The sequence below is a fragment of the Streptomyces sp. NPDC050085 genome (assembly GCF_044460595.1).
In the GTDB taxonomy this organism is placed as follows: domain Bacteria; phylum Actinomycetota; class Actinomycetes; order Streptomycetales; family Streptomycetaceae; genus Streptomyces.
This window is the reverse complement of sequence record NZ_JBITJZ010000006.1, coordinates 338,849-452,060: the sequence shown is the minus strand read 5'-3', so window position 1 is coordinate 452,060 and position 113,212 is coordinate 338,849. Positions and strand designations below refer to the sequence as shown.

The window sequence follows — 113,212 nt, the reverse complement described above, 5'->3', positions numbered from 1 at the left end:
ATGGTGACGTCGCGGATGCCGACCTGGTTGTACTGGCCGCGGTTGAGCGGGTCGTCGGTCAGGATCTTCTGCTCCTGGCGCCACTGCCCGGCCGGGATCCACACACAGGCGATGTCACCGTTCTGGTCGGCGGTGACCGCCTTCTGCAGGGCCGCGGTGTCGTCGTTGCCGTCGTTGGGCACCGCGCCGTACTCGGTGATCGAGGTGCACTCGGCGGGCTTGCTCGCGGCCGGCGCCACCTGCTCCAGGTCGATCAGGTCGACGATGTAGTACGCGGCGTCGTCCCCGGCGTCGCGCTGCAGCCGGAACGTGGTGCCCTGGGGGTAGGTCTGCGCGAGCAGCGCATGGGTCTCGTCGAAGAGGCGCCGTGCGTCACCGCCGGGGGTGTTGGTGAGTCCCTCCGGCTGGTCCGTGTTCCCGTACAGCCAGCTGTACTTGGAGGACAGGGTCAGCTTCTGCACGAACTGTCCGTTGGCGTACAGGCTGAGCGTCTTCTCCTGGCCGCCGCCGCCCGGCGCGTCCGGGATGGAGTTGCGGACGACGATCGAGTTCGTGGCGTTCGTCGAGGTGAACTGCACGTACTGGCCGGTCGAGTCGAGACGCACCGACTTGCGGCCCGAGGACTCGGTGGCGTAGTTGGTGTGCCCGAAGGTGCGCAGGGCGTCCGTCTCCAGGAGCGTGCCGGTGTACGTGCCGTTCTCCGCCTCGTACTCGGTGTAGGGCACGGAGGCGCCCCGGCCGACCACGATGGAGCGGGCGAAGACGTTGTTGTTCTCGTTCGTCTCGGCGACCGTGCCGGTGGCGTCCGCGGTCGCGGTGAGCGTGGCGCCCCCGCCGGCCGCGGTCCAGCTGCCGGAGATCGCGACGTCGGCGCTCGCGCCCGCGGCGACGGCCGGAGCGGTGCCGTTCAGGGTCGTCCCGCCCACGGTCAGGCGGGTCACCGAACCGGCGCTCACCGCGGTGGTGCCGCGGTTGTGGACCCGCACCGAGAACGTGACGTTCGAACCGACCGCCGGGCTCGCCGGGTTGGAGGTGATGCCGGTGACCTCCAGGTCGGGTCCCGGACTCTGACCGACCGTCAGTTCGTTGGCCGCCGCCCTGCTGTTGTTGCTCTCGTCCAGCTCGGCGACGGCGTCGCCCGGGTCGACCAGGGCCGACACGGTGTAACTGCCCTCGGCCCGCTTGCCGATGCCGACCGGCACCGTGGCCGACGCACCGGCCGCGAGCGCACCCACGGCGGCTGTGCCCGCGACCGTGCCGCCCAGACTGACCTGGACGGTCGTCGCAGGGGACGCCGCCGAACCGGTGTTCTGCACCGTGGCGGAGGCCGTGATGGCGTCGCTCTCGCTGGGTGAACTCGGCGTCCACGTCAGGTTCGAGACGGTCAGGTCGGGCGCCGGCGCGGGCGTCCCGTTGACCTCGAACTCGGCGATCTGGCCGCCGTATCCGGACGTGTTGGAGGAGATCTTCAGCTGGACGTCGGCGTAGCGCCCCGACACCGGGATGGTGACCGTGTTCTGGTTGGCCGAGGGGTTGAAGGTGTAGTCCGCGCGCGCCTTGACCGAGGTGAACGTGTCCGACGCCGCCGCCCGGCCGAGCACCTCGATGCTCTGGGTGCGCGTCGCCCACGCCGGATCGGGGTTGAGCTTGAGCACGACCGAGTCGAGATCGGCCGCCGAACCGAGCTTCGCGGTGAGGGTCGAGGGGCTGCCGCTTGCCTCCCAATAGGTGTTCGTGCTCCCGTCGTTGGCGTTCTTCGCGACGTAATTCTGAATCGTCGACGAGGCCTCGATCGGCTTGTTCAGCGCCAGGTTGCCGGCCGCGGCGGCGCGTGGTGCCGCACTCGCCCCGGCGGTGACGGGCAGCAGCCCGAGGGTGGTCAGCGCGGCGCCGAGCCAGACGGCGAGCAGGCGCCTGCTGCGTGGTCTTCGTGTCACGGTGTTCCTCTCGTGGTGCGGGCCCTTGAGCGGGGCACGGGACTCAGTTCAGGTACGCCTCGACCTCGCTGAGCTGGGCGGCGGGCCAGCCCGTGTTGGCGGTCACCTGGACGCGCAGCCCGCGGATCGCGGGGGCCGAGGCGGGCAGGGCGACCGTCACCGTGTTGCCGGTCGCCGGGTCGAAGCGGTAGTCCTTCGAGGCCACCAGCGTGGTGAACGACGAGCCGTCGGTGCTGCCCAGCACGGACAGCGTCTGGGTCCTGGCCTGCCAGGCCGCCGCGGGCGGCAGCTTCAGGACGACGCGGCGCACCGCCTGGGCCGAACCGAGGTCGACCGTGAGCGCCTGGGGGAAGGCGTTGTTGGTCGACTCCCAGTACGAGTTCGCGTCGCCGTCGACCGCCTTGCCGGGCGTGTAGACGTCGACGGAGCCGGTCGCGGTCGCCGCGCGGCCCTGCGCGAGATTGCGGCCCGGGTCGGGGTCCGGATTGCCGCTGCCGGGCTGCGGCCAGGTGGAGCAGTCCGACCAGGTGCTGTCCCAGCCGGAGTTGCCGCCGCCGTCGGTCAGCGCGAAGGTGCCGGAGCCGGACGGATAGGGGCAGTTGTAGACACCCGCCGCGCCCACGCCGGTGGCCTTGACGTTGCTGAACTTCACCGCACCCGGCGTCTCCGCCTGGACGACGACCGTGCCGACCTTGTCCACGGCCCCGCCGTCGACGGTGACGTTCTTGACGGCCTTGCCGGTGCCGCCGCCCGAGACGAACTCGTAGGCGCTGTACGGGCTTTCCTTGATCACCGTGCCGGTGATGTTCACGGTCGCCTCGATGGCGCTGTCGTACGAGTCGACGCGCAGCGCGCCCATCGGGTGGTTCCAGTTGGGGTTGATCGCGCCGGTGCGCACGAGGGTGTTCCCGGAGACCGTGATGGTCCCGGCGAGGGGGAAGAACGGGTCGAGGAACTTCTGGTTGGAGATCGCGATGCCGCTGCCCAGGGCGTTGGTGTCCTGCACCAGGTTGTCCTTGACGGTGATGTCGCGGCCGCCGTAGATCGCGATCCCGTTCGCGAGGTTGGGCTGCGAGATCGTGTTGTTCGCGAAGACCGAGTCGGTGTCGGCGGCGTTGAGGGACCACATGGCGAGGGAGTCGTCGCCCTGGTTGCGCAGGAAGTTGCCCCGGACCTGGACGCCGTGCGCGTTGCCGTTGAGGTTGAGGCCGTCGGCCGTGGTGTCGAGGATGCGGTTGTTCTCGACGACGAGGTTGTCGTTGTTGCCGGTGAGCCAGAGGCCGACCTTGAGGTGCTGGATCCACATCCCGGAGACGCTGGAACCCGGTCCGAGCGAGCCGTTGACGAAGTTGTCCGGGTTGCTGTCGACGCGCTCGGTGACCTCGCCGACGACCGCGAAGTCCTTGAGGTGGACCTGGCCCGCGGAGCTGCTCTGGTTGATGAACCGCGAGGAGTGGACCACTGAGCGCCAGCTGCCCGCGCCCTGCAGGGTCACGTTCTCCACGCCGCTGAGCTCGGAGCCCAGCTTGAAGTCGCCCGGCGGGATCCACACCGTGCCGCCGCTGCCCCTGGCCGCGGCGATCGCGTCACGGAAGGCCTGCGTCGAGTCCCGCTGACCGGAGGGGTCGGCCCCCTTGTCGACGACGGAGATCGCGCCGGAGGGCGCGGTGTCGGCCGCGGCGACCTGCTCGAAGTCGGCCACGTCCACCGTGACCTGGGTCGATACGGCTTCCAGCCGCACCTTGTCGCCTGCTTGCAGATTTCGGCCGAGCAACAGGCGGGCGTTGTCGAAGAAGTGATGCGTCTTGGCACCGGCGATCCACGAGGTGTCGACGTAGCTGTACGTGGATGTGACGGCGATCGACGAGTCCAGCCTGGTGCCGTTGACGTAGACGGCGAGCGAGCCGGTCTGACCGTCGGGCACGTTGTAGGCGACGTTCACGGCGTTGGCCGCCGAGGTCAGCGTGAACTCGACGTTCTGGCCCGCGTTCAGGCGCACGGCCTGCCGCCCCGAGGCCTCGGAGGCGATCGTGCCCTGCGTGTAGTCGGGGCCGATCTTCTGCCCGGTGGTGGCCGCCGACTCCGCCTCCGCGGAGGTGAAGGGGAGCGTCGCGCCCGCCGCGGCCGAGGCCTTGACCTGCGGACTCTGCTGCGCCGTGGCCGGTCCTGTGGCTCCGACGACGGTGCCGACGAGGGCGATCGCGAGTGCGAGGAGGTACGGACCACGCGCGAGGGAGGGGGATGGTGATGACGCGCGCATGACATTTCGATGCATCTGCGGGTGCACCTTCCTGGTGGGGGTCGGAGAGGCGGCGGCAGGGGGAGCCGCCACGGATCCGCGGCCGTCACTCAAGCATCACTGTCAGGTGAACACAAGATGTCGGCCATGGATTGCAATTTATTGGCAGGCTTGCGAAATATCCCGCGACCGAGGGTGTGGCGGGGCTCGAGGGGTGGTCTCGTCACCGGGTGTCGCCCGGGGTGTGGTGCGGCGGAAGCGCGGCCTCCGCTGGTGGGAGACGTTTCGTGACGCAGTCGTAATCTTGCAATGTTGGATTCGAATCTTGCGTAGATCTGCACGCCGTCCTAATGTGACGCACCGAATCAGGGCAGTGCCTGGGTGACACCCCTAGAGGAGCCGTAATGAAGCCCCGTAACCTCGCGATCCTTCTGACCACAGGTCTTGTGTTCAGCAGCGTCGCCGCTTGTGGCAGTGACTCGTCGGACTCCGACGCAGGGGGAGACGTGTCCATCACGGTGGCGTGTCAGCCTGCGAAGACGGCACCGAAGCAGCGGAAGGCGTGGGACGACGACGTCGCCGCGTTCGAGAAGGCCCACCCGGGCGTCAAGGTGAAGAGCACCGACCAGCAGCCGTGCTTCGACCCGAAGACCTTCGCCGCGAAGCTGGCCGGCGGGCAGATGGAGACGGTGTTCATGGTGCCCGTCACCAACTACGCCGATGTGATCTCCAAGCGGCAGGCGAAGGACATCACGAGCGACACCAAGTACGTGAAGAACTACGGAGACATCCGGCAGAACGTCCGCGACATGGTCAGCAAGGACGGCAAGGTCTACGGCGTCCCGAACGTCTACTACAGCGTCGGACTCGTCTACAACCGCACCGTGTTCAAGAAGGCCGGCCTCGACCCGGACAACCCGCCGAAGACCTGGGACGAGGTCCGCGCCGCCGCGAAGAAGATCGCGGACCTCGGCAAGGACTACATCGGGTACGGCGAGTACGGCGGCGGCAACACCGGCGGCTGGCACTTCGCGCAGGCCCTCTACAGCCGCGGCGGCGAGATGGTCACCGACCACAAGGCCGCGTTCAACAGCCCCGAGGGCGAGGCCGTCCTGCAGACCCTGCACGACATGCGCTGGGAGGACCACAGCACCGGCAGCAAGGTCAACATCGGCTGGGAGTCGCTGATGCAGCAGATGGCGGCCGGCAAGACGGGCATGATGCTCGGCGCCCCGGACGTCGTCACCGACGTCGTGCAGAAGTTCCAGGGCAAGGTCGACGACTACGGCATCACCGGGATACCCGACGGCAAGGCGTCGCTGACCGGCGGCGAGGCCTACATGATCAACCCCAAGGCGAGCGCCGCGCAGACCAAGGCGGGCCTGGAGTGGATCGACTTCCAGTTCAACACGCCCGGCAAGGGCCGCTTCGACTTCGCCCGCGGCAAGGCCAACGGCGAGGCCGTCGGCGTACCGAACAACGACTACATGGGTGACTCGGCCACCGGCAAGAAGATCGCCGAGGAGCGCAAGGCCAACGCCAGCCTGCCGATCGCGAACTACGAGCCCTACGTGGCGGGTTCGGCGTCCGTCGAGCCCAAGCTCGAGCCGGAGAAGGCGCAGGAACTGTACGCCGTTCTCGACGTCGCCATGTCCGCGGTGCTGACCAGGGAGAACGCCGACCCCGCGAAGCTGCTCAAGGACGCAGAGGCGAAGGCGAACTCGATTCTGGCGAGGCCCTGACGCCGGACCGCTCACGGGGTGCCGCCCACCGCGGCGGCACCCCGCGCAGTCCTCGCACGGCAGCCGGAGTCAGGAACGGGAGAACACGATGGGAACACTCACGATCGAGCCGAAGCGGCGGACGGCGGCACGGCGCCGGCCACCGACGAAGCGGGGCCGCGCCGCACGCAGGAACCTGAGCGCGTACGGATTCCTGTGCGCCGCGCTCTTCTGCTTCGCCATGTTCGCGTGGTGGCCGATCATCAGGGAGGTCCTGCTCAGCTTCCAGCAGACCAACCTCGTCGACCCGCCGACGTGGGTGGGCCTCGACAACTTCCGTACGGTGGTGAACGATCCGGCGTTCGGCCAGGCCTGGCGCAACACCCTCGTCTTCACCCTCCTCGCCCTGCTCTGCGGCTACGTGGTGCCCTTCGGCGTCGCCATCGTGCTCAACGAACTGCGGCACGCCCGGGCCTACTTGCGGTTCGTGGTCTATCTGCCGGTGATGCTGCCGCCGATCGTCGCGGTCCTGCTCTTCCGCTGGTTCTACGATCCGGGACCCGGCCTGTTCAACCAGGCCCTCGACTTCTTCGGCCTGCCGACCCTGGCCTGGCTGGACTCCACCAGCACCGCGCTCATCTCCCTGGTCATCGTGGCCACGTGGATGAACCTGGGCGCCGGGGTGCTGATCTACCTGGCGGCCCTGCAGAACATCCCCGGTGACCTCTACGAGGCGGCCGAACTCGACGGCGCCGGCATCTTCAAGCGGATCTGGCACGTCACCATTCCGCAGACGCGGCTGATCCTGCTGCTGATGTTGATGCTCCAGATCGTCGCCACCATGCAGGTGTTCATCGAGCCGTACATGCTCACGGGCGGCGGCCCGGAGAACGCGACGGTCACCGTCGTCTACCTCATGTACCAGTACGCGTTCGTCTACGGCGGCAACTACGGCGCGGGCAGTGCCCTCGGCCTGATGCTCATGGTCGTCCTGCTGGCGGTCGCCGCGGTTCAGCTCCGGCTGACCCGAGAGGAGAAGTAGGTCCATGGTGCACACCACCGCCCGCCCGGACGCGGCGGAGCAGACCCCGGTACAGGGGGCGCAGGCACGGCGCGGCAGGCGGAAGGGGACCAGGCGCCGCGGTGCGTGGGCCGAGGGCCACGCCAGGACCATCGTCTCGCCGCTGGAGCTGAAGTCCCGCTGGGGCCGCAAGATCTACTGGACGCTGCTCACCGTCGTCCTGCTCGTGTTCACCCTCGTGTTCGTCTTCCCGCTGTACTGGATGGTGACCGGGGCGATGAAGTCGGGCGAGGAGATCGCCCAGATGCCGCCCACGTTCTTCCCCAAGTCACCGGACTTGGGCGTCTTCGCCGACGCCTGGGAACTCTTCGACATGGGAACCCTGCTGAAGAACACGCTGTTCTACGCCGTCGGCGCCTGGCTGTTCGCCCTCGCGGTGGACGTCTGCGCCGCCTACGCGCTGTCCAAGCTGCGCCCGATGTTCGGCAACGTGATCCTGGCCGGCATGCTGGCCACCTTGATGATCCCGCCGATCGTCGTGATGATCCCGGCGTACATCACGGTCACCGACGTGCCGATCTTCGGCTGGCACCTGCTCAACTCGCCCTGGGCGATCTGGTTCCCGGTGGCCGCCAACGGCTTCAACATCTTCCTCCTGAAGCGGTTCTTCGACTCGATCCCGAACGAGATCCTGGAAGCGGCCGAGATCGACGGTGTACCGCCGTGGCGGGTCCTCGTCTCGATCATCCTGCCGATCTCCCGGCCCATCCTCGGCGTGGTCTCCATCTTCACCGTCGTCATGGTCTTCAAGGACTTCGTCTGGCCGCTGCTCGTCCTTCCCGACAGCGAGAAGATGACGGTCAGCGTGGGCCTGTCCCAGACCGCGGGAGCGGTGACACAGAACCAGATCATGGCCGGTCTCGTGATCGCGAGCGTCCCGATGATCATCGTGTTCTTCTTCTTCCAGCGCAGCATCATGGCGGGCCTGACCGCCGGAAGCCTCAAGGGCTGACCGCGCCCGCGCAGCCGCCCGCACCGAGCCACCACCCCTCAGCACTCCGCCGCCGGTTCGTCCTTCCATGCCCCCGCAACGGCCGGCGGCGGAGTCCCACCTGCCCGAAAGGACCTCCCGTGGCAGCTGTTCCCTCCTCCCGTACCGATGCCTGGTGGCGTGACGCCGTCATCTACCAGGTGTATCCCCGAAGCTTCGCGGACGGAGACGGCGACGGCACCGGGGACCTGGCGGGCGTCCGCGCCCACCTGTCGTATCTCGCCGAACTCGGCGTCGACGCCGTGTGGTTCACGCCCTGGTACCTCTCCCCGCTGGTGGACGGCGGCTACGACGTCGCCGACTACCGCACCATCGACCCCGCGTTCGGCACCCTCGAAGAGGCGGAGAAGCTGATATCGGAGGCCGCCGAGTTCGGCATCAAGGTCATCGTCGACATCGTCCCGAACCACGTCTCCGACCAACACGCCTGGTTCCAAGCCGCGTTGGCGGCCGGACCCGGCAGCCCCGAGCGGGAGCTCTTCCACTTCCGGCCCGGCCGCGGCGAGAACGGCGAACTCCCGCCGAACGAATGGCCGTCGCAGTTCGCGGGCGGCACCTGGACGCGGGTCCCGGACGGGGAGTGGTACCTGCACCTGTTCGCGCCGGAGCAGCCGGACCTCAACTGGGCCCACCCCGCGGTCCGCCGCGAGCACGAGGAGGTGCTCCGCTTCTGGTTCGAGCGCGGAGTCGCCGGCGTCCGCATCGACTCCGCCGCCCTGCTCGCCAAGCACCCGGGGCTGCCCGACTTCGTCGAGGGCGTCGACCCGCACCCGTACATCGACCAGGACGAACTCCACGACATCTACCGCTCCTGGCGGGCCGTCGCCGACGAGTACGACGGCGTGTTCGTGGGCGAGGTCTGGCTGCCCGACGCCGAGCGCTTCGCCCGCTATCTGCGCCCCGACGAGCTGCACACCGCGTTCAACTTCAACTTCCTCAGCTGTCCCTGGGACGCCGGGCGGCTGCGCCGCACCATCGACGACACCCTCGCCGAGCACGCGCCCGTCGGGGCCCCGGCCACCTGGGTCCTGTGCAACCACGACGTGACCCGCACCGTCACGCGCTACGGCCGCACGGACACCGGGTTCGACTTCGCGACCAAGGCCTTCGGCACCCCCACCGACCTCGACCTCGGCACCCGGCGCGCCCGCGCGGCCTGCCTGCTCACGCTCGCGCTGCCCGGGTCCGTCTACCTCTACCAGGGGGAGGAACTCGGCCTGCCCGAGGCGGAGATCCCCCTGGAGAACATCGCGGACCCGATGCACTTCCGCTCCGGGGGCACCGACCCGGGCCGCGACGGCTGCCGGGTCCCGCTGCCCTGGATCGCCGACGCCCCGCACTACGGCTTCGGTTCGCGGGGCGAGCCGTGGCTGCCGCAGCCGGACGACTGGGCGCGGTACGCCGTCGACCGGCAGGCCGCCGACCCGCGTTCCATGCTCGGCCTCTACCGGACGGCGCTGGCGCTGCGCCGCGACGGTGCCGGGTTCGGGGACGGCCCGATGACGTGGCTGCCCGCCGATGAGGGCGTGCTCGCCTTCGCCAGGACCGACGGCCTGGCCTGCGTCGTCAACCTGTCCGACCGGCCCGCGGAACTCCCGCCGAACCAGCAGGTGGTGCTCACGAGCGACCCGCTGGACGGACAGGGGCGGCTGCCCGTCGACACCGCGGTGTGGCTGCGGACCTGACGTCGCGTCGTACGCCGTGGGCGCCGAGCCCTGCTCCGCCTCCTCGGGAGGCCGGTGGCAGGGCTTTGCGTGCGCCCGCGTGCCCGTGGTCTGGGCATCCGGCCTGGTCCCGGCCGTATTGGTGACCGGCCCCACGGGAAATGGCCGACAAATGATGTAATCAACTTGCAGGTTTCTGCGCTAATCTTGCGTGTATGACACGACGACTTGCTCATGTTGCTCGGAAAGCGGGAGTCAGCGAGGCGACGGTCAGCCGTGTCCTCAACGAAAGGCCCGGGGTCTCGGACGCGACGCGGCAGTCGGTCCTGACCGCTCTGGACGTACTCGGGTACGAGCGGCCGACGCAGCTGCGGGGCGAACGGGCCCGGCTCGTCGGCCTGGTGATCCCCGAGATGCAGAACCCGATCTTTCCGGCGTTCGCCGAGGTCGTCGGCGGGGCCCTCGCCCAGCAGGGCCTCACCCCCGTGCTGTGCACGCAGACCAAGGGCGGCGTCTCCGAAGCCGACTACATGGAACTCCTGCTGCAGCAGCAGGTCTCCGGGGTGGTCTTCGCGGGCGGCCTGTTCTCCGAGGCCGACGCCTCGCACGCGCACTACCGGCGGCTCGCGGAGCGGAAGATCCCGGTCGTCTTCATCAACGCCTCGATCGCCGCCCTGGACTTCCCCTGCGTCGCCTGCGACGACGCGGTCGCCGTCGAGCAGGCGTGGCGGCACCTCGCCTCGCTCGGGCACGAGCGGATCGGCCTGCTGCTCGGCCCCTACGACCACGTGCCCTCACGCCGCAAGCTCGCGGCCGCGCGCCGTGTGGCGAAGGGCCTGGGCATGAAGGTGGCCGACGACCTCGTCGAGCGGTCCATCTTCTCGCTCGAGGGCGGACAGGCCGCCGCCGCACGCCTGTTGGACCACGCGGTCACCGGCATCGTCTGCGCCAGCGACCCTCTGGCGCTCGGCGCCATCCGGGCGGCCCGCAGGCGGGGCCTGTCCGTGCCGGGCGACGTCTCGGTCGTCGGGTTCGACGACTCCGCGTTCATGACGTGCACGGAGCCGCCGCTGTCGACGGTGCGTCAGCCCATCGAGGCGATGGGGCGGGCGGCCGTGGATCTGCTGGTGGCGCAGATCCAGGGGGACCGGACACATCTGGGTGAGCTGCTCTTCGAACCCGAACTCGTCGTGCGGGGATCGACCGGTCAACGGGCGGCGGGCTGAGGCCCGTTGACCTACTCCACGCGCCTCGCCCGCCCCGCCCGTCCCACTCAGTCCGCGGTGCGCGGCGGCGCCGTCGACCCGCGCACCACGAGCTCCGGCTCGAAGAGGAGTTCGCCGGGCGGCACGGCGCCGCCCTGGATCTGCGCGACGAGCAGCTCGACCGCGGCGCGGCCCATCGCCTCGATGGGCTGGCGCACCGTGGTCAGCGGGGGCTCCGTGCAGTTCATGAACGCGGAGTCGTCGTACCCCACGACCGAGACGTCGCCCGGCACCGTGAGACCGGCCCGGCGGGCCGCGCGTACGGCACCGAGCGCCAGAGGGTCGCTGGCGCAGATGATGCCGGTGATGCCCCGGTCGATCAGCCGGGCCGCCGCCGCGTGCCCGCCCTCCAGCGAGAACATGGCCCGCTCCACCGCGTCCTCGGGCAGCTTGCGGCCCGCGGCCCGGGAGGCGGCCCGCGCCGCGGCCAGCTTGCGCAGCGAGGGCAGATGGTCGTCCGGCCCGAGGACCAGGCCGATCCGCTCGTGCCCGAGCGAGGCGAGGTGCCGCCACGCCTGCTCGACGGCGACCGCGTCGTCACAGGCCACGCAGGGGAAGCCGAGCCGCTCGATGGACGCGTTGACGAGCACCACCGGCACCTTGCGCTCGGCCAGCCGCTGATAGTGCCCGTGCTCCGCGTCCGCCTGCGCGAACAGGCCGCCCGCGAACACGACGCCCGACACCTGCTGCTGCAGCAGCAGTTCGACGTAATCCGCTTCGGAGACGCCGCCCTTGGTCTGCGTGCACAGCACGGGCGTGAGGCCCTGCTGGGCGAGGGCGCCGCCGATCACCTCGGCGAACGCCGGAAAGATCGGGTTCTGCAGCTCCGGTAGGACGAGACCCACGAGGCGGGCGCGCTCGCCGCGCAGCTGCGTGGGCCGCTCGTATCCGAGCACGTCCAGAGCGGTCAGGACCGACTGCCGCGTCGCCTCCGACACGCCGGGTTTGTTGTTGAGCACCCGGCTGACCGTGGCCTCGCTGACTCCGACCTTCTTCGCCACCTGAGCAAGTCTGCGCGTCATGGAACGCAAGATTAGCGCAAGAATTGCGGGTTGCTTGCGTGAAGGAGGCAGGTGATCGGAAGCCGGGCGGAACGGCCACGGGGCGTATCCGGTCGTCCGATCAGGCGGCTGCCCGACGGGCCCGGCGTGCGCCCGGGCGGACCCGGGGAAGGCATGGCCGCGTGAACGACAACCCGACCCAGACGGCCGACACGGCCCCCACGACCGACACCGTACGCGACTGGGCGCTGGAGGATCTGCCCGCGCTCACCTTCGACCCGCTGCTCGCCGACGTGCTGCGCGAGGAGCCGGTGGCACGGGTGCGCATGCCCTTCGGGCAGGAGCAGGACGCCTGGCTGGTCACCCGGTACCAGGACGTGCGCCTGGTGACCTCCGACCCCCGCTTCAGCCGCTCCGCGCTGGTCGACCGCTCGGTCAACGGCATGATGGCGCACCGCGTCGCCGCCACGGTGGGCCTCAACTACGCGGATCCGCCGGAGCACACGCGGCTGCGGAAGGTGATGACGAAGGCCTTCACCGGCCGCACCATGAAGGGCCTGCGTCCGCTCGCCGAGCGCACCGCGGCCGGGCTGCTCGACGTGATGGAGGAGGCCGGGCCGCCCGCCGATCTGGTCGCGCACCTGCACGGGCCGTTCCCGCTGACCGTCGTCAGCGATCTGCTGGGCGTCCCGCCCGAGGACCGCGCGCGGCTCGCGGACTGGCCCGACGTGATCCTGTCGGCCGGGCCAGGGCCGAAATCCAGCGAGGCCGCGAAGGAGCGCATGCGGCAGTACATCGTCGAACTCCTCGCCTCGCGCGCGGGCTCCACCGACGACGACCTCGCCTCGGTGCTCGGCCGGGCCCGGGCCGACGGCGGGATCAGCGAGGCGGAGGCCGTCTCGCTCGCCACCGCCGTGCTGGTCAGCGGTGCCCACGCGGTCCGCAACAACAGCGCGAACATGGTCTACATGCTGCTGACGCGGCCGGAGTTGGCCGACCGGCTGCGTGCGGAGCCCGAGCTGCTGCCGGGCGCGGTCGACGAACTCCTGCGCCACATCCCGCACCGCAACGGGGTCGGCCTGCCCCGGATCGCCACCGAGGACGTCGAGGTCGGCGGCGTCCTGATCCGTGCGGGCGAGGCCGTGTACGCCTCCTACCTCGCGGCCAACCGTGACCCCGAGGTCTTCCCGGACCCGGACACCGTCGACTTCGAGCGCACCGGCACGGCGCACCTCTCCTTCGGGCACGGTCCGCACCACTGCATCGGGGCGATGCTGGCCCGGATGGAGTCGGAGGTGATGCTCGCGGGGCTGCTGAACCGGTTCCCGAAGCTGCGGCTCGCGGTCGATCCGGCGGACGTCGTCTGGCAGAGCAAGGGGTTCATCCGGGGGCCGCGCGAGCTGCCGGTGGCCTGGTGAGCGTCACGGCGAGGTGAGCACCTTGTCCGCCAGCAGTTCAAGCACGCGCCGGTCGTCCTCCGCGCTGCCCCGCGCCGCCGGATCTCCCGGATAGGTGTCGAACAGGACGTGGGCGGCGCCGAGTTCGGCGAGCGTCGCGACGTCGGCGCGGATCTGGTCGAGGCTGCCGTGGCCGAGCGGCCGGTCCTCGGTGTCGGGCACGGAGCCGAGGGCCAGTTGGATCCGTGGCGCGAACCGGGGCGCGGGCCGGCCCGCGCGCTCCGCCTCCTCGGCGAGCCGGGGAAGCTGACGGCGCAGCGCCGCGAGCGTCGGGCGGAACGGGTGCCACGCCTCGCCGAGCCGGGCTGCCCGGCGCAGGGCCGCGGGGGAGTCGCCGCCGACCCAGACCGGCACGTGCGGCGACGAGGCCGCGGCAGGTGCCGTACGGACGGAGTCGAAGGACACGTACCGGCCTTCGAAGCTGCAGGGATCCTCGGTCCACGCCGCACGGATCGCGCTCAGGTACTCGTCGGTGATCGCTCCGCGCTCCTCGAAGGGGATGCCGAGCGTCCGGTATTCGGCCGCGGACCAGCCGACGCCCGCGCCGAGCACGAAGTTGCCGCCGGTCAACTGGTCGAGGTTGGCCGCGAGTCGGGCCGTGTGCAGCGGATGACGGTAGGGGATCACCGTGATCGTCGTGCCGAGGGCCAGGCCCGGCACGCGCCCGGCGAGATGCGCGGCGAGCAGGAACTGGTCGTAGAACGGGGCCGGGTAGACCTCGTGCACGTCCGGGGTGACCGCGATGTGGTCCGAGATCATCGCGAAGGTGAAGCCGAGGTCACGGGCGTCCGTGGCCTGGCGGACCAGGCTCTCGGGGGTCGTGCCGGAGCCGAAGTTGAGGAGATTCACACCGTGTCGCATGACCCGAAGTCTTGATCATTTCGAGCGGCGCGTCGACGGCGGGCGATCGATTCAGGCCGCGAGCCTCACCCGGGGTGCGCCGGTCCACAACTGCCGTACGGGGGCGACGGCGTCGCCACCGGGAAGCAGTTCACCCGTGTCGTCGAAGACGATCGTGCCGTTGCACAACAGGCTCCAGCCCTGCTCGGGGTGGGCGCAGACGACGCGGGCGGCGTCGTGGTCGGGGCGGTCGGCGGTGGGGCACGGCGGCTGGTGGGAGCACATGGGGCACCTCCTGGACGGGGCGGGTCGTTCCCTGCTCTATAAGACTGCCGCCGATGTGTGGACTCATCGACTTGGAGATGTCTCGGTTCGTCGTCAACGCGAGGACTCCTCGAGCGGATCCGTACCCGAACCCCAGATTCCTCAGCGCTCTTTGCGGGCCGCGTAGTGCCGGGCGGCCCGCACCCGGTTCCCGCACTTCGTCGTGCACCAGCGGCGGGCCGCATGGGCCCGCAGGAACCAGCGGTCGCAGCCCTGTGCCGCGCACTGCGCGAGCCGGTCCGCCTCCGCGCCTGTGAGCAGGTCCGCCGCGTCCTCGGCGAGCAGCGACAGGGCGGCCGCCGCCGGATTGCCCGTGTCCGGCTCGTCGGCGCGGTGCGGGCCGTCCGCCGGCCAGGCCAGGCGCGGGGTCGAGGGGGCCGCCGCCAGTGCCGAGTTGAAGGTCTCCAGCGCCTGTGCCGAGGGCGGCACCCCGGACTCCCTGGCCTCGAACAGCGTGCGCAGGCAGGCGCGCAGCGCGAGGAGCCGGCTCGCCTGGCGGCCGGTGAGGGCGGCCCGGTCGGGCAGCAGCTCGTGCCGGACCAGCCACAGGTGCGCGGCCTCCGCGTCCTCCAGCAGGTCCACCGGGCCGTGGCTCAGCGTGAAGCGCGTGTTCACCAAGGTCAGCGAGACGTACTCGTCCTGTCCGGGAACCGGCAGCTGATGCAGGTAGTGCGGTGCTTCGTGATCCGCGTGCTCATCCACGTCCTCATGCTAACGCTTGCCATTCTCCGTGAGGACGTCTAGCGTCCCTCACGCTTAAACGTAAGTGAAACCGTGAGAAGGTGTGTGACGAGCATGACCGGAAATGGGGAGGCGGCCGCCGTGGCCCTCGATGTCGACAAGGTCCGTGAGGACTTCCCGATCCTGCGCCGGACGCTGCGCGACGGTGCGCGCCTGGTCTACCTCGACTCCGGCGCCACCACCCACAAGCCCCTCCAGGTCCTCGACGCGGAGCGGGACTTCTACCTCACGCACAATGCGGCCGTGCACCGCGGCGCCCACCAGCTCGCCGAGGAGGCCACGGAGGCCTACGAGCAGGCGCGGGCCACGATCGCCCGCTTCGTCGGTGCCGACGCCGACGAGATCGTCTTCACCAAGAACGCCACCGAGGGCGTCAACCTCGTCGCGTACGCCCTGGAGAACGCCCGTGCCCTCGGCCCCGGCGACAAGATCGTGGTCACCGAGATGGAGCACCACGCCAACCTCGTACCGTGGCAGCAGCTCGCCGAGCGCACAGGTGCCCGCCTGGAGTGGTTCGGCCTCACCGACGACGGCCGCCTCGACCTCACGGACCTCGACCGCCTCGTCGACGACACGACGAAGGTGCTCGCCCTCACCCACCAGTCGAACGTGCTGGGCACCCTCAACCCGGTGCGTGCCCTCGCCGAGCGCGCGCACGCCGTCGGAGCGGTCGTGGTGGTCGACGGCGCCCAGTCGGTTCCCCACCGGCCCGTCGACGTACGGGAGTTGGGCGCGGACGTACTGGTCTTCTCCGGGCACAAGATGCTCGGCCCGAGCGGCGTCGGTGTGCTGTGGGGCAGGCGCGAACTGCTGGCGCAGTGGCCCCCGTTCCTCACCGGCGGCTCCATGATCGAGATCGTGGAGATGGACCGTACGACCTTCCTGCCGCCGCCCCAGCGCTTCGAGGCCGGCGTGCCGATGACCGCACAGGCCGTGGGGCTCGCCGCCGCCGTCGACTATCTGCAGGCGCTCGGCATGGACGCGGTCGCCGCGCACGAGGACCAACTCACCGCCCGTGCCCTGGAGTTGCTCGGTGAGATTCCCGGCGTACGGATCGTCGGGCCCGCCGGGTCGCACGACCGCGGCTCCGCCGTGTCCTTCACCGTCGACGGCATCCATCCGCACGACGTCGGACAGGTCCTCGACGCGCACGGGGTCGCCGTCCGCGTCGGCCTGCACTGCGCGCGCCCCCTGCACCGCCGCTACGGCATCGCGGGCACCACCCGCGCCAGCTTCTACGTCTACAACACGCTCGACGAAGTGGCGGCCCTCGCCGACGCGGTGCGGGAGGCGGTCGCCTACTTCGGGGACTGAACCGGCGCCCCCTGCGGGTCACAGGTGCGGGACGACCGCCACCGGGCTGGTGACGTGGTGCACCACCGAGTGGGCTGTGCAGCCGAGTTGGGCCGTCTCCATGCTGCGGCCGACCACGGTCAGGCTGGCCGCCGTCGACGCCTTGAGGAGATGGTGACCCGGCTGCCCGTACACCAGGCGCTCCACCACCGGCACCTCCGGGTACTTGGCGCGCCACACCTGCAGGGCCCCCGACAGTGCCCGGCGGCGCAGCGTCTCGCGGCGCGCCGCGTCGCCCGGCTGTGCGTCGCCCGCCCCGGTCCCGCGCAGCGGCGGCAGCGTCCAGGCGTGCAGCGCGTGCAGCCGTGTGCCGCGCAGGGCCGCGGCTTCGAAGGCGTACGAGAGGAGTTCGTCGGCGGGGGCCGTCACGTCCAGGCCCACGACGACCGGCAGGAACCCCGCCCCGCCGGGCATGTGCTCGTCCTGCGGCAGACCGCCCGCGCGCACCAGGACCACCGGCCGGTCGCAGCGCGACGTCACCGCGAGAGCCACCGAGCCGACCAGGAACCCCGAGTACCCGGTGAATCCGCGCGAGCCGAGCACCAGCGTCTCCGACTCCGTGGCGGACTCCAGCAGGGCGGACGTCGGGGGTGCGGGCCTGCGCCGGGCGATGATCTCCAACGCCGGGTGGGTGTAGGAGAGTTCGAGCGCGACCCGGTTCAGGACGCCGCGCCCGGGAAGGTCGACGTCGGGCGGCGGGCAGGCCAGCCGCTCCCCGTTGTCTGCGTTGTCTGCATGCAGCAGCCGCAGCGGCAGACCACGCCGCAGCGCCTCGCGGGCCGCCCAGTGCGCGGCGGCCATGCTCTCGCGCGAACCATCCGTTCCGACGGTCAGGACGCGGGTGCTGGTCATGACGGAACCTCTCCGTGACGATGACGCGGGCAGGTGCTCCGGTGCGGGTTCCACGCAAAGAGGCGCTCACGCGTGCCGATCCCGGGCACCCGGCGCACGCGGTGCGCCCGGTGCGGGGCGGGTGGGCGTGCAACGGACCGTCCCATCCACGCCGGGTCTGCCGGGAGAGGCGAACCGGCCCTGGCCGAGGGGTCGTTCGGCCCCTGTGCCGGGCCTCACCGGCAGCGGAGCGTGGGCCGGGAGCAGGGAGGCCGCCATGAGGACGTGCAGGCCGAGGCGTGCGGTGCGCGGCAATCCGATGCGCCGCAGGTCGGACGTGGTCGAGGCATGGGCGGCCCTGGTCCTCGGCACGCTCGCCCTGCTGGTCGCCCCCGCCGCGGGCGCCGTGGCCGGCTGGGCGGCCCACGCCGACGCCCGCGACCACCTGCGTGCCCAGCAGGCGTCGCGCCGTCCGCAGCAGGCCCGGCTGATCGAGGACGCTCCGGACGTCGTGCCCGCTGCCAGCGGCGTCCAGGACCGGCTGACCTACGGAGTCGTCGTGCGCTGGACGGACGGGACCGGCCGGACGATCACCGCCGATGCCCCCGTTCTGGCGGGGCTGGACCGTGGCGACCCCACCACGGTCTGGCTCGATCGCGGGGGAGCGGTCACGACGGCCCCCTGGACCGGCGACGACGTCTGGTCGCACACCCTCGCCGCGGGGTTCCTGGTCACCGCGACCACGGCGGGCCTCGCCGTCACCAGCAGGCTGCTCCTGCACCAGGTCCTCGCCCGCCGCCGACTGGCCCAGTGGGAACAGGAGTGGCGCCGGGTCGAACCGCAGTGGGGGCATCGCGGGGTCTGAAGTCCCCCGCCCGGGCGGGAAGTTGATCCGTGCCGGGACCACTCGCGGGGGACGCGGAACCGACAGGCCCACCGCCCGGAGCCGTTCGGCCCCTGGTCGGCGGCGCCTGGAGCGGCGATGGTCGAAACAGCGCACGACGGCAGTCCGGCCAGTGCGACGGCCGCCGCCGGGGCCACGCGCCGACCCACGCGGCCCCGGCGGCGAACCCGCCGGAGGGAAGCGTTCCCAGGCGTCGTGCCGCGACCCCGAAGGAGGCCGCACATGACCACCACGGCCCCGCGCATGAGCCAGGCCCTGCCCGACGAGCACCGCCTCAGGCTCATGAGCATCGCCCGCGAGGTGGCCTTCCCGCCGGACGCCCGGCTGTTCGAGGAGGGCTCGCGCGCCGACCGCTTCTGGATCCTGCGCAGCGGCAGCGTCGCCCTCGACATGCGGGTCCCCGGACGGCGCGCGCCGATCGTCGAATCGCTCGGCCGCGGCGAGCTCGTCGGCTGGTCCTGGCTGTACCCGCCCTATGTGTGGCAGCTCGGTGCACAGGCCGAAACCCCGGTGCGGGCCCACGAGTTCGACGCCTTCACCGTCCGTCTGATGTGCGCCTCCGACCCCGGGCTCGGCTCGTTCGTCGCCCAATGGGTCGGCCGGGTCCTCGCCCACCGGCTGAGCATCACCCGCTCCCGGCTCCTCGACCTCTACGCGCCCTACGGGTCCGGCGCCGTCGCCTGACACGTCGTACCCGCCCGCCGGGCCGATCGGGCCCGTTCGGCCCTGGCGGATCACTCCCCGCGGCCCCAGGATCTAGGGGACGTCACAGCCGAGGGGGACGCATGTCCGAGTCACGCAGCTTCTCCATGGACCGTCCCGTGCGCATTCTGCTCCTCGACGACCACGAAGTGGTGCGCCGAGGGCTGCGCGACCTGCTGGGCGCCGAGCCCGACCTGGAGGTCGTCGGCGAGGCCGCCACCGCGGCGCAGGCCCTCGCCCGGGGGCCCGCGCTGCGGCCCGACGTCGCCGTGCTCGACGTACGTCTTCCCGACGGTGACGGCATCACGGTCTGCCGTGAACTGCGCGGCCTGCTCCCCGAGTTGAGCTGCCTGATGCTGACGTCGTTCGACGACGACGACGCGCTCCTCGACGCCATCATGGCGGGCGCGGCCGGCTATGTGCTCAAGCAGATCAAGGGCTCCGACCTGGTCTCCGCCGTACGCACCGTCGCCTCGGGGCAGTCGATGCTCGACCCGTCGACGACGGCACGCCTCATGCGCAGCCTGCGCGGGCCCGAGGCCGGCGTCGTGGGCGAGAGCGACGACGGCGTCGACGGCCAGCTCGCCGAACTCACCGAGCGCGAGCGGGACATCCTGGCGCTCGTGGGCGAGGGGCTCACCAACCGGCAGATCGGCCTCAGGCTGTTCCTGTCCGAGAAGACGGTGAAGAACAACATCTCGCGGCTGCTCGCCAAGCTGGGCGTGGAGCGGCGGATCCAGGCCGCCGTGATGGCCAGCAGACTGCCGCCGTCCGCATCACGCTGAGACCCCGCGGGGCGAGGACGACGTACCCGACGGACCGTCAACTCCCGTTCTTCAGCGGCACGCACCACTCGAGGCGCGTGCCGCCGCTCTCGCGCACCGAGGCGGTCAGCGTGCCGCCCCGGCTCGTGGCGCGCGCCGCCAGGTTCGCCAGACCGCTGCGGTCCTCCTGCGCCACGTCCGGGATGCCGACGCCGTCGTCCTCCACGGTCAGCGTCAGCACCCCGCCGCGTACGACGAGCGCCACCTCGGCCGCCGACGCGCGCGCGTGCCGCGCCACGTTCGTCAGGGCCTCGCCCAGCACCGCCACGACGTCGTCGGCGACCGGCCCCGGCACCTCCACGTCGATCAGACCCTCCATGCGCAGCGCCGGGGTGAACCCGAGGACCTGCGCCGCGTCCTCCACGGACCGCACCGTACGCACCCGCAGCCCCGCGCCGGTCGGCGGCGTGTGCCGCTCGCGCAGCCCGAAGATCGTCGAGCGGATGATCTTGATGGTGGTGTCCAGGTCGTCGACGGCCCGCATCAGCCGCTCCGCCGCCTCCGGGTGCTGGACGAACCGCTGCGCGCTCTGCAGCGTCATCCCGGTCGCGAACAGCCGCTGGATCGCCAGGTCGTGCAGGTCCCGCGCGATCCGGTCCCGGTCCTCGAGCAGGCTCATCTGCTCGGCGTCGCGGCGCCGGTCCGCCAGCTCCAGGGCGAGCGCGGCCTGTCCGGCGAACCCGACCAGCGGCGTCAGCTCGGCGGCCACGAACGGCCCCCGCCCCGCCCGCCTGGCCAGGGTGAGCACCCCGCGCACCGTGTCCCCCTTGCCGATGGGCACGGCCACCGCGGGACCCAGGCCCTCCCAGCGGGACGGCTGGTAGGTGATGCGGGGGTCCTTGCGGACGTCGTCCGACGTGACCAGCTCGCCCGCGGCCAGGGCGGCGCCCGCGAAGGTGCCGCGGCGCGGCAGCGTCACGTCGTGGTGCGGCGTGGCGTGCTGCCCCTGTGCCAGCGTCTCGTGCAGCTCGTCGGTGCCCGGCACGACGAGCGCGACGAGCCCGAGGTCCGCGGCGGCGATCTCCCGCGCCCGCTCCACCATCACCCGCAGCACCGGCAGTTCGTCCGTGCCCGACAGCAGGTTCCCGGTGAACTCGGCGCTCAGCTGCAGCCAGCGCTCGCGCAGCCGGACCTCCTCGAACAGCCGCGCGTTCTCGATCGCGACGCCGGCCGCGGCGCCGAGCGTCTGCAGCACCGCCACGTCCTCGTCGTCGAAGTCGACTCCGCCGCGCTTCTGCGTGAGGTACAGATTCCCGAACACGTCGTCCCGCACCCGGATGGGGACGCCCACGAAGGTGTGCATCGGCGGGTGGTGGGCGGGGAACCCCGACGACGCGTGGTGCTCGGCCAGTTCGGAGAGCCGCAGCGGCTCCGGGTGCCGGATCAGCTCACCGAGCAGCCCGTGCCCCGACGGCAGGTCGCCGATCTTGGCCCGCAGGTCGTCGCTGATTCCGACCGGCAGGAACTGCGACAGCATGCGCCGGTCCTCGCCGATCACGCCGAGCGCCCCGTACTCGGCGTCGACCAGGACCACCGCCGCCTCCACGATGCGCCTCAGCACCTGCGAGAGGTTCAGCTCCTGGCCGACGGAGAGGACCGCCTCCAGTAGTCCTTGGAGGCGGTTGCGAGTGCCGCGTACGGCATCGATGCGGACCTGGAGTTCCTCGAGCAGTTCGTCGAGCCGCAGCCTCGGCAGCGGTCCTGGCCCCCGGCTTGCGTCGTCGCCCATCCGGCCTCCGCGGGACCTCGGTGGTGCGTGCTCCACTCACGGTAGCGGCTGAGGGCGCCGCCATGACCTGGTTCGTCACACCTCGGGGCGGGGAACGCGCGCATCCGCCTCCTGTGACCCGTGCAGCGCGGCGATCTGGGAACGGGAGGTGAAGCCGAGCTTGGTGAGGATGTGCTCCACGTGCGAGTCCACCGTCCGCTTGGAGACGACGAGTTCGGCGGCGATCTCCCGGTTGGTGAGGTCCCGGCTGACGAGCGCGGCGACCTGCCGCTCGCGCGGCGTGAGCCCCTCCGCCGGACCCGGTCGCTGAGCCGGGACGTCCGGGGCGAGCGCGGACTCCTCGGCGAGCGCCACGTCGACCACGGTGTCGAGCGGCAGCCGGCCGCCCTCCTCGAACGCGTCGTGGTACCCGTCGGCGCCGAGCGCGGAGCGGGCCTGCCCGGCGGCGTCCGCGTGCAGCCCGTGCAGCACCGGGATCCCGAACCGGGCCTCCTTCACGGACCTGCGCCACAGGGCGTCCGCCGCGCCCTGCAGCGCCGCGACCCGCTCGAAGTGCCGCAACTGCGCCGCGTGCCAGGCGAGTCCCTCGAGGAAGTGGGCGAGGCCCATCAGATCGTGCAACGCCGCCTTGCTGCGCAGACCCTCGCGGGAGCAGGCGACGGCGGCGTCGTGATCGCCCTTCAGCCACAGGCCCACGCTCTTGACCCACAGCGCCCAGCCGCGCGCCCACTGCTCGGCGGGATGCACCGCGCCCCGGGCGAGCGAGTCGTCGCACCAGGCGATGCCCTTCTCGTGCTCCCCGTCGAGGATCAGCATGAAGCCGCCGTAGAAGCCGAGCATCAGCAGACCCGTGTCGTCGCCGAGCCCCGTCATCCGCGTGCGGGCCTCCTCGAAGTCGGCGGCGCAGCCCTCCATCTGCCCCAGGAAATAGCGGCGGTGCGCCTGGAAGGCGAGCGTCCACGCGGCGCCGACCGGATCGCCGATGCGGGCCGCGAGCGCCTCGGCCTCCTTCAACAGGGCCTCGTTCCCGCCGCGTTCGCCCTGGATGTCCATGTACCAACTGGTCAGCCAGAGCGCTTTCACTCGTACGGGTGTCTCGTCGCGGCAGCCGTCCAGGGTGCGCCGCAGCCAGTAGCGGCCCTCGGTCAGCAGGCCCGTGGTGTGCCAGTACCCCCACAGGTCCGTCGCCATCTGGAGCCCCTTGCAGGCCAGTTGGGGCGAGGCGACGCAGTACTCCAGCGCGACCCGGACGTTCGCCCGGTCGCGGACCAGCGCGCGCAGCAGCGGGATCTGCGCGTCGCCCGTCCACTCCTGCTCGAAGCAGTGGGCCACGTCCAGGAAGTACGCGAGATGGCGGCGCCGCGTGCGCTCCCCGTCGCCGAGCGCGTCGAGCTGCTCCCGGCCGAACTCGCGGATGGTGTCGAGCATCCGGTAGCGCGTGCCCTCGGGCGTCTCCACGCGGATCACGACCGACTTCTCGACCAGACCGATCAGCGAGGTCAGCACGTCGTCGGCCGACAGCGTGGATTCCTCGGGCGCGTCGGGTGCGTCACCGCACACCGCCTCCGCCGCCTGCAGGCTCAACTCGCCCGCGAACACGGACAGTCGGGCCCACAGCAGCCGCTCCGACTCCGTGGACAGGTCGTGGCTCCAGCCGATCGCCGTACGCAGGGTCTGATGACGCGGCACCGTCGTGCGGCGCCCGCCCGCGAGCAGCCGGAACCGGTCGTCGAGCCGGGTCAGCATCTCGTCGAGGGAGAGCACCCGCAGCCGGGACACGGCCAGTTCGATGGCGAGCGGGATCCCGTCGAGACGCCGGCACAGGGCGAGCACCTCGGCCCGGTTGTCGTCGTTCACCGTGAAGCCGGGCACCGCGGCGCACGCCCGGTCCGCGAACAGGGTCAGCGCGTCGCAGGCGGGGCCCGTGGCGCCGTCGGCCGGATCGGGCACCCCGAGCGGCCCGATCGCGAGGACGTGCTCGCCGGCCACGTCGAGGGGCTGTCTGCTCGTGGCCACGATCCGCAACCCCGGTGCAGCGCGCAGCAGTTCGTCGCAGAGCATCGCGCACGCGTCGACCAGGTGCTCGCACGTGTCGAGCAGCAGCAGGAGCTCCTGGTCCTCGAGGTGGGCGGCGATCACCTCGAGCGTGGGGCGAGCCGTTTGTTCCGGCAGATCGAGCGCCGCGGCGACCGTGTTTGCGAGCAGCTCCGGGTCGCTCAGCGCCGACAGTTCGACCAGCTGCACCCCCGAGGCGAAGTCCTCGCGCAACGCGTGCGCGGCCCGCACCGCCGTGCGCGTCTTGCCCACACCGCCGGGGCCGGTCAGCGTCACCAGCCGGGCCCGCGTCAGCAGCTGCGCCAACTGCGCCAGCTCCCGGCGGCGTCCGACGAAACTGGTGGCCTCGGCGGGCAGTTCGCCCGACGGGCGACGACCGGCACTGCGCTTCATGACAGGTCTCACTCCGTACGACTGCGGGCGCCACGGCACATCTTGTGCCGCCACGCTAGAACGATCACGCCGATTCCCGGACGGCTTCGGCGGATCCTCCCGCATGCGCGCACCGGAGGTGGGAAGCTGCGCCTTTCCCGTACGGCCGTTGACGCCGCTTGACATCCGACCCGCACACGCTGCGCACATCCTGTGCGCAGTTCGGGGAATTCGTCACACAGCGCGCCCGGATGACTACACTTCCCGGGATCGCACCGGCCGTACCCCCACTGATTCGTCCGCCGGAGCCGCCCTCGCGGCTCTCCCTCGGAAGGCCTCCATGACCGCCCGCCCGCGCACGCCCAGCTCGCACCCGGACACGGTCGGCACCCTGCGGGTCAGCGCCCGCCGCCTGACCTCGGGTGCCGGGCACGACGGCGGCGGCGACCTGCACGGAGTCGTCGACACCCCGTTCGGCACCCGGCTGCTGATCGGCGACGTCATGGGCAAGGGGCCCGAACTCTCCCGCACCGCCGACGCGGTGCTCCAGGCCTGGCGTCAACTCGCGCAGCAGCAGCGGTCGTTGGAGGTGCTCGCGGTGCGGCTGCACTCCCTGGTGACGCACTCCGACGACCCGGACCGGTTCGTCACCGCCACCCTCGTCACGATCGCGCAGGACCGCAGCGCCGAGCTCGTCTGCTGCGGCCACCCGCCGCCACTGCTGCTGCGGGGCGGCGGCGCCGTGCCCGCCGCGGTGCCCGCACCCGCGCCCCCGCTCGGCCTGCTCGACCTCGCCCACGGCTGGTGCGCCGCGCAGCCGATACTGTCCAGCGCCTGGGACCGGATGCTGCTCCACACGGACGGCGCCTCCGAGGCGCGCGACGCCACCGGCACCTTCTACCCCCTCGCCGAACGCGCCGCCGAACTCAGCCGCACGCCCCTCGCCGTCTTCACCTCCGCGCTCGCGGGCGACCTGCTGCACCACGCGCAGGGCAGGCTCCAGGACGACGCGTCACTCCTCGCCGTCGAGTCCGCGCCCGTCGGCTAGCGGTACCGATTCCAGGAACGCGGCCGCCGCGGGCGAGCGCCGCGTCCGGCTGAACACCAGGCGCTCCTCCCGGGTCGGCCCGTCCCGCAGCGGCACCACCGCAAGACCCGGCAGCCGGTCCACGAGCCGCGACGGCAGCAGCGCGATCCCGAGCCCGCCGCGCACCAGCTCGGCGATGAAGCCCAGGGCACTGGCCTCGAACGCCACCTCGCGCCGCAGCCCCGCCGCGGCGAACGCGCCGTCGGTCTGCGCCCGCGGCGCCCGCCCCGGCGGAAAGTCCACGAACGCCTCGTCCGTGAGCTGCTCCAGCGGCACCGGCGCGCCGGAGGCCCGCGCCGCGAGCCGGTGACCGGGCGCCACGACCGCCACGTGCCGGTCCACCGCGAGCGTCCGGCTCTCCAGCGCCGGATCGGCGAGGCGGAACGAGGGCGGCACGCCCAGGAACGCCAGATCGAGCGTCCCCTCCCGCACCCCGCGCGCCAGCTCCTCGCTCATCCCGTCCATCAGCCGCATCGTGACCTGCGGATGACGGTCGTGGTAGGCGCGCATCAGGCCCGGCACGTCGACCGCCGTCACCGTCGCGATCGCCCCGACGGCGAGCCGCCCGCGGATCTCCCCGGTCGCCGCCGCGACCTCCGCCCTGGCCCGCTCCGCCGCCTCGAGCGCCTGGCGCGCGGCCGGCAGGAACGCCTCACCCGCCGCGGTCAGCCGCACCCGCCGGCTCGTCCGCTCGAACAGCCGCGCCCCGAGCTCCTTCTCCAGCTTCCCGATCTGATGGCTCAGCGCCGACTGGACCACGAGACACCGCTCGGCGGCCCGGGTGAACCCGCCGGTCTCGGCGACGGCGACGACATAGCGCAACTGCTGCAACTCCATGCGATCCATCGTGATCTGCGATCGCTGGGATGACAAGGATGTGTTGGACTCATGAATGGAGTGGGCCGCACGCTGAGTCCATGACACAGCTGACTGCCCGTCCGCAGCCGGGAGTTCACCCCCTGGCGACCCCCGCCCAGGCCGCAGGACCGCGCCGGAGCCTGCTCCTCCTCATGGCCGTCGCCACCGGCCTGTCCTGCGCGGGCAACTACGTGGCACAGCCCCTGCTCGACCTCATCTCCCGCGATCTGCACATCGGCAGCGTCCTGGCCGGACTCCTCGTCACCGCGTCCCAGGCCGGGTACGCGCTCGGCCTGATGCTGCTCGTGCCGCTCGGCGACGTCGTCGACCGCCGCCGCCTCACGGTGACCCTGTTCGCCGCGACCGCCCTGTTCCTCACGGTCTCCGCCCTCGCGCCGAGCGGCCCGATCCTGCTCGCGGGCACCGTCCTCACGGCCCTGACCTCGGTCGGCGCCCAGGTCGTCGTCGCGCACACCGCGGCCCTGGCGAGCGCCGACAGCCGGGGCCGCGCCGTCGCCACCGTCGTCTCCGGCATCCTGCTCGGCGGCCTGCTCGCCCGCACCGCCGCGGGCGGCCTGTCCGAACTGGGCGGCTGGCGCACCGCGTACTGGGTCCTCGCCGTCCTCATGGCGGGCGCCGCCGTCACCCTGCACCGCGTCCTGCCGCAGCTCCCGGTCACCGCGGCCCTGCGCTACCCGGCGCTGCTCCGCTCCACCCTCGCCCTGCTGCGCGAGGAGCCCGTACTGCGCCGCCGCGCCGTCCTCGGGGCCCTTTCCCTGGCGTCGTACAGCGTCCAACTCACCGCGCTCACCTTCCTGTTGGCCGCCGAGCCCTTCCACTGGTCGGCGCCCGCGATCGGCCTGTTCGGCCTCGTCGGCGCGGTGGGCGTGCTCACGATGACGTTCGCGGCGCGGCTCGGCGACCGCGGCCACGTGCACAAGGTCACCGGCGCCGCGACCGCCTTCCTGCTCACCGGCTGGCTGGTCCTGCTCGCGGGAGAGCGCTCCCTGGCCTGGCTCGCGGTCGGCGTCGTCGCCCTCAACATCGGCCAGCAGGCCGTCCTCAACAGCTGCCAGACCGTCCTGTACGCGCTGCGTCCCGAGGCCCGCAGCCGGATCAACTCCGCCTTCATGACGTGCTTCTTCCTCGGCGGCGCCCTCGGCTCGGCCCTTGCCTCCGTCGTCTGGGCCGCCGCCGGCTGGCCCGGCGTGTGCGCCCTGGGCGCCGCCCTCGCGGCAGGAGCCGTCGCGGTCTGGGCAGGGGACACCACCCGCCGCACCCGCTGACTGTCCATCGCCTTCCCCGTAGTTGAGGAGCCACCGTGAACATCACCGTCTTCGGAGCCGCGGGCACCGCAGGCCGCCGCATCGTCGCCGAAGCCCTCTCCCGCGGGCACCGCGTCACCGCCGTCGTGCGTGACCCGGCCCGTGCCGCCGAACTGCCCGCGGGGGCGCACGTGGCCACCGGCGACGCCGCCGACCCGGACAGCGTGGCCCGGCTCGCGGCCGGACAGGACCTGGTGATCTCCGCGACCCGGCCCGCGCCCGGCCGCGAGCCCGAACTGGCCGCCGTCACCCGGTCGTTGCTCACCGGCCTGCACGCAACGGGCGTACGCCTCCTGCTCGTCGGCGGCGCCGCCGGCCTGGTCGTGCCCGGCACCGGCGGCGCCACCGTGGTCGACGCCCCCGGCTTCCCGGCCGCCCTGCGCCCCATCGCGCTGGCCTGCAACGACCAGCTCGACGCCTGCCGCACGAGCACCCGCGACGTCGACTGGGCGTACCTGAGCCCCGCCGCCCTGCTCGAACCGGGCGAGCGCACCGGCCGCTACCGGCTCGGCGCCGACGACCTGATCGTCGACGCCGAGGGGGTCTCCGCCCTGTCGATGGAGGACCTCGCGGTGGTGCTCCTCGACGAGGCCGAGCGGCCCAAGCACCACCGCACCCGGTTCACCGCGGCGTACTGAGCACGTGCCGGGTCAGGGGTAGGACACCACCGTCGAGGGCACGGTGGTGTCGCCCGAGGTGGCCGCCCCGATGTCATTGATCACGTGCTCGTACTGGCCCTTGCCGCCCAGCGACACCACCAGCAGGTCGTGGAACTTCACGCCCGGGGCGTTCGGCGCCTCGAAGCCGTGGTCCTGGCGGATCGTCGGGTCCACGTTGTAGTAGCAGTACGAGCCGAGGCCCCAACCCTCGTGCGTGGCAACGGAGTCGGCGACCTTGTACGCGGCGAAGCCCTTGACCGAGCCGTTCTGGACCGCGGCCTGGTTCGGGGCGTCGTACGACTTCTCGTTCTGGAAGAAGATGGTGCGCCCGCGCTCGCCGTTCCACTGCACGTCGTACTTGTTGAAGTGCTCCACGAACAGGCCCGTCGCGAGGACGTCGTCACCGTTGACGACGACGCCGTAGTCGGCGCGGTTGGTCTCCCAGCCGACGCCGTCGCCGTGGTCCGCACGCCACACCCAGGTGTGGTCGACGATGGTGTGCCGCGCGTTGACCACCATGCTGGTGGTGGCCCTGCCCGCGCCCGCGCCGCCGATGCGCACGAACACGTCCTGCACGGTGATCGGATCGCCCGAGTGGTCGGCGGACGCGCCCTGCGGGCCGATCTCGAGCAGGGTGGGGGAGTTGACGGCCCCCGCGTCCACGAGGAACCCGGCGAGCCGCACCCCGTCGACGTCCGCGACCTTCAGGGCGGTGGTCCCGCCGTCCGGGACGAGCGTGGCGAAGCCGAGCCCGAGGACGACCGTGCCCGCGCGGTTCACCTGGATCGGCGCGTCGAGGTGGTAAATGCCGGGCGTGAGAAGGAGGTTGAGGCCCTGGGCCAGCGCGGCGTTGAGCGTCCCCGCGCTGTCCCCGGGCTTGGCGACGTAGAACTGCGTGAGCGGGACGGACGTGCCGCGCGGCGTTCCGCCGCCCCACGTCGTGCCGCGCGCGTTCGTCCGCTTCTCCGGCAGGAACACCTTGTAGTCGGCGCCGTCCAGATACAGGAAGGGCTTCTCGCGGGAGACCGGAGTCGTGTCGAGCGTGGTGTACGGCGGGTTCGGGAAGGTCTGCGCGGGCGCGCCCTCGACGCCGGAGAACACCATGTTCCACACGGCGTTGGCCCAGCCGCCCACGGACGAGTCACGGGTGTACCACTGCTGCTGCGAGTACGGGCCCACGCTGCCGTCGATCCGGCTGTCGGCGATGTAGCCGCCGGAGGCCCAGCCGTAGCCGTCGGGCGCCAGGTTGAGGCCGCCGCGCACGTGCATCCGGCGGAACGGCGCGGCCTGCGCGACCGCCCACCGGTCCGTGCCGCTGACCGGGACCAGGGCGAGGTTCTCCGCGCTGCGCCAGAAGTTCTGCGTGGCGTTGCCGCTGAACCAGCCCGCGTCGACCGTCACGTCACCGTTGATGGTGGTGTCGTCGGGGGAGAGGCCGAGGCCGGATATTGAGGTGTAGAAGCCTATTTGGGCGTTGAGGCCGCTGTAGCTGCCCGGCTTGAAGAGGAGTTGGTAGCGGCCGGTGCCGAACTGCGCGGACTCCTGCTGCTTGAAGACCTCGTCCAGCTTGGCCTGGATGCCGGGCGTGGACGGGTCGAAGACGATCACGTTGGGCCCGAGGTCGCCGCCGCCCGCGAGGGCCTCGTGGGGGTGGGCGGTGTCGGCGGACGCCACGGCCGTGCCGAGCGCGGGCAGGGCCGCGGACGCGGCGACCGCGCCGAGAACGGTGCGCCGGGACAGCGAAGCAGAGGGCGTGCGGGGTGGGGTCACAGCGGCTCTCCTGGTTCAGAAAGTGAACGAGTGGGGGTGTGGGAGCGCTCTCTCGGCGACGAATGCTTCAGCTGTGTGAAGCGAGCGTCAAGAGTGGTGACCGAACTTCTCGGGATTCATGGGGTCCCACCCCCAACAAAAGCCCCAGAAAGGGTAGTTGGAGCTTCAGGAGATGACAGGAACGGATGACGAGAGGGGCAGGAGGAGGCGACCGGAACGGCTCGCTCAGGCGGCGAAGCTGTTCCGGCCCGTCGTCTGCTCGATGAGGACCTGCACGGCCCGCGCGGGCGACGACTGCCACAGGGTCGTCACCGGCTCCCAGACCCGGACGCCCGCCGGGGCGCCCAGCTTGATCGCCGCGAAGGTGTGCCCCTCGTGGTCCGGCACGGCGGCCACGTTCACGGTGGGTACGGTGCGTGCCTCCGCGTCCGCGTCCTCGGAGTCGGAGACCGAGCGCACCGCGGCGTAGGCAGTGGCGTGCGCGGCCAGGGTCCGTCCGGCGTGCGGCACGGTCGGCAGCGGCACGGCCGCCCCGTCGAGATCGCCGTACGTGACCGTCGGGACGCGGTCGACCAGGCAGGCCCGCCCGGAGTCGTTGCGCACGCTCAGCTCGAGCACGTCGTCGTGCTCGTCGGAGGGTGCGGCCCGCACGGTGAGGTCCTTCTCCGCGCACCGCGGCAGGGCAGCGGCGGTGGTGTCCGCCCAGGCGGCCGGGACGGCGAAGGCGGTCAGGGCGAGGCTGGCGACCGTGGCCGCGGTGACAGTGCGTACGCGCATCGAGGGTCCCCAGTTTGATTGCCGCAATACGGACATACGAGGCTAACTCGGAAGGGCGTGTCTGTACATGTGCGCAGCGTGGGGGTGGAGTGACCGCAAGTTTGCACGGTGTGCAAGAATCCACGCCGTGATCACCCCGGACCCGCAGCAGAGCGCGCCCGCCGAGGGGCTGCGGGCCCGTCGGCGTCGGCAGACGCGCGCCGAGCTGCACGCCGCGACGCTGCGGCTCGCGCGCGAGCTGGGCTTCGCGCGGATCACGGTCGAGATGATCAGCAAGGAGGTCGGGGTCTCGCCCCGTACGTTCTTCAACTACTTCCCCAGCAAGGAAGCCGCGCTCTTCGCCCTGCCCGGCAGCCTGCCGCCCGCCCTCGCGGACCGGTTCGCGCACGGGCCGGGCCGGGACACCGACTCCGTCCTGCGCGACCTCGGCGACGTGCTCGCCGACCATCTCCAGGAGGCCGCCCCCAGCCCCCAGGAGCTGGAGGACATCCTGCGGATCGCCGAAGGCGTCCCGTCCGTGCTCGCCACCTTCCTCGCCCAGTGCGAGGCGGTGGAGCGCGAGCTGGCCGGGACGATCGCCCGGCGCACCGGCACCCCGGCCGACGGCGAGGACGCCGGACTGCTCGCGGGCATCGCCATGGCGACGATGCGCAGCGGCCTGCAGCGGTGGTCGCACCGGAGCGATCACAGCGACGGCCCCGCCGCCTGCGTGCGCGCCTCGTTCGCCACGCTGCGCACCCTGCTCGGGCGGGCCGCAGTGCAGTAGGCGCGCCCCGTCCCGCGACCGCCCTCCCCGAGGCGGTCGCTCCCGTACCTCTCCCCGCACCCGCATCACCCGTGCACGGCGACCGCTCTCCCCACGCCGCACGGCCCCACGACCTGCCCGCACCCGCACATCGGAGTACCCCGCAATGACGCACGCCCCCGCATCCGAGGGCATGGACACCGCAGCAGTACCGGCGGCCGACGAGAGCGGCACCGTCAAGCCGGCCAACTTCGGCCTGATCTTCGCCGCGCTGATGCTGACCATGCTGCTCGGCGCCCTCGACCAGACCATCGTGTCCACCGCCCTGCCGACCATCGTCGGCGAGCTCAACGGCATCGAGCACATGGCGTGGATCACCACCGCGTACATCCTCGCCGCCACGATCGGCATGCCGGTCTACGGCAAGCTCGGCGACCTCATGGGCCGCAAGAACATCTTCCTGGCCGGCATAGCCCTGTTCCTGGTGGGCTCGGTGGTCTGCGGACTCGCCCAGAACATGGGCACGTTGATCGCGGGCCGCGCCCTCCAGGGCCTCGGCGGCGGTGGCCTCATGATCACCTCGCAGGCGATCATCGCCGATCTGGTGCCGCCGCGCGAGCGCGCCAAGTACATGGCCCCGATGGGCGCCGTGTTCGGTCTGTCGTCCGTGGTCGGCCCGCTGCTCGGCGGCTGGTTCACGGACTCGCACTCCTGGCGCTGGGCGTTCTGGGTCAACCTGCCCCTCGGCGTCCTCGCCCTCTTCGTCGCCGCCGTCGCGATCAAGCTGCCCCGCAAGGCCGTCGAGGTCACGCTCGACTACCTCGGCACCGCGCTGATGGCCGCGGCCGTCACGTGCACCGTCCTGTTCGCGAGCTGGGGCGGCACGCAGTACGCCTGGTCCGACCCGCTGGTCGTCGGGCTCGGCGTCGGCGCGGTCGCCGCGTGGATCCTGTTCTTCGTCGCGGAGAAGCGCGCCAAGGAGCCGGTCATCCCGCTGCACCTGTTCCGCAGCCCGATCTTCAACGTCGCCACGCTGCTCGGCATGATCGTGATCGGCCTCGGCATGTTCGCGATCGTCGGCTACATGCCCACGTATCTGCAGATGGTCTACGGCAAGACGGCCACGGAGTCCGGCCTGCTCCTGATCCCCATGGTCGTCGGCATCATGGGCACGGCCCTGCCGTCCGGCGCGATCATGTCCAAGACGGGCCGCTACAAGGTCTATCCGATCGCCGGCACCGCGATCATCATGCTCGTCGCGTACCTGATGTCGACCCTCGACGTCTCCGACCCGGTCTGGCTCGTGTGCCTGTACGTCGGTCTCGCGGGCGCCGGTGTCGGCCTCATGATGCAGACCCTCGTCCTCGCCGTGCAGAACGACTTCCCGGGCAGCGAGGTCGGCACCGCCACCTCCGCGAACAACTTCTTCCGGGAGATCGGCGCGACGCTGGGCACCGCGGTGGTGGGCGCCGTGTTCGCGAGCCGTCTCACCGACAAGCTGGCGGCCGGCATTCCGCCGGAGGCCGCCGCGAAGGTCGGCGACAGCGACGCGCTGACGCCCGCGCTCGTGCGCGCGCTGCCCGCGGATCTGCGCGACACGGTCGTCACCTCGTACCAGGAAGCGCTCGTCCCGATCTTCCTGTACCTGCTGCCCGTCTTCGCGGTCGGCCTCGTCCTCGCCTTCATCCTGAAGGAGAAGCCGCTGGCGGACACCGCCGACTGGCACGCGGAGAACGCCGGTTCCGCCGCCGTGCAGGAAGAGCCCGCCCCGGTCGCCTGACCGGACTCGTCGCCCCTGCGCGCGGTGCCGCCCGCGCGCAGGGGCGCTTCTTGGTCTATACCAACCTGCCGTGCCCCAGTAGTCTCCTGCGTGCCCAGTGCACCACCCATCCCCCCACCCCGGAGGATCACGGTGAACGTTCGCACGAGAAGCTCGGCGATACTCGGCACCCTCTGCCTGGTCGCCTCCCTCGCCCTGACCACGGCCTCAGCCGACTCCGCCGATGCCACGCGCTCCGCGGAGATCGCTCTCACGCACGTGGCCACCGCAAAGAATCCGACCGCCGGTACTGCCGGTCCGGGCGGCACCGTCTGGATCGCCGAACGCGCTGGCACCGTACGGGTGTTGAGCCCCAAGGGGCTCGGCGCGCCCGTCCTCGACATCTCCGCCGAGACCACGACCGACGGCGAGCGCGGCCTGCTGGGGATCGCGTTCGACCAGCGGTTCGCGCACTTCTACATCTCGTTCACGAACCTCGAAGGCACCAGCACCATCGACGAGTTCGCGGTGCGCGGCGGCACGATCCAACAGAACACGCGGCGCACCGTCCTGACGCAGACGCAGCCCTACGACAACCACAACGGCGGCGACATCAAGTTCGGCCCCGACGGATACCTCTACATCGCTCTCGGCGACGGCGGCTCGGGCGGCGACCCGCAGGGCAACGGACAGAACCTCGGCACGCTGCTCGGCAAACTCCTGCGGATCGACCCGGCCGGCGGCCGGGCGAGCGGCAAGCCCTATGCGATCCCCGCGGACAACCCGTTCGTGGCCGACCCGAACGCGAAGGGCGAGATCTGGGCGTACGGGCTGCGCAACCCGTGGCGGTTCTCCTTCGACGCGGGCACCGGCGACCTGTACATCGGCGACGTCGGGCAGAGCGACTGGGAGGAGATCGACCGGGCGCCCGCGAGCAGCAAGGGCGGCGAGAACTACGGCTGGTCCCAGATGGAGGGCACGCACCCCTTCCGCGGCGGCACCGAGCCGGCGAACCACGTGCCGCCGGTCCACGAGTACGACCGCACGGGCCTCGGCTGCGCGGTGACGGGCGGGTTCGTCTACCGAGGCAGGGCGATCCCGGACCTCCAGGGCCAGTACGTGTACAGCGACTACTGCGACGGCACCATCCGCTCCCTGCAGGTGAAGAACGGCAAGGTGACGGGGGTGCACGACCTCGGGGTCAACGGCGGTGAGGTCATCTCGTTCGTCCAGGGGTGCAAGGGCGAGCTGTACGCGCTGGCGATCGGCGGCGCCGTCTCCCGCATCGACCCGGCGTGACGCTTCCCGGTGGTGACCGGGTGCCCCTCTCCGCGTGCAGTGGCGAGGGGCATCCGCGTCCGGTCCGGCTCGCGGCTCAGTCCTCGACGAGCCAGCGGCCCTCGCGCATCACGTCACGGTCCGCGAGCTCGTTCACCTCGCGCCAGGCCTGGATCAGCACCGGCCGGACGCGGAAGTACAGGTAGCGCTGGTCGATCGCGCGCGGGTCGAACCCGGTCTTCGCCGCGAACGCGTCGCCGAACTCCTGTGAGATCTCGTCGTCGCCCAGCGCCTCGCCGACGCCCTCGACGCGGACGACGTCCCGCGTGCCGCCGATCGCGAGGTGCGCCGTACCGGTGGCGAGGAGGTTGCGGGCGAGCGGGTTCGTGGCGCGGGTCGACAGGTACAGCACCCCGTCCCGCCACAGGAACGACAGCGGCATCAGGTACGGCTGCCCGTCCTCGGCCGCCGTCGCCACCCACGCGTCGACGTCGCGTTCGAGCCGGTCGAGGGTGTCCTGCTTGCGCTGCTTCGCGGGGCGGGCGGGTGCGGCCTTGTTCATGACGCTCTCCTGCGGGTGGTGTCCAGCGGTGCGGCATAACACCGTACGTCGATCAACCGGCCGCCGCCCCAGTCCTGTTGACCCGCGCCGAGGAACTCCCAGCCGAGGCGTTCGTAGAGCCGGATCGCGGCCGTGTCGGTGGCGACGACGTCAAGGACGGCCCGGACCGCACGCCGCTCGGCCTCGCGCACCGCCTGCCCGAGCAGCAGCGCACCGCAGCGCAGGCCGCGCGCCGACGGCCCGACGAACAGCCGCCCGACGACCCGCGACGGCGTCGACAGCAGCCCCGGCGCCACGTCCCCCGCCGCGACCGCGGCCAGCGCGACGTGCCCGACGACCCGCCCGTCCACCTCGGCGACCCATGCGGTCGCGGCGTCGTCGTGGGCCAGCCAACGGGCCGGATCGGCGGGCCAGTCGGTGGGGTAGCGGTCCGCGAGATGAACCTCGCGCAGCACGGCGACGCAGGCCGGCAGGTCGCGGTCGGTGCGGCCCCTGACGAACGGCACGGGACCGTCGGCGATGTCGTTCATGGCGCCATCGAAGCATGCGTCCGGGCGGTCAACGCGGCCGGGAGGCCCGGTACGCGAGCCCTTGCGCGAACGCGTCCCGCACGCTCGCCGCGAGATGCCGTGCCCAGCCGGGGGCCGTGTCGCCGCGCAGTTCGCTCCAGCAGGCGAGGGCGTAGCCGAACTCCTGCGGGCTCAAGTAGCCCATGTGGTGCGGGGGTTCGTCCCTGCGGCCGGTCAGCATCCAGTCGGTGAGCTCGCCGAGTGCCGTCACCGAGTAGCCGGTCGCCTTGACGTAGCTGTCGGCGGCGTTCGCCGTGAGTACGCCCATGCCCAGATGCACGGTGGCGAGATCGGTGAGGTCCTCCTCCTCGCCGGGGCCGAAGGTCCTGTTCTCGACGTGCCGTTCGCCGATGAGCCGCGCGTGCGCCACCTCGTGCGCAACGAGCGCCGCGAACGCGTCGGGCCGGTCGGCCACCGACCGGTTCAGCGAGATCTCGGCGCCTTCCGCCGTCTTTCGGTAGGTGCCGACGGTGTGCCGCTTCGTGGGCGCCGGGCCCGGCGGAGGGTCCAGCAGGACCAGGGAGATCGCCGTGATGTCCGCGCCCATCACCGCGCCGATCCGGCGCACGAGCGCCTCGGCTTCCGCCTGCGTACAGGTGAAGTCCGAGGGGGCGAAGCCAGGCATGGCGACCGTCCGCAGCGGATCGGTGGCCGGCCCGAACTCCCGCGCGCACCAACGCAGTCCCCACTCGATCCACTTGCGCTGCCGCTCGGGAACGGGGCAGGCGTCCACCGGATCGGCGCGCAGCCACGGCTTGTCACCGGTGGGGCTGATGCCGCGGGGGCGCCGGGACCCGCGCCGGTCGTCGTCATCGCCGCGCAGCCAGTCCGCGAACCATCGACCACTCATACCGCCCCCCGTCGCCCTCGGGCACACCCCCAGGCTCACGGTAGGTCATCCGGTAGCGGGCGTCAGGCCCCTGACCACGGGCCGCGCGGAACGCGGCTCACCCCCGCCGCGCCACCAACGCCCGCCGCCACCCGGCCAGTTCCTGCACCCGCGCCGGTTCCGCCCGGCGGCCGCCGCGGGCGAAGAAGCCTGCCAGCGGCAGGGTGGCCGCGCCGACCGTGACCGCGTCGGGACCGAGGCGGCCGAGTTCCACGCCGACGCGGCCCAGCGGATAGTCGAGGGCGTACGTGCCGATGTGCGCGCGGACCGACTCCAGGAAGCGGGGGCCGAGTCGCAGGCCCGCCCAGCCGCCGATCAGGATGCGCTCGGGCTGGAAGAGATTGACCAGGTCGGACAGGCCCGCGCCCAGGTACTCGGCGGTCTCCGCCAGTACGGAGAGCGCCAGGTCCCGCTCACCGGCCGGGCCCCCGTCCTCGTACGCCGTCGTCAACAGCTCGGCGAGCGCGGCCTCTTCACCGGCGTCGCCGCTCGGCGTGCCGCCCGCCTCCCGCCACCGTTCGACGAGCGCCTGCGCCCCCGCGTACGCCTCGAGGCAGCCGAGGGCTCCGCACCGGCAGCGCCGCCCCTGCACCCGTACCGTCAGATGCCCCCACTCGACGGCCCGCCCCTCGGCCCCGTCCTCGGTGACCACGCACGCGCCGACACCGGAGCCGAACAGCACCACGACCGCGCTGCCCGCCCCGCGCCCGGCGCCGAACCACATCTCCGCCTGGCCGAGCGTCTTGGCGCCGTTGTCGATGAAGTAGGGGATGTCGGCGGGGAGTTGGCAGCCCTCGCGCAGCAGCCGCTCCAGTTCCACCGCCCGCCAGCCGATCGTCTGGCCGTGCACGACCGCGCCGCGCCCGGGCTCGCGCGCGACGATGCCGGGCACGCCGACGCCCACCCCGAGCAGCCGCCCGGGATCCGCGCCCGCCGCGGCGAGGACCTCGGCCACCCCGTCGCGTATGTGCCCGACCACCACGTCGACGGCGTACCCGTCGCGCACCGCCAACGGCCGTTCCACCCGGGCGAGTTCGGTGAGGACGAGATCGAACAGCTCGACGCGGACCAGGTTCTCGCCGACGTCGACCCCGATCAGCAGGCCGCAGTCGGGCGCGATCCGCAGCAGCGTGCGCGGCCGCCCGCCGTCGGACTCGACGCTGCCCGCCTCCTCCACCAGCCCCTCGGCGACCAGCTCCGCGACCACATTGCTGACGGAACCTGAACTCAGCCCGGTGGCCGGCCCGAGCTCGTACCGGCTCAACGGTCCATCGAAATACAACTGTTGCAATAGGGCCGCGCGGTTCTCCCGTCGCAGGTCGTGCACCGTACGCCCGTTCCGCCCGGCCATGTTCTCCCTCTCCCTGCGCCCACACGGCCTCAACAACCGCCGCCCAGCGCAAGATACCCGTGCCGGGGCTCTTGACGCCCTCTTCTTGTGCGGCTTAACTCACAGCCTAAATTAAGCCCTGAGGGCGTTCACTTCTTGAAGTCGCGCAGGACACCTGCTGTGAACGCGGTCGGGCCCCCTCCGGATAAGGGACACCTGGAGCCATGAGCAGAATCCGAGCCGCAGCCGTCGGCGCCGTCACCCTCTCGCTCGCCCTCGCCGCGACCGCCTGCGGCGGTGGCTCGTCCTCGGGGGGCGGGTCCAACGACTCCCCGAAGACCCTGACCTACTGGGCCTCGAACCAGGGCAAGGACATCGCGACCGACAAGAAGGTCCTCCAGCCCGAACTCGACAAGTTCGAGAAGAAGACCGGGATCAAGGTCAAGCTCGAAGTCATCCCGTGGTCGGATCTGCTCAACCGGATCCTCACCGCGACCACGTCGGGCCAGGGTCCCGACGTCCTCAACATCGGCAACACCTGGAGCGCCTCGCTGCAGGCCACCGGCGCGCTGCTGCCGTGGGACGCCAAGCAGTTCGACAAGATCGGCGGCAAGGACCGGTTCGTCGACTCGGCGATCGGCTCGGCCGGCGCGCAGGGCAAGGACCCGGCCGCGGTGCCGCTGTACTCGATGTCGTACGCGCTCTACTACAACAAGAAGATGTTCAAGGACGCGGGCATCACCAAGCCGCCGACGACCTGGGACGAGGTCGTCGCCGACGGCAAGAAGATCTCCAAGGACGGCAAGTGGGGCCTCGGCGCCGAGGGTTCCAACCTGTCCAACAACATCCACCAGATCTTCGTCATGGCCAAGCAGCGCGGCACCGACTGGTTCACCGCGGACGGCAAGCCCGACTTCACCTCGGACGGCGCCGTCGCGGCCGTCAAGCAGTACGTCGACCTGATGGGCAAGGACAAGATCATCGCGCCCGGCAACGCCGAGTACGCGCAGAACCAGTCCCTGAGCGACTTCTCGAAGAACAAGACCGCCATGATCCTTTGGCAGGCCGCCTCGACCACCTTCGAGTCTCAGGGCATGAGCCCCGACGACTTCGGCGTCGTCCCCGCGCCCGTCCTGTCCGGCGCCCCCGGCACGGGCAACCAGACCAACTCGATGGTCGCCGGCATCAACATCGCCGTATTCAAGAACACCAAGAACCTCGACGGCGCCTCGCAGTTCGTGAAGTTCATGACCAGTGACGAGGAGTCCAAGCTCCTCAACAAGACCTACGGATCCATTCCGCCGGTGAAGGCCGCGCAGGAGGACGCCGCCTTCAGCTCGGGCGCCACCGCCGTGCTCAAGCAGACCCTCGCCACCAGCGCCGCACCGCTGCCGCAGGTCGCCGACGAGTCGCAGTTCGAGACCGCCGTCGGCACGGCCGTCAAGGAGCTGTTCGCCGACGCCGCCGCCGGCAAGGCGGTCACCACGGAATCGGTGAAGGCCGCGCTGGACAAGGCGCAGCAGTCGATGCCGAACAAGTGAGTGCGGAGACCGACATGACCACGACCGCCACCTCCCCCGCCGAGGCGGGGGAGGGGCCGGCCGTCGGCAAGGAGTCCCCCGGGTCGGCGAGCGGCAAGAGCCGCCGCCCCGGGCGGATCCGCCGGATCGGCCTGCCCTACCTGCTCCTGCTGCCCGCGCTGGTCCTCGAGCTCCTCGTGCACCTCATCCCGATGGTCATCGGCATCGTGATGGCCTTCAAGGAGCTCACGCAGTTCTACATACGCGACTGGGGCACGGCCCCGTGGGCCGGCCTCGACAACTTCAAGGTGGCCGTCGACTTCGACGCCCCGGTCGGCCAGGCCCTGCTGCACTCCTTCTTCGTCACCTGCCTGTTCACCCTGCTCTCCGTCGGCCTGTGCTGGGCCATCGGCACGGCCGCGGCGATCTTCATGCAGGAGACGTTCAAGGGCCGCGGCATCCTGCGGGCCATCTTCCTGATCCCGTACGCGCTGCCCGTCTACGCCGCCGTCATCACCTGGGTCTTCATGTTCCAGCACGACAACGGCCTGGTGAACCACGTCCTGCACGACCAGCTCGGCGTCACCGACAAGCCCTCGTTCTGGCTGATCGGCGACAACAGTTTCTACGCGCTGCTCACCGTCTCGGTGTGGAAGGGCTGGCCGTTCGCCTTCCTCATCGTGATGGCCGGACTGCAGAACATCCCCAAGGAGATGTACGAGGCCGCGGCCCTGGACGGCGCGGGCCTGTGGCAGCAGCTGCGCCGCATCACGCTGCCGTCACTGCGCCCCGTCAACCAGGTCCTCGTGCTCGTCCTGTTCCTGTGGACGTTCAACGACTTCAACACGCCGTACGTGATGTTCGGTAAGGCGGCACCGAAGAACGCGGACCTCATCTCGGTCCACATCTACCAGTCCTCGTTCGTCACCTGGAACTTCGGCTCGGGCTCCGCCATGTCCGTGCTGCTCCTGCTGTTCCTGCTCGTCGTGACCGGCCTGTACCTGGCGCTCACCTCGCGGGGAAGGAAGACCGCCGATGTCTGACACCACTGTGCGGCACCGGTCGCCGATGGCCGCGCCGCGGTCCTTCCTGTGGACCCGCCGGATCTTCCTGACCCTGCTCACCGGCTTCGTGCTGCTGCCCGTGTTCGTCATGGTGACCAGCTCGCTCAAGCCGCTGCAGGACGTCCAGGGCAAGTTCCGCTGGATCCCCAGCGGGCTGACCGTCCGCCCGTACATCGACATCTGGAAGACCGTCCCGCTCGCGAAGTACTTCACGAACTCGGTGATCGTCGCGGGCGCCGCCACCGTCTGCTCGGTGATCATCGCGGTCTTCGCCGCCTACGCGGTCAGCCGCTACCGCTTCCGGGGCAAGCGCGTCTTCACGGTCACTGTCCTGTCGACGCAGATGCTGCCCGGCATCCTCTTCCTGCTGCCGCTGTTCCTCATCTACGTCAACATCGGCAACGCCACCGGAATCGCCCTGTTCGGCTCGCGCGGCGGACTGATCCTCACGTACATGACGTTCACGCTGCCGTTCTCGATCTGGATGCTCATCGGGTACTTCGAGTCCGTGCCGCGCGATCTCGACGAGGCCGCCCTCGTCGACGGCTGCGGTCCGCTCGGCGCCCTCTTCCGGATCATCGTGCCGGCCGCGATCCCCGGCATCGTCGCCGTCGCCGTCTACTCGTTCATGACGGCCTGGGGCGAGGTGCTCTTCGCATCCGTCATGACGAACGACGAGACCCGCACGCTCTCGGTCGGCCTCGGCGCCTACGCCAACCTCAACGACGTGTACTGGAACCAGATCATGGCCGCCTCGCTCGTCGTCAGCGTGCCCGTCGTCGCCGGCTTCCTCCTGCTGCAGCGCTATCTCGTCACCGGTCTGACCGCGGGCGCCGTCAAGTGACCGACTCCCGCACCACCCCGCCCTTCGGTGAAAGGAACCCCGTGTCCGACCCCCACTCCTGCGTCGACCTCTCCGCCTTCCCGCACGACTTCCTGTGGGGCACGGCCACCGCCGCGTACCAGATCGAAGGCGCCGTCGCCGAGGACGGCCGCGCCCCCTCGATCTGGGACACCTTCTCGCACACGCCGGGCAAGGTGGCGGGCGGCGACACGGGCGACGTCGCCTGCGACCACTACCACCGGTGGCGCGAGGACTTCGCCCTGATGAAGCAACTCGGCACGAACGCCTACCGGTTGTCGATCGCCTGGCCGCGCATCGTCCCCGGCGGCGACGGCCCGGTGAACACCAAGGGCCTCGACTTCTACGACGAGTTGATCGACGCGCTGATCGCCGAGGGCATCACGCCGATGGTGACCCTCTACCACTGGGACCTGCCGCAGGCGCTGCAGGACCGGGGCGGCTGGAGTTCCCGGGAGACCGCCGAGCACTTCGCCCGGTACGCGTCCGTCGTCGCCGAGCGGCTCGGCGACCGCGTCAAGCACTGGACGCCGCTGAACGAGCCGCTGTGCTCCGCGTGGATCGGCCACCTCGAGGGCACGATGGCCCCGGGCCTGACCGATCTGACCGCCGCCGTGCAGGCCTCGTACCACCTGCTGCTCGGGCACGGCCTGGCCACGCGGGCGATCCGCGCCGCCGTGCCGGACGCCGAGGTCGGCATCGTCCTCAACCTCGCCCAGGTCACGCCCGCCACCGACCGCCCCGAGGACGTCGCCGCGGCCCGTCGCCAGGACGGCCACGCCAACCGCTGGTGGCTCGACCCGGTGCACGGCCGTGGCTTCCCCGCCGACATGGTCGAGGTGTACGGCGTCGAACTCCCGGAGCAGGAAGGCGACTTGGCGGCCATCGCCGAGCCGCTCGACTGGCTGGGCCTGAACTACTACTTCCCGTCCGTGATCACCGACCACCCGGCGGGCCCGGCGCCCTACGCGCAGGCCGTGCGCCGCCTCGGCGTTCCGCGCACCGGCATGGACTGGGAGGTCGACGCGGACGGCATCGAGTCGCTGCTGCTGCGCCTCACCGAGGAGTACGGCGCCCGCAAGCTGTACATCACCGAGAACGGCTCCGCGTTCCCGGACGTCGTCCGCCCCGACGGCACCGTCGCCGACCCGGAGCGCGAGCAGTACCTCGTCGACCACATCGCGGCCTGTGCCAGGGCCGTGCGCAAGGGCGCCCCGCTCGCCGGGTACTTCGCGTGGTCGCTGCTCGACAACTTCGAGTGGGCGTACGGCTACGACAAGCGGTTCGGCCTGATCCACGTCGACTACACGACGCAGGTGCGCACCATCAAGGGCAGCGGCCACCGGTACGCCGACCTCGTGCGCCGCCACGGGGCGCGGGTACGCCGCGCCGCCTGAGGACGCCGCCTCGGCGGGGCCGACCGGAAGCGGCCCCGCCGAGGCGGTTCGTGGGGGTGTGTCCGTGCGGGTGTGTCCGTGCGGGTGTGTCCGCGCGGTCGTGCTCTCACGCCAGCGACAGGAACAGCTTCTCCAGCTCGTCCTCGGTGAGCGGCGGCTGCTCCCCGTCGGCGGCACTCATGCAGTCCCGCATCCCGGAGGCGATGATCTTGAATCCGGCCCGGTCCAACGCCCGGGAGACGGCGGCGAGTTGGGTGACCACGTCCTTGCAGTCACGGCCCGCCTCGATCATCGCGATGACCCCGTTCAGCTGACCCTGGGCGCGCCGCAGCCGCTTGAGGACGGCGTCGCTCGCCGCCGGGTTCCCGCTCATGCGCGCAGCTCTGCGCGGGCCACGTCGAGCGCGCCCGGCCGCGGCCGGTTGAACGGCAGCCGGCCCAGCACCGCCGCCATCCCGCAGGTGTTGCTGAGCCCGGAGTACACGAGCCCGGACGCGACGCCCGCGGCCACGAGGCGCCCCTTCGGCGCACGCCGGCCGAGCGCGAGCCCGAGCAGCACGAGCGACCCGGCGGCGAACCGCACCTGGCGGTCCATCGCCCAGACCGTACGTCCCTCGTGCGCGGCCGTGTCGACGGGCAGGCCCTCGGCGGTCCAGGCCTGCGTGCCGCCCGCGAGGCCGACGGCGTCGATGCCCGCCTCGGCGAGCGTCGCGCAGGCCGCGGCCGAGCGCACGCCCGCCGCGCACACGACGACGAGGCGGCGCCGCTGCGCCGCGTCCCGCAGGTCGGGCAGCAGGGCGTCGAGGTGCTCGGCCGGCACGTTGACGGCGCCGGGCACGTGACCGGCGGCGTACTCGCCGGGCCCGCGCACGTCCACGACGAGCGTGTCGTCGGCGGACCGGGCGTGCAGTTCGGCGGGGGCGAGGGTGGTGCTCATGCTTCTCCCAGGTGAAGTGACGTGATCTGTACGGTGGTTGAGGGGGGTGGTCATGCGGCCTGTCCCGCGGTCCAGGTGGCGTAGCCGCCGTCGAGGTTGACCGCGTCCCGGCCGAGCCCCGCGAGCAGCCGCAGCGCGGTGTGGCCGCGCAGGCCCACCTGGCAGTGGACGACGAGGTCGCCGTCGGGCAGCTCGGTGATGCGCTCGCGCAGCTCGTCGAGCGGGATGTTCACCGCACCGGGGATCGCGCCGCGCGCGTGCTCCGCGGCCGTGCGGACGTCGACGACGGTGGCCCCGGCATCGCGCACGGCGGCCAGCTCGTGCCACTGCACGGTGCGGTCCGTGCCGGTCGCCAGGTTCTCGGCGATCATCCCCGCCATGTTCACCGGGTCCTTCGCCGAGCCGTACGGCGGCGCGTACGCCAGCTCCAGATCGGCGAGGTCGGGCGCGGTCAGGCCGCCCGCGATGGCGGTCGCGATGACGTCGATGCGCTTGTCCACGCCGTCGGCGCCTACCGCCTGTGCGCCCAGGATCCGCAGGTCGGAGGGGTCGAAGAGGAGCTTGAGCGCGATCGGCGACGCACCCGGGTAGTACCCGGCGTGCGAACCGGGGTGCAGATGGATCGCCTGGAAGGCGCGGCCCGCGGCGCGCAGCCGCTTCTCGTTCCAGCCCGTGGCCGCCGCGGTCAGGCCGAAGACCTGCACGACGGCGGTGCCGGTGGCAGGGCGGGCGCCGACCGGGCGTCCCGCGATCGCGTCCGCGACGAGCCGGCCGTGCCGGTTGGCCAGGTTCGCCAGCGGCACGAGCGTGCTCTCGCCGGTCAGCCCGTCGCGCTTCTCGGCGGCGTCGCCCACGGCGTACACGTACGGGTCGCTGGTGCGGCCGCTCTCGTCCACGGCGATCCCGCCGCGCTCGCCGACGGCCAGTCCGGCCTGCTGCGCGAGCCCCGTCTCGGGGCGGACCCCGATCGCCATCAGGACGACGTCGGCGGGCACGGTGCGCCCGTCGTCGAGCAGCACCGTGTTCTCGGGGGCCGCGCGGACCTCCTTGAGCTGCGTGCCGAGCGCGACATCGATCCCGGCCGCGCGCAGCTCCCCGGCGAGGGGCGCCGCCATCTCCGGGTCCAGCGGCGGCAGCACCTGGTCGGCCAACTCGACGAGCGTGACGTCGAGACCCCGGTGGCGCAGGTTCTCCGCGGCCTCCACGCCGATGAACCCGGCGCCGACCACGACCGCGCTGCGGGCACCGGCCTCGAGCGTGGCGGCGATCCGGTCCGTGTCGGTGACGTCCCGCAGTGTGAACGCCCGCTCGACGCCCGGCAGTTGGGGGACGAAGGGGCGGGCGCCCGGGCTCAGCACCAGACGGTCGTACGACTCCACGTACTCGTCGCCGGTCGTGAGGTCCCGCACCCGTACGGTCCGGGCCTCGCGGTCGACGGCGACCGCCTCGTGGCGAACTCGGACGTCGAGCCGGAAGCGGGCCCGCAGCGCCTCGGGCGTCTGCACCAGGAGTGCGTCCCGCTCCTCGATGACGCCGCCGAGGAAGTACGGCAGCCCGCAGTTCGCGTAGCTGACGTGCGCGCCGCGCTCCAGCACGACGATCTCGGCGCTCTCGTCGAGCCGACGCAGCCGGGTGGCCGCGGACATGCCGCCCGCCACGCCTCCGATGACCACGACCTTCACGGGAACCTCCTGGTGACACAGTGGAATCTATACCCCCGAGGGTATCAGCAATACCCCGGGGGGTATCGAGGGGCGAAAGTCCCGACCCTGAAGCCGCCGACGAGCCGCCGACGAGCCGCCGACGAGCCGCCGACGAGCCGCCGACGAGCCGTCGGAAAGCCGCCGGAAAGCCGCCGGAAAGGCCGACAGAAGATGTCCGGATTCGCGGGGATGCTGTGAGGACGAGACGGAAGCCCGGGCCGTCGATGGCGGACCCGGAACCGGGAGACGAAGGTGACGACGTGGACCAGATGCAGCAGGACAACGACCGGCCCGACGACCAGGCGCCCCTGAGCGGCAGGGTCGCCCTGGTCGCCGGGGCCACCCGCGGCGCGGGCCGCGGCATCGCCGTGGAACTCGGCGCGGCGGGCGCCACGGTCTACGTCACCGGCCGCACGACCCGCACCCGGCGCTCCGAGTACGACCGCGCCGAGACCATCGAGGACACCGCCGACCTGGTCACGGCGGCGGGCGGCCACGGGATCGCCGTCCCCACCGACCACCTCGAACACGACCAGGTCAAGGCGCTCGTCGCGCGCGTCGACCGCGAACAGGGCCGGCTCGACGTCCTCGTCAACGACATCTGGGGCGGCGAGTCCCTCTTCGGCTGGGGCGACCCGGTCTGGGAGCACGACCTCGACAAGGGGCTCAGGCTGCTCCGCCTCGCCGTCGAGACGCACGCCGTCACCAGCCACTTCGCACTGCCGCTGCTCCTGCGCAGGCCCGGCGGACTGGTCGTCGAGGTCACCGACGGCACGGCCGAGTACAACGGCACGCGCTACCGGAACTCGTTCTTCTACGACCTGGCCAAGAGCTCCGTGCTGCGCATGGCGTTCTCCCTCGGCCACGAAGTGGGCCCGCGCGGCGCCACGGCGCTCGCCCTCACTCCGGGCTGGATGCGCTCGGAGATCATGCTCGACGCGTTCAAGGTCACCGAGGAGTCCTGGCGCGACGCGCTCACCGCCGAGCCGCACTTCGCCATCTCCGAGACCCCGCGCTACACCGGCCGTGCCGTCGCCGCACTCGCCGCCGACTCGGACGTCCACCGCTTCAACGGCACCTCGCAGTCCAGCGGCGGCCTCGCCCAGGTCTACGGTTACACCGACCTGGACGGCAGCCGCCCCGACGCGTGGCGCTACCTGGTGGAGGTCCAGGACGAGGACAAGCCGGCCGACGTCACCGGCTACCGCTGACGCGCGCGACGCCCGGCCCGCCCTCCGGGCGGACGAAGGGACTTTGCGGGCTCGTCCTAGATCCCGTCCTCGGGGTCGGCGACCTGCGTGGGCCAGACCCCGCTGCCGCCGCCACGCCATTCGACGAGGTCCGGGTCGTCGAGCGGTGCGTCCTCGAGGCCCGCCCGGCGCAGGAACTCCACGACGTCCGCCACCGACGTGGCGAGCCCCGCGTCCTCGCCGCGGATGTAGACGCGCCGCCCGCCGGGCTGGGCCGCGTGCACGACAACTGAGGGGTATCCGTCCAGTCCGTCCATGCCCTCAGCTTCGCCGCATCCGACAGCCGCCGCACGCGGGGTTCGAAGACCGGTTCTCAATCGGCGGCCGCTGCGCCCGTGGCGGTGAGCCGCGCGCCCTCGTCCGCCGCGGCCCGCAGCAGTACGGCGGCGACCTCCCGCGGCGCGGACAGCATCGGCCAGTGCCCCGTGGCCAGCTCGAAGTACCCGACCGTGGGCAGCGCCAGCTTCGCGAACCGGGGGTCGCCGCTCGCCACCAGGGACGCGATCGTCGCGATGCCGGGACCGCCGCCGAGCGTGCAGAAGATCCCGGTCGTCGGGAGCTCGGACGGCAGCGGCGCGGCCATCCGCAACGCCTGCGTCAGCACCCCCATCGGCATGGGCGCCGCGTACCCGGAGAGCCGCTCGCGCTCGGCGGGCCCGAGGTCCTGGAGGTCGCCCCAGACGCGGACCTCCGACAGGGGCGGGGGCGGCACGCGCACCCCGTCGCCCTCGGCGGCCGCCCGCTCGACGAGGTATGCGCGCACCTCGTCCGTCACCAGATCCATCGCGCTGTCCCCGTCGCCGGGCAGGCCCGCGTCCAGATACACGAGCCGCGCGATCCGCTCAGGCCTGCGCGAGGCGGCACCGAGCGCCGGGTGGATGCCGTAGCAGTGCCCGACCAGGACCACGTCGCGCTCGGGCACGTGGTCGAGGAGCTGGACCAGATCCTCGACGTGGGTGTCCAGGTCCGTGGTGGGCAGGGCGAGATGACGCCGGTCGCCGAGCCCCGTGAGCGTCGCCGGACACACCCGGTGCCCCGCGCCGCGCAGCGCCGCGGCGACGTCCCGCCAGATCCAGCCCGCCGTGTAACCCCCGGACACCAGCACGAAAGTCGTCATGGTGCGTCGACCCCTTCTCCTCGGATTCTTCTCGGACGTGTCGTGGACGCACGTACCGTAGGAACTCCCCCGAAGGGAGGTTCAAGCGTGGCGACGGACCGCGACGAACGAGGCATGGGCATCGGAGAGCTCGCCGAGCGGGCCCGGACGAGCGTGAAGGCCGTCCGGTTCTACGCCGACCGCGGCCTGCTGCCCCAACTGCCGCGCACCGGCGGCGGCCACCGCAGATTCGGTGCCGAGGCACTCCAACAGCTGCGTACGATCAGGGCGTTGCGCGCCCTGGACGTGCCCGTGCCGGACATCGAGCGCGCGCTGACGGGGGAGCGGGCCCTGCGGGACGCGGTCGCCCGGCGCCTGACGGACGTACGGGGTGAACTGGCCGCGCTGCGCTGGCGCGAGAGCGCGCTGCGGCTCGTCGAGGAGTCCGCGTCCCCGGCCGAACGCGCCGACCGGCTCGCCGTGCTCGCCGCCGCGCCCCTGCCCCCGGACACCACCGAACTCGCCCGGTTCTGGCGCCGCCGCCTCCCGCTGCGCCGACTGCCGCGACCGCTCGCCACGGCGGTCGTCGACGCCGCCGTGCGCACCCCGCCCGCCGACCCCGCCCCCGACCGCCTGCTCGCGTACGCCCGGTTGCACGCGCACGCCCGCACGGCCGTCGCCCCGCGGCCCCCCGCGCGCGACGCCGGCTGCGACCCGGTCGTCCTGTACGAAGGTCTGGACGTGGCCTACGAGTTGGGCGCCGCCGAGTTGACGGCGGGCCGTGCACCCGGTCCCGGGTCCGCACTCGACGCGTTCGTCGCCGCGCACGCACAGGCCCAACAGGCCAGGGACACAAGGGAGTTCAGGAGGCTGCTGCGCGGTCTGCTGCACCGCACCGCGCAGCCCGACGTCGACCGCTACTGGCAGCTCACCGCCGAGGTCGACCCGGCCGCGCCCCCGACGATGGGCGCCGCCCACGACTGGCTCTTCGCCGCGCTCGGGGCGGACACGGCACCGTCGTAGGTCCGATGCGCGCCTCCGCCACGCGGCGGAGCCGGACCGTCCCCGCGGTGGACGTCGCGCACACCCCGGTGTCGCGACACTCCGGTCATGAACGCATCCACCGTCCAGCGGTACGCGGGCCTCGGCGCTGCCACCACCCTCTCCCTCTACCTCGGCGTGAAGGTGGTGTGGGTGGGCGTGGGCCTCGCCGGCGCCGGACCCGCCGAGGCCCGTTCGAGCCCGGGGGAGTGGGTCCTGCTGAACGCGGTGACCGTCGTCATGGCCGCGGTCGGGGTCGCCCTCGGCCTCGCGCTCGCCCTGCCGTTCGGCCGCCGCCTGCCCGCGCCCGCCGTGCTGTTCTTCGCCTGGACGGCCTGCGGATTCCTCGGCTCGCTCGTGCCGTACGGCGTCGTGCTCGCGGCGCTCGGTGCGGCGGGCGTCGACCTCGACGGGGGCGGCGCGCACAGCACGGACGACGGCGACGCACTGCCCGCCTGGGAATCGGCCCTGATCACCATCGGCTTCGCCGGAATGGCGATCGGGGTCGCGCTCGCCCTGCCCCTCTACCTCCGCGCCCGCTGGCCGCACGTCTTCCGGGGCGAGGCCGGACGGCCCGCGCTCGTGGTGTCACTGCCCCGGTTGCTCATCCTGACGGCAGCCGCACTCGCCCCGGCAGCGCTGTGGCTCTACTGGTCCGCCGGAGGCAGGAAGGGCCTTCGGCCGGGCGCCTCGGACTGGGAGTTGAGCATCCGCCTGCTGATCGGCAACGGCGCCCTGTGGGCGGTGCTCGGCACCCTCGGCGCCTGGCTGCTCACCGGGCGGCTGCTGCGCGGCACCCCACTGTGGCTCGCGATGACGCTCGCCTTCGTAGGCTCCGGCTCCCTGTTCGCCTGGAACGCCTGGCGGCTGGCCTGCGCGGTGCTGCGGCCCGGCGACTACGAGCCCTACCAGCGCATGCCGCTCGCCCTCGCCGAGCACACGGTCGCCGTCGGTGCGGGCGCCGCCCTGCTGGCCCTGGCGCTGCGGCGGTCGAGGCCGCGGGAGGCCCACGGGTGCGGGCAGGACGGTGAATCGGCGAGCACCACGCGGCAATAAGCGGCATAACGGTGTAAATCGGGCCTAGCGTGCGGATCCAACTGATCTGGCCGATCCGACCAACTGATCCGGCCAACTGATCCGGCCAACTGATCCGACCGACTGATCCGAGCGATCCGACTGCTCCCGGCGGAGGTATGCATGCCCCCACACCGTTCCCGTCGCCGCCACGCCCTGGCCGCCGCCCTGCTGACCGGCACCCTCGCCTGGACCGGCGTCGCGGGCGCCGATCCCGGCCCCGCGCCCGCGCCCGACGGCGCGGCGGCCGGGCTCGGGCACGGCACGAACCTGCTCGTCGCCGGGCTCGACCGGCGCAGCAACCTGACCCGCGAAGAGATCAACCGGCTGCACGTCGGCGGCCAGGAGTGCAACTGCACCGACGTGCTGATGCTCGTGCACATCGCCGCCGACGGACACCGGCTCAGCGTCGTGTCCCTGCCGCGCGACTCGTACGTGCCGTTCGCGCCGCACGACCACCCCGCACACAGCGGCAAGATCAACGGGGCGTTCAAGCACGGCGGCGCCGACCTGACCGTACGCACCGTCGAACGCGCCACGGGCCTGCACATCGACCACTACCTGGAGACCGACTTCCGCCAGTTCGCCGCAGCCGTCGACGCGCTGGGCGGCGCCGAGGTCTGCACCGACACCCCCCTCACCGACGAGAACTCCGGCCTGAACCTCGCCGCGGGCACCAGCGACCTCGACGGCCGCGGAGCCCTGCGCTACGCCCGCGCCCGCCACGTCTTCCCGCCCGGCGACCTGGGCCGCGTGCGCCGCCAACAGCGCCTGCTGCTCGGCCTGTTGGCCCGCCTGTCGGACGCCAGGCTCTTCCAGGACCCGGTCGCCACCGCGCGCACGGCCCGCGCCCTGCTCGCCCATGTGCGCACCGACGGCCACACCGACGCCCGTACGCTCGTCTCGCTGGCCTGGGCGATGCGCGAACTCACCCCGAGCCGGACGGAGTTCGCCACCGTACCGATCAGCGACTTCGACCACCGCGTCCCGGACTGGGGCTCCACCCTGCTGTGGGACGAGCCGCGCGCGGAGCAGATCTTCGCGGCGTTGCGCGACGACCGGCCCCTCGCCGCCGCCCGGCAGCCCGGCGGCCCGGTCGCCGTCGGTATGCCGCCGTCCGCGACCCGGGTCACGGTCGACGACGCCAGGACCGCCGCGGGCCTGAGCGCCAGCGGCTTCGACGTCAGCGAGGCGCCCGCCCCCGCGATCCGCCCGTCGGGCCCGACCGTCGTCACGTACGACCCCGAACGCGCCCGCTACGCACCGTCGTTGGCCGCGGCCCTGCCCGGCGCCCGGCTGCGCCCCGTGACCGGCTTCGGGCCCGTCTTCCGGGTCGAGGTCGGCGCCGAGGACCGCGGCGTGACGCAGGTGACGTACGACCGCAGCATGGTGGAGGGCGCACCCGTCACCGGCGACCGGCTGCGCTGCCCGAAGGGCTGAACGGCCGGCGGGCCTGGCGGGTCGAGGGTGCCGGGACCCTCGACCCGCCAGGTTCAGCAGGTCCTGCGCACGTACCCCGCGTCGCCCGCGGGCCGCACATCCCGGTCCCGCAGCACGATCGAAAGACGCTCGCCCCAGGCGCGGCAGGCGCGCGTGAAGTCGGCTGCGCGGTATTCGACGACGAAGACCCGGTCGTCGTACGCGGAGGCGTAGTCCCCGCACTCGTCGTAGCGGGCGCACTCCTCGGCCACCGCGAAGTCGAAGCCCATGGCCGCGTGCCGCGGCAGCAGTTCGGCGGTGTTCTTCTGGCCGGCGGCGAGTCCCGCGGTGTGCGCCCGCTCGGAGATCAGCGCCGCGTACGCCGCCGCGTCCGACGCCTTCAGCAGGCCGCGGGAGCGCGTGTAGGAGTCGAGGTTGTCGGGCTCGACGGCCTGGTGACCGGAGTCCGCGCAGCCGTCGATCCACGGCCCGACGACCTCGACGAGCCGCGCCCGCTTGTCCGCCGTGGACAGGTCGAGCAGCGCCTCGTCCCAGTCCTCGTCGATCACCGGCCGGCCGTGTCCGTCGCGCAGCAGCAGATCGGGATGGTTGCTCTGCCACCAGGGCAGTGCGTCGGGCTGGGCCTGGAACGCGTTGACGTAGCAGACGTTGTAGAGCCCGCGGGCCGGGGCAGCGCTCCGGTCGCGGACGACCGCCCGTACGCCGGAGGGCGGCGGGTAGGCGCCGCCGATCTGGTAGTCGAAGTCCTGGTGCGGCGTGGGCAGTTCGACACCCCCCGTGCGCTCCGCGGAGTCCGGCGCCGACGAGCAGGCCGCCAGCAGGAACACGGCCAGGACCAGGAGCAGGGCGGACGGCCGTCGGGCCGGCGGAACGAAGATCACCACAGCACCTTAGGGCCCGGACCCGCCGGTCTTCCGCAAGGGACGCACCCGCGGCCGCGCCGGTCGTGACGCACCTCACGCCCCGCCCCGCCACCGGCGGGAACAAGCCTGCCCCCTTGCCCGTTGAACCCACCGTGGACACGGATGGAACAGTGTCCCCGGGCCTCACCCACAGCCCGCAGGGAAGATCGTTCGGCTGAAGCCCTGCGGAGCCCCCCGCCGAGAGGCGACCGCCATCCGTGCCCACCTCTCAGCCGCCCCGGCCGTGGTCCCCCGTCACGGCCGGGGCATTCTCGTGCGCGGCTACAGTGCCGCACATGTCGCGCTCTCATGAGACCAAGCACCGGATCGTCACCACGTTCCAGCGGAGGGTCGCCAACCCGCTGTCGAAGCGGCTGCCCTGGCAGACCCTGCTGGAGACCACGGGACGCACCTCGGGGCTGCCGCGCAGGACCCCGCTCGGCGGGCGGCGCGTGGGGGACTCCTTCTGGATCGTCTCCGAGTTCGGTCTCGCCTCGCAGTACGTACGCAACATCCAGGCCGACGCGAAGGTGCGCGTCCGGCTGAACGGGCGCTGGCACACCGGCACCGCCCGCCTCCTGCCCGACGACGACGCACGGGCCCGCCTGAAGGCACTGCCCCGCTACAACAGCGCGGCCGTCCGCGCCCTGGGCACCCAACTCCTCACGATCCGCGTGGACTTCGACGACTGACGCCGCGGCGAGCCGCTCGCCGCGGCGTCAGTCGTTGGGCGTGGACATGCCAGTAGTGCTCGATCGGGCGCGGGCCCTGGCATGATCGGGGGCATGGCAGAACGTGTGATCGCCGCGTGTGACGGCGCGTCCAAAGGAAACCCCGGGCCCGCCGCATGGGCCTGGGTCATCGCCGACGGCGACGAGAAGCCCGTGCAGTGGGAGGCCGGCGCGCTGGGCACGGCGACGAACAACGTCGCCGAACTCACCGCCCTGGAGCGGCTGTTGAGCACCGTGGATCCGGCCGTGCCGCTCGAGGTGCGGATGGACTCCCAGTACGCGATGAAGGCGGTCACCACCTGGCTGCCCGGCTGGAAGCGCAAGGGCTGGAAGACGGCCGCGGGCAAGCCCGTCGCCAACCAGGAGCTCGTCGCCCGGATCGACTCCCTGCTCCAGGGCCGTACGGTCGAGTTCAGGTACGTGCCCGCGCACCAGGTCGACGGCGACCCGCTCAACGACTTCGCGGACCGGGCCGCCAGCCAGGCCGCCGTCCAGCAGCAGGACGCCGGCAGCACACTCGGCTCGCCCGAGCCGCCGCCGTCGTCCCCCTCGTCGAAGGCGCCGAAGCCGTCGAAGTCGTCGTCCGGGGCGGCACCCCGCTCCGCGGCTGCCGGCAAGCGGGCGGCCTCGTCGTCGGGGTCCGCCTCGGCGCGCACGCTCAAGGCGAAGTACCCCGGCCGCTGCCGCTGCGGCCGCTCGTACGCCGCGGGCGAGGACATCGCCAAGAACCCCGACGGCTGGGGCCACCCGGAGTGCCGCACCTCGGACTGAGACGGCTAGCCGTTCGAGACCCGGACGTAGTCCACGACCAGTTGCTGCGGGAACTGCGTGCTGCCGTCCGGGTCACCCGGCCAGTACCCGCCGACGGCCAGGTTGAGGATGATGAAAAACGGGTGCTCGAACACCCACTGGTTGCCGCCGACGTCGGCGGGGGTGCGGGTCTGGTAGACGTTCCCGTCCACCGACCACTTGATGGAGTTCGGCGACCAGTCCACGGCGAACGTGTGGAACGCGTCCGCGAACGCCTGTCCGCCGGGCAGCGAGTAGCCGGCGCCGATGCCGCCCGACCCCGAGTAGCCGGGCCCGTGGATCGTGCCGTGCACCGTGGACGGCTCGAAGCCCACGTTCTCCATCACGTCGATCTCGCCCGACGCCGGCCAGCCCACCGAGCCGATGTTGTCGCCGAGCATCCAGAACGCCGGCCACATGCCCTGCCCGCGCGGCACCTTCATCCGCGCCTCGACGTGCCCGTGCGTCGTCGTGAACCTGCCCGCGGTGTTCAGGCGGGCCGAGGTGTACTGACAACTGCCGTACCAGCACTGGTAGTTGCCGGGGTTCTCCTTGCGGGCGGTGATGACCAGATGGCCCTGGCCGTCCAGTGCGGCGTTGTTCGCGCCCGCGGTGTAGTACTGCCGCTCGTGGTTGTTGACGTTGTCGCCGGTCTCGATCTGCCACTTCGACCCGTCGGCGGCGGCGCCCGCGGGCCCGTCGAACTCGTCGGCGAAGGTGACCGCGGCGGCCGAGGCCCCGCCGGTCCCGGCCGCGTTCGCCGTGGGGACGAGCGCGGCGCCGGCACACAGGAGCGCGGCCGTGGCCAGGGAGAGTCTGCGGCTCAGAGGTATGCGCATGGAGCATCACGTCACTTCGGGTAGGGGGATCGTGCCTGTCCCGGGCACGCCAGAAAGTGAAGACAAGAGAGATGCGCGTGGTGCGTTAACTTCAAGAGTTGATTTAAGGGGCGCTCGGAAGGGTCGTCAAGGTGTTCGTCCGTACCAATGCACGCCAACTCGGCCGCGCGGGCGGCCAGTTGATCGCCGCGCGTACGGCGCAGGGCCCCGGCGTCCGCGACGCCGGGGCCCTGCTGGGGGAGCGGTTCTAGTGCGAGCGCAGCGCCTTGACGAGCTCGTCCTTGGACATCCGAGAGCGGCCCTCGATGCCGATCTTCTGGGCCTCGCGGTACAGGTCTTCCTTCGTGCGGTCCTCGTACGCACCCGCCTTCCCGCCCTTGCGGCCGGTCGCCGAGCGTGACGAGCGCGCCGCGTCGTTGGCGATGCGGGCCGCCTTCTCCTTGCTCGCGCCCTCGCGGCGCAGCGCCTGGTACGTCTTCTCGTCCTTGATCTGTGCACGCGGCACGGTGATCACCTCCGGTACGACGGGACGGATCTTCGCCCCCCCTTCCTGCCTACCCCGGGTGGGCCGCGGGCGCGAGGCGAAACCCGTACTAGGGTTCCGGCAGCGTTCCGGCAGCCGAGCGAAACAGGGAGTGTTGGTGACCACGGGTTCCACGTCGCGTTGTGCCGTACTCGACGACTACCAGGGCGTCGCCCGTGAGCGGGCGGACTGGCCGCGGCTCGCCGGCCGCGTCGACGTGCGGTTCCTCGACCGGCACCTGCCCGCGCGCGACGACCTCGTCGCCGAGATCGGCGACTGCGAGATCGTCGTGGTGATGCGGGAGCGCACCCCGTTCCCCGCCGAGCTCTTCGCCCGGCTGCCGAAACTGCGGCTGCTGATCACCTCGGGGATGCGCAACGCCTCGATCGACCTCGCCGCCGCGGCCGCGCACGGCGTCACCGTCTGCGGCACCCCGAGCAACTCGGAGCCGCCCGCCGAACTGACCTGGGCACTGTTGCTCGGCCTCGCCCGCGGCGTCGTCACGGAGAACGGCAACCTGCGCTCCGGCGGGCCCTGGCAGTCCACCCTCGGCGCCGATCTGCACGGCCGCCGCCTCGGCCTGCTCGGACTCGGCAAGATCGGCACCAAGGTCGCCCGCGTCGGCGCCGCCTTCGGGATGGACGTGGCGGCGTGGAGCCAGAACCTGACGGCGCAGCGGGCCGCCGACGCCGGGGTCACGCTCGCCGCCTCCAAGGAAGACCTCCTGGAGACCAGCGACTTCGTCTCCGTGCACCTCGTCCTGAGCGAGCGCACCCGAGGGCTCGTCGGCGCGGCCGAACTGCGCCGGATGCGCCCCACCGCGTACCTGGTCAACACCTCGCGCGCGGCGATCGTCGACCAGGACGCACTGGTGCGGGCGCTGTGCGAGGGCTGGATCGCCGGGGCGGGCAGCGACGTCTTCGCGACCGAGCCGCTGCCCCTGGACGACCCGCTGCGCACCGCGCCGAACTTCCTCGGCCTGCCGCACCTCGGCTATGTCACCGGCCGCAACTACGACGGCTACTTCCAGGGCGCGGTCGAGGACATCGAGGCGTACCTCGCGGACGCCCCGATCCGTACGCTCGGCTGACCGCCGCTCCTCACGGGCGTACGAACTCTCGCAACTCCTCGGCGAGGTGCGGGAGTTCGTCCAGAACGGCGGCCGTGGCGAACTCGTGGTCCGCGTAGTCGAACCCCGGCGTGACGACCTCCGCCACCAGGCCCCGGCGGGCGCCGCCGAGCAGCCGCGACGCCTTCCACCACCCGCCCGGCACCAGCAGGAACCGTTCCGCGTCCGCGCCGAGCACGGTGCGGGTCAGGGTGCCCGCCGGGTCGACCGTGACGTACTCCAGCGGTCCGCCGTCGATCAGGAAGTGGAGGATGTCGCTGCGGTTGCGGTGCAGCAGGCCGCAGGGCTGCTTCTCGTCGAGCAGGTAGTAGATCGACGTGGCCGACGGGCGCGGCCCGTGCGCGGTCGTCATCTCCTGCGGGCCGGTGTAGATCCGCCGGAACCACCCGCCCTCGCCGTGCGGTTCGAGGTCGAGCTCGGTCTGCCAGTCGCGCACGGCGGCTCCCTGTGGAGGCGGTGGTCCCGGGGCAACCCTACGGGCGCGGCGGCGGCCACGGCACGTCGGCGAGCAAGGTCACCAGGTCGTCCTGTCGTCAGGTCGTGGAGTGTCGGCTCATGACGTGGTCCCTGAGTGAAGGGTGCTCGCCCGGCATCCGGCCGGCGCACAGCACTGTGGCCGGCGCCACGCGGCACTGGCCACAGCGGAACAGACGTCCCCGCCCCCTGCCAAAGGAGGCCTCCTGTCAGAGCCCGGTCTCAGTCGAGCAGGTCGAGGATGCTGTTCGTCAGGCTCGGGCAGGTCGGCTTGACCGGGTGCTCCGGGTCGAGGGCGTTGAGTGCGAGGCGCGTGGCGACCGGGTCGGACACCGAGTTGCTGTGCTGCGCCTTGTTTGCCGGACACACGTTCTGCAGCAGGATGTTGTCGACGTTCTCACCGGTGAGGAACTGGCCCTTGGGCGGGACGACCACCTTGTCCTTGTCGGTCACGATCACCGTGTAGTGCACGCCCGGCAGGGTGTCGCCCCCGGCGTTGAGCTTCTTCAGGAACGGCGAGCCGTACGTCTGGTCCGTGCAGGCCGGGCACGGGATGTCGACGAACGCCCCGATCGGCACCAGGGCCGTGAACGCGTCGAGGAGCGACTGGAGTTCGGGGTTGTCCTCGAGGATCGTCGCGGCGAAGTCGTTCTTGCCCGTGCCGTGGTTGGAGGGGGAGATCCCCACCAGCGTGTGCACCTTCGTCGCGCCGCCCTCGAACTTCATGTACTGGCGCGGCATCATGCCGCCCTGCGAGTGTCCGACGATGTCGACCTGGTCGGTGCCGGTCGCGGCGAGCACGCCGTCGACGAAGACGCGCAGCTGCTTGGCGGAGTCCGCGATCCGGCCGATGCCGCCGACCACCAGGCTCAGCAGGCCGCCGGTCTTGCCGTAGTCGAGGGCGAAGACGCAGTATCCGGCCTTCGTGTAGTCGGGGGCGGTCTCGCGCCACACGCGGCCCGAGTCGAAGGTGCCGTGCACCAGGATCACGGGTCTGGGGTGGGCGGCGGACGGTTTGCAGGACCAGTCGTTGACCCCTGGCAGTCGGGGCGTGGCCAGCTTCTTGGCGTCGGCGACCGGGTCGGCCGAAACGGTGGGGGCGGCCGAGGCGGCGCCGGCCGAGCCGAGGGTGAGGGCGCCGGCGACCAGCACGGCGGCGGCGTGGCGTAGAACGGAGCGCATGGGGGACTCCCGGAGTTCGAGGGTGTGAACACGTGTCCCCACCCTCGCCGGGCCCGTACGCACCCGCGCGCGAGCATGATCCATGTGGCGCACAGGAGCGTCGGCGCCGTCGCCCGCGGGCCGGGGGCGACGGCGCCGATGGCCGGCCTGGTCGTCGGCCTGATGGCCGGGCCACAGGTCAGTGGGCTACAGGTCAGTGGCGATGATGTTCTCGATGTTGCGCTCGGCCAGTGCCGTGATGGTGACGAAGGGATTCACGGTCGTGTTGCCGGGGATCAGGGCGCCGTCGATGACGTAGAGGCCGCTGTACCCGTGAAGGCGCCCGTAGTTGTCGGTCGCCTTGTTCAGGACCGCCCCGCCCAGCGGGTGGTAGGTGAGGTGGTCGCCCCAGATCTTGTTGGAGCCGAACAGGTCGCTGCGGTAGATCGTCCCTTCCTTCTGGTTGATCTTGTCGAAGATGCTCTTGGCCATGGTGATGGAGTCCTGCTTCCAGGCCGTCTGCCAGGAGAGGTCGACCCCGTCCGTGCCGGGGTTGTACGAGAACGCCGCACGCCGGGTGGTCCTGGTGATCGAGAGGTAGAACGAGGCGAACGTCTCGATGCCGGTGGGGAGCGGGGCGACCTCGGCGAAGGCGCCGCCCGCGTCCCAGTTGTCGATGCCGGAGCAGGGGATGGTCGACTGGACGTCGCCGGTCGGGTCCCACAGGTGGTTGGCGCGGCCGCACATGACGTTGCCGTTGTCGCCCCAGCCCTGACCGACCTCGCTGTTGAGGTTCGCAAGGGCGCCGGTGGCCTTGAGCTTCACGAGCAGTTTGCTGGTGCCCACGCTGCCCGCGGCGAAGAACACCCTGCCCGAGGTGACGGTCTTGGTGCCCACGGTGTCGCCCGCGGTGTTGATCTGCTTCATGTCGACGAGGTAGCCGCCGGACGGCGCGGGCCGGACCGAGGTGACCTCGTGCAGCGGGGTGACGGTGACCCTGCCGGTGGCCCTGGCCTGGGCGAGGTAGGTCTTCGCGAGGGTCTTCTTGCCGTAGTTGTTGCCGTAGAGGATCTCCTGGCCGAGCGCCGACTTGGGGACGGTGCCGTTGTCCTCGGCGACCATGTAGTCCCAGTCGTACACGTCCGGGACGAACGTCCAGGCGAAGCCCGAGCGTTGGGCGTGCTTCCGGCCCACGCGCGAGTACTGGTAGTACGAGGTCCGCTCGAACCAGGTCGGGTCGACCAGGCCGACACCGAGCCCGGCGTTCGCCCGCGGGTAGTAGGTGCTGTACATCTCGTCCGCGTTGACCGAGGGGAGTACGCCGGCGAAGTTCTGCCGTTTGGGCGTGACGGCCATACCGCCGTTGACCAGCGATCCGCCGCCCACTCCGCGTCCTTGGTAGACGGTGATCCCGGCGAAGTCCTCCGCGTCCAGGATGCCCGCGTACTTCGGCACGCTCTTGTCGATGGGGAATCCGAGGAAGTTGCTCAGCGGCGCTTTGGTCTTGGTGCGCATCCAGAACGAGCGGTAGTCGGGGCTCGTGACCTTCGGGTGGATCTTGCCGTCGGGTCCCGGGGTGACCCAGTCCTGGCCCATCTCGACCATCTGCACGTCGATACCGGCCTGGGCCAGGCGCAGGGCCGCGACCGAGCCGCCGTAGCCGGTCCCGATGACGAGGACGGGGACGCTGGCGCCGTTGGGTATGTCCGCGGCCGCGAGGGGACGGGCGTAGGCCGCCGCGTTCTGCCCGAGCAAGGTGGTGGCGCCGAGAATAGAACCTGTTGCTGTCAGAAGTCTTCGACGTGATATCCCGTCAGAACCGGGAACACGCTGACACTTTGATGCCATGTGATCTTCCTCACTCTTGGGGGAATGGCAACGAGTTCTACTGCTCGCCCCTTGGAAAGTCACGACATTCCGATGGGTAACTTCTGTCCGATCTTGTTATAGAGAGTGATCTTGTGTCTGAGTGCTGCCCGCAGCCGCGTCCGGGCAGCGCGAAGCCGCCGGGCCCTGACGGGCCCGGCGGCTTCGTGGTTCAGCGGTTCAGCGGTTCAGCGGTTCAGCGGTTCAGCGGTCGGTCAGGACTTCGGCAGGACACAGACGGCGTCGAGCCCGAGGACGTGGTTGAGCCGCCCGAAGGCGAGCCACGAGCCGATGGCCATGCTCAGTTCCACGATCTCGGCCTGGCTGTAGCGGGCGGTCATCCGCTGCCAGAACTCCTCGTCCAGGCCGTGGTGGTCGACGGCGTAGCGCTCCGCGTACTCGGCGGCGAGCCGGGTCCGCTCGTCGAAGCCGTCGGCGTCGCGCCAGTTCTCCACCGCGTCGAGGAAGGAGTTCTCGACCTTCTCGCCGTCCCGCTCGGTGCGCCAGTCCAGGCAGAACAGGCACCCGTTGATCTGCGCGATCCGCAGCCGCGCCGCCTCGAACTCGCGCAGCCCCAGCGTCGTGTGCTCGTACACCGCCATCGAGAACCCGGCGGCGGCGGGCCCGATGCCCGGCACCATCTCGCCCCACACGTACCCGATGGGGTCCTGGCCCTCGGGGATGTCGATCCTCATGGCTGCTTCCTTCCGAGTCGGCCGGCGGCGGGCGGCACGGGAATGTCGAGCGCGTCGTACAGTCCCGGCGGGTGGGCCGTCAGCCAGTCGATGGCGCCGACCAGGCGGCCCACCGCGGTCGCGTTGCCGCCCGCCGCGTGGTTGCCGCCCTCGTCGACGGCCTGCACGGTCACCTCGATCCGCGGCCGCCCCTCGATGATCACGCGGTGCGCACCGGCGCCGCCGCCGGGCGGCACGGGCCAGTCGGGGGCGCACGACGGATGGATCCGGGTCACGTGCTCGACGACGATGCGGGCCTCGCCGTCCACGATGCCCTGCACCTCGAAGCGGACCGCGCCCTGCGTGCCCGCCGCGAAGTCGCCCATGGCCGCGGTCGTCACGTCGCCGTCCAGCGGACGGCGCTGCACCGTCTCGCGGATGTCCTCGAGTTCGACCCCGAGCGCCCGTGCCATCAGGCGCAGTTGGCCGCCCCACACCATCGTCGGGACGGTCTCGGCGAGCATCAGCGGCTCGTACTCCATCGGGTGGCCCATGCCGATGAGGTCGCGGACCGCGTCCGGCTGGTCGTACGTCGAGTAGTCGAAGATCTCCTGGCAGCGGACCACGTCGATGCGGCTGCCGAGACCGCTGACCAGGAGCGGCAGCACGTCGTTGGCCCAGCCCGGGTCGACGCCGGAGACGAACAGCGAACCGCCGCCCTCGGCGATCGCCGCGCGCACCGGGTCGGTGAACTCGGGCGGTGCGCTGCGCGGGTCGTAGAGCGGATAGAGGGCTGGGGAGACGACGACGGCACCGGCGCGCAGGGCGCGGCAGATGTCGGCGAGGGCGTCGTCGGGGCGCAGGTCACCGGAGGCGGCGTAGAAGACGGCGCCGGGCCGGGCCGCGAGCACCGCGTCGACGTCGGTCGACGCGGTGACACCGAGGGCGTGGTCGAGCCCGGCCAGGTCGCCCGCGTCGCGGCCGTCCTTGGCGGGGTCGTGCACGAGCACGCCGGAGAGTTCGAGCCCGGGGTGGGCGTCGACGGCTCGGATCGCCGCGCGGCCCACGTTCCCGGTGCCCCAGACCACCGTGGAAGTCATGCGCCGGAGCGTAACCTGATGGATCGTCAGTTCATAGATGTCCTACGAGAGTTGGGCCCGGGCTGCGGCGATGGCCTGCTCCGCGTACCCGCGGCCGAAGAGCACCGCGTGGACCAGGAGCGGAAACAGCTGGTGCAGGGCGACGCGGTCGCGCCAGCCCGTGGCGAGCGGGGCGGCCCGCTGGTAGCCGTCGAGGACGCGGTCCAGGTGCGGGGCGCCGAACAGCTGCAGCATCGCGAGATCGCTCTCCCGGTGACCGCCGTGCGCGGCCGGGTCGATGAGGTGGGCGGCGCCGCTCGGGCCCCACAGCACGTTCCCGTTCCACAGGTCGCCGTGGAGTCGCGCGGGCGGCTCGGCGGGGCCCGCGAGGTCCGGCAGCAACTCCATGACCTTTTCGACGGGTTCGGTCTCGGCCGCACGGATCGTCCCGGCGTCCACCGCGAGCCGCAGGTACGGCAGCACGCGGTGCTCGGCGTACCAGCTCGGCCAGTCCTGTCCCGTCGCGTTGCGCATCGGGGCGAGGCCGATGTACGCGTCCGTGGGGCCGTCGGGCGGCGGGGCGCCGAACGCGGGGGCGCCCGCGGCGTGCAGGGCGGCCAGGTCCCGGCCGAACCGCTCCGCGCTCGCGGCCGTCGCCCAGCCGTCGGGCACACGGTCGGTGACCAGGCAGTGGGCGTCGTACCCGTGCACGGCGGGCACCGCGACCGTGTCCGCCGCGGCCAGCCAGCGCAGCCCGGCCGCCTCGGCCCGCACCGCGGCGGGATCGTCGGCGTACTTCACCATCACGGTGCGCCCGTCGTCCAGGACGACCTCGCTCAACCGCGCGGACCTGCGCCGCTTCTCGACGGCCCGCCGGCCGGTGAAGCGTGCCGCCGCGTCCGATGCGTCGTACATGCTCCTCAGCGTACGGGGGAGACGCGGGCCGTTGACGCGGCGAACCGCGCCCTGATCTGCTGCACGGATCAAGGCCGGTACGGAGCAAGGGAGTTGAGCATGTCGCCCGCCGAGTCGGCCGGAACGGTAGTTTCCGGCCAGGTCCTCGTCGTGCAGAACACCCCGCACGGCGGGCCCGGCCGGGTCGGCGCCTGGCTGCGCGCGGCGGGCCTCGACCTGCGCGTCCTGCGCCCGTACGACGGCGAGTCCCTGCCCGCGTCCCTGTCCGGCCGTCCGCTGGTCGTGCTCGGCGGCGCCTACCTGCCGGACGACGACGCACGCGCCCCCTGGCTCCCGGCAACCCGCGGCCTGGTGAGCGAGGCGCTCGCGGAGTCCGTCCCGCTCCTCGGCATCTGCCTGGGCGGCCAGCTCCTCGCGCAGGTCGCGGGCGGCTCGGTGCGGGGTGCGCACGGGCGGCCCGAGTTCGGCAGCACCACGATCCGGCTGCGGCCCGAGGCGGCCGGCGACCCGCTGCTGCACGGGTTCGGCGCGACGGTGCCCGCGATCGAGCGCCACGTCGACGCCATCACCGAACTCCCGCCGGGCGCCGCGTGGTTGGCGTCCAGCGACGCCTGCCCCCACCAGGCGTTCCGGGTCGGCGAGCGGGCCTGGGGCGTGCAGTTCCACCCCGAGGCGGACCCGGAGCGCATCGCCGGTTGGGACCGTGACGCCCTGGCCGCGCGCGGCCTCGACCGGGAGGCGATGCACGCACGGGCGGTAGCGGAGGACGGGGCGGCGACGGCGGCGTGGTCGGTGTTCACGGAGCGGTTCGCCGGGCTCTGCGCGGTCTAAGGGGTGGTCCGCGCCGGGGCCTGCGGGCTCGGCGCGGCCGACGCCTCGGAAGGCGCCTTCTTGCCCCGCCCCAGCGACGCCACCGCGCTCGTGAGCACCCCCGCAAGGAGCCCCCAGAACGCCGAGCCGATGCCGAGCAGCGTCACGCCCGATGCCGTGGCGAGGAACGTGACGACGGCGGCCTCGCGCGAGCGGGGGTCGGAAAGGGCCGAGGTGAGGGAGGACTCGATCGTCGCGAGGAGGCCGATGCCGGCCACGGCCAGGACGAGCGCGTGCGGCATCGCGACGAGGAGGGAGGCGACCGTGGCGCCGAGCAGGCCCATGCAGAGGTAGAAGACCCCCGCCCACGCGGCGGCGAGGAAGCGGCGCTCGCGATCCGGGTGGGCCTCCTTGCCGGTGCAGATCGCGGCGGTGATCGCCGCCAGGTTGATGCCGAACGCGCCGAACGGGGCGAGCACCGCCTGCACCGCACCGGTCCACGTCAACAGCGGCGACACCGGCACGTCGGTGTACCCGGAGCTGCGCAGCACCGCGACCCCCGGCAGATTCTGCGAGGCCATTGTCACCACGAACAGCGGCACCCCGACACTGATCAGCACCTTCCAGTCGAACTGGGGAGTCGTGAGCACCGGGTGCGCGAGCGAGAGTCGGACCTTCTCCAGGTGCCAGCCGCCGGTCAGGACGGACGCGACGACCCCACCGCCCAGGGCGAGCAGCACCGCGTACCGGGGAAGCAGCCGCCGGGCCAGGAGGTAGAGCACGAACATCGGGAACGCGATCGCGAAGCTGCCGTGCATCCCGGCGAAGAGCCCGGTGCCGAACTGCAGCAGCACCCCGGCGAGCAGCGCCGCGGCGAGTGGCACCGGGATGCGGTCCATGACCCGGGCGAACCACCCCGTCAGCCCGCTGAGCAGGATCAGCACGGCACTGAAGACGAACGCTCCCACGGCCTTGCCCATCGACACCCCGCTCAGGCCGGTCGCCAGCAGCGCCGCACCCGGCGTCGACCAGGCGGTCACCACCGGCGCCCGGAACCGCAGCGACAGACCCGCGCACGTCACCGCGAGCCCGATGCCCAGGGCGAGCATCCAGGACGAGATCTCCCGCTCGTCCGCGCCGGCGGCCCGCGCCGCCGTGAAGACCAGGGCCGCCGAGCTGGTCACGCCGACGGTGACCGCGATCAGGCCCGCCGCCACGGCCGAGGGCGGCGCGAGGGAACGTATGCGGGCGAGCGGGGACGGGGACGGGGGCACGGGGCATCACTTCCGGCAGCCGAGCGGGTGTTCCGGTGTTCTGTCAACGGTGTTCCGTAAACAGAACGTTCCGTATGTGGAACACTAGGGAAGTGGGCGGTCACCCGTCAACAAGCAGACGGTGGCAAGGGACTGGACGACTGGAGTCGCGGCGATGGGCCTGAACGACGAGGTGGGACGCAGGCTCAAGGCGCTGCGTCAGGCGCGCGACCTGTCCCTGTCGGAGCTCGCCCGCCGCTCGGGCGTCGGCAAGGGCACGCTCTCGGAACTCGAGTCCGGGTCGCGCAATCCCACCCTCGAAACCCTGTACGCGCTGACCACCGCACTCGGCAGCCCGCTCAGCGCGGTCCTCGGCGATCCGCCCACCGGCGTCGCGGAAGGGGCGGGCGGCGTCTCCGGCAGCGCGGTTACGGCGGTGCTGCTCGAGCGGTACGAGGACGACGCCGCTGCCACCGACGTCTTCCGGGTCACCATCGCGCAGGGCGCGGTGCAGGACTCCGCCGCCCACGTCCCGCACACCACCGAGAGCCTCATGGTCCTGTCGGGCACCGCGGTGGTCGGCCTGCCCGACGAACTGCAGAGCGTCGGCCCCGGCGGCCACGCCCACTGGAACGCCGACGTCCCCCACCGCTACAGCGCACCGCACGGCGCCGTGCACGGCATCCTCTTCGTGCGCTACCCCAAAGGCGGTTAGACCTGCGGCGGCGTCCCGTTCGGGGCGACGTCGTGCAGCTGGGAGACGTCGACGGACTCGTCCGCGGACGGCGTCGCCGACGGCACCGGTCGGTCGTACTCGCCGAGCGTCATCGTGACCGTCTCGGCCGGGCTCTTCTCGGTGGCCCGCACCAGTCGATGGGGTGCGTTCTCGGTCACGTACAGGGTCAGGTGATCGCCGTCGGAGGTCCCGGTCAGCGGGACGACGCGGGTGCTGTCGACCGTGGTCGGCGCGCCCTTGGTGAGCTGCTCCTGGGCGGCGCGCGCCGAACCGCTGTCCAGCTGGGCGCGGAACGCGTCGAGATCGCAGGTCTCCGCGAGCCCGTCCAGCATCGGATCGTCCGTCGTGCCGTGCACGTACCGGTCGCCGAACAGCTGAGCCGCGAGCTCACCCGAGCTGCCGGACACCTGGGTCTTCCAGAACGTGGCGTCCGGCTTCATCCACACCTCGTCGCCCCGCTTCACGAGGTCGACGCTGCCGCCGTCGGTGCCGCCCGTGCCCATGCGCAGCGAACCGGCGCAGTTCCCGTCCTCGTCCAGCCGCAGGTCGAACGCGGCGGGAGCGTGCGCGTCCCCGCCGCCCTGTGCGCGGTTCGTCAGCACCAGATGCAGGGAGTGCGCGTCGAGGAGCTCCTGCTTCGCGTCGTCGGCCAGCTGTCGCGCACTGGGGTCCGCCGATCCGTCGTCGGCCAGCGCCGGTCCCACGGTGAACACGCTCGCGCACGCCACGGCCGCGGTCACGGACGCGCGCGCGGCCCTGTGCAGTCGGGTCGCGGACTGTCCCGTCATGACGTCACCTCGCCGTCCCGGGCGCTCCGAGCGCCCGAAATACGCCATAAAGTCTACGTTCGACACGGTGTGGTGCCCACCTGGGTTCAGGCTCCCGTGGTGGAGCCCGGGCGGACGATCATCAGCACGGTGACCGTGGCCCAGAGCAGATTGAACACACCAGTGAGCCCCGCGAGCCGCCCGGCCGCCCGGGCCAGGGGTGCGGTGTCGGACCGCCGCACCGCCTCGAGCGCCGTCTCCTGCCCGGGCAGGATCAGCACCATCAGGACGGCCGCGGCGGCCGTGGTCAGCACGATGGACGCGATCAGCCAGGGGCTGCCCATGACGCCCATGCTGCTCGCCGTCGCGAACCCGAGCAGCGGGACGGCGATGCCCACGGCCGCGTACACCCGGCAGATCCGGTGCAGCACGGTGAGCGTGGTGGGCGCCGTGCTCACGGTGGACGGTGAACTCGCCGCCTGCCCAAGGGACTTGGGGAACATGCTCGCGGCCACGGTGACCGGCCCCACGGCGAGGACGGCGGCCAGGACGTGCAGGGAGAGCAGGAGCTTCGACATGGCGTCAGTGGATCTTTCGTGTACGACGGGTGCGGTCCGGTCCGCGCCGGATCGACGTCGACGCTAGTCAGACGCACCGCCGTCGCCCAGTGGCAATAGTGACGATCATCAACGGAAAACCGCCAGGGCCACAGAGCTCCGTCCCGGTGCTCCCACCTGCCTGTCTACCGTTGTAGGGGGAGTGGCGGTAATCAGGCGTCGGGGTATCTTCTGGCCATGCACACCGTCGCCGTCCTCGCGCTCGACCAGGTGATCCCCTTCGACCTGTCCACGCCGATCGAGGCCTTCACCCGCACCCGGCTCCCCGACGGGCGCGCCGGCTATCAGGTCCGGGTGTGCGCCGAGCGGAGCGAGGTCGACGCGGGCACCTTCACGATCCGGGCACGCCGGGGGCTCGACGGGCTCAAGGGCGCGGACACGATCGTCATCCCCGGCACGGCCGCTCCCACGGCACCGCTCCCGGCGGCCGTCCGGGACGCGCTGCGCTCGGCCGCCGCCGACGGCACCCGGATCGCGTCCATCTGCGTGGGCACCTTCCCGCTGGCCGCGACCGGACTGCTCGACGGGCTGCGCGCCACCACCCACTGGATCGCTGCGGACCTGCTCGCGTCCACGTACCCCGCGATCGACGTCGACGCCGACGTCCTGTACGTCGACAACGGGCAGTTCCTCACCTCGGCCGGTGCCGCCGCCGGGCTCGATCTGTGCCTGCACATGATCCGGCGGGACTACGGTTCGGCGGTCGCCGCCGACGCGGCCCGGCTCGCCGTCATGCCGCTCGAACGGGAGGGCGGGCAGGCGCAGTTCATCGTCCACGACCACGCGCCGACGCCCCGGGGCTCCGCCCTCGAACCCCTCCTCGGCTGGCTCCAGGACAACCTCGACTGCGAGCTCGGGCTCGCCGACATCGCCGCCCGCGCCGGTGTCAGCACCCGTACCCTCATGCGCCGGTTCCGCGAACAGACCGGCACCACCCCGCTGCAGTGGCTGCACCGGGCCCGCGTCCGCCAGGCCCAGCACCTCCTGGAGACCACGGGCCACCCCGTGGAGCGGATCGCCGCGCAGGTCGGTTTCGGCTCGCCCACCGCGTTCCGCGACCGCTTCAAGCGCACCACCGGCGTCAGCCCGCAGGCGTACCGCCGCACCTTCAGCTGACGTCGCCCGCCCGGGCGCCGAGCCATGCGCCGTACCAGGCCAGCGTCGCGTCCAGCGCGTCGGCGAGGGGCGTGGGCGAGACGGCGAAGTGCCGCTCGAAGGCCGTCGAGTCCATGATCTGCACGGTGGTGTGCTGGTAGAACATCTCCGCGTACTCGGCCATGAACTGCTCGTCGAACGGGCCGAACGGGCGGGGCTCGTCCACCACGGTCAGCTCCAGCGGCCGCCCCACGCGCCGCTCGACCATGGCGAGGACCTCGCGCGTGGACACGGCCGGTGCGGTCGGCAGGTGCCAGACCCGGCCGTCGCCGTCCGGACGTTCGCCGAGCGTGGCGAGGCCCGAGGCGACGTCGCGTATGTACGTGTAGCTGTGCGGCAGGTCGATGTCGCCGAGCGCCGGAACCTCGCCGCCGGTGAGCGCGGCGGGGAACACGGCGCCGCCGAGCGTCGAGTTGAGGACCCCGGGGCCGAAGAAGTCGGCGGACCGGCCGAGCACCATCGCGGCCTCGCCCGCCCGGTGTGCGGCCAGGTACTTCTCGTCGAGTTCGGCCCGCATCCGGCCCTTGCGCGACGTGGCGTTCCAGGGCGTCTGTTCGGTCATCGCCGCACCGCCCGGGTCGCCGTACGGGTACAGCGTGTCGAGGACGACCAGACGTGCCCCGCTGTCCCGCACCGCGGCGAGGACGGCCTCCTGGATGTGCGGCATCACCTCGACCTGGAGGTGATAGCCGACGTTGACGCAGTGGTACACGACGGCGGCACCGGCGACGGCCGTGCGCGCGCCCTGCGCGGTGCTCACGTCGGCGGCGAAGCGCGTGACGCCGGGGAGTGAGGGGCCTTCCCCCTTGCGGTCGACGAGGCGGACGGGGTGGCCGCGGCGGACGAGTTCCTCGGCGAGCGCGGTCCCGGCGGGGCCGGAGCCGAGGACGGTGTGCAGGGGCTGGTGGGTGCCGGACATGAGGGGTCCCTTCGACGGTGAACGGTGACGATCGCGGCGAGCACGTGGGCGTTACCGCTGGCATTACTGCTTCTTGCAACTGTTATAGACTGTAACTCTCGCGGCATGCGGTCGCAAGGATGGGGTGTCGGGTGGCTTCGAGGGAAGGGGGCAGGGGAAGTGAGGGAGGTGGGAGAGGGGAGGGGGAGGGGCTGCGGAGATCCCTCAACTGCCCTGGTATGTAAGGGAGTTGCCGCGCAGCCAGCCGTACAGCACCACCGAGCACAGCGCCGCGCAGGCGCACCACGTGGAGATGAACTCCCAGCGCCACAGCGCCGTGCACACGCCCGCGCCGACCGCGACCAGGACGCCGAGCAGCACCAGACCCGCCTCGCCGGACAGCAGCAGCGCGCCGATGGTCGCGACGAGATATCCGGCGATGGCCCATCCCGCGTGCGGCAGACCGATCGCGTACCCCATGGTGTGCCCGCGGATCTCGGCCGTGACGGGCGTCGTCGCCAGGGCGTGCGCGAGCACGCCGCTCGTCACGAGGCCGCACGCGAGCGGTACCGCCAGACGGCGCCGGGCCCTGCGCGGTGCCACGCACAGCACACCGGCCGGCACCCACAACGGAAGCAGTGGCAGTGCGATCACCGCCCAGGCGACGACGGCGGGTCCGCCGCCCCCGCCGTCGTTCCAGATCACCGCCTCGACGATCTGGTGCGCACCGAGCAGAAGGGGCAGCGCCGCCAGCATCAGGGCGCGCGGCCGGGTGCGGATCGCGCGGGCCACGCACCCCGCTCCCACCGCCGCGATCGCGCTGCCCGCCACCAGATCGGCCGTCGCACTCCAGCACATGGGCGCAACGCTACGGTCCCCCGACCGACGCGGCGCGTCGGGCGATGCGTGTCCGCCCGTCCGCCCGTTCCTCGCGAGCACGCCAACTTGGATAAGGTTCCCTCCGTTCGAGGAAAAACAAGACCCGCGGGGCGTGCGTGACGCACGGCGCGGGCGTAAGCGTTCTGCGTGGGGAGACGCGAGTTGATGAGTGGTCAGCAGCCGGACCGGCATGACGCGTCGGATGTCTTTCAGCCGTTGGGCCCGGGCGATCCCGCCACGGTCGCGGGCTACCGGCTCGCCGCGCGGCTCGGCGCGGGCGGCATGGGCAAGGTGTACCTGTCGTACACCCCGGGCGGCCGGCCCGTCGCCATCAAGGTGATCAGGCCCGAGTTCGCCGAGGACGCCGAGTTCCGGCGGCGCTTCGCCCAGGAGGTCAAGGCCGCCCAGCGCGTCCAGGGCCTGTACACCGCGCCGGTCATCGACGCCGACACCGACGGCGAACACCCGTGGCTCGCCACGGCGTACGTGCCCGGGCCCTCGCTCGCCGACGCCGTCAGCACGCACGGCGCGCTGCCCGTCGAGACCGTGCTGCTGCTCATCGCGGGCATGGCCGAGGCCCTGCACGTCATCCACGGTGCGGGCATCGTGCACCGCGACCTCAAGCCGTCGAACGTGCTGCTCGCCGTCGACGGCCCCCGCGTCATCGACTTCGGCATCGCCCGCGCCGCCGACTCGACCTCGCTCACCGGCAGCGGCGTCACCATCGGCACGCCCTCGTTCATGGCGCCCGAGCAGGCGGCTGCCCGGCCGGTGACCGCGGCCACCGACATCTTCGCGCTCGGCCAGATCGCGGCGTACGCGGCGACCGGCACACCCGCGTTCGGTGAGGGCACCGGGCACGGCGTGCTCTACCGCATCGTCCACGAGGAGCCCGAACTCGGGCCGCTGCCCGACGAGTTGCGCGATCTGGTCGGCCGCTGCCTCACCAAGGACCCCGAGGGCAGGCCGTCACTGACCGAGGTCATCGGCCTGTGCCAGAGCGCCAACTCGCAGACCGTGCTGCGCCGCCCCGAGGACTGGCTGCCCGGCGCGGTCGCCGCCGACATCACGGTGCGCACCGCCGCTCCCGCGCCCCCGCAGACCCCGCCGCCCGCCGCGTACTCGCCCACGGTCCCCACGACCGGCCCGGCCGCGCACCCGACGCCGCCGCCCGCCGCGTACCAGCCGACCGCGCCCGCGCACCCGGCGCCGCAGCACGCGCCGAACCCCGCCTACACGCAGAACCCGGCGTACGCGCCGACCCAATTCCCGCCCCACGCCCAGCAGTTCCCCGGGCACCCGCGGCCCCTGCCGCCGCGCAAGTCGAGCAACAAGGGCCCGATCCTCGCCGCCGCCGCGGCCCTCGTGCTCGGTGTCCTCGGCGTCACGGCGTACAACGCGGTCAAGGACAACGACAAGGGCGACGACAAGAGCAGCGGCTCGGGGCAGAGCAGCAGCGCGCCGCAGGAGACGGGATCGTCCGGCTCGGGCGACCAGAGCGGCTCGAGCACCGGAGGCGGTGAACAGAAGCCCGTCGCCGACCCCTCGCCCGCCGCGTACAAGGGCATCAACCTGACCCGCGGGTACCACCTGTCCTTCAGTGACGACCCGGTCCGGCCGCAGGAGGGGGAGGACCTCAATTACGACCTCTCCTACGACACCGGGGACTACCTCGACGCGGAGAGCGAGGGCGGCAAGCTGGTGCTGCTCGACCCGGGCCAGCAAGGTTCGCTGGAGACCTGCCGCAACGACACGCGGTTCACCGAGACCATCGAGACGAACAAGCTGTCCAAGGGCCGCCAGGTGTGCGTCATCACCGGCTCGGGGCACCTCGGCCTGATCACGGTCCTTGGCTTCGCGGCCGAGGACTCGCCCAGCCAGTACATGACGATGGACCTGACGGTGTGGCGCAACGGAGCCGCTTCGTAGACCGGTCGGGTCAGACGGCCGGGGCCGGAGCCGTCGGCACCTGGTCGGGGACGGTGTCCGGGGCCGGCGTGGTGTCCGGGTCGGCGTCGGCTCGGGGTCCGGGGTGGGATCCGGGTCCGGCCCCGGCGCGGGAGCGGGCGCCTCGTCGACGTAGGACGACAGCTGTCCGTCGGGCTGGAGCACGACGTGCAGCCCGTTGTTCTCGCCGTACGCGGCGCGGCCGTTCGCGTCCAGGGTGCCGATCTTCGCGCCGGCGCCGAAGACGTCGGCCTGGTAGTGGTTCGTGGAGAGCCTGTAGATCTTCGCCTGCGAGCCGTCGGTCAGCGTCGACGACGCCACGAACACCCGCTTCTCGACGGGCTTGGGCTTGGGCTGCGGCTTGGCGCGGTCGACCCAGGAGGAGACGGAGCCGGCCGGGGTGAGCTCGACGTGCAGACCGTTCAGGTTCGCCCGCGTGGTCTTGCCGAAGGCGTTCAGGCCGGTGGCCTTCTTGCCCTGGTAGAGGATGACCGCCTGGTACTTGCCCTTGCCGAGCTTGTACACCTTCGCGGTGTGGCCCTTCGCGGCGAGCTTGACGGTCTTGACGTACGTGCGCTTCGCCGTGGGTCGCGGTTTCAGGATGTGTGGTGGCCGCCCCGTTCGCGGCGACATCTACGAAGCTACGCACCGCACATCAAGCTCATAGGTAAGGGATGTAACACTTAAAACGCGCATATGTCGCAAATCCTTCACTGTGGGCGCCGCGGAACGGCAAATCCTGTGGCGAGGGGGCCGGCGGGCGTGAGGTGGCGCAGGCTGGATACGAGACGGAGTACGACAGGAGGTGGCAGGGGATGACCGAGCGCAGCGACGACTCGCTCATGGGCGACGAGGTGTACCAGCCCGGGGACCCGGACGCCCGCGAGGACGAGGGCCTGCTCGACGCGGAGGACACCCTCAGCGACCGCGGCGTCGATCCGTACGACGAGGGCTGGTCGCCGCCCGAGCGCCCGCTGGGCGTCGAGCACACCGGCACCACCGCCGCAGAGCAGCAGCACGGCGAGAGCCTGGAAGAGCGGCTTGCCGAGGAGCGTCCCGACCCGGTGATCGACGAGTACGAGGCCCTCGAATCCGGCGAGGACGACGGCGACGGGCTCGGGGACCTGTTCGACGGCGAGGGCGAACCGCTGGACGACGAGGTCGGTGACCGGCGCGCGGGCCGCCTCGTGGCACCGGACGAGGGCGCCCACGAGGACGCCGAGAAGGACATGCTCGCCGAGGACGTCGGCATCGACGGGGGAGCGGCGTCGGCCGAGGAGGCCGCCGTCCACGTGGTGGACGAGGACGACTCCCCGCTGTGACGGCGGGGCGGCTGCCTCAGTGACCGTAGGCGGTGGCCGTCAGCAGGAGTGCGACCGATATGAGGGCCGTGACCAGGGCGATCACCGGTGGTCCGAGCGTGACGGAGTCGGTGGCGCACTGACGTGCCGTGATACCGACGCAGACCACACCGATTCCTCCCAGGATCATCGCGACGAAGATGAGCACGGCCCTGTCCTCCTGCGTTCGGCTCGGTTCGAGCGGGACTTCATCGTCACCCGGGGCGCGCACCGCCGCACGTGGGGTACAAGGAGAGGCATGGACAGCCGTACGTGGATCACGCTCGCCGCAGTGGCCGCACTCGTCATGCTGGTGGCCGCCGTGGTTCTTCTGGTGCGCGTGGTCCGGGCGCGCAGACTGCTGCTCGACGCGGGTGTGCCGCTGCGCGACAAGGCCCTGTTCTGGGCCGCCGTCGTCTACACCGTCTCGCCGGTCGACCTGCTGCCGGACCCGATCTACCTCGACGACATAGGAGTGCTGCTCCTCGCCCTGCGCGCGCTGCACGCCGCGGCGCAGCGCGCGGGCCTCGAGCGGTCGTCTCAGCAGGGGTGACGGGCGTACGAGCTCAGCGGCGGTGGCGGGCGTACGCGCGGGCCAGTGCGTGGAAGGACTGTTTCGGTTCCCAGTGCCACGGTGAGTCCGGGTCGGCGGGCCGGTCCCGGACCGTCTTCACCAGGCTGTAGCTCGCCATGTCCAGGTCGAGGCGGGGTTCGGCCCGGTGCGGGGCGTCCGGCGTGACGAAGGTGTACGCCATGGCCGCGTACAGGCCCATCGACGCGAAGACGCCGACGACGTCCGTCAGGTACGCGGCCTGCGTGGCCTCGCTGCGCACCAGGCCGCCCTTGATCTCGGGCGGATCCTTCGTGTAGTCGACGACGTCCCAGCCCATGCCGCCGCTGCTCGGTGCGCCCTTGAAGGTGCACGTGCCGAACTCGCTGATGGCCAGGGGCTTTCCGGGGCGCCGGTACGCGCGCAGTTCCTCGACGTGGCCGGCCGCGGTCGGGTGGTCGCCGTAGTAGTCGAGGCACACCAGGTCGAACAGGTCCCAGTCGACGTCCTCGTCCTGCGCGGCCGCGTACGACAGCGGGCCGTGGAAGACGGAGCGGCCCACGGCGGCGGCCCGCGCGGTGAAGCGGCGCAGCTCCCGCGCCACGCGCACCGGGTCGAAGGCGCCCTTCGTCAGGTTCTCGATGCGCTCGACCATGGTGGCGCCCGGCACGATGCCGGGCACGAACAGCAGGAACTCGCAGCCCACGTTCAGCTGCACCGGCACCCCCTGGCGCCGCAGCCGCTCCGCGAACCGGCCCGTCTGCGCGAGGTGGTCGAGGATGTCGCCGGCGGGCACGTCGCCGAGCGTCGGCTCCAGCCAGACGCGCAGGCCGAGTTCGGCCGCCGCCTCGGCCGTCGCGGTCAGCCGCTCCACGCCGTCCCCGGTGATCTTCACGGTGTCCGCGTGCAGCCGGTCCCGGATCGCCCGCAGATCGGCGCGGGCCCGCTCCGCGCGCCACGCCGTCGCCGGGCTCTCGCCCGCGCCGACCTCGTAGACGACGCCGCGGTGCCGCAGCCCCCGCGGCGCGGGACAGCGGTCGCGGGCCGTCGCCGGTGCGGCGGGCAACAGCGCCCCCGCACCGACCGCTCCGGCGAGCCCCAGGAACCGGGCCCGGCTGATGCCCTCGGCCTTCTTGCCCTCGTGCATGCCTTCGACCTTCATGTCCTCGTGCCTCATGACGCCCCCACAGATCGTGTGCTTCGGGATGATGTGCGGTGGTCAGCCGCGGCTGAACGGGAGTTTGGCCGTGAGCCAGGTGATCAGGGCGCCCGGATTGCGGCTCTGCGTCCACAGCACGCCCGGCCCGGTGAACTCGAAGACGAGCCCCTCGCCCGACTTCAGGGTCTGCATCAGACCGCGGGTCACCTTCCGGGTCGTGTACGACAGTCCGTCGCCGAACGCGACCAGGTGCCCGGAGTCCAGGACGAGCGTCTCGCCGGGGCCGAGCTCCACCCGGTCGAGCGCTCCGTAGCAGGCGGCGACCACCCGGCCCGTGCCCTCGGCGCGGACGAGGAAGCCGCCCTCCCCGCCCGTGAGGTTCTTGAACCCGCCCCACTTCGTGTCGAGGCCGATGCCGTCGGACGAGCACAGCCACGCCCCGCGCGCGAGGTTCACCCCGCCGTCCACGTCGATCGCCGTGACATCGCCCGGCAGCTGCGCCGCGACGTCCACCCAGCCGCCCTCGCCGCCCGCCGTGAACCGGCTCACGAACAGCGACTCACCGCCCAGGACGCTGCGCTTGAGCCCCTTGAAGAGGCCGCCCTCCGCCTTCGCCTCCACGTCGATCCCGCCGGAGGTCGCCATCATCGCCCCGGACTCGGCCCGCACGGACTCACCCGGCGCGAGGGAGACCCGGGCGACGGCGAACGAAGGGTTGTGGCGTACGTCGATATCCATACGGCGATGCTAGGAACGGCGCGGCGCCCGCCGACTCGGCCGAAAGTCTTCCGCGCCGCAACCATCGGCTATTCGAGAACGGCCTGCTCCATGACGAGCGGCGGGAGCGCACGGACGAGCGGGCGGCGGTCCGGGTCGCCGAGGTCCTTCCACTCGGCCCAGGGCGCGGGCGGGCTCGGCCACGCCCGTCCTCGCGGTCACCGGTGACGGCGGCTACGGCATCCTGCCCGCGCTGGTGCGGATGTTCGCCCCGACGCACCCGGGCCGACCGCCGCCCGCCGCGTACGTCCGGAACATCCGGGCATACGGAATCGGCCATCTTCATCACCTTTTGAGAAACCCCGCATACCCTCGGAACACGACAGAACCGAACGCCGGCGGACCGCCGGGGCGGGGGAGAACGATGACGAGGTCGAAGCTGCGTGCGGGCAGGGCGCTGACCACGCTGCCGTACGGGGTGATGGGGGTCGTGGCGGTCACCGAGATGGCGACGCCGACCGGGTTCGGGCTGCTGCCGCTGATATCCCTCGGCCCGGCCTTCGCCGGGCTCGTCGGCAGCAAGCGGCGCACCGCGCGGATCGGCGCCATCGCCGTCCTGCTGTGCGTGATCCTCGCCGCGTACGACGGCACGCTCGGCAAGCGGCGCGTGTACATCGCCGCGATCAGTGTCGCCGGGGTCACCGCGGCGGGCCTCGCCGCCGTCGCCATGCGCGAGCGCCGGGACGCCGAACTGGCCAGCGTGCGCTCCATCGCGGAAGTCGCGCAGCGGGTCCTGCTGCGCCCGGTGCCCCGCCTCGCGGGCGAACTGCGCGTGGCCGTGTCCTACACCTCGGCCGTGGCGCAGGCGCGGATCGGCGGCGACCTGTACGAGGTGGTTGCCGTGGCCGACGGCACCCGGGCCGTCATCGGCGACGTCCAGGGCAAGGGCCTCGAGGCCGTCGAGACCGCGGCGCTCGTCCTCGGCGCCTTCCGCGAGGCCGCCCACGACGAGCCCGAACTGGCCGGTCTCGGACGCCGGTTGCAGCGCGCCGTCGACCGGGAGCTGCAGGGCGAGCGGTTCGTCAGCGCCCTGCTCGTCGAGGTGCCCGCGGGCCGCAGCGAGGTGACCTTCCTCAACTTCGGCCACCCCGCGCCGATGGTCGTACGCCCCGACGGCACCACCCTGTTCCCCGAGCCGCCCCAGTACGCGCTGCCGCTCGGCCTCGGCATGCACGGCGGCGACGAGCCCGTCACGTACACCGTGCCCTTCGCGTCCGGCGACCAGATCCTGCTCTACACGGACGGGGTGAGCGAGGCGCGGGACGGGGCCGGGGACTTCTACCCGCTCGCCGAGCGGTTCGGCCTGCTCAAGGACCCCGACGCGGAGGCCGCCCTGGAGACACTGCGCACGGACCTCGTGCACCACGTCACGGGGCCGCTGCACGACGACGCGGCGATGCTGCTGCTGCGCCACCGCGAGGACTGACCCGGTCCAGCAGACCCGGTTCCACTGGCCCGGTTCTGCTGGCCTAGTTCTGCTGGCCTAGTTCTTGCCGGACGCCTCGCGCGCGATCCGCTCCAGACGGTCGTGGTACTCCAGCCGCTCCGCCGGATCGTGCGTGCCCAGGCTGTCGTTGTTCACGAGCCAGCCCGCCGCGCCGTCGAGTCCCTCGCGCAGGATGTCGGCGTGCCCGGCGTGCCGCTGCGTGTCGCCGAGCACCCGCACCAGGACGTGGTGCAGCGTCACCTCCGCGCGCTCCTTCGGCCACCACGGCACCGTGCCGACCGTGTCCAGGGGAAGCTCCGCGACGGAGGCGTCGGTGTGGGTCCAGGCCCGCCGGTAGCGCTCGACGATCGCCTCGCGCGACTCGTCCGCGGCCGCGAACGAGTCGTCCTTCGGGGCGCCCTGCGGCACGTCGTGGGGGCGGCCGAACGTGTCGCAGAGATAGCCGAGTTCCACCCCCGTCACATGCTTCACCAGGCCCAGAAGGTTCGTCCCGGTCGGCGTCAGCGGGCGCCGCACGTCGTACTCCGACAGCCCCTCCATCTTCCACAGCAGCGCGTCGCGCGCGTCCTGCAGGTACCGCAGGAGGTCCTTCTTCTGATCGCTTTCGCTCATGCCGGGAGTCTGCCCAACACGTCGGGCGTTTGTGCGACCGGGGTGCACCGCAGCTCCGGATGGGTTTCGATGGGCGGGTGGTGCATCGTGAGCAGCCGCGCTCCCCGGGCGGCCCCCTGACCGGCCTCCTCGACGAGGTCCGCCTGAGCCTGCGCGACCTCGAGGACGGCGAGCCCGCCTCGTACATCCCGGAGCTCAGCCGGGTCGACCCGGACCTGTTCGGGATCAGCCTGTGCGCCCTGGACGGGCAGGTCTACGGCAGCGGCGACACCACGGTGCCGTTCACCGTGCAGTCCGTCTCCAAGCCCTTCGTGTTCGCGCTGGCCCTCGCCGACCAGGGCCTGGAGGCGGTCCTCGCCCGCGTCGGCGCCGAACCCAGCGGAGAGGCCTTCAACTCCATCCGCCTGGAACCCGGCACGGGACGCCCGCCCAACCCCATGGTCAACGCCGGTGCCATCGTGACCAGTTCACTGGTCTCCGGCGACACCCCTCGGGCCCGCTTCGCCCGCATCCTCGACGGCCTGAGCGCCTTCGCGGGCCGCTCCCTCGACGTCGACGAGGCGGTCTACGCCTCCGAGCGCGCGACCGGCGACCGCAATCGCGCCCTCGCCTACCTGATTCACAACGCGGGCTCGCTCACCGGCGACGTGGAGGAACAGCTCGGCGTCTACTTCCGCCAGTGCTCCGTCCTCGTCACCTGCGACGACCTCGCCGTCATGCACGCGACGCTGGCCGGCGGCGGCGTCAACCCCGTCACCGGCGACCGGGTCGTCGCCCCGCGCCACGCCCAGCACGTCCTCGCCGTCATGGCGACCTGCGGCATGTACGACGCGTCGGGCCAGTGGATGCTCCAGGTCGGCATGCCCGCCAAGAGCGGCGTCTCCGGCGCGATCGGCGTCGCCCTGCCCGGCCAGTTCGGCATCGGCGTGTTCAGCCCGCCCCTGGAGGAGAAGGGCAACAGCGTGCGCGGCATCGCCGCCTGCCACACGCTCTCCGACCAGTTCGGGCTGCACCTGATGCGCGCCGTCGACCCGCAGCGCCGCCCCATGCCGCCGCGCTCCCTGCACGGCGCCCCGCTGCGCTCCCTGCGCCACCGGCCGCGGGCCCAGCGCGCCGCCCTCGAAGAGCACCCGGACCGCATCCGCGTCCACGTCCTGCAGGGCGACCTCGACTTCGCGACCGCCGAACAGACCCTGCGCGTGGCCCGCGAACTCGCCCCGGCCGTCGGCTGGTTCGTGCTCGACCTCACGCGCGTGGGCCGCGTCGAGCCCGTCGCCGCCGACCTGTTGCGCGCCCTCGGCAAGGACCTGCGCGGCCGCGGCGTGCGCATGGTGCTCGCCGACCCCGACGAGCGACAGGCCATGACCCGCGCCACCGACGAGTTCCCCGACCTGGGCCGCGCCCTGGAGACCTGCGAGGACGACCTCCTCGGCGACCTCGGCCTCGACCCGGACGCCCCGGTCCCGCTCCCCGTCTGCGACCTGTTCGGCCGGGCCGACGAGCGGCTGCGCCCGGCCCTCGCCGATGCCTTCGACACGCTGCGCCTGGACGCCGGGCACAGCGTCGAGCCCCCGGCCGCCCGGATCGGCGAGCGCATCGTCCTGTGGTACGTCGAATCGGGCCGCCTCGCCGTCTGCGCCGACGCCGCCGGAGCCGTCTCTCCGCTGCGCACCTGGTCCGCGGGGCCCGGCGCCGCCCTCACCCCGGCCGACTTCCCCGGCCGCTTCGCCCGCCAGGTCCTCGCCGAGCGCGACACGGTGTGCCGCACGCTCACCGCCGCCGGGCTCGTGGAACTCCGCGCGCGCGTGCCCGACGCGGTGGCGTTCCTGGAACGGGCACCGCTGGAGGGCGCGGAGACCGTCGACCGGCCCTGAGCGCCCGCCCTAGCGACCGTTGGCGGAGAAGTGCTGATAGTCCGGGTGCGCCCACCGCGCACCCCACGCCCAGCCGACCCGCCGCATCGCCGTCGTCACCGCGTCCCCGGCCCGCAGCATCCCCGGCGCGTGCCGCCGCCGGTCGAGGAACCGGGCCCCGGCGGCCGGATGGACGCGGCCGTGCACGTCGACGTACGGGTTCTCCACGGTGTTGATGTCGACGGCGTCCCCGTACGAGTGCTCCGAGACGACCCCCGAATTGACGGTCACGCCACGGCAGTTGAACGCGGACGTGTTGTCGTCGGCCATCGCCGCCGGGTCGCTGCCGCCGTACGCGGCGAGCGTCCGCATCTTCCGGATGGGGAACCGGGCGGCGAACGCCTTCCCGAAGACGTACACCACCTGGTCCACGACCCGCTCGTGCACCACGATCTCGCCGCGGTGCACGCGGCCGTCGAACCCCCAGTGGTCGAGCCGTACCAGCCGCAGCCGACGCGGCCCGACGGGGCAGCCGCGGTGCCGGCTGCGGCCGAGGCCGTGGGCCGTGACGCCCTGCACCTGATACGTGAACCGGGGCGGCGACCCGTCGGCTGCCCCGGCGGGGGCGGGGACCGCCAGGAGCAGGAGGATCGCGGAAATCAGGACAAAGCGGTTGCGATGCGACACCGGGTCAACCTAGAGGCCGTCGGCCTCCAGGTCACGCACCGCGCCTGCGCCGCCGGGCCGCGACCGCCTGCGGGTCGATCTCCGGGTGCGACCAGCGGGCCGCCAGATCGAGGGACTCGGCCCTGCCGTCGGCCACGTGGGCGTGCGCCAGAGCGGCCGCACGGTCCGCGTCGCGGGCCGCGATCGCCTCGTACAGGTCCTCGTGCTCCGCGCACTGCCGGGCCGGATCGCGCTGCGCGGTCAGCCGGAACAACCAGTGCGTACGCGCCGCCAGCGGCCGCATCATGCTCGTCAGCAGCGGATTCTCCGCGAGATCCACGATGTCGGTGTGGAAGCCGGCGTTCGCCGCCGCGATCGCGGCCCGGTCCTGCTTCTCCGTCGCCTGCCGCGCCGCGTCGAGCCGGGCCTGCAGCCGGTCGAGCCCGGCGGCGTCCGCCCGCTCGGCGGTGAGCCGCGCGGCCAGCGACTCCAGCGATTCGCGTACGTCGAACAGGTCCCGGACGTCCGCAGGCGTGAAGGGCGCCACCAGTGCCCCGCGGTGCGGCACGATCAGGACGAGCCCGTCCGCCTCCAGGCGGCGCAGCGCCTCGCGCAGCGGAATGCGGGACACGTCGAGCTCGGCGGCGAGATCCCGCTCCACGAGCCGCTCGCCCGGCCGGAGTTCGACCTCGAGGATCCTGCGTCGCAGGGTGTCGTACGCGAGGTCACGCAGAGAGCCGCGCTCCGCACCCGCCCGTCCGGCCGCTGTCACCAAGATCTCCTCCGCTCCGGTCCGGACCTCACAGTAAGCGACCGCGCCGACGTTCGAATGTCAGTGGTGCCTGCGAGGGTGGCCGCATGGACGAACAGGAGTTCATGCGGGGAAGGGTGTACGGCGCGGATCACGAGGACGCGGGTCCGCGGCCCGGGCGGTCGTACGCGCAATTGGTGGGCGGCCCGCTCGACGGGCTGCTCCTCGACGTCACCGACCGTTCCGCTCCCGATGCGCCGGCCGCCGTCGCGCTCCCCACCGAGCTGGGGGCGTTCGGGCCGGGCGGCCGGGCGCTGTACGGGCCCGTGGACGGGGACGGGCGGCGCTTCGCGTGGCACGGTGACGCGCCGTGAGCCGTCGTCCGTGATCCCCGGCCGTCGATCAATGGCCGTCGATACCTGACCGTCGATACCTGGCCGTTGATTCGTGGTCGTCCCTTCATGGTCGGCGGGAAAAGGGGTCGCTGTCCGGCCCGGGGCGCGCCATGATCGACGACCATGACGACGTCGACGGTGGATCGGGTGCGCGCGGCCGTGCGCGACAATGCGCGCTGGTGCGCGGTGATGAGCCAAGTGCACGGTGTGCGGGGCGAGTTCGGGCCCGACGCGTGGACGGCGTCCCGGCGTACGCCGCTCTACTATCCCGACGCCGTGACACTGGTGCCGCGCGTGGACGCGGCGTCCCTCGTGGCCCGCATCGACACGCGGGCGCCGGGCGCCACCGTGAAGGACGCCTTCGCCGACCTGGACCTCACGGAGCACGGGTTCACCGTGCTCTTCGACGCCCAGTGGATCCACCGGGACGCGGACGCCCCCGTTCCCGCGCACGGGCTCGGCTGGGACGTGGTGAAGGACCCGGACGCCCTGCGGGAGTGGGCGGCGGCCTGGTCCGGCGGGGACGACGACGCGGCGGACCTGTTCGGGGCCGCGCTCCTGGACGTCCCGGAAGTGACCGTACTGGCCGTCCGTGACGCGGGCGGCCGGGTGGTGGCCGGGGCCGTGGCCACCTCGGGGGAGGACGTCGTCGGCGTCTCCAACGTCTTCGCGGTCTCCACCGCGTTCGCCGCGCACGACGGCCAGGACCGGGTCTGGTCCGCGGTCCTGGACGCGACGCGGACCCTGTTCCCCGGCCGGTCCCTCGTCGGCTACGAACACGACGACGCGCTGACGGCCGCGCTCAGGTACGGATTCGAGGCCGTCGGGCCACTGAGGGTCTGGCTGCACGCGTGACGGCGACGCCGGGGAGCGCCGTCGAGGCCGTCTTCCGGCGGGCGACCGCCGAGCGGACGGCCGAGGGGCCCGTGGCCCAAGTCAGCGGGTACGAACGCTTGTTGAGGCCCTGACCCGCCCCGGCCCTTGGGGGTGAGCCCACGGCCACGCCTCGCCATAATGGCCGTGTGACTTCCTTGCCGCACTCCAACTCCCCTTCCCCGCACCGTGTTTCCGTCGTGATCGTCGGCGCCGGGCCCGCCGGGCTCACCGTCGGGAACATCCTGCGGGCCGCCGGGATCGACTGCGTGGTCCTGGAGTGCGAGACGCGCGCGTTCATCGAGCAGCGGCCCCGCGCGGGCGTCCTCGAGGAAGGGGCGGTGCGCGGCCTGGAAGTGCGGGGCCTCGCCGCGAACCTGCTCGCGCGCGCCGAGCGGCACACCACGTGCGAGTTCCGCTTCGAGGGGCAGCAACACCGCTTCCCTTACGGTGAACTGACGGGCCAACACCACTTCGTGTACCCGCAGCCGCTGCTGGTGACCGACCTCGTCCGGGAGTACGCCGACGTCCGCGGCGGCGACATCCGCTTCGACGTCGGCGACGTGGCACTCCACGACCTGGACACCGACCACCCCGCCGTCTCCTACACCTGCCCCGACACGGGTCAACGGCGGCTGCTGCACTGCGACTTCGTGGCCGGATGCGACGGGGCGCGCGGTGTTTCCCGGGCCGCGCTGCCGTCCGGCCGGGTCCGGGTCGCCCGGCACGACTACGGCATCGGCTGGCTGGCGCTGCTCGCGCAGGCACCACCGTCCGCGGACAGTGTCCTGTTCGGCATGCACCCCGAGGGATTCGCCGGACAGATGCCCCGCAGCAAGGAGGTCACCCGCTACTACCTGCAGTGCCCGCCCGGGGACGACCCGGACAACTGGCCCGACGAGCGCGTCTGGGACCAGCTGCACCGCCGCCTCGCCGCCGACGGCGCGGCGCCGCTCACCGAGGGCCCGCTCATCGAGAAGCGCGTCCTGGACATGCACGACTACGTCGTCGAACCCCTGCGCCACGGACGCCTCTTCCTGGCCGGGGACGCCGCCCACCTGGTCGCCCCGATCGCCGCGAAGGGCATGAACCTCGCCCTGCACGACGCGTTCCTGCTCGGCGACGCCCTCATCGCCCACGCCCGTCGACACCCGGACGCCGAGGCGCAGTTGGAGGCCTACTCCGACGCGTGCCTGCGCCGCGTCTGGGACTATCAGGAGTTCTCGCAGTGGCTGTCGGAGGTCTACCACGGAGTGGCCGCGGGCGACCCGTTCCGCGCGGGCACCACCCTCGCCCGGCTGCGGCGCCTGTTCGCCTCGCCGCACGCCGCGGCCGCGTTCGCCGAGCAGTACCTCGGCACCGCCGAGCGCTACTGACACCCGGACGCTGGCGTGCCCGCATGTACGCGACGCGGATGTCCCGGCACGTGAACGCCCCGCCCGCCGCCGTCTACCGGGCCCTGGTGGACGCCGACGCGATCGCCCGGTGGCGGGTCCCCGCCGGAATGCACAGCGAGGTCCATCTGTTCGAGGCGCACGAGGGCGGCCGGTTCCGGATCTCCCTCACGTACGACGCACCGACGTCCAGCGGCAAGACCGCCGCGCGCACCGACACGTACCACGGCCGTTTCGTCCGACTGGTCCCCGGCGAGCGCGTCGTCGAGGAGCTCGCCTTCGAGACCGTGGACCCGGAGCTGCGCGCCACGATGACGATGACCACCACGCTCACCGCGTCCGACGGCGGCACCGACGTCCTCCTCGTCCACGAAGGCATCCCCGACGCGATCCCCGCCGCCGACAACGAGACGGGCACCCGCATGGCCCTGGACCAGCTGGCCCGGTTCGTGGAGGAGCGGGAGAGCGCTCCGTAGAGCCGTCGGGGGCGGCGCGTCGCGGGCGCAGGCGCTGAACAGGACCCTGACGCGCCCGGTCGGTCCACCAAGGATCCGATGAATTACGTGTACATGCCTTGACGGGCGGACGCGGCCCCACGCACCGTTTGCGGAGGCCGTCTTCCGTTTCCTGGAGGGTTTGTGAACAGCAGACTGTTCGGCGTGGTCGCGGTGCTGGCCGCGCTCGCCGTGACGGGCTCCTTCCCCGCGCCCGCATCCTCCGCACCCCTGCCCCAGGCGTCGCGCTCGGCGGCTCAGCGCGGACTGCCGCTGGGGGCCGCCGATCTGACCGAGACCCGCACCACGCGCACCCTGCAGCCAGGCGTCACGCTCACCCGCATCGTGCGCGGCGCCGACGCCCCCGCCCTCGCCTGGACGGTCGAGATGTCCATCCCCGGCGGTGCCACGTCGCCGGACCCGGACGCTCCACCGGCAGCGATCAAGGACCCCGCCAGCGCACGGGAGTTGGCCGACCGGCTGACGGCGGCGGGCTTCGAGGCGCGGGCCGAGGACGTCGTCACCCCGGCCACGGCGGACTACGCGGGCGGATCGCTCGGCCGGCGGGTCCGCGTCGGCCGGTTCGACACCGAGGCCGCGGCGACGGCCGCCCGGGCGAAGCTCAAGGCGGCCGGGTACACGGGCTCCGCCTGGTACACCGGATGGGACGGGGACGCCGCCGACCGCGGCCCGTGGCGGATCGACGTGCTCACCATCGACCCGCACCGGTTCCACGGCGCGCTCAAGGCGTCGTACGGCCCGGACCTGGAGAACCGCGAGACGACCAGCGCGCTCGCGACCGCCGCGGGCGCGACCGCCGGGGTCAACGCCGGATTCTTCGTCCTGGACCCGAAGGCGGGCGCACCCGGCGACCCGGCCGGTGTCGGCGTCTACGACGGCCGCCTGCTCAGCGAAGCCGTGAACGGGCGCCCGGGCCTGGTGATCCAGGACTCGGCCCGGCGGACCCGCGTCGAGCGGTTCACCTGGCAGGGCCGCCTCGTCGCGCGCGGCACGTCCCTGCCGCTGGACGGCATCGACCGCGTCCCCGGACTGATCAGGAACTGCGGCGGCACCGCGGACGACAGTCCGACGTCCCTGCCGTTGCACGACACCACCTGCACCGACCCCGACGAACTCGTCGCGTTCACCCGTGAGTTCGGTGCGCGGACCCCTCAGGGCGAGGGCCTGGAGGCCGTGCTCGACCGGCATGGCCGGGTGACCGAGGTCCGTTCGCCGCGCGGCGGCCCGCTGCCCGAAGGAGGCAGCTCCGTCCAGGCCACCGGGAAGGATGGGGCGCGTCTCGCCGACGTCGCCATGGTGGGCCAACGGCTGCATATCCAGGGCGGGTTGAGGGACAGCGAGGGGCATGCGGTCTCCGCGTCGCGCGACACCAGCATCGTCAACGGCGGCCCCGAACTCGTCCGCGACGGACGGCTCCACATCACCCCGGCCGCCGACGGCATGGTCCAACCCGGCAACCCGAGCTTCTACTACGGCTGGGTGCACAAGCGCAATCCGCGCACGTTCGCCGGAGTCGACGCCGCCGGATGCACCGTGCTCGTCACCGCCGACGGCCGCAGCACCACCTCGCTCGGACTGAGCATCCCGGAAGCCGCGTCCGTGGCGAAGGCGCTCGGTCTGCGCGACGCCGTCAACCTCGACGGCGGCGGCTCCACCACCCTCGTCGAAGGCGGCACCGTCCTCAACGACCCGTCCGACGCGACCGGTGAACGCCCCGTGGGCGACGCCCTGTTGGTCCTCCCCGCCCGGCACTGAACCAACGAACCCGCAGGGCACCGCCCCCCTTAAATGGACATAAGAAGAGAGCGCTGACTCAGCACGGCACCGACCTCCGCACGGACCACCGACGGGAGCCGCCATGACCGCCGCACCGATCCATCGCACCAGATGCCTGATCGCCCTGCTCGTCCTCGCCGCCCTGCTGCTGGTCCTGGCACCGCCGCCGTCGGCCGTCGCCGCCGACCACGACACCCGCGGCGCCGAGGTCGTCTCCGTCACCCAGGTCGCCGACCGGCAGGTCGACCTGTCCGTGCGCTCCGACGCGCTCGGCGGCCGCACGGTGAAGGTCCGGCTGCTCACCCCCGACGACTGGAACCCGAAGGACCGCCACCGGCACTGGCCGACCCTGTGGCTGCTGCACGGCTGCTGCGGGGACTACACGTCGTGGACCGGCGCCACCGACGTGGCATCCGTCGAGGTCCTGCGCGACGTGCTCGTCGTCATGCCGGAGGCCGGCTGGAACGGCTGGTACAGCGACTGGTGGAACGGCGGGCAGGGCGGCGACCCCGCCTGGGAGACCTTCCACACCCAGGAGTTGCGCCGCCTCCTCGAACGCGACTGGGGAGCGGGCAGCCGCCGCGTCGTGGCCGGCCTGTCCATGGGCGGCCAGGGAGCACTCATGTACGCGGCTCGGCACCCGGGCATGTTCCGGGCGGCAGCGGCGTACTCCGGGTCCGTGCACCCGCTCCTGAACGACGAGTCGGTGAACCGGATCATGGGCTTCTTCGCCGGCCAGGGCGGCGACCCGCTGCGGGTGTGGGGCGATCCCGTCGCGCAGCGCGACATCTGGGCGGCCCACGACCCGTACCACCTGGCCGCGCGCCTCAAGTCCCTTCCCCTGTACCTGTCCTGCGGCGACGGCACCGCGGGCCCCTTCGACCCGCCGACCGCCCACGACGCGCTCGAGGCCGACTTCAACCGGCAGAACCAGGCCCTCGCCGACGAACTGCACCGCCTGGGGGCCCGCCGTCTGACGACGAACTTCTACGGCCCGGGAACCCATCGATGGGCGTACTGGCAAAGGGAGTTGCACGCCTCGCTGCCGATGCTCCTCGGCGGCCTGGGGGTGCGATCCGGACAACCGGCAACCGTGAAGGCCTCGTGAGCCGGCTGTGTCGGCGTGTGTGCGCGGCGGGTGAGGCGTCCTCGCCGACGTGCCGCTTCGCGGCGCTCGCACACCACATTTCGAACACGTTGCGCGTGCGACCGCGGGTGACGCAGGCGTAACTCCCGTACAAGAAGCACCAGTTGGCCGTCCTGAACCTTCGCCGTGCCAGGGCCCCTTGATTGACGTGCGGCACATCGGTCCCGCAGTCTCGCCGGGGTCATCGACGCAAGAGCGCCGGTCCGCGCGACCGGCGCCGGGTTCAGGGGGAACCATCACTCGTCACGGACCACTTCGAAGCGCGCGCACAAACCTGCGCCGCGCCCTGCTCGCCTGCGCCGCCACCGCGGCCCTCACCGCCGGTTCGCTCGGCGCCGCCCACGCGGACACCGGCGGTGACCGGCACCTCACCTACCAGGGCCGTACGTTCACGGTCCCCGGTTCCTGGGACGTCATCGACCTCGGCACACGGCCCGACACCTGCGTCCGCTTCGACCGGCACGCCGTCTACCTGGGCACCCCGGACAGCCAACAGGACTGTCCCGCCATGGTGTTGGGCCGCACCGAAGCCCTGCTCCTGCAGCCCGTCGCCCGGACACGGGCGAACGAGCGGGCCGCCCGCGTCACCACGAACCGCACGGACCACACCTACGAGGCGACGGCTCCGGGCCTCGCGGTCACCGCGTCCTACGGTGGCGACCGGCAGCGCGTCGAGAAGATCCTGAGCAGCGCCGGGCTGCCGGTCGCCTCGGCCACCCCCGCGGCCACCGTCCGCGCGGGCGCGCCCACCGCGAAGGCGGCGCTCCCCGACGACGCAACGTCCTTCCAGGGCAAGGGATTCGACCGCTGCGCCGCCCCCTCCACCACCCAGATGAACGCCTGGAAGGGCGCCTCTCCCTATGGAGCCGTCGGCGTCTACATCGGAGGGGTCAACGCGGGCTGCGGCGTCACCGTCGACGCCGCCTGGATGCAGGCGCAGTACACCAGCGGCTGGAAGTACTTCCCAGTCTACGTCGGACCGCAGGCCTCTTCCGACGCGGGTAGCTGCGGCGGCACGTGCGACGTCATCGACGACCCGGCGGCGGACGGCGCCGCCTCCGCACGCGACGCCGTGCGGCAGGCGACCTCGCTCGGCCTGCCCGCGGGCTCCGTCCTCTACTACAACATGGAGCACTACGCGCCCCGGTACGGCACCCTCGTCAGGGGCTTCCTGGAGTCGTGGACGCGCACCGTGCACGACCTCGGCTACCGCTCCGGTGCCTACGGCAGCCTCTCCTCGATCGGCGCCGACCTCGTCCGCGCGGCGCAGAGCGGCCAACTCGTCCCCGACGTCCTCGACTTCGCGAAGTGGGACGACCGGGCGACCACCGACGACCCGGCGATCCCGGCCGAACTGTGGGCCGACCACCAGCGCATCAAGCAGTACGCCGGTGACGTCAGGGAGACCCACGGCGGCGTCAGCCTGGACATCGACGCGAACCAGCTCGACGTCGGCGCGGGCGGCACCCAGCCCCCGGTCCAGAAGGACACCGCGCTCGCCTACACCGGCGCACGGTCCGTCGCGAAAGGCACCGCCGCCGCGCTCTCCGCGAAGCTCACCGAGCAGGACGGCGGCGCCGCGATCGCCGACCGGGAGATCGCCTTCACCCTCGGCGCGGGCTCAACGGCCCAGTCCTGCACGGCGACCACCGGCGCGGAGGGCACCGCCACCTGCACCGTCCCGTCCGTCGACCAACCCCTGACCGAGCGGGCGACGGTCCCGGTGGCCGCGGCGTTCGCGGGCGACACCGCGTACAAGCCGTCGCAGACGCAGGCAGAACTGAAACTGCAGTACACGACGGCCCGCGCCTACGGGCTCGCCGCGAAGGTGCCCCTGCCGCTGCTGCCGCTCACCATCGCCCCGACGCCCGACACCGGCGAGATCCGCACCGCGGGCGCGACGACGACCGCACCCCCGTGCACCGCGTCCGTCACCGCCCTCGTCCTGAGCGCCGACGCGGTCTGCGCCACGACGGTGACGAGGACGGGGCCGACCACGGCGACGGCCACCGCGAACCTGGCCGACGCGCGCATCGGCATCGCCGGGCTCCCGGTCATCGCCGTGTCGGGCCTCGAGGCGACCGCGACGAGCACCTGCGCGGCCAGGACCGGCAGCACCACGCTCACCCTGACCGTCGCGGGCGCCCCGGTCACCGTCCCGTCCACCCCGAACCACACGATCGACCTGGGCGTGGCCAAGCTCGTCACCAACCAGCAGACCAGCACGGCGGACGGCATCGAAGTGACCGCGCTGCACCTGACCGGCCCGACGGGCATCGACGTCACCCTGGGCTCCGCGCGCAGCGCCGTGCACAACTGCCCTGCCTGACCCGGTTCTACAGGAGGCGCGCGTACCGGTCCCGCCAGGGCGCCGCCTCCTCCACCTGGGCACTCAGCGCGATCAGGGTCGCCTCGTCCGCGGGGCGGCCCACCAGCTGCACACCGACCGGGATCCCGGCGCCCTCGGTCCAGTACAGCGGCAGGCTCACGGCCGGCTGGCCCGTCATGTTGTACGGGCTGGTGAACGCGCTGAACGCGCTCTGCCGGTGCAGATTCACCAGAGGGTCGCCGGACTCGTCGAAGTGCGTGACGGCCTGCGGGAGCGTCGCGAGGGTGGGGGTGAGCACGACGTCGTACGCGGCGGTCGCCCGGACCGCGCGCCGCGAGGCCTGCTGCATCCCGGTGACGGCGGCCGCGAACTGCGCGCCCGACACCCCCCGCCCGTACTCCCGCCAGGCCCGGGTCACCGGCCGCAACAGCGCCTCGCGTGCGGGCTCCACGTCACGCCCGAGCGACTGCACGGCCCACGCGGCGATGAAGTGCTCGGAGATCTCCGGCCCGAACGGCGTGGGAATGTCCTCCACCACGTGCCCGAGGCTTTCGAGGAGGCGCGAGGCGTGCTCCCACGCGGCCAGGCACGCGGGGTCGACCGCGATGCCCTCGGCGGCGGGCACCGCGTACCGCCCGATGCGCAGCCGTCCCGGCGACCGCTCGGCCTGCCCGAGGAACGTCTCCCCGTCCGGCAGCGGCGGAGCCCAGTGCGGATCGCCCGCCTCGGGCCCGGCCAGCACATCGAGCAGTGCCGCCGCGTCGCGCACCGACCGGGCGAGCGGACCCTGCACGGCCAGGCCCGTGACCTCGGCCCCGGCCGGGCCCGAACTGACGCGCCCGCGCGAGGGCTTGAGGCCGAACAGGCCGCAGACGCTCGCCGGGATCCGGATGGAACCCCCGCCGTCACTGGCGTGCGCGACCGGCACCAGGCCGAGGGCCACCGCCACGGCCGCGCCGCCGCTCGATCCTCCGGCGGACAGCTCCGGGTCCCACGGGTTGCGGGCCGGACCCACGAGATCGTTGTCCGTGTAGCAACAGCAGCCGAACTCGGGGGTGTTGGTCTTGCCGAGGCTGACGGTCCCGGCGGCGCGCATCCGCGTCACGCTGTACGCGTCGACGTCCGGCACATGTGCGGCGAAGGCCTTCGAGCCGTACGTCGTCGTGACCCCTGCCGTGTCGACGAGGTCCTTGACGGCCGTCGGAACCCCGAACAGCGGGGAGTCGGACGGCTGTTGGGCCTGCAGGGCCGCGGCCTCGGCGAGCGCCGCCTCCGGCGTCCGCGTCACGAACGCGCCGAACCGCTCGTCGAACTGCTCCACGCGCGCGAGGTGGTGGCGGACCAGGTCCACCGGTCCCACCTCGCCCTTGCGGACGGCGGCGGCCTGTTCGAGCGCGGTGAGTGCGTGCGGGTGCGTGGTCATGCGGTCCGTCCTTCCTCAGGGCCCGAGTTCATCTCGGCGACCTGTCGGGCCACGGCCTCCTCGTGCGCCCGCAGATCGCGCCGGGCGTCACGCGGCCGCCAGCGGCCGGTCATCACGAACACGAACGGCAGGAACAGTACTTGTCCGGCCAGGCACACCCACCACCAGGTCTGCCACTTGCGCGGGTTGTCGGCACTGGCCTTCTGCACCTCGGCCCCGTGCTCGCGCAGGACCTTCAGCTGCGGCGCCGCCTTCTGCACGGTCTGCAGCTGCTCGGCGCCCACCTCCCGCACGGCGCGGGCGAGCAGCGCCGGGGGCACCTTGCCGGGCGCGTACGCGCCGAGCTCCGCGAACAGCTTCGGATGCGCCTCGGTGATCTTCAGCGCGGGCGCGGCCCGCACCGACGCCGCCTTGACCTCGGCGCCGTGCTCGATCAACGGCGTCACCGTGTTCACGACGAGCGGCAGACAGGCCGCGGACAGCGCCACCGTGATGCGCACGATCCAGCCCCAGATCGCGAGCCCGGTCGCGGTCGCGGCCGGATTGTGGCGTTCCACGGTCTCGGTGAAGCTCGCCATCCATGGCGAGTAGGCGATGCCGCTGGTGACGCCGATGCCCGCCACGATCACGGCGAACGTGTAGTAGTCGGTGTCCGCGTGGGTGGCACGCGAGGCGAACCAGGCGGTGAAGGCGATGGAACCGAGCCCGCCCGCCAGCATGAACGGCTTGCGCACCCGCAGCCGGTCGGAGAGCAGCCCGGCGGCGACGAGGGTGATCGCGTTCGCGCCCCAGTACCAGTTCAGCAGGGCGTTGGCGCGCTGCGTCTCGTAGCCGAAGGCCGTCGCGAAGTAGACGACGAAGTTGCCGACGGCCGCGTAGTACAGCAGCAGGTACAGGGCGATCGCGACCGCCGAACCGATGACGTCCAGGCGCATCATCTGCCGCCACTGGCCGGTGAGGGCCGCGTCCGTGTCGATGCCCTGGGCGCGGGCCTCGACGAGCGCGCGGTCGCGCACGCTCACCATGATCTGGTCGCGCAGCGCAGGAGCGAGCTCCCGCAGTCCGAACAGGGCGATCACGAAGAGCACCAGGCCGCTGATGCCCGCGAAGCGGATCTCGTCCTGCCAGGTCGTCGAGGAGCCGTACGTGCGCGAGGTGACGGCGGTGACGACGAGGCTCCCGATGATCGGGCCCATCGTCCAGTAGCCCATCGCCGAGGCCCGGCCCAGCTGGGGCGAGAAGTCACGGATCAGCGCGGGGGTGGCCACCAGGACCATGCCCTCGACGAACGCGATGGCCGCGTACACGAGGAGGTAGGTCACCTTCCCCGGCGCGTTCGGCAGCGCGAACGTGGTCAGAAGGCCGACCACCAGCATCCCGTACACCACGATGTTCGCCCGGCCCCAGCGGTCGGCTAGCCCCGCCACCAGCGAGGAGAACGCGCCCACCGCGTTGCCCGCCACCGAGACGTACACGAAGAACATGAAGGACATGCCGTAGTGGCTGATGATCGCCGTCGACACCGCGTACTGGATGTACAGCTGGTAGTAGAGAACGATCGTGACGAGCACGACGATCCCCAAGTACCAGTAGCGCGCGCCGCGTTCGGGATAGCGGTCGAGTCGCCGTCCGCCCAGCGCCCGCAGGGGCGACGGGGCCGCTGCCGCTGTCGAGTCCGGTCCTGTTGTCGCCGGTGGCGAGATCGACACCTTGCCTCCCAGTGCTGGTCAGCGGCACGCCCCGGTGCGTGCTCGCCGCCGCGAGGCTAGTACCGACCAGTCGGTACGGTGAAGGGGTCGGACGGAAGTTTCTGCTGCGACGGGCCGGCACCCCCGGTGCCGGCCCGCCGCGGCAGTCGCGACTGCGTCAGCCCTTGTACGCCGCCAGCTCCGCGAGGAACCGCTCGCGCACCGCGGGCGCCGCCCACGAGATCTCGATGGCGTTGCGCTGCAGGGCCACCAGGTCCTCTTCGGTCAGCGCGGCCGGGCCGCGCAGCGCCGCCAGGTTCTCGGCGACGTAGCCCGGGAAGTACGCGGGGTCGTCCGAGTTGACCGTGACCTTCACGCCCGCGTCGAGCAGCGCACGGATCTCGGCGGCCTTCATGCCGTCCGTGACGTGGGCGTTCGAGATCGGGCACACCGTGAGACCGAGGCCCCGCTCGCGGATGGCCGCGATCAGGGCGGGGTCCTCCAGGGCGTTGACGCCGTGGTCGATGCGGTCGACGCCGATCTCCTCGATCACCTGGCGGATGTGCTCGGTGGAGTTCTTCTGGTCGACGTCGCAGTGCATCGTCAGCCGGAAGCCCTCGGTGCGGGCCCGCGCGAACACCTCGCGGAACTTCACCGGCGGGTTGCCCGCCTCGTCCGAGTCCAGGCCGACGCCGACGATCCACTCCTTGTACGGGAGCGCCTGCACCAGCGTCGCCATCGCGAACTCGGCCTGGAAGTCCCGCAGGAAGCACATCACGAGGCGGCCCTTGAACCCGGTGGCGCGCTCGGCGTCGTCCAGGGCCCGCGTCAGACCGCGGACGACCGTGTCGAACGCGATGCCGCGCGCGGTGTGCGCCTGCGGGTCGAAGAAGATCTCCGCGTACCGGACGTTCTGCGCGTGCGCCTTGGCCGCGTACGCCGCCGCCAGGTCGTAGAAGTCCTGCTCGGTGCGGAGCACGGTCATGCCCTCGTAGTACACGGCGAGGAACCCGGGCAGGTCGTCGAAGTCGTACGCGGCACGCAGCGCGGCCTCGTCGGCGTACGGCAGCGCGATGCCGCCCCGTGCGGCGAGTGCGAACTTCAGCTCCGGCTCGAGGGTGCCCTCGATGTGCAGGTGCAGCTCGCACTTGGGCAGTCCGTCGATGAAGGCGTCGGCGGTCATGGGGTGAACTCCTCGGTGAACGGCGTCAGTTGGCGGCGACGGCGGGCTTCAGGATGTCGACGACGTCCTGGGTGTGGTAGTTGACGACGCCGAGGTCGGTCACGGCGTACTCGGGGATCGCGGTGATCTCCAGGAAGATCAAGTAGCCGAACGCGGACGGGAGTTCGCAGCCGAGCACCCGGGCCGCGGCCTCCAGGCGGTCCTCGGCGTCGGCCATCTCCTCGGGCGTGAGGTCGGCGACGATGCCGGCGACCGGCAGCGGCAGGAACTCCTTGATCTCGCCGCCGTCCACGACGACCTGACCGCCGCCGTGCCGGGAGAGGTGGTTGATGGCGAGGGCCATGTCGGCGCGGTCGGCGCCGACGCAGACGATGTTGTTGTCGTCGGGGGCGGCGGAGGAGGCGATGGCGCCGGAGCGCAGGCCGAAGCCGTTGATCATCGCGGTGACCGTGGCGCCGTCGTTCTTGCCGTACCGCTCGGACACCGTGACGTACAGGGCGTCCTGCGCGAGGTCGGCGCGGACCGTGCCGTCCTCGACGGGCAGCGTCATCGTCACGCCCTTGCGGACGAACGGCACCGTGCGGTCCATCTCGACGACGAGGACGTCGGCCGCGTCGCCCCCGGCGACGACACCGATGCCGGCCGCGCTCACCGGTGCGACCCGGAAGGCGGGGGAGAGGGCAGGGGTGCGCTCGGGCGGCCGCGGGGCGCTGAGCGTACGACCGCCTTCCGCGACCAGCTCACCGCGCGCGAACACCCGCTCCACCTGGAACGACTCGGGGGAGTCGACGATGAGCACGTCCGCGTAGCGGCCCGGCGTCAGCGAGCCGACGAGGTGGTCGATGCGGTACATCTCGGCACAGTTGAGCGTCGCCATCTGGATCGCCTCGACGGGCCGGACACCCGCCTTGATCGCCATGCGGACCAGCTTGTCGAGGTGGCCCTCGCGCAGGATGTCGGCGACGTGCATGTCGTCCGTGCACAGGCCCACCCGGCGCGACTGGGCGCCGAACTCGGTGATGGTGCGCACGTTCTCGTTCATGAAGTGCGCCACCGACGACTCACGGATCAGCAGCGACATGCCCGCGCGCAGCTTCTCGAGCGCTTCTTCTGCGGTGTAGCTCTCGTGGTCGAGGCGGACGCCCGCGGCCGACAGGGCGTTGATGGTGGTCTGCGCGGCCATCGGCGCGCAGCCGAAGATCGGCAGCCGGTTGCGGTGCGCGAGTTCGAGGGCCTTGAGGACCTTCTCGTCGCGGTTGAGGACGAACTCGGCGACGGTCTCCCACACGCCGAAGCAGTCGGCCCGGTCCTGCGCCTCGGCGTGGTCGTCCGGCCCGAAGGTGAAGCCGACCGTCGTCTCCGGCAGCGTGTACGGCGTCTTGAACGGCGCACCCCAGAAGATCTTCATCGGGCTCGCGTCGGCCTCGCGCAGCGCCTCGCGCACCCCGTCGAGGCCGGCGACGACGAGGAACTGGTCGAGCCCGGAGACGACCGACGTCGTACCGAACCGGACGGCCGCGTCGGCGAACATCGTCACCGACAGCTTGGAGCACTCCAGGTGGAGGTGGCCGTCGATGAGGCCCGGCGTCAGGTACTTGCCGGTCGCGTCGACGTACTCGGTGTCAGGACCCTCGTACGCGCTGACGTCACCGGTCGCGGCGATCCGGTCGCCGGTGATGGCGACGTCTGCCGGGTAGATCTCGCCGGTGCAGACGTTGACGAGCTGCCCGCCCTTGATGATCCGGTCGGCCTTGACGACACCCTCGGAGGCGTCGATGAGGCTGCGGAGGCTGGGGTGGTTCATGGGGATGGCTCCAAGCACGTACAAAGAAGATCGGGAGGGGAGAAGAGGGAGGAACTCTCAGGCGGCCGGGGCGAGTTCGGCCTCGGCGCGGACCGTGCGGCGGGCGAGCAGCCAGTAGGCGACGCCCGCGACGAGAGCGCCCGCGAACACCGAGAGGTCCAGGCCGCCGGCCGCGTCGGACAGCGGCCCGACGAACACGGTCGAGTCGACCCAGAGCACCGCGGCCACGAAGCCGAGCAGGACCGCGACCAGACCGGCGGGGCGGACGCCGCCCTTGTGCCAGTAGATGCCCTCGCGGCCGGTCTCCTCCGGGAACAGCGAGGGGACGTCGTAGCGGCCGCGGCGCAGCGCCCAGTCGGTGAGGTAGACGGCGGCCCACGGCCCGAGCCAGAGCACGATCAGGCTGAGGAAGTTCGACAGGAGGGTGTAGAAGTCCGCGGAGAACACGGCCCACAGGGTGATCGCCGTGCACAGCGTGAGGTCGATGAAGACGACCATCCAGCGCTTGACCGGGATGCCGACGGCGAGCAGGTTCAGGCCGGAGGAGTACATGTCGGTGGTGTTCACCGCGAGCAGCGAGACGATCGCGAGCAGCAGGTACGGGGTGATGAACCAGCCCGGCAGCACCTCGGGCAGACCCGAGATCGGGTCGGTCGCGTTGACCGTCGCGGTGGCGACGGCGGCGCCGAGGATCTGCAGCAGGATGTTGGGCACCATGCCGCCGAGCGCGGCGCACGCGAACACCTTGCGGGGCGCCGCGTCCGCGGGCAGGTAGCGCGAGTAGTCGCTGCCCATGTCGGCCCACGACAGACCGCCGGACGCGGTGACCATGGCGAGCACCAGCGAGATGGTGACCAGCGAGGGCGCGGCGCCGTGCGCGGCGAAGTCGGCCTTGGGGAACACGAGGAACGCCATGACCGCAAACATCGCGGCGAAGATCCACGCGAAGTACTTCTGCACCTTCATGATCAGGTGGTAGCCGGACAGCGGCAGCAGCATCTGCAGACCGGCGGCCACCGCGATGACCAGCAGCTTCACCGGCGTGCCCGTGGTGATCCCGGCCTGGTCGAGCAGCGCGAGCCCGGCGAGCACGATCAGCACCATGCCGCCCGCCTCGAAGCCGACCAGCATCACCCAGCTCAGCAGCGCGGGCAGCTTCCCGCCGCGCGGTCCGAAGGCGGCACGGGAGACGGAGTGCGTGGAGGTGCCGGTGCGCGGGCCCTGCAGGCTGGTCAGCCCGGTGACGGTGAAGCCCAGCACGTTGCCGACGACGATCAGCGCGACCGCGTACCAGAAGGACAGGCCGAAGGAGACGACCAGCGCTCCGTACACGACGGTGAACACGGTGGTGTTGGTGCCGGCCCACAGGCCGAACAGGCGGCCGGGGCCACCCTGGCGTTCCGCGGCGGGGACGGCGTCGATGCCGCGCTGCTCGACCGTGAAGACGGACGGCGGCGCGGCGGTGGTGGTGGTGGATCCGGGCGGGGCGGTGGCGGTGGCCTCGGCCATGGTCGGCAGGCGTCCTTTGCGGACTGGCGCCCCGGCCTGGGGAGACGGGACGAGGTGTACGGGGAGTTGCCCAAACGTTTTGGCAATACTCGGGAAGGTACTGCCTAAACGTTTTGGCAGTCAACCGGTAAGCTCGCCGCCATGTCAGACGTCACAGGGTCGAAACGCGACGGCACGAGCAAGGGCGCAGGTGCGGGCAAGGGCGGCGGCCTGCGCGAAGTCGCGAAGCGCGCCGGGGTTTCGGTCACCACCGCCTCGCACGCGCTCAACGGCGTCGGCCGGGTCGGCGCCGAGACCCGCGAGCGCGTCCTGGCCGTCGCGGCCGAGCTCGGCTACCGCGCGAACCCCAACGCCCGCGGCCTGCGCGGCGCCCGCACCGGACTGCTCGGCCTGACGCACCGCACCGCCGTCGAGGGCGGCATCACCGACATCGAGTACTTCGTCAAGATCGTCAACGCCGCGACGTGGACGGCGATGGCCCACGACTACTCGCTCGTGCTCGTCCCGCCGTCCCTGGACGGGCGGCCCTTCGAGTCGCTGCCGCTCGACGGCACGATCGTCATCGACCCGCTCACCGACGACCCGCTGCTCACCCGCCTGTCCGGCATGGGCGTCCCCGTCGTCACCACCGGCCGCGACCTGTCCCGCAAGGACGCCTTCCCCTGGGTCGACAACGAGCTGTCCACCTGCGCCGTCGCCGCCTTCGAGCACCTCGCCTCCACCGGCGCCCGCCGCATCGGCCTGCTCACCGGCTCGACCGGCCAGTCCTACGACGAGGACGCGGCCCGCACCTATCGCGACTGGTGTGCGCGCACCGGGAATCCGGTCCTCATGGACCGCGCCGAGCCGGGCACCGACTCCACCGCGGCGGCGCACCGGCTGCTCGGGCGGCCCGACCGGCCCGACGCGCTGTACGTGGTGATGGAGAAGTTCGGCTTCGCGACCCTCGCCGTCTGCCGTGAACTCGGCCTGGACGTACCGGAGGACGTGCAGATCGTGGTCGGCGCCGACGGCGAGTTCGCCCGCAGCGCCCGCCCGGCGCTCACCGCGCTCGACCTGGCTCCCGAGGAGATCGGCAAGCAGGCCGCGGAGCTGCTCATCGGGGTCATCAGGAACCCGCCCGAGGCGCAGGCCGCGCCGGAGCACCGTCTCGTTCCCGCCACGCTGCTGCGGAGGGCTTCGACCCGATAGTGCTCCCGCCCCGCCTGACGCCCCTCGTTCGTTGAACGGGGGGCGTTCTCATGCCCGTTGCGTGGCGCAAATCTGTATACCAAAGCTTCGAAGTCGTAACGATGGCACGTGGACGGCAGGGTGTGTCGCCCCGTTTGAAGGGATATCGGAGGCGATCCATCCGGCGGAATGCGGCTGTCCAATAGCTGAGACGCCATTTGGTATACCGTGTCGCCCCATCAGCGCGACCCGACCGGGCGCGCACCCCCCCGTTCGTGTAAGGAGGTGTGGTCCCGTGCGTCGCATACCCGCTGTGCTCGCGGCGGCCGCATTGCTGACGTCGGCCACCGGATGCGGCTCGCTCGCACCGCCCGGCCAACAGACCGCGGCCGCGCCCCGGCTCGTCGACGAGCGGCCCGTCCGCGACGGCGGCACCGCCGTCATCGGGCTCAAGTCGGACCCCGACATGCTCGACCCCAGCCTGACCGGCACCCTGGTCGCCCGGACCGTCTTCACCTCCATGTGCGAGCAGCTCTACGACGTCGACCGGCACAACCGCTTCGTGCCCCAACTCGCCGCCTCCCTGCCGAAGATCACCAACGGCGGGAGGACGTTCACCTTCGACGTGCGCCGCGACGCACGCTTCAGCGACGGCGCCAGGCTCGACGCGCAGGCCGTCAAGACCTCCCTCGACCGCCACCTCCACCTGCCCGGTTCCGGACGCGCCTCCGAGATCGACTCGGTGGAGAAGGTCGACGCCGTCGGCCCCTACACCGTGCGGCTCACGCTCAAGCACGCGGACACCCCGCTGCTCGGCCGGCTCGCCAACACCGCGGGCCTGATCATGTCGCCGAAGGCGCTGGCCACGTACGGGAAGAGCTTCGCCGCGCACCCGTCGTGCGTCGGCCCGTTCAAGTACGCCAAGCGCGTCATCGGCGACCGCATCGAGCTGACGAAGGACCCCCTCTACTACGACGCCGACAAGGTCCACCTCGACGGCGTGGTCTACAAGACCATCACCGACGGCAACATCCGCCTGGCCAACCTGCGTTCGGGCGACGTGCAGATCGGTGACCAGATGGGTCCTGTCGAGGTGCGCAGCGCCATGGGCGACAAGGACCTCCAGCTCCTCAACACACCCTCGCTCGGCTACATGGCGATCACCCTCAACGTCGGCAACACCGACGGCATCGACCACCCGGCCGGCCGCCTCGACACCCCCTTCGGGCGCGACGTGCGGGTGCGCGAGGCGTTCGACCTCGCCCTCGACCGCAGGCTCATCAACAAGGTGGTCTTCCAGGACATGTACGAGCCGGCGTGCGGCCCCGTGCCGCCGGGCACGCCGCTCAGCACGCCGGTCACCTGTCCCGGGCGCGATGTCGCCCGGGCCAAGCGGCTGTTGAAGGAGGCCGGCGTCAAGACGCCCGTACCGCTCGAGCTGATGATCAACACGACGCCGGAGGACAACCGGCTCGGCCAGGTCGTCCAGGCCATGGCGAAGGAAGCCGGGTTCGACGTGACGCTGCGGCCCACCGAGTTCGCCACCGGTCTCACCCGTACCCTCGCGGGCGACTTCCAGGCGCGCACCGGCGGTTGGGGCGGCCAGCCCGACCCGGCCGGCAACATCGACAGCCTCGTCGGCACCACCGGCAGCAACAACCAGGGCAAGCTCTCCGACCCCGAGATCGACCGGCTCATCGCGGCCGGGCGCGGCACGGGCGACGTGGCGAAGCGCCGCGAGATCTACCGGAAGCTCACCGCCGCCATCAACCGGCAGCACGGCGTGATCTACCTCTACCGCAACATCAACTACGCGGTCGCCTCCCAGGACATCAGCGGCATCGCCCTGTCCGGCGACGGCCTCATCCGGGTCAAGGAAGCCGGATACGTGAAGGGAGGCCGGGGATGACGACCCTGCGGACCGTGCTCGGCTCCTACCTCGGGCGCCGGGTCGGACAGGCCCTGCTCACCATGGTGCTGGTCAGCATCACCGTGTTCGCCGGCGTGCGCGCCATGCCCGGCGACACCGCCCAGGCCCTCGCCGGCGAACAGACCTCGCCGGAAGTCCTGGCCGCCATCCGCGAGGAGTACGGCCTCAACGACAACATCGTCGTCCAGTACTGGGACTACGTGCGCCACGCCGTCACCGGCGACTTCGGCACGTCCGCCCGCAGCGGACTGCCCGTCCTCGACTCCATCCTCGACGCACTGCCCATCACCCTCGAACTCGCCGCGCTCGCCCTGCTGTTGGCCGTCGTCGTCGGGATCGGCGCCGGGATCGTCGCGGCCGTGCGCCGCGGCCGCCCCGAGGAGTGGCTCGCCAACGCGATCGCGCTGCTCGGCATGTCCGTGCCGACGTTCTGGCTCGGCATGCTGCTCGTCCTCGGATTCGCCATCGCCGTCCCGGTGTTCGCCGCCTCCGGCTTCGTCCCGTTCGGCCAGGACCCCCTGGAGAACCTGCGCCGCCTCGTGCTCCCCGCGATCGTGCTGGGCTCGGGCCTCGCCGCCGTCGTCATGCGGCAGACCCGCGCCGCCATGCTCGACGCGATGTCCTCGGACTACGTCCGCACCGCGCGGGCCAAGGGCCTCTCCCAGCGCTCCGTCATCGGCTCGCACGCGCTGCGCAACTCGCTGGTCACCGTCATCACCGTGCTCGGACTCCAGCTCGGCCAGCTCATCTCCGGCGCCGTCGTCACCGAGCAGGTCTTCGTCCTGCCGGGCTTCGGCAAGCTCACCATCGACGCCGTCTTCACCCGTGACTACGCGATGGTGCAGGGCGTCGTGCTCTTCACCTCCGCCGCGTACATCCTGATCAACCTGCTGGTCGACCTCCTCTACTCCGTCGTCGACCCGCGCATCCGTCTTGGAGGCTCCCGATGACGGCCCTCGACATCCCGGCGGCCCCGGCCCCCGCCGCCGCCCGCGAGCGCGGCCGGGCCGCGGACGCCTGGCGCAGACTGCGCCGCAACCGGCTCGCCCTGACCGGCGCCGTGCTCGCCGCCCTCTTCGTCCTCATCGCCGTCTTCTCGTCGCTGCTCACGCCGTACGACCCCGCGCGCCCCGACTTCGACCACGTGCTGGCGGCGCCGAGTCGGGCCCATTGGCTGGGCACCGACGACCTGGGGCGCGACCAGCTCTCCCGCGTGCTCGTCGGCGTCACCGCGTCGATGCAGGTCGGCGTGCTCGCCGTGGTGCTCGCCTTCGTGTTGGCGGTGCCGCTCGGCCTGGTTGCGGGCTACTTCGGCAAGTTCGCCGACACGGTCGTGTCCCGGCTCACCGACACGATGCTCGCCTTCCCGTTCCTGGTGCTCGCCGTCGGCCTCGCCGCCGTCCTCGGCCCGTCGCTGAAGAACGCCACCATCGCCATCGGCATCTCGCAGATCCCGGCGATCATCCGCATCACCCGGGCCGAGACGCTGCGCCTCAAGCACCTCGACTACGTGGGCGCGGCCATCGCCAACGGCGCGGGCAACGGCACCATCCTCTTCCGGCACATCCTGCCCAACGCCACCTCGGCGCTGATCGTGCAGGCCACCGTCGGCGTCCCGTCCGCGATCATCGGCGAGGCGGTGCTCAGCTTCCTCGGGCTCGGCGTGCAGCCGCCGTCGCCGTCGCTCGGCGTGATGCTCTCCAGCGCCCAGCCGTTCATCGCCACCGCCCCGTGGATGGCCGTCTTCCCCGGCCTCGTCATCGTCCTCGCCACCCTCGCCTTCAACCTGCTCGGCGACGGCGTCCGCGACATCCTCGACCCCCGTGGAGGCTCCCGGTGACCACGGCCACCCCCACCGCGCGACCCGTGCTCAGCGTCCGCGACCTGACCGTCTCCTTCCACGGCCCCGACTCCACGGTCCACGCCGTCGACGGCGTCTCCTACGACCTGCGCCCCGGCGAAGTCCTCGCCGTGGTCGGCGAGTCGGGCTGCGGCAAGTCCGTCACGTCGATGGCGGTCATGGGCCTGCTCCCGCCGACCGCCCGCGTCGGCGGCTCCATCACCCTGGACGGCGAGGAACTCGTCGGCGCGAGCGAACGCACCCTGCGCTCGCTGCGCGGCCGCCGCCTCTCCATGATCTTCCAGGAGCCGATGACGTCCCTGAACCCGGTCCTCACCATCGGCCGGCAGATCACCGAAGTCCTCGTACGCCACCAGAAGGTGAGCAAGAAGGACGCCCGCGCCCGGGCCGTCGAACTGCTCGACCTCGTCGGCATCCCGGCCCCCGACCGGCGCATCGACGAGTACCCGCACCAGCTGTCCGGCGGCATGCGCCAGCGCGTGATGATCGCCATCGCGGTCGCCTGCGACCCGGCCGTCCTCATCGCCGACGAGCCGACCACGGCCCTCGACGTCACGGTGCAGGCCGGCATCCTCGACGTACTGAAGTCGCTGCGCGACCGGCTCGGCACCGCCATCGTGCTCATCACGCACGACCTCGGCGTCGTCGCCGACACCGCCGACCGGGTCCTCGTGATGTACGCGGGCCGCCCCGTCGAACAGGCCTCGGCCGACGAGCTGTTCGCCGCGCCGAGCCACCCGTACGCGCGCGGCCTGCTCGGCGCCGTCCTGCGCCCCGGCAGCCGTACGCCCGAGGGGCGCGCGCGGCTCAACGAGATCCCCGGGCTCGTGCCCGACCTGCGTTCGCAACCCGACGCCTGCTCGTTCGCGCCCCGCTGCACGTTCGCGCAGGACGACTGCCGCACCGGGCGCCCCGCGCTGCGCACGCTGGCGGGAACGCACCGGATCGCCTGTCATCACCCCGCACGTGAGGAGGCCGTCCGATGAGCGGCACGGACACCCCGGTCCTCGAGGTCCGCGACCTCCAGCGCCACTTCCCCGCCCCGACCGGCGCCGTGCGCGCCGTCGACGGCGTCAGTCTGACCATCGCGCCCGGCGAAGTCGTGGGCCTGGTGGGGGAGTCGGGCAGCGGCAAGTCGACCGTGGGCCGCTGCGTGGTCCGCCTCGACCAGCCGACCGGCGGCGAGATCGTGCTCGACGGCACGGACATCACGACCCTGTCGCCGCGCGCGATGCGGCCGCTGCGCAAGAAGGTCCACCTGGTCTTCCAGGACCCGTCCTCGTCCCTCAACCCGCGCATGACGATCCGTCAAATCATCGCGGAACCCCTGAGGTTGCACGGTCTGGCGAACCGGGAGGAGGCATCACGCCGCGTCGACGAGCTGCTGCGCCAGGTCGGACTGCGCCCCGAGCTCGCGGACCGGGGTCCGCACCAGCTGTCCGGCGGCCAGCGCCAGCGCGTCTCCATCGCGCGCGCCCTGTCCGTCGAACCGGCGCTGCTGGTCGCCGACGAACCGACGTCCGCGCTCGACGTCTCCGTGCAGGCCTCGGTCCTGAACCTGCTCGCCGACCTCCAGCGCGAGCGCGGCTTCGGCTGCCTGTTCATCACGCACGACCTGGCGGCCGTCGAGTACCTCGCCGACCGGATCGCGGTCATGTACCTGGGCCGGATCGTCGAACAGGCCCCGGCCGCCGAGCTGTTCGCCGACCCCAAGCACCCGTACACCCAGGCGCTGCTGTCCGCCGCGCCGGTCCCGGACCCCGCCGAGCAGCGCGGCCGCAGCCGCATCGTGCTCGGCGGCGACCTGCCGAGCCCCCTGGACCCGCCGCCGGGCTGCCACTTCCACACGCGCTGCCCGCTGGCCACGGACCGCTGCCGCACCGAGGCCCCGGCCCTGCGTACGTTCGGGTCGCGGCAGGTGGCGTGTCATCTGGTGGGGGAGGACGGCACGGCGCCGGACGCGCGGGAGGCGGTCACCGCCTGACCGCCCGCGTGACGTACGAAGGGCCGGACCACCGTGGCGGTGGTCCGGCCCTTCGCGCTCAACGGGCTTGCTCAGCCGACCAGTTGGAGCTGGTCGGCGACGACGCGGCCCGCGTGGATCACCGTACGGTCGCTGCCGCGGTCCATGACGGCGGCAGCCACGCTGTCGCCGTCGACGAGAACCAGGTCGGCGGCGTCGCCCGCGTCCACGCCGGGGCGGTCGGCGGTCGAGGTGAGCCGGCGCAGCGACGGGTCGAGGATCGCGTGTCCGCCGCGGCTCGCGACGGCCCAGCAGTGCTCGATCAGCTCGTCGGGCCGGTAGCGGCTGGTGAACGCGAGCTGCCAGGTGCGGTCGAGCATGTCGCCGTTGCCGTAGGGCGACCAGTAGTCGCGCTGGCCGTCCTCGCCGAGTCCCACGCGGACCCCGGCCCGCGTCAGCTCGGCCAGCGGCAGGGCGTGCGACTGCTGGGCGGGCGCGATCGTCGCCATGGAGATGTCGAGCTCGGCGAACTCCTCGATGAGGCGGCGCCGCGTCGCCTCGTCGACGGTGCCCAGCTCGTACGCGTGCGAGAGCGTGACCTTGCCCTGCATGCCGAGCGCGCGGGTGCGCTCCAGGATCAGGTCGGTGCTGAACACGCCGAGGTGGCCGGGCTCGTGCAGGTGGATGTCGACGGGCGCCCGGTGCTTCTCGGCGAGCCCGAAGACGATGTCGAGGTGGCGGACCGGGTCGCGGTCGAGGGTGCACGGGTCGATGCCGCCGACGACCGCGGCGCCGGAGGCCAGGGCCTGGTCCATCAGCTCCGGGACGCCCTTCTCCAGGAGCAGACCGGCCTGCGGGAACGCCATGATCTCCACGTCGGCCCGGTCCTTGTGGGCCTCCTTGGCGGCGAGGACGCCCTCGAAGCGCTCGAGGCCGCTGTCCGCGTCGATCTGCGCGTAGCTGCGGACGCGGGTGGTGCCGCGCTCGATCATCCGGCCGAGCAGGTTCGTGGCACGCTCGGCGACCGGCGGGTCCTCGCGCCAGTGCGCGCGGTCGTTCATCGTCAGGCCCCAGACGCCCGGCTTGCCGGTGTGCTCGCGGAACGGCAGGCCGACGCGGTTGGAGTCCAGGTGGCAGTGGACGTCCGAGAAGGACGGCATGGCGAGGCGCCCGCGCCCGTCGACACTCGTCCCCTCGTCCTCGCGGGCCGGGTCGTGCGGCGCGATCGCGGCTATGCGGCCCTCACGGATGAGGATGTCGGAGGCCGCGGCGCCCCACGGGCGGACGTTCCTGATGAGCATGTCGGGTGGTTCTCCTTGCGCTGGTGGTGCGTGCGGGTGGTGCGTGCCGGTCGTCGTGGGCCGCTCCGCTCAGGAAGCGGGGTCGACGAACGCGGGGAAGGTGGGCGGGAAGAGCTCGTCCGCGCTGCGGCCCCGGACGTCCCGTTCGCCGTAGGCGGCGCGCATCTTCGCGAACAGGTCCTGCGCGCGGCCGCGCAGCGTCTCCGTGTCGACGCCGGGCAGCCGCCCGTCGATGAGGACGGGCCGGCCGTTCACGACGGAGTGCGTGGCGTTGCGGGCGGTGCCGTTGAGCAGCAGGGTGCGGACGGGATCGTCGAGGACGCCGTCGCGCAGGTCGTCGAGGCGGAACGCGACCAGGTCGGCGCGGGCACCGGGGGCGAGCCGTCCCAGGTCGGGGCGGCCGAGGGCGCGGGCACCGCCCAGGGTGGCGGCCTCGACGTACTCCTCGGCGGGTGCGGCGTCGGCGCGGCCGTCGACGACCTTGGCGAGGTGGACGCCGAGATCCATGCCGCGGATCAGGTCGGGCGGGAAGGAGTCCGTGCCGAGGGCCAGGTTGATCCCGGCGCGGCGGTAGGTGCCGAAGGAGTGCAGGACGTCGCCGTAGCGCAGGGACGTCTGCGGGCAGTGGACGACGGAGACGCCGGCCAGCGCGGCGAGGTCACCGCGGTCCTCGCCGTGGACGGACGGGTGCCGGTCGACGACGAGCCCGTGCGGGACGAGGAGCCTGGTGTCCAACAGGCCGGTACGGGCGAGGAGTTCGAGCGGGGTGCAGTCGTGCAGCCTGCGCACGGACTCGCGCTCCAGGAGGCCCTGGAGGCAGTGGACACGCACCGGCACATCGCGTTCGAGGGCGAGTTCGGCGGTCGCGCGCAGCAGCTCGGGGGTGAGGGTCTCGATGCGGCAGGGCAGCAGTGCCGCCCGGACGAGGGGGTCGTCGAGCCGCTCGACGTGGTCGAGGAACCGCTCGGCGTCGCGCAGCCCGGCGCGGCCCCGTTCCTCGTCGAAGGCGATGTCGCGGCGGCCGTCGGGGTGGACGACGTTCACCCCGGAGCGGTAGCTCGGGCCGAGGTAGCCGCGCAGTCCGATGCGCCGCGAGGTCTCGGCCATGTCGACGAACTCGTCGAAGCTCTCGGCCCAGGAGCTGTGCACCTCGGAGGCGATCGGCATGTACGTGGTGATGCCGTGCAGCGCGAGCTGGACGAGCGCGTACTCACGGATGGTCGACCGTTCGGCGGGGGTGAACACGTCGCGGCTGCGCCGGGCGTACTCGGCCGACCACTGCAGTCCTGGACCGCGTTCGGGCGAGGCCCAGGAGTCGAGGACGAGATGGTCGATGTCGGCGAGCGCGTCGAGGTCGATCAGACCCGGCACGACGAGCCGTTCCCCGAGGTCGACGTCCACGTCGAGGGGGCCGTCCCAGCCGCGCCCCACATGGACGAGGGTGTCGTCCTCCCAGACGGCCTCCCCGTCGCGCAGCAGCACATGGCGCCCGTTCTGGTGCGCGAGGACGTGGGCGGCGCGCCAGCGAGTGCGCACGGGGGCCTCCTGAGGTCGGTTGCTCAGCCGGACCCTAGCACTTGGGATACCAAATTTGACGGGCCGGGATGCCGGAGGCGGTCGGACGCGATCTTCGATGCGAAAATGGCGGCATGACAGCCGCTGAGGAATTCACCCCCGAGTCGGAACGGGTCATGCGCACCCTGCGCGACCAGATCATCGAGGGGACGCGGGCACCCGGCAGCAAGCTGGTGGAGCGCGAGGTCGCCGCCGAGCTGGGGGTGAGCCGGCTCCCGGTGCGCGACGCCCTGCGCGGCCTGGTGAGCGAGGGCCTCGTGATGCCGCGCCCGCGCAGCTGGGCCGTGGTGCGCGAGTTCACCCCGTCCGACATCTCAGACCTCAGCGAGGTCAGGTCCGCCCTGGAGACCCTCGGGTTCCGGCTGGCCGCGCAGCGCCGCACGCGCGCCGGGCTCGCCCGGCTGAGGGCCGATCTGGACGCGGAGCGCGAAGCCGCCGAGAGCGGGGACGGTGCGGCGGCCCGCCGGGCGGCCGCGGACTTCCACGAGACCGTCACCGAACTCGCCGACAACGCGCTGCTGAGCGAGCTGGAGACGACCCTGCGCAGCCGCATGCGCTGGCTGCTCGGCCAGCACGACGACTTCTCGGCGGTCGCGGAGGAGCACGAGGAGCTCTACCGGGCCATCGAGGCCCGCGACGTGGAGCACGTCGAGGCCCTCGCGGAGCGCCACCAGACGACCAGCAAGGAGAAGGTCGCCGCGCATCAGCGCCGGACGGCGCAGGGATAGGGGGTGTCTTTGAAGAGGCGGGCTCAATTGCCGCTGTAGCGCGGCAGCCCCGGCATGCGCAGCGCGAGCAGCACCAGGAACGCGATGAGGAGCAGGGCGCTCAGGAACGTGGTGGTGGCCACGCCCGCGTACTGGGCCGCCACGCCGAGCCCCAGCGACGACACCGGCATGACGCCGATGGCCAGTTCCTGGACGCCGAGGGCGCGCCCTTGGACGGACGGGTCGGTCGTCATCAGGAGCAGGGTCGTCTGGAGCACACCGAACGACGCGCTCAGTACGCCGATCGCCGCCATCAGGACGAAGGACAGCGCGACCTGGTGCGAGAGCGCGAACAGTGACCACAGCGCGGCCCAGGCCGCGGTGCCGAAGACGAACAGGGCGCCCTTGAAGCGGAAGTCGCCGAGTGCGGCGATCGCCAGGGAACCGGCGAGGCCACCGATGCCGCCGCAGGTCAGCAGCCAGCCGAGGCCGTCCGCGTCCAGGCCGAGCGACTCCTTGGCGAACACCGGCATGAACGCCTGGTGGATGGGCCACAGCAGCACGTTCGCCGCCAGCGTCACGGCGAGCACCGCTGCGGTCAGGCGGCTGCGCAGGATCGAGCGGAGCCCGCTGGTGAGCATGGTGGACACCGGCTCGGGTGCGGCGCCGTGCCCCGCGACCGGGGCCCGGTGCGCACGGCGCAGCGGACGCAGGGCGAGCAGCGACACCGCGTACCAGGCACCCGAGATCCACAGGGCGGCCGAGGCGCCGAAGGCACTGATCATGGCGCCGCCGAGCGCCGGGCCGACCACCTGCGTCATGTTCATCGCCATCGCGTTGAGCGCGTTGGCGTTGCTCAGACTGCCGCGGCCCACCAGATCGAGCACGAGCGCGGAGCGCGCGGGCTGCGACGGGGACTGCGCCAGGCCCGTGGCGAAGCCGCCCAGCACCAGGACCCAGTAAGGGACTTGGTGGACGGACTGCAGGGCCGCGACCACCGTCGCCGCGCCGAGCGCCCAGGAACAGGCGAAGGTGAGCAGCCGTATGCGGTCGTAGCGGTCGGAGAGGACGCCCGCGAACGGGCCGAGGAGCATCGGTGCGAGCCGCGCCGACGTGAACACCGCCAGCAGGAACTCGGAGTGGGTCGTCTCGAAGACGAGCCACCCGAGCACCATCGTCTGCGTCCACGCACCGCCGAAGAAGAACACGTTCGATATCCACAGCGCGCGGAAGCCCTTGCTGCCGCGCAAGGACGCGAGCGGACCGGGCCGGCCGGGGGCGCGGGACTCGGAGGTGACCTTCGGGTTCTGCCGCGGCACGGCGGGCTCCTCTGCGGTTGTTCTTCGGTTGTCCTGCGGTAGTCCTGCGGCTGCGTCGGGCCGTGCCCGGCGAGCGGCAAATGGTATACCGGGAGTTGATCTCTACCGGCCGACGAAGACGACCCCGCCGTCGACGTCCGCCCGGATCTCCGTGCCGACCGTGCGTGCGAGGAGGTCGTCGAGCCGGTCCAGCGGGCCGATCAGCGCACGGCCACCGGCCTCGGCGACCCGCACCGCCGCCTCGACCTTCGGCTGCATCGAGCCCTCGGCGAACTTCATCGTCGCGAGGCCCTCGGGGGAGGCGGTCAGGATGTCGCGCTGCTCGGGCGTGCCCCAGTTCTCGCTCACGAAGTCGCCGTCGGTGAGCATGATCAGCATGTCCGCCCCGAGGTCGGCGGTGAGCGCGGCGCTCGCGGCGTCCTTGTCGACGACGGCCTGCATGCCGATCTGGCGGCCCTTGGAGTCGGTGCGCACCGGCACCCCGCCGCCGCCGACGCAGACCACCAGGGTGCCGTGGTCGAGCAACGTGCTGACCAGCGGCGCCTGCATGATCCGCAGCGGGTGCGGCGACGGCACGACCCGGCGGAAGGCGCCGCCGTCCTTGGCGATGGTCCACCGGTACTCGGCGGCGGCCTCGGCGGCGTCCTGCGCCGAGTAGGTCGGGCCGATCAGCTTGGTCGGCCGCTCGAAGGCCGGGTCCGCCTCGTCGACCTCGGTCGTCGTGATGAGGGCCGCCACCTCGCGCTCACCGGCCAGGGCGTTGGTCAGCTCCTGCTGGATGACGTAGCCGATCATGCCCTGCGTCTCCGCGCCGAGGATGTCCAGCGGGTACGCGGCCACGTCCTGGTAGGCGAGGTTCTGCAGCGCCAGCAGGCCGACCTGGGGGCCGTTGCCGTGGGTGATGACCACCTCGTGCTCACGCGCCAGACCGGCCAGCGCCTGGCAGGCCCCGCGGACGTTGGCCCGCAGCCGGTCGGCCGTCATCGGCTCCCCGCGCTTGGCCAGTGCGTTTCCCCCGAGGGCGACGACGATGCGCATGTGATGTCCCTTGCTTGTACGTGTGTTCGCGTATGGGAGGCAGAATGGTATACCAATAGCGTCCACGCAATGAGATGCCGACCGGCCGGAGGAGGGAGCGACCATGCGCCACGACGAGCCCGCAGGGCCCCGCGTGCTGTCCGGTGACGCCCGCCTGCTCGACGCGCTGCGCACGGCCGACGGCACCGGCTGCGTCCACTCCGTCTTCACGCGCGTCATCAACCTGCTGACCTGGCAAGGGACGTTGATCGCGCTCGCGTCGCCGGAAGCGGGCGACGCCCCCCGCACGCTCGTGGTCGACGTCGCGGACTGGACCCGGTACGGACCGGTCGCGGGTCGGTCGGTGGCCTTCGCGCCCGGGACCCTCACGCTCCCCGGCCCCGGCCGCCCGCTGCGCCTGAAGACCTCCGGGGCCCGGCCCTGGTATCCCGAAACTCCGTCCCTCGCGCACCTCGGGCCGGGCGGGTTCGCCGCCGCGGCCGCCGCCCTCGACCGGCTCGTCCGCGCGCACGGGACCCGCGGCGGCATGCTCGGCGCGCACGCCGACGCGGGCCCCATGGAGCGAGCCGTCGTCCAGGCGCTGCACGCCGGGCGGTCCACGCTCACCGCGGCCATCCTCGACGGCGACGAGAGCGGCATGCACCGCGGCGTCCTCGCACTCCTCGGCCTCGGCCCCGGACTCACGCCCGCGGGCGACGACTTCCTCGCCGGACTCGCTCTCGTCGCGGCGCTTCCCGGCAGCGCGCTGACCGGCTTCGGGCCCGTCCTGCGGCGCGCCCTGGTCGCCCACCCCGCCCGCACCACGGACCTCTCCCGCGCCACCCTCGCCGAAGCGGCCGAAGGCCGGGTGCGCGGCGAACTCATCGACGTACTACGGCAGTTGGCGCCCGGCCCGCCGCCGTGGGAGCTGCACGCTCCTGTCCGCAGGGCGCTGGCCGTCGGCCACACCTCGGGCAGCGACACCCTGTCCGGCCTGAGCGCCGGACTCCACCTGGAAGAAGAACTGCGAGGTTCGCTGTGAGTACCACCACAGCTGTCGTACGGAAGAACACGTACTTCGACTCCGTGTCCCTGATGTCCGTCTCGACCAGGGCCAACGCCCTGGACGGGGTGGACCAGGCGTTCACCGCCATGGGCACCGAGATGAACAAGGGGGTGCTGGAGAACCTGGGCCTGCTCACCGACGAGCTGCGGGCCGCCGAGAGCGGCGACCTCATGATCGTCGTCGTGGCCGATGACGGCGCCGACACCACGGCGCTCCTCGCCGAGATCGAGGACCTCCTCACCCGCAAGGCCCCCGCCTCCGCGGGCGGCGCCGAGGTCACCTACCGCACCATCGCCTCCGCCGCCGAGGGCATCGAGGGCGCGAACCTCGCCGTCATCGCCGTCAACGGCGCCTATGCCGCCCGCGAGGCCCGCAAGGCCCTCGACAGCGGACTGCACGTGATGATGTTCAGCGACAACGTCGCCGTCGAGGACGAGATCGCCCTCAAGCAACTCGCCCACGACAAGGGCCTGTTCATGATGGGCCCGGACTGCGGCACCGCGATCATCAACAACGTCGCGCTCTGCTTCGGCAACAAGGTCCGCCCCGGCTCCATCGGCATCGTCGCCGCCTCCGGCACCGGCTCGCAGGAGGTGTCCGTACGTGTCCACGCGCTCGGCGGCGGCATCTCGCAGCTCATCGGCACCGGCGGCCGCGACCTGTCCGAGCAGGTCGGCGGCATCATGATGGTCGACGGCATCCGCGCGCTCGCCGCCGACCCGGCCACCGACGTCATCGTCCTCGTCTCCAAGCCGCCGGCCGCCTCCGTCGAGACGAAGGTCCTCGCCGAGGTCGCCGCCGCGGGCAAGCCCGTCGTCGTCTGGTTCATCGACGGCTCCGAGGAGGCGGTCACCGCCGCGGGCGCCCACTTCGCCGCGGGCAGCCTCGAGGCCGCCCGCAAGGCCGTCGAACTCGCGGGCGCCGAGCCGCAGTCGACCGGGTCCTTCGACGCCGAGGCCGCCGCGGCGGACGTCGTCGCGTCCCTCGCCGACGGCCAGAAGTACGTCCGCGGACTGTTCTGCGGCGGCACGCTGTGCGACGAGACGATGTACGCGGTGCGCGACGCCGGGCTCGACGTGTGGAGCAACATCCAGAAGGACGCCGGCTTCCGCCTCCCGGCCGGATCCGCCTCGCGCGGCCACACCTTCCTCGACTTCGGCGACGACGACTTCACCAACGGCCGCCCCCACCCCATGATCGACCCGGCGCTGCGCATCGAGCGCATCGCCGAGGAGGCCAAGGACCCCGAAGTCGCCGCGATCGTCATGGACTTCGTCCTCGGCTTCGGCTCCCACGAGGACCCGGTCGGCACCACGCTGCCCGCCATCGAGGAGGCCAAGCGCATCGCCCAGGAGGCGGGCCGCCACCTGGAGATCGTCGCCTACGTCCTCGGCACCGACCTGGACAGCCCGTCCGTCGCCGCCCAGAGCGCCGCCCTGCGCGCGGCCGGCGTCACCGTGACCCCCAGCTCCACCGAGACGGGCCGCTACGCCCGCGAGATCGCGAAGAAGGCACAGGCATGAGCACCCCGCACCACCCCGAGAACCCCGAACTCACCCCCGCCGCCGCCCTGTTCGGCGGTGACCTGAGCGTCGTCAACGTCGGCCTCGCCATGTTCGACGCCGACCTCAGGGCGCAGGACGCCCACGTCTCCACCCTGGACTGGACCCCGCCGGGCGGCGGCAACGTCGAGGCCGCCCGCGCCCTCGACGTCCTCGACCGGCCCGGGCTCGCCGAGCAGATCGAGGCCGCCAACGCCGAGGCCGTCGAGCGCATCATGTCCGCCCGCCCGATGCTCATCGGCTTCGGCCGCGCCCTCGACGTCGTGCCCGGCATGACCGCGACGACGATCCTGCACTCAGGACCGCCCCTCACCTGGGACCGGATGAACGGCCCCATGAAGGGCGCCGTCACCGGTGCGCTCGTCTTCGAAGGCCTCGCCGAAGACCTGGACGCGGCAGCCGAGTTGGCGGCGTCCGGCGCCATCACCTTCAAGCCCTGCCACGAGGCCGACTCGGTCGGCTCGATGGCCGGCGTCACCTCCGCGTCGATGTACGTGCACATCGTGAAGAACGAGACGCACGGCAACATCGCGTACACGAACCTCTCCGAGCAGATGGCCAAGATCCTGCGGATGGGCGCCAACGACCAGAGCGTCGTCGACCGCCTGGTCTGGATGCGGGACGTCTTCGGCCCGATGCTCAAGGAGGCCGTCGAGTTCACCGGCCCCGTCGACCTGCGCCTGCTGCTCTCCCAGGCCCTCCACATGGGCGACGAGTGCCACAACCGCAACGGCGCGGGCACCCTCCTCCTCTTCCAGGCCCTCGCGCCCGGACTGCTCCAGTCGTCGTTCACCACCGCGCAGAAGAAGGAGGTCTTCGACTTCGTCGCGTCCTCCGACTACTTCTCGGGACCGACCTGGATGGCGATGGCGAAGGCCGCCCTCGACGCCGCGAACGGCATCGAGAACTCCACCGTCGTCACGACGATGGCCCGCAACGGCGTCGAGTTCGGCATCCGCGTCGCCGGCCTGCCAGGACAGTGGTTCACCGGACCCGCACAGCAGGTCGTCGGCCCGATGTTCGCCGGGTACAAGCCGGAGGACTCCGGCCTCGACATCGGCGACAGCGCCATCACGGAGACGTACGGCTTCGGCGGCTTCGCCATGTCGGCGGCGCCCGCGATCGTCGCCCTCGTCGGCGGCACCGTCGCCGAGGCCATGGGCTGCACCCGCGACATGGGCGAGATCACCACCGCGCAGAACCCCAACGTCACCATCCCCGCCCTCGACTTCCAGGGCCTGCCCACCGGCATCGACGTCCGCAAGGTCATCGACACCGGGATCCTGCCGGTCATCAACACGGCCATCGCCCACAAGGAAGCGGGCATCGGCATGATCGGCGCCGGCATCACCCACCCGCCCGCGGAGGCCTTCACCAAGGCGGT

The 113,212-nt window shown here is 72.1% G+C and carries 101 protein-coding genes and 1 pseudogene (2 of these 102 cut by a window edge); 52 read left to right on the top strand and 50 right to left on the bottom strand.

The genetic code is table 11. The features are described from left to right. Both ACIBUY_RS25140 and ACIBUY_RS25135 read right to left on the bottom strand, forming a co-directional pair. Window positions 1-1,937 carry the 5' portion of a CARDB domain-containing protein gene (locus tag ACIBUY_RS25140; protein WP_399153774.1) on the bottom strand. 1,054 nt of this gene lie to the left of the window's left edge, so only the first 1,937 of its 2,991 coding nucleotides appear in the window; its start codon is at window positions 1,935-1,937; its stop codon lies beyond the left edge, outside the window. Window positions 1,938-1,980: 43 nt separating this feature from the next. Then, on the bottom strand, window positions 1,981-4,212 hold the full coding sequence (locus ACIBUY_RS25135) for a discoidin domain-containing protein (protein ID WP_399153773.1): 2,232 nt from the start codon (window positions 4,210-4,212) through the stop codon (window positions 1,981-1,983). A 368-nt stretch (window positions 4,213-4,580) separates the two neighbouring features. On the opposite strand from ACIBUY_RS25135, the gene ACIBUY_RS25130 reads away from it, so the two are divergent. The 5 genes from ACIBUY_RS25130 to ACIBUY_RS25110 all read left to right on the top strand — a co-directional run bounded on the left by ACIBUY_RS25130 (window position 4,581) and on the right by ACIBUY_RS25110 (window position 10,859). Continuing rightward, entirely contained in the window at window positions 4,581-5,918 is a 1,338-nt protein-coding gene (locus ACIBUY_RS25130) for an extracellular solute-binding protein (RefSeq protein WP_365574503.1), read from the top strand. Window positions 5,919-6,006: 88 nt separating this feature from the next. Continuing rightward, entirely contained in the window at window positions 6,007-6,939 is a 933-nt protein-coding gene (locus ACIBUY_RS25125) for a carbohydrate ABC transporter permease (RefSeq protein ID WP_399153772.1), read from the top strand. A 4-nt stretch (window positions 6,940-6,943) separates the two neighbouring features. Then, window positions 6,944-7,930: a carbohydrate ABC transporter permease gene (locus ACIBUY_RS25120; RefSeq protein WP_399153771.1), complete on the top strand. Its 987-nt coding sequence runs from the start codon at window positions 6,944-6,946 to the stop codon at window positions 7,928-7,930. Between the two features lie 119 nt (window positions 7,931-8,049). After that, the gene (locus ACIBUY_RS25115) at window positions 8,050-9,654 is read left to right on the top strand and encodes a glycoside hydrolase family 13 protein (RefSeq protein WP_399153770.1); all 1,605 of its coding nucleotides are present in this window, start codon (window positions 8,050-8,052) and stop codon (window positions 9,652-9,654) included. A 194-nt stretch (window positions 9,655-9,848) separates the two neighbouring features. Beyond that, window positions 9,849-10,859: a LacI family DNA-binding transcriptional regulator gene (locus tag ACIBUY_RS25110; protein WP_399153769.1), complete on the top strand. Its 1,011-nt coding sequence runs from the start codon at window positions 9,849-9,851 to the stop codon at window positions 10,857-10,859. Between the two features lie 47 nt (window positions 10,860-10,906). Here ACIBUY_RS25110 and ACIBUY_RS25105 read toward each other — a convergent pair whose 3' ends face one another. Beyond that, entirely contained in the window at window positions 10,907-11,920 is a 1,014-nt protein-coding gene (locus ACIBUY_RS25105) for a LacI family DNA-binding transcriptional regulator (protein WP_399153768.1), read from the bottom strand. Between the two features lie 161 nt (window positions 11,921-12,081). Here ACIBUY_RS25105 and ACIBUY_RS25100 point away from each other — a divergent pair, with 161 nt between their 5' ends. Then, a complete protein-coding gene (locus tag ACIBUY_RS25100) occupies window positions 12,082-13,317 on the top strand; it encodes a cytochrome P450 (protein ID WP_365574522.1) in 1,236 nt (411 codons plus the stop codon). Window positions 13,318-13,320: 3 nt separating this feature from the next. Here ACIBUY_RS25100 and ACIBUY_RS25095 read toward each other — a convergent pair whose 3' ends face one another. The 3 genes from ACIBUY_RS25095 to ACIBUY_RS25085 all read right to left on the bottom strand — a co-directional run bounded on the left by ACIBUY_RS25095 (window position 13,321) and on the right by ACIBUY_RS25085 (window position 15,222). Then, window positions 13,321-14,217: a TIGR03619 family F420-dependent LLM class oxidoreductase gene (locus ACIBUY_RS25095; RefSeq protein WP_399153767.1), complete on the bottom strand. Its 897-nt coding sequence runs from the start codon at window positions 14,215-14,217 to the stop codon at window positions 13,321-13,323. Between the two features lie 51 nt (window positions 14,218-14,268). Beyond that, complete coding sequence (locus ACIBUY_RS25090) at window positions 14,269-14,481, bottom strand: DUF5999 family protein (RefSeq protein ID WP_365574528.1); 213 nt, start codon at window positions 14,479-14,481, stop codon at window positions 14,269-14,271. Window positions 14,482-14,622: 141 nt separating this feature from the next. Next, on the bottom strand, window positions 14,623-15,222 hold the full coding sequence (locus ACIBUY_RS25085) for an ABATE domain-containing protein (RefSeq protein WP_365574531.1): 600 nt from the start codon (window positions 15,220-15,222) through the stop codon (window positions 14,623-14,625). A gap of 120 nt (window positions 15,223-15,342) precedes the next feature. Between ACIBUY_RS25085 and ACIBUY_RS25080 the strand changes: the two genes are divergently transcribed. After that, window positions 15,343-16,575: a SufS family cysteine desulfurase gene (locus tag ACIBUY_RS25080; RefSeq protein WP_399153800.1), complete on the top strand. Its 1,233-nt coding sequence runs from the start codon at window positions 15,343-15,345 to the stop codon at window positions 16,573-16,575. An 18-nt stretch (window positions 16,576-16,593) separates the two neighbouring features. On the opposite strand, the gene ACIBUY_RS25075 is transcribed toward ACIBUY_RS25080, so the two are convergent. Beyond that, window positions 16,594-17,466: a universal stress protein gene (locus ACIBUY_RS25075; protein ID WP_399153766.1), complete on the bottom strand. Its 873-nt coding sequence runs from the start codon at window positions 17,464-17,466 to the stop codon at window positions 16,594-16,596. Between the two features lie 256 nt (window positions 17,467-17,722). Between ACIBUY_RS25075 and ACIBUY_RS25070 the strand changes: the two genes are divergently transcribed. From ACIBUY_RS25070 to ACIBUY_RS25060, 3 genes are all read left to right on the top strand, one after another. Further along, complete coding sequence (locus ACIBUY_RS25070; protein WP_365574536.1) at window positions 17,723-18,310, top strand: hypothetical protein; 588 nt, start codon at window positions 17,723-17,725, stop codon at window positions 18,308-18,310. A 261-nt stretch (window positions 18,311-18,571) separates the two neighbouring features. After that, on the top strand, window positions 18,572-19,033 hold the full coding sequence (locus tag ACIBUY_RS25065) for a cyclic nucleotide-binding domain-containing protein (RefSeq protein ID WP_365574539.1): 462 nt from the start codon (window positions 18,572-18,574) through the stop codon (window positions 19,031-19,033). Between the two features lie 101 nt (window positions 19,034-19,134). Then, window positions 19,135-19,836: a response regulator transcription factor gene (locus ACIBUY_RS25060; RefSeq protein WP_365574542.1), complete on the top strand. Its 702-nt coding sequence runs from the start codon at window positions 19,135-19,137 to the stop codon at window positions 19,834-19,836. A gap of 37 nt (window positions 19,837-19,873) precedes the next feature. On the opposite strand, the gene ACIBUY_RS25055 is transcribed toward ACIBUY_RS25060, so the two are convergent. Both ACIBUY_RS25055 and ACIBUY_RS25050 read right to left on the bottom strand, forming a co-directional pair. Then, window positions 19,874-21,604: a GAF domain-containing protein gene (locus ACIBUY_RS25055; RefSeq protein WP_365574545.1), complete on the bottom strand. Its 1,731-nt coding sequence runs from the start codon at window positions 21,602-21,604 to the stop codon at window positions 19,874-19,876. 75 nt (window positions 21,605-21,679) lie between these two features. Further along, a complete protein-coding gene (locus ACIBUY_RS25050) occupies window positions 21,680-24,052 on the bottom strand; it encodes an ATP-binding protein (RefSeq protein ID WP_399153765.1) in 2,373 nt (790 codons plus the stop codon). A gap of 319 nt (window positions 24,053-24,371) precedes the next feature. Here ACIBUY_RS25050 and ACIBUY_RS25045 point away from each other — a divergent pair, with 319 nt between their 5' ends. Next, window positions 24,372-25,079 (top strand): PP2C family protein-serine/threonine phosphatase, encoded by a 708-nt coding sequence (locus tag ACIBUY_RS25045; protein WP_365574554.1) that lies wholly within the window; start codon window positions 24,372-24,374, stop codon window positions 25,077-25,079. Here the strand turns inward: ACIBUY_RS25045 and ACIBUY_RS25040 are convergent. Continuing rightward, window positions 25,044-25,955 (bottom strand): LysR family transcriptional regulator, encoded by a 912-nt coding sequence (locus ACIBUY_RS25040; protein ID WP_365574557.1) that lies wholly within the window; start codon window positions 25,953-25,955, stop codon window positions 25,044-25,046. The genes ACIBUY_RS25045 and ACIBUY_RS25040 overlap by 36 nt on opposite strands. 80 nt (window positions 25,956-26,035) lie before the next feature. Here ACIBUY_RS25040 and ACIBUY_RS25035 point away from each other — a divergent pair, with 80 nt between their 5' ends. Together ACIBUY_RS25035 and ACIBUY_RS25030 are read left to right on the top strand one after the other, a co-directional pair. After that, window positions 26,036-27,262, top strand: a complete 1,227-nt coding sequence (locus ACIBUY_RS25035) for an MFS transporter (protein WP_365574560.1) — start codon at window positions 26,036-26,038, stop codon at window positions 27,260-27,262. Window positions 27,263-27,297: 35 nt separating this feature from the next. Beyond that, a complete protein-coding gene (locus tag ACIBUY_RS25030; RefSeq protein WP_399153764.1) occupies window positions 27,298-27,939 on the top strand; it encodes an NAD(P)-dependent oxidoreductase in 642 nt (213 codons plus the stop codon). Window positions 27,940-27,951: 12 nt separating this feature from the next. On the opposite strand, the gene ACIBUY_RS25025 is transcribed toward ACIBUY_RS25030, so the two are convergent. Then, window positions 27,952-29,730, bottom strand: coding sequence for a coagulation factor 5/8 type domain-containing protein (locus tag ACIBUY_RS25025; protein WP_399153763.1), 1,779 nt, complete (start codon window positions 29,728-29,730; stop codon window positions 27,952-27,954). Window positions 29,731-29,955: 225 nt separating this feature from the next. Beyond that, window positions 29,956-30,507: a DUF4232 domain-containing protein gene (locus tag ACIBUY_RS25020; RefSeq protein WP_365574568.1), complete on the bottom strand. Its 552-nt coding sequence runs from the start codon at window positions 30,505-30,507 to the stop codon at window positions 29,956-29,958. A 127-nt stretch (window positions 30,508-30,634) separates the two neighbouring features. Here ACIBUY_RS25020 and ACIBUY_RS25015 point away from each other — a divergent pair, with 127 nt between their 5' ends. The 3 genes from ACIBUY_RS25015 (at window position 30,635) to ACIBUY_RS25005 (ending at window position 34,310) form a co-directional block, all read left to right on the top strand. Then, entirely contained in the window at window positions 30,635-31,273 is a 639-nt protein-coding gene (locus ACIBUY_RS25015) for a TetR family transcriptional regulator (protein WP_365574571.1), read from the top strand. A 145-nt stretch (window positions 31,274-31,418) separates the two neighbouring features. Next, window positions 31,419-33,032: an MDR family MFS transporter gene (locus tag ACIBUY_RS25010; RefSeq protein WP_399153762.1), complete on the top strand. Its 1,614-nt coding sequence runs from the start codon at window positions 31,419-31,421 to the stop codon at window positions 33,030-33,032. Between the two features lie 132 nt (window positions 33,033-33,164). Then, entirely contained in the window at window positions 33,165-34,310 is a 1,146-nt protein-coding gene (locus tag ACIBUY_RS25005; RefSeq protein ID WP_399153761.1) for a PQQ-dependent sugar dehydrogenase, read from the top strand. Between the two features lie 76 nt (window positions 34,311-34,386). On the opposite strand, the gene ACIBUY_RS25000 is transcribed toward ACIBUY_RS25005, so the two are convergent. From ACIBUY_RS25000 to ACIBUY_RS24985, 4 genes are all read right to left on the bottom strand, one after another. Further along, window positions 34,387-34,851: a pyridoxamine 5'-phosphate oxidase family protein gene (locus ACIBUY_RS25000; RefSeq protein WP_365574580.1), complete on the bottom strand. Its 465-nt coding sequence runs from the start codon at window positions 34,849-34,851 to the stop codon at window positions 34,387-34,389. Further along, window positions 34,848-35,381 carry a GNAT family N-acetyltransferase gene (locus tag ACIBUY_RS24995; RefSeq protein ID WP_365574583.1) on the bottom strand — a complete coding sequence of 178 codons (534 nt, stop codon included), beginning with the start codon at window positions 35,379-35,381 and terminating at the stop codon, window positions 34,848-34,850. Before ACIBUY_RS24995 ends, ACIBUY_RS25000 begins: the two co-directional genes overlap by 4 nt. A 28-nt stretch (window positions 35,382-35,409) precedes the next feature. Then, entirely contained in the window at window positions 35,410-36,270 is an 861-nt protein-coding gene (locus tag ACIBUY_RS24990) for a hypothetical protein (RefSeq protein ID WP_365574586.1), read from the bottom strand. Window positions 36,271-36,367: 97 nt separating this feature from the next. Further along, window positions 36,368-37,660, bottom strand: a complete 1,293-nt coding sequence (locus ACIBUY_RS24985) for an ROK family transcriptional regulator (protein WP_365574589.1) — start codon at window positions 37,658-37,660, stop codon at window positions 36,368-36,370. 203 nt (window positions 37,661-37,863) lie between these two features. Here ACIBUY_RS24985 and ACIBUY_RS24980 point away from each other — a divergent pair, with 203 nt between their 5' ends. The 4 genes from ACIBUY_RS24980 to ACIBUY_RS24965 are packed head-to-tail and all read left to right on the top strand — an operon-like array spanning window position 37,864 to window position 42,482. Further along, window positions 37,864-39,180: a sugar ABC transporter substrate-binding protein gene (locus tag ACIBUY_RS24980; RefSeq protein WP_365574593.1), complete on the top strand. Its 1,317-nt coding sequence runs from the start codon at window positions 37,864-37,866 to the stop codon at window positions 39,178-39,180. Between the two features lie 14 nt (window positions 39,181-39,194). Continuing rightward, complete coding sequence (locus ACIBUY_RS24975) at window positions 39,195-40,202, top strand: sugar ABC transporter permease (RefSeq protein WP_365574596.1); 1,008 nt, start codon at window positions 39,195-39,197, stop codon at window positions 40,200-40,202. Next, on the top strand, window positions 40,195-41,067 hold the full coding sequence (locus tag ACIBUY_RS24970) for a carbohydrate ABC transporter permease (protein WP_365574599.1): 873 nt from the start codon (window positions 40,195-40,197) through the stop codon (window positions 41,065-41,067). Before ACIBUY_RS24975 ends, ACIBUY_RS24970 begins: the two co-directional genes overlap by 8 nt. A gap of 41 nt (window positions 41,068-41,108) precedes the next feature. Beyond that, the gene (locus ACIBUY_RS24965) at window positions 41,109-42,482 is read left to right on the top strand and encodes a GH1 family beta-glucosidase (protein WP_399153760.1); all 1,374 of its coding nucleotides are present in this window, start codon (window positions 41,109-41,111) and stop codon (window positions 42,480-42,482) included. Window positions 42,483-42,588: 106 nt separating this feature from the next. Here the strand turns inward: ACIBUY_RS24965 and ACIBUY_RS24960 are convergent, their stop codons facing one another. Genes ACIBUY_RS24960 through ACIBUY_RS24950 form a run of 3 tightly spaced genes read right to left on the bottom strand, consistent with a single transcriptional unit; the run spans window position 42,589 to window position 45,100 of the window. Continuing rightward, a complete protein-coding gene (locus ACIBUY_RS24960; RefSeq protein ID WP_365574605.1) occupies window positions 42,589-42,855 on the bottom strand; it encodes a metal-sensitive transcriptional regulator in 267 nt (88 codons plus the stop codon). Beyond that, window positions 42,852-43,418, bottom strand: a complete 567-nt coding sequence (locus ACIBUY_RS24955; RefSeq protein WP_399153759.1) for a rhodanese-like domain-containing protein — start codon at window positions 43,416-43,418, stop codon at window positions 42,852-42,854. The genes ACIBUY_RS24960 and ACIBUY_RS24955 overlap by 4 nt, the downstream gene beginning before the upstream one ends. A 50-nt stretch (window positions 43,419-43,468) precedes the next feature. Continuing rightward, window positions 43,469-45,100, bottom strand: coding sequence for an FAD-dependent oxidoreductase (locus ACIBUY_RS24950; RefSeq protein ID WP_399153758.1), 1,632 nt, complete (start codon window positions 45,098-45,100; stop codon window positions 43,469-43,471). 290 nt (window positions 45,101-45,390) lie between these two features. Here ACIBUY_RS24950 and ACIBUY_RS24945 point away from each other — a divergent pair, with 290 nt between their 5' ends. After that, window positions 45,391-46,332 carry an SDR family oxidoreductase gene (locus tag ACIBUY_RS24945; RefSeq protein WP_399153799.1) on the top strand — a complete coding sequence of 314 codons (942 nt, stop codon included), beginning with the start codon at window positions 45,391-45,393 and terminating at the stop codon, window positions 46,330-46,332. A 56-nt stretch (window positions 46,333-46,388) separates the two neighbouring features. On the opposite strand, the gene ACIBUY_RS24940 is transcribed toward ACIBUY_RS24945, so the two are convergent. Together ACIBUY_RS24940 and ACIBUY_RS24935 are read right to left on the bottom strand one after the other, a co-directional pair. Then, window positions 46,389-46,628, bottom strand: a complete 240-nt coding sequence (locus ACIBUY_RS24940) for a hypothetical protein (protein ID WP_365574614.1) — start codon at window positions 46,626-46,628, stop codon at window positions 46,389-46,391. 56 nt (window positions 46,629-46,684) lie between these two features. Further along, entirely contained in the window at window positions 46,685-47,488 is an 804-nt protein-coding gene (locus ACIBUY_RS24935; protein ID WP_365574617.1) for an alpha/beta fold hydrolase, read from the bottom strand. An 87-nt stretch (window positions 47,489-47,575) separates the two neighbouring features. Here ACIBUY_RS24935 and ACIBUY_RS24930 point away from each other — a divergent pair, with 87 nt between their 5' ends. The 3 genes from ACIBUY_RS24930 to ACIBUY_RS24920 all read left to right on the top strand — a co-directional run bounded on the left by ACIBUY_RS24930 (window position 47,576) and on the right by ACIBUY_RS24920 (window position 51,022). Beyond that, window positions 47,576-48,490 carry a MerR family transcriptional regulator gene (locus ACIBUY_RS24930; protein ID WP_365574620.1) on the top strand — a complete coding sequence of 305 codons (915 nt, stop codon included), beginning with the start codon at window positions 47,576-47,578 and terminating at the stop codon, window positions 48,488-48,490. 87 nt (window positions 48,491-48,577) lie between these two features. Beyond that, entirely contained in the window at window positions 48,578-49,564 is a 987-nt protein-coding gene (locus ACIBUY_RS24925) for a hypothetical protein (protein ID WP_399153757.1), read from the top strand. A 141-nt stretch (window positions 49,565-49,705) separates the two neighbouring features. Beyond that, window positions 49,706-51,022 carry an LCP family protein gene (locus ACIBUY_RS24920; protein WP_399153756.1) on the top strand — a complete coding sequence of 439 codons (1,317 nt, stop codon included), beginning with the start codon at window positions 49,706-49,708 and terminating at the stop codon, window positions 51,020-51,022. 53 nt (window positions 51,023-51,075) lie between these two features. Here the strand turns inward: ACIBUY_RS24920 and ACIBUY_RS24915 are convergent, their stop codons facing one another. After that, complete coding sequence (locus ACIBUY_RS24915; protein WP_399153755.1) at window positions 51,076-51,903, bottom strand: endo alpha-1,4 polygalactosaminidase; 828 nt, start codon at window positions 51,901-51,903, stop codon at window positions 51,076-51,078. A gap of 317 nt (window positions 51,904-52,220) precedes the next feature. Here ACIBUY_RS24915 and ACIBUY_RS24910 point away from each other — a divergent pair, with 317 nt between their 5' ends. Next, window positions 52,221-52,616, top strand: a complete 396-nt coding sequence (locus ACIBUY_RS24910) for a nitroreductase/quinone reductase family protein (RefSeq protein ID WP_399153754.1) — start codon at window positions 52,221-52,223, stop codon at window positions 52,614-52,616. Between the two features lie 81 nt (window positions 52,617-52,697). Next, window positions 52,698-53,426: a ribonuclease H gene (locus ACIBUY_RS24905; protein WP_399153753.1), complete on the top strand. Its 729-nt coding sequence runs from the start codon at window positions 52,698-52,700 to the stop codon at window positions 53,424-53,426. Window positions 53,427-53,440: 14 nt separating this feature from the next. On the opposite strand, the pseudogene ACIBUY_RS24900 reads toward ACIBUY_RS24905, so the two are convergent. Both ACIBUY_RS24900 and ACIBUY_RS24895 read right to left on the bottom strand, forming a co-directional pair. Further along, window positions 53,441-54,283, bottom strand: a pseudogene (locus ACIBUY_RS24900) (family 16 glycosylhydrolase); the annotation flags it as partial. 247 nt (window positions 54,284-54,530) lie between these two features. Then, on the bottom strand, window positions 54,531-54,788 hold the full coding sequence (locus ACIBUY_RS24895; RefSeq protein WP_399153752.1) for a Rho termination factor: 258 nt from the start codon (window positions 54,786-54,788) through the stop codon (window positions 54,531-54,533). Window positions 54,789-54,924: 136 nt separating this feature from the next. Here ACIBUY_RS24895 and ACIBUY_RS24890 point away from each other — a divergent pair, with 136 nt between their 5' ends. Continuing rightward, complete coding sequence (locus ACIBUY_RS24890; RefSeq protein WP_399153751.1) at window positions 54,925-55,896, top strand: D-2-hydroxyacid dehydrogenase family protein; 972 nt, start codon at window positions 54,925-54,927, stop codon at window positions 55,894-55,896. Between the two features lie 10 nt (window positions 55,897-55,906). Here ACIBUY_RS24890 and ACIBUY_RS24885 read toward each other — a convergent pair whose 3' ends face one another. The 6 genes from ACIBUY_RS24885 to ACIBUY_RS24860 form a co-directional block, all read right to left on the bottom strand. Next, on the bottom strand, window positions 55,907-56,371 hold the full coding sequence (locus ACIBUY_RS24885; protein ID WP_365574643.1) for a cupin domain-containing protein: 465 nt from the start codon (window positions 56,369-56,371) through the stop codon (window positions 55,907-55,909). A 260-nt stretch (window positions 56,372-56,631) separates the two neighbouring features. Next, the gene (locus ACIBUY_RS24880) at window positions 56,632-57,591 is read right to left on the bottom strand and encodes an alpha/beta fold hydrolase (protein ID WP_365574646.1); all 960 of its coding nucleotides are present in this window, start codon (window positions 57,589-57,591) and stop codon (window positions 56,632-56,634) included. 186 nt (window positions 57,592-57,777) lie between these two features. Beyond that, window positions 57,778-59,418: a GMC oxidoreductase gene (locus ACIBUY_RS24875; RefSeq protein ID WP_365574649.1), complete on the bottom strand. Its 1,641-nt coding sequence runs from the start codon at window positions 59,416-59,418 to the stop codon at window positions 57,778-57,780. Between the two features lie 233 nt (window positions 59,419-59,651). Beyond that, window positions 59,652-60,131 carry a carboxymuconolactone decarboxylase family protein gene (locus ACIBUY_RS24870; RefSeq protein WP_399153750.1) on the bottom strand — a complete coding sequence of 160 codons (480 nt, stop codon included), beginning with the start codon at window positions 60,129-60,131 and terminating at the stop codon, window positions 59,652-59,654. Then, window positions 60,128-61,210: a dihydrodipicolinate reductase gene (locus ACIBUY_RS24865; protein WP_399153749.1), complete on the bottom strand. Its 1,083-nt coding sequence runs from the start codon at window positions 61,208-61,210 to the stop codon at window positions 60,128-60,130. Before ACIBUY_RS24865 ends, ACIBUY_RS24870 begins: the two co-directional genes overlap by 4 nt. 42 nt (window positions 61,211-61,252) lie before the next feature. Further along, on the bottom strand, window positions 61,253-62,104 hold the full coding sequence (locus tag ACIBUY_RS24860) for a fructosamine kinase family protein (protein WP_399153748.1): 852 nt from the start codon (window positions 62,102-62,104) through the stop codon (window positions 61,253-61,255). Between the two features lie 99 nt (window positions 62,105-62,203). Here ACIBUY_RS24860 and ACIBUY_RS24855 point away from each other — a divergent pair, with 99 nt between their 5' ends. Beyond that, entirely contained in the window at window positions 62,204-62,935 is a 732-nt protein-coding gene (locus ACIBUY_RS24855) for a type 1 glutamine amidotransferase (RefSeq protein WP_399153747.1), read from the top strand. On the opposite strand, the gene ACIBUY_RS24850 is transcribed toward ACIBUY_RS24855, so the two are convergent. Continuing rightward, window positions 62,932-64,188: a benzoate/H(+) symporter BenE family transporter gene (locus ACIBUY_RS24850; protein WP_399153746.1), complete on the bottom strand. Its 1,257-nt coding sequence runs from the start codon at window positions 64,186-64,188 to the stop codon at window positions 62,932-62,934. The genes ACIBUY_RS24855 and ACIBUY_RS24850 overlap by 4 nt on opposite strands. Before the next feature lie 154 nt (window positions 64,189-64,342). Here ACIBUY_RS24850 and ACIBUY_RS24845 point away from each other — a divergent pair, with 154 nt between their 5' ends. Further along, window positions 64,343-64,882, top strand: a complete 540-nt coding sequence (locus ACIBUY_RS24845; protein WP_399153745.1) for a helix-turn-helix domain-containing protein — start codon at window positions 64,343-64,345, stop codon at window positions 64,880-64,882. On the opposite strand, the gene ACIBUY_RS24840 is transcribed toward ACIBUY_RS24845, so the two are convergent. Further along, entirely contained in the window at window positions 64,879-65,691 is an 813-nt protein-coding gene (locus ACIBUY_RS24840) for a hypothetical protein (protein ID WP_365574669.1), read from the bottom strand. The genes ACIBUY_RS24845 and ACIBUY_RS24840 overlap by 4 nt on opposite strands. Window positions 65,692-65,777: 86 nt before the next feature. Next, window positions 65,778-66,248 carry a DUF2269 family protein gene (locus ACIBUY_RS24835; protein ID WP_365574672.1) on the bottom strand — a complete coding sequence of 157 codons (471 nt, stop codon included), beginning with the start codon at window positions 66,246-66,248 and terminating at the stop codon, window positions 65,778-65,780. Window positions 66,249-66,464: 216 nt separating this feature from the next. Here ACIBUY_RS24835 and ACIBUY_RS24830 point away from each other — a divergent pair, with 216 nt between their 5' ends. After that, the gene (locus ACIBUY_RS24830) at window positions 66,465-67,403 is read left to right on the top strand and encodes a helix-turn-helix domain-containing protein (protein ID WP_365574676.1); all 939 of its coding nucleotides are present in this window, start codon (window positions 66,465-66,467) and stop codon (window positions 67,401-67,403) included. Here ACIBUY_RS24830 and ACIBUY_RS24825 read toward each other — a convergent pair. Then, on the bottom strand, window positions 67,396-68,361 hold the full coding sequence (locus ACIBUY_RS24825) for an NAD-dependent epimerase/dehydratase family protein (protein WP_399153744.1): 966 nt from the start codon (window positions 68,359-68,361) through the stop codon (window positions 67,396-67,398). The genes ACIBUY_RS24830 and ACIBUY_RS24825 overlap by 8 nt on opposite strands. Before the next feature lie 204 nt (window positions 68,362-68,565). Further along, window positions 68,566-69,198 (bottom strand): DUF6629 family protein, encoded by a 633-nt coding sequence (locus ACIBUY_RS24820; RefSeq protein WP_399153743.1) that lies wholly within the window; start codon window positions 69,196-69,198, stop codon window positions 68,566-68,568. 186 nt (window positions 69,199-69,384) lie between these two features. On the opposite strand from ACIBUY_RS24820, the gene ACIBUY_RS24815 reads away from it, so the two are divergent. Continuing rightward, window positions 69,385-71,148 (top strand): serine/threonine-protein kinase, encoded by a 1,764-nt coding sequence (locus ACIBUY_RS24815; RefSeq protein ID WP_365574685.1) that lies wholly within the window; start codon window positions 69,385-69,387, stop codon window positions 71,146-71,148. 833 nt (window positions 71,149-71,981) lie between these two features. After that, on the top strand, window positions 71,982-72,488 hold the full coding sequence (locus tag ACIBUY_RS24810) for a DUF5709 domain-containing protein (RefSeq protein ID WP_365574688.1): 507 nt from the start codon (window positions 71,982-71,984) through the stop codon (window positions 72,486-72,488). A gap of 16 nt (window positions 72,489-72,504) precedes the next feature. Here ACIBUY_RS24810 and ACIBUY_RS24805 read toward each other — a convergent pair whose 3' ends face one another. Continuing rightward, complete coding sequence (locus ACIBUY_RS24805; RefSeq protein WP_365574691.1) at window positions 72,505-72,675, bottom strand: hypothetical protein; 171 nt, start codon at window positions 72,673-72,675, stop codon at window positions 72,505-72,507. 90 nt (window positions 72,676-72,765) lie between these two features. Here ACIBUY_RS24805 and ACIBUY_RS24800 point away from each other — a divergent pair, with 90 nt between their 5' ends. Further along, window positions 72,766-73,059 carry a YkvA family protein gene (locus tag ACIBUY_RS24800; RefSeq protein WP_365574693.1) on the top strand — a complete coding sequence of 98 codons (294 nt, stop codon included), beginning with the start codon at window positions 72,766-72,768 and terminating at the stop codon, window positions 73,057-73,059. A 13-nt stretch (window positions 73,060-73,072) separates the two neighbouring features. Here the strand turns inward: ACIBUY_RS24800 and ACIBUY_RS24795 are convergent, their stop codons facing one another. Beyond that, window positions 73,073-74,233 carry an abortive phage infection protein gene (locus ACIBUY_RS24795; protein ID WP_399153742.1) on the bottom strand — a complete coding sequence of 387 codons (1,161 nt, stop codon included), beginning with the start codon at window positions 74,231-74,233 and terminating at the stop codon, window positions 73,073-73,075. A 42-nt stretch (window positions 74,234-74,275) separates the two neighbouring features. Beyond that, window positions 74,276-74,953, bottom strand: a complete 678-nt coding sequence (locus ACIBUY_RS24790) for a TIGR00266 family protein (RefSeq protein ID WP_365574699.1) — start codon at window positions 74,951-74,953, stop codon at window positions 74,276-74,278. A gap of 403 nt (window positions 74,954-75,356) precedes the next feature. On the opposite strand from ACIBUY_RS24790, the gene ACIBUY_RS24785 reads away from it, so the two are divergent. Next, window positions 75,357-76,418 (top strand): PP2C family protein-serine/threonine phosphatase, encoded by a 1,062-nt coding sequence (locus ACIBUY_RS24785; protein ID WP_399153741.1) that lies wholly within the window; start codon window positions 75,357-75,359, stop codon window positions 76,416-76,418. A gap of 57 nt (window positions 76,419-76,475) precedes the next feature. On the opposite strand, the gene ACIBUY_RS24780 is transcribed toward ACIBUY_RS24785, so the two are convergent. Next, window positions 76,476-77,051, bottom strand: a complete 576-nt coding sequence (locus ACIBUY_RS24780) for a DinB family protein (protein ID WP_399153740.1) — start codon at window positions 77,049-77,051, stop codon at window positions 76,476-76,478. A gap of 77 nt (window positions 77,052-77,128) precedes the next feature. On the opposite strand from ACIBUY_RS24780, the gene glsA reads away from it, so the two are divergent. Beyond that, on the top strand, window positions 77,129-78,925 hold the full coding sequence (gene glsA, locus ACIBUY_RS24775; RefSeq protein ID WP_399153739.1) for a glutaminase A: 1,797 nt from the start codon (window positions 77,129-77,131) through the stop codon (window positions 78,923-78,925). A 9-nt stretch (window positions 78,926-78,934) separates the two neighbouring features. Here glsA and ACIBUY_RS24770 read toward each other — a convergent pair whose 3' ends face one another. After that, complete coding sequence (locus ACIBUY_RS24770) at window positions 78,935-79,591, bottom strand: M15 family metallopeptidase (protein WP_399153738.1); 657 nt, start codon at window positions 79,589-79,591, stop codon at window positions 78,935-78,937. 31 nt (window positions 79,592-79,622) lie between these two features. After that, a complete protein-coding gene (locus ACIBUY_RS24765) occupies window positions 79,623-80,342 on the bottom strand; it encodes a GntR family transcriptional regulator (protein WP_365579760.1) in 720 nt (239 codons plus the stop codon). A gap of 86 nt (window positions 80,343-80,428) precedes the next feature. On the opposite strand from ACIBUY_RS24765, the gene ACIBUY_RS24760 reads away from it, so the two are divergent. The 7 genes from ACIBUY_RS24760 (at window position 80,429) to ACIBUY_RS24730 (ending at window position 88,750) form a co-directional block, all read left to right on the top strand. Then, complete coding sequence (locus tag ACIBUY_RS24760; RefSeq protein WP_365579763.1) at window positions 80,429-80,695, top strand: hypothetical protein; 267 nt, start codon at window positions 80,429-80,431, stop codon at window positions 80,693-80,695. Window positions 80,696-80,839: 144 nt separating this feature from the next. Then, window positions 80,840-81,571, top strand: coding sequence for a hypothetical protein (locus tag ACIBUY_RS24755; RefSeq protein WP_399153737.1), 732 nt, complete (start codon window positions 80,840-80,842; stop codon window positions 81,569-81,571). 167 nt (window positions 81,572-81,738) lie between these two features. Then, window positions 81,739-82,965 (top strand): 4-hydroxybenzoate 3-monooxygenase, encoded by a 1,227-nt coding sequence (locus ACIBUY_RS24750; protein WP_399153736.1) that lies wholly within the window; start codon window positions 81,739-81,741, stop codon window positions 82,963-82,965. 23 nt (window positions 82,966-82,988) lie between these two features. Continuing rightward, window positions 82,989-83,459, top strand: coding sequence for an SRPBCC domain-containing protein (locus ACIBUY_RS24745; RefSeq protein ID WP_365579771.1), 471 nt, complete (start codon window positions 82,989-82,991; stop codon window positions 83,457-83,459). A gap of 162 nt (window positions 83,460-83,621) precedes the next feature. After that, the gene (locus tag ACIBUY_RS24740; RefSeq protein WP_399153735.1) at window positions 83,622-85,253 is read left to right on the top strand and encodes a phosphodiester glycosidase family protein; all 1,632 of its coding nucleotides are present in this window, start codon (window positions 83,622-83,624) and stop codon (window positions 85,251-85,253) included. A 103-nt stretch (window positions 85,254-85,356) separates the two neighbouring features. Next, entirely contained in the window at window positions 85,357-86,382 is a 1,026-nt protein-coding gene (locus ACIBUY_RS24735; RefSeq protein WP_399153734.1) for an alpha/beta hydrolase, read from the top strand. 187 nt (window positions 86,383-86,569) lie between these two features. Beyond that, complete coding sequence (locus tag ACIBUY_RS24730) at window positions 86,570-88,750, top strand: choice-of-anchor P family protein (RefSeq protein WP_399153733.1); 2,181 nt, start codon at window positions 86,570-86,572, stop codon at window positions 88,748-88,750. A gap of 7 nt (window positions 88,751-88,757) precedes the next feature. Here the strand turns inward: ACIBUY_RS24730 and ACIBUY_RS24725 are convergent, their stop codons facing one another. The 5 genes from ACIBUY_RS24725 to ACIBUY_RS24705 all read right to left on the bottom strand — a co-directional run bounded on the left by ACIBUY_RS24725 (window position 88,758) and on the right by ACIBUY_RS24705 (window position 96,357). Then, the gene (locus ACIBUY_RS24725) at window positions 88,758-90,173 is read right to left on the bottom strand and encodes an amidase (RefSeq protein WP_399153732.1); all 1,416 of its coding nucleotides are present in this window, start codon (window positions 90,171-90,173) and stop codon (window positions 88,758-88,760) included. Then, window positions 90,170-91,882, bottom strand: a complete 1,713-nt coding sequence (locus tag ACIBUY_RS24720; RefSeq protein WP_399153731.1) for an MFS transporter — start codon at window positions 91,880-91,882, stop codon at window positions 90,170-90,172. Before ACIBUY_RS24720 ends, ACIBUY_RS24725 begins: the two co-directional genes overlap by 4 nt. Before the next feature lie 157 nt (window positions 91,883-92,039). Continuing rightward, window positions 92,040-93,044, bottom strand: coding sequence for an adenosine deaminase (gene add / locus ACIBUY_RS24715; protein ID WP_365579788.1), 1,005 nt, complete (start codon window positions 93,042-93,044; stop codon window positions 92,040-92,042). 25 nt (window positions 93,045-93,069) lie between these two features. After that, complete coding sequence (locus tag ACIBUY_RS24710) at window positions 93,070-94,848, bottom strand: adenine deaminase C-terminal domain-containing protein (RefSeq protein ID WP_399153730.1); 1,779 nt, start codon at window positions 94,846-94,848, stop codon at window positions 93,070-93,072. A 57-nt stretch (window positions 94,849-94,905) separates the two neighbouring features. Further along, the gene (locus ACIBUY_RS24705; RefSeq protein ID WP_399153729.1) at window positions 94,906-96,357 is read right to left on the bottom strand and encodes a purine-cytosine permease family protein; all 1,452 of its coding nucleotides are present in this window, start codon (window positions 96,355-96,357) and stop codon (window positions 94,906-94,908) included. A 141-nt stretch (window positions 96,358-96,498) separates the two neighbouring features. Between ACIBUY_RS24705 and ACIBUY_RS24700 the strand changes: the two genes are divergently transcribed. From ACIBUY_RS24700 to ACIBUY_RS24675, 6 genes are all read left to right on the top strand, one after another. Next, complete coding sequence (locus tag ACIBUY_RS24700; protein WP_365579798.1) at window positions 96,499-97,548, top strand: LacI family DNA-binding transcriptional regulator; 1,050 nt, start codon at window positions 96,499-96,501, stop codon at window positions 97,546-97,548. 274 nt (window positions 97,549-97,822) lie between these two features. After that, window positions 97,823-99,436, top strand: a complete 1,614-nt coding sequence (locus ACIBUY_RS24695) for an ABC transporter substrate-binding protein (protein ID WP_399153728.1) — start codon at window positions 97,823-97,825, stop codon at window positions 99,434-99,436. Continuing rightward, window positions 99,433-100,407 (top strand): ABC transporter permease, encoded by a 975-nt coding sequence (locus tag ACIBUY_RS24690; protein ID WP_365579803.1) that lies wholly within the window; start codon window positions 99,433-99,435, stop codon window positions 100,405-100,407. The genes ACIBUY_RS24695 and ACIBUY_RS24690 overlap by 4 nt, the downstream gene beginning before the upstream one ends. Continuing rightward, window positions 100,404-101,297 (top strand): ABC transporter permease, encoded by an 894-nt coding sequence (locus ACIBUY_RS24685; RefSeq protein ID WP_399153727.1) that lies wholly within the window; start codon window positions 100,404-100,406, stop codon window positions 101,295-101,297. Before ACIBUY_RS24690 ends, ACIBUY_RS24685 begins: the two co-directional genes overlap by 4 nt. Then, a complete protein-coding gene (locus ACIBUY_RS24680) occupies window positions 101,294-102,304 on the top strand; it encodes an ABC transporter ATP-binding protein (RefSeq protein WP_399153726.1) in 1,011 nt (336 codons plus the stop codon). Before ACIBUY_RS24685 ends, ACIBUY_RS24680 begins: the two co-directional genes overlap by 4 nt. Continuing rightward, the gene (locus ACIBUY_RS24675; RefSeq protein ID WP_399153725.1) at window positions 102,301-103,302 is read left to right on the top strand and encodes an ABC transporter ATP-binding protein; all 1,002 of its coding nucleotides are present in this window, start codon (window positions 102,301-102,303) and stop codon (window positions 103,300-103,302) included. The genes ACIBUY_RS24680 and ACIBUY_RS24675 overlap by 4 nt, the downstream gene beginning before the upstream one ends. Window positions 103,303-103,373: 71 nt before the next feature. Here the strand turns inward: ACIBUY_RS24675 and ACIBUY_RS24670 are convergent, their stop codons facing one another. Beyond that, on the bottom strand, window positions 103,374-104,582 hold the full coding sequence (locus ACIBUY_RS24670; protein WP_365575783.1) for an amidohydrolase family protein: 1,209 nt from the start codon (window positions 104,580-104,582) through the stop codon (window positions 103,374-103,376). 69 nt (window positions 104,583-104,651) lie between these two features. Continuing rightward, entirely contained in the window at window positions 104,652-106,118 is a 1,467-nt protein-coding gene (locus ACIBUY_RS24665; protein ID WP_365575785.1) for a chlorohydrolase family protein, read from the bottom strand. Window positions 106,119-106,231: 113 nt separating this feature from the next. On the opposite strand from ACIBUY_RS24665, the gene ACIBUY_RS24660 reads away from it, so the two are divergent. Next, window positions 106,232-106,885 carry a GntR family transcriptional regulator gene (locus tag ACIBUY_RS24660; protein ID WP_399153724.1) on the top strand — a complete coding sequence of 218 codons (654 nt, stop codon included), beginning with the start codon at window positions 106,232-106,234 and terminating at the stop codon, window positions 106,883-106,885. 23 nt (window positions 106,886-106,908) lie between these two features. On the opposite strand, the gene ACIBUY_RS24655 is transcribed toward ACIBUY_RS24660, so the two are convergent. Further along, a complete protein-coding gene (locus ACIBUY_RS24655) occupies window positions 106,909-108,183 on the bottom strand; it encodes an MFS transporter (protein ID WP_399153723.1) in 1,275 nt (424 codons plus the stop codon). A 102-nt stretch (window positions 108,184-108,285) separates the two neighbouring features. Continuing rightward, entirely contained in the window at window positions 108,286-109,221 is a 936-nt protein-coding gene (locus tag ACIBUY_RS24650) for a carbamate kinase (RefSeq protein WP_365575790.1), read from the bottom strand. Between the two features lie 103 nt (window positions 109,222-109,324). Between ACIBUY_RS24650 and ACIBUY_RS24645 the strand changes: the two genes are divergently transcribed. The 3 genes in view from ACIBUY_RS24645 to ACIBUY_RS24635 are tightly spaced (each overlapping or abutting the next) and all read left to right on the top strand, a layout consistent with a single transcriptional unit that may run on beyond the window. Next, on the top strand, window positions 109,325-110,242 hold the full coding sequence (locus tag ACIBUY_RS24645) for a DUF2877 domain-containing protein (protein ID WP_399153722.1): 918 nt from the start codon (window positions 109,325-109,327) through the stop codon (window positions 110,240-110,242). Further along, window positions 110,239-111,789, top strand: a complete 1,551-nt coding sequence (fdrA, locus tag ACIBUY_RS24640) for an acyl-CoA synthetase FdrA (protein ID WP_399153721.1) — start codon at window positions 110,239-110,241, stop codon at window positions 111,787-111,789. The genes ACIBUY_RS24645 and fdrA overlap by 4 nt, the downstream gene beginning before the upstream one ends. Further along, window positions 111,786-113,212 carry the 5' portion of a DUF1116 domain-containing protein gene (locus ACIBUY_RS24635; RefSeq protein WP_399153720.1) on the top strand. It continues 40 nt past the right edge of the window, so 1,427 of the gene's 1,467 nt are visible here — the first part of the coding sequence; it begins with the start codon at window positions 111,786-111,788; its stop codon lies beyond the right edge, outside the window. Before fdrA ends, ACIBUY_RS24635 begins: the two co-directional genes overlap by 4 nt.

Bases quoted from the DNA above. Each gene is read 5' to 3' on its own strand.
- ACIBUY_RS25135 (WP_399153773.1), bottom strand. From the start codon at position 4,212: ATGCATCGAAATGTCATGCGCGCGTCATCACCATCCCCCTCCCTCGCG.
- ACIBUY_RS25130 (WP_365574503.1), top strand. From the start codon at position 4,581: ATGAAGCCCCGTAACCTCGCGATCCTTCTGACCACAGGTCTTGTGTTC.
- ACIBUY_RS25125 (WP_399153772.1), top strand. From the start codon at position 6,007: ATGGGAACACTCACGATCGAGCCGAAGCGGCGGACGGCGGCACGGCGC.
- ACIBUY_RS25120 (WP_399153771.1), top strand. From the start codon at position 6,944: ATGGTGCACACCACCGCCCGCCCGGACGCGGCGGAGCAGACCCCGGTA.
- ACIBUY_RS25110 (WP_399153769.1), top strand. From the start codon at position 9,849: ATGACACGACGACTTGCTCATGTTGCTCGGAAAGCGGGAGTCAGCGAG.
- ACIBUY_RS25105 (WP_399153768.1), bottom strand. From the start codon at position 11,920: ATGACGCGCAGACTTGCTCAGGTGGCGAAGAAGGTCGGAGTCAGCGAG.
- ACIBUY_RS25095 (WP_399153767.1), bottom strand. From the start codon at position 14,217: ATGCGACACGGTGTGAATCTCCTCAACTTCGGCTCCGGCACGACCCCC.
- ACIBUY_RS25090 (WP_365574528.1), bottom strand. From the start codon at position 14,481: ATGTGCTCCCACCAGCCGCCGTGCCCCACCGCCGACCGCCCCGACCAC.
- ACIBUY_RS25075 (WP_399153766.1), bottom strand. From the start codon at position 17,466: ATGACCAGCACCCGCGTCCTGACCGTCGGAACGGATGGTTCGCGCGAG.
- ACIBUY_RS25070 (WP_365574536.1), top strand. From the start codon at position 17,723: ATGAGGACGTGCAGGCCGAGGCGTGCGGTGCGCGGCAATCCGATGCGC.
- ACIBUY_RS25065 (WP_365574539.1), top strand. From the start codon at position 18,572: ATGACCACCACGGCCCCGCGCATGAGCCAGGCCCTGCCCGACGAGCAC.
- ACIBUY_RS25060 (WP_365574542.1), top strand. From the start codon at position 19,135: ATGTCCGAGTCACGCAGCTTCTCCATGGACCGTCCCGTGCGCATTCTG.
- ACIBUY_RS25055 (WP_365574545.1), bottom strand. From the start codon at position 21,604: ATGGGCGACGACGCAAGCCGGGGGCCAGGACCGCTGCCGAGGCTGCGG.
- ACIBUY_RS25050 (WP_399153765.1), bottom strand. From the start codon at position 24,052: ATGAAGCGCAGTGCCGGTCGTCGCCCGTCGGGCGAACTGCCCGCCGAG.
- ACIBUY_RS25045 (WP_365574554.1), top strand. From the start codon at position 24,372: ATGACCGCCCGCCCGCGCACGCCCAGCTCGCACCCGGACACGGTCGGC.
- ACIBUY_RS25040 (WP_365574557.1), bottom strand. From the start codon at position 25,955: ATGGAGTTGCAGCAGTTGCGCTATGTCGTCGCCGTCGCCGAGACCGGC.
- ACIBUY_RS25035 (WP_365574560.1), top strand. From the start codon at position 26,036: ATGACACAGCTGACTGCCCGTCCGCAGCCGGGAGTTCACCCCCTGGCG.
- ACIBUY_RS25020 (WP_365574568.1), bottom strand. From the start codon at position 30,507: ATGCGCGTACGCACTGTCACCGCGGCCACGGTCGCCAGCCTCGCCCTG.
- ACIBUY_RS25010 (WP_399153762.1), top strand. From the start codon at position 31,419: ATGACGCACGCCCCCGCATCCGAGGGCATGGACACCGCAGCAGTACCG.
- ACIBUY_RS25000 (WP_365574580.1), bottom strand. From the start codon at position 34,851: ATGAACAAGGCCGCACCCGCCCGCCCCGCGAAGCAGCGCAAGCAGGAC.
- ACIBUY_RS24995 (WP_365574583.1), bottom strand. From the start codon at position 35,381: ATGAACGACATCGCCGACGGTCCCGTGCCGTTCGTCAGGGGCCGCACC.
- ACIBUY_RS24990 (WP_365574586.1), bottom strand. From the start codon at position 36,270: ATGAGTGGTCGATGGTTCGCGGACTGGCTGCGCGGCGATGACGACGAC.
- ACIBUY_RS24985 (WP_365574589.1), bottom strand. From the start codon at position 37,660: ATGGCCGGGCGGAACGGGCGTACGGTGCACGACCTGCGACGGGAGAAC.
- ACIBUY_RS24980 (WP_365574593.1), top strand. From the start codon at position 37,864: ATGAGCAGAATCCGAGCCGCAGCCGTCGGCGCCGTCACCCTCTCGCTC.
- ACIBUY_RS24975 (WP_365574596.1), top strand. From the start codon at position 39,195: ATGACCACGACCGCCACCTCCCCCGCCGAGGCGGGGGAGGGGCCGGCC.
- ACIBUY_RS24970 (WP_365574599.1), top strand. From the start codon at position 40,195: ATGTCTGACACCACTGTGCGGCACCGGTCGCCGATGGCCGCGCCGCGG.
- ACIBUY_RS24960 (WP_365574605.1), bottom strand. From the start codon at position 42,855: ATGAGCGGGAACCCGGCGGCGAGCGACGCCGTCCTCAAGCGGCTGCGG.
- ACIBUY_RS24955 (WP_399153759.1), bottom strand. From the start codon at position 43,418: ATGAGCACCACCCTCGCCCCCGCCGAACTGCACGCCCGGTCCGCCGAC.
- ACIBUY_RS24945 (WP_399153799.1), top strand. From the start codon at position 45,391: ATGCAGCAGGACAACGACCGGCCCGACGACCAGGCGCCCCTGAGCGGC.
- ACIBUY_RS24940 (WP_365574614.1), bottom strand. From the start codon at position 46,628: ATGGACGGACTGGACGGATACCCCTCAGTTGTCGTGCACGCGGCCCAG.
- ACIBUY_RS24935 (WP_365574617.1), bottom strand. From the start codon at position 47,488: ATGACGACTTTCGTGCTGGTGTCCGGGGGTTACACGGCGGGCTGGATC.
- ACIBUY_RS24925 (WP_399153757.1), top strand. From the start codon at position 48,578: ATGAACGCATCCACCGTCCAGCGGTACGCGGGCCTCGGCGCTGCCACC.
- ACIBUY_RS24920 (WP_399153756.1), top strand. From the start codon at position 49,706: ATGCCCCCACACCGTTCCCGTCGCCGCCACGCCCTGGCCGCCGCCCTG.
- ACIBUY_RS24910 (WP_399153754.1), top strand. From the start codon at position 52,221: ATGTCGCGCTCTCATGAGACCAAGCACCGGATCGTCACCACGTTCCAG.
- ACIBUY_RS24905 (WP_399153753.1), top strand. From the start codon at position 52,698: ATGATCGGGGGCATGGCAGAACGTGTGATCGCCGCGTGTGACGGCGCG.
- ACIBUY_RS24880 (WP_365574646.1), bottom strand. From the start codon at position 57,591: ATGCGCTCCGTTCTACGCCACGCCGCCGCCGTGCTGGTCGCCGGCGCC.
- ACIBUY_RS24875 (WP_365574649.1), bottom strand. From the start codon at position 59,418: ATGGCATCAAAGTGTCAGCGTGTTCCCGGTTCTGACGGGATATCACGT.
- ACIBUY_RS24870 (WP_399153750.1), bottom strand. From the start codon at position 60,131: ATGAGGATCGACATCCCCGAGGGCCAGGACCCCATCGGGTACGTGTGG.
- ACIBUY_RS24865 (WP_399153749.1), bottom strand. From the start codon at position 61,210: ATGACTTCCACGGTGGTCTGGGGCACCGGGAACGTGGGCCGCGCGGCG.
- ACIBUY_RS24860 (WP_399153748.1), bottom strand. From the start codon at position 62,104: ATGTACGACGCATCGGACGCGGCGGCACGCTTCACCGGCCGGCGGGCC.
- ACIBUY_RS24855 (WP_399153747.1), top strand. From the start codon at position 62,204: ATGTCGCCCGCCGAGTCGGCCGGAACGGTAGTTTCCGGCCAGGTCCTC.
- ACIBUY_RS24845 (WP_399153745.1), top strand. From the start codon at position 64,343: ATGGGCCTGAACGACGAGGTGGGACGCAGGCTCAAGGCGCTGCGTCAG.
- ACIBUY_RS24840 (WP_365574669.1), bottom strand. From the start codon at position 65,691: ATGACGGGACAGTCCGCGACCCGACTGCACAGGGCCGCGCGCGCGTCC.
- ACIBUY_RS24835 (WP_365574672.1), bottom strand. From the start codon at position 66,248: ATGTCGAAGCTCCTGCTCTCCCTGCACGTCCTGGCCGCCGTCCTCGCC.
- ACIBUY_RS24830 (WP_365574676.1), top strand. From the start codon at position 66,465: ATGCACACCGTCGCCGTCCTCGCGCTCGACCAGGTGATCCCCTTCGAC.
- ACIBUY_RS24825 (WP_399153744.1), bottom strand. From the start codon at position 68,361: ATGTCCGGCACCCACCAGCCCCTGCACACCGTCCTCGGCTCCGGCCCC.
- ACIBUY_RS24820 (WP_399153743.1), bottom strand. From the start codon at position 69,198: ATGTGCTGGAGTGCGACGGCCGATCTGGTGGCGGGCAGCGCGATCGCG.
- ACIBUY_RS24815 (WP_365574685.1), top strand. From the start codon at position 69,385: ATGAGTGGTCAGCAGCCGGACCGGCATGACGCGTCGGATGTCTTTCAG.
- ACIBUY_RS24810 (WP_365574688.1), top strand. From the start codon at position 71,982: ATGACCGAGCGCAGCGACGACTCGCTCATGGGCGACGAGGTGTACCAG.
- ACIBUY_RS24800 (WP_365574693.1), top strand. From the start codon at position 72,766: ATGGACAGCCGTACGTGGATCACGCTCGCCGCAGTGGCCGCACTCGTC.
- ACIBUY_RS24795 (WP_399153742.1), bottom strand. From the start codon at position 74,233: ATGAGGCACGAGGACATGAAGGTCGAAGGCATGCACGAGGGCAAGAAG.
- ACIBUY_RS24790 (WP_365574699.1), bottom strand. From the start codon at position 74,953: ATGGATATCGACGTACGCCACAACCCTTCGTTCGCCGTCGCCCGGGTC.
- ACIBUY_RS24785 (WP_399153741.1), top strand. From the start codon at position 75,357: ATGACGAGGTCGAAGCTGCGTGCGGGCAGGGCGCTGACCACGCTGCCG.
- ACIBUY_RS24780 (WP_399153740.1), bottom strand. From the start codon at position 77,051: ATGAGCGAAAGCGATCAGAAGAAGGACCTCCTGCGGTACCTGCAGGAC.
- ACIBUY_RS24760 (WP_365579763.1), top strand. From the start codon at position 80,429: ATGGACGAACAGGAGTTCATGCGGGGAAGGGTGTACGGCGCGGATCAC.
- ACIBUY_RS24755 (WP_399153737.1), top strand. From the start codon at position 80,840: ATGACGACGTCGACGGTGGATCGGGTGCGCGCGGCCGTGCGCGACAAT.
- ACIBUY_RS24745 (WP_365579771.1), top strand. From the start codon at position 82,989: ATGTACGCGACGCGGATGTCCCGGCACGTGAACGCCCCGCCCGCCGCC.
- ACIBUY_RS24735 (WP_399153734.1), top strand. From the start codon at position 85,357: ATGACCGCCGCACCGATCCATCGCACCAGATGCCTGATCGCCCTGCTC.
- ACIBUY_RS24725 (WP_399153732.1), bottom strand. From the start codon at position 90,173: ATGACCACGCACCCGCACGCACTCACCGCGCTCGAACAGGCCGCCGCC.
- add (WP_365579788.1), bottom strand. From the start codon at position 93,044: ATGACCGCCGACGCCTTCATCGACGGACTGCCCAAGTGCGAGCTGCAC.
- ACIBUY_RS24710 (WP_399153730.1), bottom strand. From the start codon at position 94,848: ATGAACCACCCCAGCCTCCGCAGCCTCATCGACGCCTCCGAGGGTGTC.
- ACIBUY_RS24705 (WP_399153729.1), bottom strand. From the start codon at position 96,357: ATGGCCGAGGCCACCGCCACCGCCCCGCCCGGATCCACCACCACCACC.
- ACIBUY_RS24700 (WP_365579798.1), top strand. From the start codon at position 96,499: ATGTCAGACGTCACAGGGTCGAAACGCGACGGCACGAGCAAGGGCGCA.
- ACIBUY_RS24690 (WP_365579803.1), top strand. From the start codon at position 99,433: ATGACGACCCTGCGGACCGTGCTCGGCTCCTACCTCGGGCGCCGGGTC.
- ACIBUY_RS24685 (WP_399153727.1), top strand. From the start codon at position 100,404: ATGACGGCCCTCGACATCCCGGCGGCCCCGGCCCCCGCCGCCGCCCGC.
- ACIBUY_RS24675 (WP_399153725.1), top strand. From the start codon at position 102,301: ATGAGCGGCACGGACACCCCGGTCCTCGAGGTCCGCGACCTCCAGCGC.
- ACIBUY_RS24670 (WP_365575783.1), bottom strand. From the start codon at position 104,582: ATGCTCATCAGGAACGTCCGCCCGTGGGGCGCCGCGGCCTCCGACATC.
- ACIBUY_RS24660 (WP_399153724.1), top strand. From the start codon at position 106,232: ATGACAGCCGCTGAGGAATTCACCCCCGAGTCGGAACGGGTCATGCGC.
- ACIBUY_RS24650 (WP_365575790.1), bottom strand. From the start codon at position 109,221: ATGCGCATCGTCGTCGCCCTCGGGGGAAACGCACTGGCCAAGCGCGGG.
- ACIBUY_RS24645 (WP_399153722.1), top strand. From the start codon at position 109,325: ATGCGCCACGACGAGCCCGCAGGGCCCCGCGTGCTGTCCGGTGACGCC.